106 protein-coding genes and 1 tRNA gene (2 of these 107 running past the window's edge) are annotated in these 115,343 nt (G+C 58.0%); 65 read left to right on the forward strand and 42 right to left on the reverse strand.

What is annotated here, in order from left to right; all coding sequences use genetic code 11:
- The 4 genes from GC165_06040 to GC165_06055 form a co-directional block, all read left to right on the forward strand.
- Window positions 1-1,126: the 3' portion of a DUF1800 family protein gene (locus tag GC165_06040; protein MBI1332421.1), read on the forward strand. Its footprint begins 278 nt before the window's first position; 1,126 of the gene's 1,404 nt are visible here — the last part of the coding sequence; the start codon falls outside the window, past its left edge; the stop codon is at window positions 1,124-1,126.
- Window positions 1,127-1,131: 5 nt separating this feature from the next.
- Window positions 1,132-2,370 carry a DUF1501 domain-containing protein gene (locus GC165_06045; GenBank protein ID MBI1332422.1) on the forward strand — a complete coding sequence of 413 codons (1,239 nt, stop codon included), beginning with the start codon at window positions 1,132-1,134 and terminating at the stop codon, window positions 2,368-2,370.
- Window positions 2,371-2,658: 288 nt separating this feature from the next.
- A tRNA-OTHER gene (locus tag GC165_06050) sits at window positions 2,659-2,770 on the forward strand.
- Between the two features lie 222 nt (window positions 2,771-2,992).
- On the forward strand, window positions 2,993-3,772 hold the full coding sequence (locus GC165_06055; protein ID MBI1332423.1) for a methyltransferase domain-containing protein: 780 nt from the start codon (window positions 2,993-2,995) through the stop codon (window positions 3,770-3,772).
- Window positions 3,773-3,796: 24 nt separating this feature from the next.
- Here the strand turns inward: GC165_06055 and GC165_06060 are convergent, their stop codons facing one another.
- Entirely contained in the window at window positions 3,797-4,147 is a 351-nt protein-coding gene (locus GC165_06060) for a four helix bundle protein (GenBank protein ID MBI1332424.1), read from the reverse strand.
- 126 nt (window positions 4,148-4,273) lie between these two features.
- On the opposite strand from GC165_06060, the gene GC165_06065 reads away from it, so the two are divergent.
- Together GC165_06065 and GC165_06070 are read left to right on the forward strand one after the other, a co-directional pair.
- Window positions 4,274-5,134, forward strand: a complete 861-nt coding sequence (locus GC165_06065; protein MBI1332425.1) for a TIM barrel protein — start codon at window positions 4,274-4,276, stop codon at window positions 5,132-5,134.
- Window positions 5,131-5,874 carry a methyltransferase domain-containing protein gene (locus tag GC165_06070; GenBank protein MBI1332426.1) on the forward strand — a complete coding sequence of 248 codons (744 nt, stop codon included), beginning with the start codon at window positions 5,131-5,133 and terminating at the stop codon, window positions 5,872-5,874. The genes GC165_06065 and GC165_06070 overlap by 4 nt, the downstream gene beginning before the upstream one ends.
- On the opposite strand, the gene GC165_06075 is transcribed toward GC165_06070, so the two are convergent.
- Window positions 5,831-6,634, reverse strand: coding sequence for a hypothetical protein (locus tag GC165_06075; protein ID MBI1332427.1), 804 nt, complete (start codon window positions 6,632-6,634; stop codon window positions 5,831-5,833). The two genes, GC165_06070 and GC165_06075, sit on opposite strands and share 44 nt — an antisense overlap.
- 272 nt (window positions 6,635-6,906) lie before the next feature.
- Here GC165_06075 and GC165_06080 point away from each other — a divergent pair, with 272 nt between their 5' ends.
- Window positions 6,907-7,980: a hypothetical protein gene (locus tag GC165_06080; GenBank protein MBI1332428.1), complete on the forward strand. Its 1,074-nt coding sequence runs from the start codon at window positions 6,907-6,909 to the stop codon at window positions 7,978-7,980.
- A gap of 9 nt (window positions 7,981-7,989) precedes the next feature.
- Complete coding sequence (locus GC165_06085; protein MBI1332429.1) at window positions 7,990-9,231, forward strand: aminopeptidase; 1,242 nt, start codon at window positions 7,990-7,992, stop codon at window positions 9,229-9,231.
- A gap of 506 nt (window positions 9,232-9,737) precedes the next feature.
- Here GC165_06085 and GC165_06090 read toward each other — a convergent pair.
- A complete protein-coding gene (locus GC165_06090; protein MBI1332430.1) occupies window positions 9,738-10,082 on the reverse strand; it encodes a hypothetical protein in 345 nt (114 codons plus the stop codon).
- A gap of 36 nt (window positions 10,083-10,118) precedes the next feature.
- Here GC165_06090 and GC165_06095 point away from each other — a divergent pair, with 36 nt between their 5' ends.
- Window positions 10,119-10,784 carry an MOSC domain-containing protein gene (locus GC165_06095; GenBank protein ID MBI1332431.1) on the forward strand — a complete coding sequence of 222 codons (666 nt, stop codon included), beginning with the start codon at window positions 10,119-10,121 and terminating at the stop codon, window positions 10,782-10,784.
- Between the two features lie 3 nt (window positions 10,785-10,787).
- Window positions 10,788-12,116: a DUF2478 domain-containing protein gene (locus GC165_06100; GenBank protein ID MBI1332432.1), complete on the forward strand. Its 1,329-nt coding sequence runs from the start codon at window positions 10,788-10,790 to the stop codon at window positions 12,114-12,116.
- Between the two features lie 34 nt (window positions 12,117-12,150).
- Here GC165_06100 and GC165_06105 read toward each other — a convergent pair whose 3' ends face one another.
- The 3 genes from GC165_06105 to GC165_06115 form a co-directional block, all read right to left on the reverse strand.
- Window positions 12,151-14,628, reverse strand: coding sequence for a hypothetical protein (locus GC165_06105; protein MBI1332433.1), 2,478 nt, complete (start codon window positions 14,626-14,628; stop codon window positions 12,151-12,153).
- Between the two features lie 584 nt (window positions 14,629-15,212).
- Entirely contained in the window at window positions 15,213-15,554 is a 342-nt protein-coding gene (locus GC165_06110; protein ID MBI1332434.1) for a hypothetical protein, read from the reverse strand.
- A 270-nt stretch (window positions 15,555-15,824) separates the two neighbouring features.
- Window positions 15,825-17,177 carry a ribosome biogenesis GTPase Der gene (locus GC165_06115; GenBank protein ID MBI1332435.1) on the reverse strand — a complete coding sequence of 451 codons (1,353 nt, stop codon included), beginning with the start codon at window positions 17,175-17,177 and terminating at the stop codon, window positions 15,825-15,827.
- Between the two features lie 54 nt (window positions 17,178-17,231).
- Between GC165_06115 and GC165_06120 the strand changes: the two genes are divergently transcribed.
- The 13 genes from GC165_06120 to GC165_06180 all read left to right on the forward strand — a co-directional run bounded on the left by GC165_06120 (window position 17,232) and on the right by GC165_06180 (window position 30,098).
- Window positions 17,232-17,810 (forward strand): hypothetical protein, encoded by a 579-nt coding sequence (locus GC165_06120; GenBank protein MBI1332436.1) that lies wholly within the window; start codon window positions 17,232-17,234, stop codon window positions 17,808-17,810.
- A 30-nt stretch (window positions 17,811-17,840) separates the two neighbouring features.
- Window positions 17,841-18,287: a hypothetical protein gene (locus GC165_06125; protein MBI1332437.1), complete on the forward strand. Its 447-nt coding sequence runs from the start codon at window positions 17,841-17,843 to the stop codon at window positions 18,285-18,287.
- A 141-nt stretch (window positions 18,288-18,428) separates the two neighbouring features.
- Entirely contained in the window at window positions 18,429-18,995 is a 567-nt protein-coding gene (locus tag GC165_06130; GenBank protein ID MBI1332438.1) for a hypothetical protein, read from the forward strand.
- The gene (locus tag GC165_06135) at window positions 18,992-19,549 is read left to right on the forward strand and encodes a hypothetical protein (GenBank protein ID MBI1332439.1); all 558 of its coding nucleotides are present in this window, start codon (window positions 18,992-18,994) and stop codon (window positions 19,547-19,549) included. Before GC165_06130 ends, GC165_06135 begins: the two co-directional genes overlap by 4 nt.
- Before the next feature lie 132 nt (window positions 19,550-19,681).
- Complete coding sequence (locus GC165_06140) at window positions 19,682-19,918, forward strand: hypothetical protein (protein ID MBI1332440.1); 237 nt, start codon at window positions 19,682-19,684, stop codon at window positions 19,916-19,918.
- Between the two features lie 566 nt (window positions 19,919-20,484).
- The gene (locus GC165_06145; protein MBI1332441.1) at window positions 20,485-21,153 is read left to right on the forward strand and encodes a hypothetical protein; all 669 of its coding nucleotides are present in this window, start codon (window positions 20,485-20,487) and stop codon (window positions 21,151-21,153) included.
- 9 nt (window positions 21,154-21,162) lie between these two features.
- The gene (locus GC165_06150; protein ID MBI1332442.1) at window positions 21,163-23,358 is read left to right on the forward strand and encodes a hypothetical protein; all 2,196 of its coding nucleotides are present in this window, start codon (window positions 21,163-21,165) and stop codon (window positions 23,356-23,358) included.
- 432 nt (window positions 23,359-23,790) lie between these two features.
- Complete coding sequence (locus GC165_06155) at window positions 23,791-25,314, forward strand: hypothetical protein (GenBank protein ID MBI1332443.1); 1,524 nt, start codon at window positions 23,791-23,793, stop codon at window positions 25,312-25,314.
- 16 nt (window positions 25,315-25,330) lie between these two features.
- Complete coding sequence (locus GC165_06160; protein MBI1332444.1) at window positions 25,331-26,665, forward strand: amino acid permease; 1,335 nt, start codon at window positions 25,331-25,333, stop codon at window positions 26,663-26,665.
- A gap of 252 nt (window positions 26,666-26,917) precedes the next feature.
- A complete protein-coding gene (locus GC165_06165; protein ID MBI1332445.1) occupies window positions 26,918-27,253 on the forward strand; it encodes a hypothetical protein in 336 nt (111 codons plus the stop codon).
- Window positions 27,250-27,735 (forward strand): hypothetical protein, encoded by a 486-nt coding sequence (locus tag GC165_06170; protein ID MBI1332446.1) that lies wholly within the window; start codon window positions 27,250-27,252, stop codon window positions 27,733-27,735. Before GC165_06165 ends, GC165_06170 begins: the two co-directional genes overlap by 4 nt.
- Window positions 27,735-29,402 (forward strand): AMP-binding protein, encoded by a 1,668-nt coding sequence (locus GC165_06175; GenBank protein ID MBI1332447.1) that lies wholly within the window; start codon window positions 27,735-27,737, stop codon window positions 29,400-29,402. The genes GC165_06170 and GC165_06175 overlap by 1 nt, the downstream gene beginning before the upstream one ends.
- 63 nt (window positions 29,403-29,465) lie before the next feature.
- Window positions 29,466-30,098 carry a PEP-CTERM sorting domain-containing protein gene (locus GC165_06180; protein ID MBI1332448.1) on the forward strand — a complete coding sequence of 211 codons (633 nt, stop codon included), beginning with the start codon at window positions 29,466-29,468 and terminating at the stop codon, window positions 30,096-30,098.
- Window positions 30,099-30,572: 474 nt separating this feature from the next.
- Here GC165_06180 and GC165_06185 read toward each other — a convergent pair whose 3' ends face one another.
- The 3 genes from GC165_06185 to GC165_06195 form a co-directional block, all read right to left on the reverse strand.
- Window positions 30,573-30,959: a hypothetical protein gene (locus GC165_06185; protein MBI1332449.1), complete on the reverse strand. Its 387-nt coding sequence runs from the start codon at window positions 30,957-30,959 to the stop codon at window positions 30,573-30,575.
- Window positions 30,960-31,039: 80 nt separating this feature from the next.
- Window positions 31,040-31,222 (reverse strand): hypothetical protein, encoded by a 183-nt coding sequence (locus tag GC165_06190; protein MBI1332450.1) that lies wholly within the window; start codon window positions 31,220-31,222, stop codon window positions 31,040-31,042.
- A gap of 66 nt (window positions 31,223-31,288) precedes the next feature.
- The gene (locus tag GC165_06195) at window positions 31,289-31,588 is read right to left on the reverse strand and encodes a hypothetical protein (protein MBI1332451.1); all 300 of its coding nucleotides are present in this window, start codon (window positions 31,586-31,588) and stop codon (window positions 31,289-31,291) included.
- Between the two features lie 186 nt (window positions 31,589-31,774).
- Between GC165_06195 and priA the strand changes: the two genes are divergently transcribed.
- Both priA and GC165_06205 read left to right on the forward strand, forming a co-directional pair.
- On the forward strand, window positions 31,775-34,192 hold the full coding sequence (gene priA / locus GC165_06200) for a primosomal protein N' (protein MBI1332452.1): 2,418 nt from the start codon (window positions 31,775-31,777) through the stop codon (window positions 34,190-34,192).
- Between the two features lie 45 nt (window positions 34,193-34,237).
- Window positions 34,238-36,190: a 4Fe-4S dicluster domain-containing protein gene (locus GC165_06205; GenBank protein ID MBI1332453.1), complete on the forward strand. Its 1,953-nt coding sequence runs from the start codon at window positions 34,238-34,240 to the stop codon at window positions 36,188-36,190.
- A gap of 58 nt (window positions 36,191-36,248) precedes the next feature.
- On the opposite strand, the gene GC165_06210 is transcribed toward GC165_06205, so the two are convergent.
- On the reverse strand, window positions 36,249-37,052 hold the full coding sequence (locus GC165_06210; GenBank protein ID MBI1332454.1) for a hypothetical protein: 804 nt from the start codon (window positions 37,050-37,052) through the stop codon (window positions 36,249-36,251).
- Entirely contained in the window at window positions 37,049-37,747 is a 699-nt protein-coding gene (locus GC165_06215; GenBank protein ID MBI1332455.1) for a PAS domain S-box protein, read from the reverse strand. The genes GC165_06210 and GC165_06215 overlap by 4 nt, the downstream gene beginning before the upstream one ends.
- A 54-nt stretch (window positions 37,748-37,801) precedes the next feature.
- On the opposite strand from GC165_06215, the gene GC165_06220 reads away from it, so the two are divergent.
- From GC165_06220 to GC165_06235, 4 genes are all read left to right on the forward strand, one after another.
- Window positions 37,802-38,515, forward strand: coding sequence for a hypothetical protein (locus GC165_06220; GenBank protein MBI1332456.1), 714 nt, complete (start codon window positions 37,802-37,804; stop codon window positions 38,513-38,515).
- Between the two features lie 108 nt (window positions 38,516-38,623).
- Window positions 38,624-39,061: a 3-hydroxyacyl-ACP dehydratase FabZ gene (fabZ, locus tag GC165_06225; GenBank protein ID MBI1332457.1), complete on the forward strand. Its 438-nt coding sequence runs from the start codon at window positions 38,624-38,626 to the stop codon at window positions 39,059-39,061.
- Window positions 39,062-39,850 carry an acyl-ACP--UDP-N-acetylglucosamine O-acyltransferase gene (gene lpxA, locus GC165_06230; protein ID MBI1332458.1) on the forward strand — a complete coding sequence of 263 codons (789 nt, stop codon included), beginning with the start codon at window positions 39,062-39,064 and terminating at the stop codon, window positions 39,848-39,850.
- Window positions 39,850-40,935 (forward strand): hypothetical protein, encoded by a 1,086-nt coding sequence (locus GC165_06235; GenBank protein ID MBI1332459.1) that lies wholly within the window; start codon window positions 39,850-39,852, stop codon window positions 40,933-40,935. Before lpxA ends, GC165_06235 begins: the two co-directional genes overlap by 1 nt.
- 336 nt (window positions 40,936-41,271) lie before the next feature.
- Here GC165_06235 and GC165_06240 read toward each other — a convergent pair whose 3' ends face one another.
- The 7 genes from GC165_06240 to GC165_06270 all read right to left on the reverse strand — a co-directional run bounded on the left by GC165_06240 (window position 41,272) and on the right by GC165_06270 (window position 48,565).
- Window positions 41,272-42,504 carry a hypothetical protein gene (locus GC165_06240; protein MBI1332460.1) on the reverse strand — a complete coding sequence of 411 codons (1,233 nt, stop codon included), beginning with the start codon at window positions 42,502-42,504 and terminating at the stop codon, window positions 41,272-41,274.
- Between the two features lie 9 nt (window positions 42,505-42,513).
- Window positions 42,514-43,824 carry a hypothetical protein gene (locus GC165_06245; GenBank protein ID MBI1332461.1) on the reverse strand — a complete coding sequence of 437 codons (1,311 nt, stop codon included), beginning with the start codon at window positions 43,822-43,824 and terminating at the stop codon, window positions 42,514-42,516.
- A gap of 3 nt (window positions 43,825-43,827) precedes the next feature.
- On the reverse strand, window positions 43,828-45,114 hold the full coding sequence (locus tag GC165_06250) for a hypothetical protein (GenBank protein ID MBI1332462.1): 1,287 nt from the start codon (window positions 45,112-45,114) through the stop codon (window positions 43,828-43,830).
- Complete coding sequence (locus GC165_06255) at window positions 45,096-46,214, reverse strand: hypothetical protein (GenBank protein MBI1332463.1); 1,119 nt, start codon at window positions 46,212-46,214, stop codon at window positions 45,096-45,098. Before GC165_06255 ends, GC165_06250 begins: the two co-directional genes overlap by 19 nt.
- A gap of 48 nt (window positions 46,215-46,262) precedes the next feature.
- Window positions 46,263-47,288 (reverse strand): c-type cytochrome, encoded by a 1,026-nt coding sequence (locus GC165_06260; GenBank protein MBI1332464.1) that lies wholly within the window; start codon window positions 47,286-47,288, stop codon window positions 46,263-46,265.
- A gap of 127 nt (window positions 47,289-47,415) precedes the next feature.
- A complete protein-coding gene (locus GC165_06265; GenBank protein MBI1332465.1) occupies window positions 47,416-47,901 on the reverse strand; it encodes a hypothetical protein in 486 nt (161 codons plus the stop codon).
- An 88-nt stretch (window positions 47,902-47,989) separates the two neighbouring features.
- A complete protein-coding gene (locus GC165_06270) occupies window positions 47,990-48,565 on the reverse strand; it encodes a hypothetical protein (protein MBI1332466.1) in 576 nt (191 codons plus the stop codon).
- A 186-nt stretch (window positions 48,566-48,751) separates the two neighbouring features.
- On the opposite strand from GC165_06270, the gene GC165_06275 reads away from it, so the two are divergent.
- The gene (locus GC165_06275; protein MBI1332467.1) at window positions 48,752-48,937 is read left to right on the forward strand and encodes a hypothetical protein; all 186 of its coding nucleotides are present in this window, start codon (window positions 48,752-48,754) and stop codon (window positions 48,935-48,937) included.
- A gap of 274 nt (window positions 48,938-49,211) precedes the next feature.
- Here the strand turns inward: GC165_06275 and GC165_06280 are convergent, their stop codons facing one another.
- The 3 genes from GC165_06280 to pstS form a co-directional block, all read right to left on the reverse strand.
- A complete protein-coding gene (locus tag GC165_06280; protein ID MBI1332468.1) occupies window positions 49,212-50,006 on the reverse strand; it encodes a GTP cyclohydrolase I FolE2 in 795 nt (264 codons plus the stop codon).
- 67 nt (window positions 50,007-50,073) lie between these two features.
- On the reverse strand, window positions 50,074-52,095 hold the full coding sequence (pstC, locus tag GC165_06285; GenBank protein ID MBI1332469.1) for a phosphate ABC transporter permease subunit PstC: 2,022 nt from the start codon (window positions 52,093-52,095) through the stop codon (window positions 50,074-50,076).
- Window positions 52,096-52,133: 38 nt separating this feature from the next.
- On the reverse strand, window positions 52,134-53,276 hold the full coding sequence (pstS, locus tag GC165_06290) for a phosphate ABC transporter substrate-binding protein PstS (protein MBI1332470.1): 1,143 nt from the start codon (window positions 53,274-53,276) through the stop codon (window positions 52,134-52,136).
- A 162-nt stretch (window positions 53,277-53,438) separates the two neighbouring features.
- Between pstS and GC165_06295 the strand changes: the two genes are divergently transcribed.
- The 4 genes from GC165_06295 (at window position 53,439) to GC165_06310 (ending at window position 58,124) form a co-directional block, all read left to right on the forward strand.
- Window positions 53,439-54,515, forward strand: coding sequence for a M20/M25/M40 family metallo-hydrolase (locus tag GC165_06295; GenBank protein MBI1332471.1), 1,077 nt, complete (start codon window positions 53,439-53,441; stop codon window positions 54,513-54,515).
- Window positions 54,516-54,588: 73 nt separating this feature from the next.
- Window positions 54,589-55,311 (forward strand): PEP-CTERM sorting domain-containing protein, encoded by a 723-nt coding sequence (locus GC165_06300; GenBank protein ID MBI1332472.1) that lies wholly within the window; start codon window positions 54,589-54,591, stop codon window positions 55,309-55,311.
- A 128-nt stretch (window positions 55,312-55,439) separates the two neighbouring features.
- Window positions 55,440-56,828: a 30S ribosomal protein S12 methylthiotransferase RimO gene (rimO, locus tag GC165_06305; GenBank protein ID MBI1332473.1), complete on the forward strand. Its 1,389-nt coding sequence runs from the start codon at window positions 55,440-55,442 to the stop codon at window positions 56,826-56,828.
- 36 nt (window positions 56,829-56,864) lie between these two features.
- Window positions 56,865-58,124 (forward strand): DNA (cytosine-5-)-methyltransferase, encoded by a 1,260-nt coding sequence (locus GC165_06310; protein MBI1332474.1) that lies wholly within the window; start codon window positions 56,865-56,867, stop codon window positions 58,122-58,124.
- On the opposite strand, the gene GC165_06315 is transcribed toward GC165_06310, so the two are convergent.
- From GC165_06315 to GC165_06325, 3 genes are all read right to left on the reverse strand, one after another.
- A complete protein-coding gene (locus tag GC165_06315; protein ID MBI1332475.1) occupies window positions 58,093-59,028 on the reverse strand; it encodes a hypothetical protein in 936 nt (311 codons plus the stop codon). The two genes, GC165_06310 and GC165_06315, sit on opposite strands and share 32 nt — an antisense overlap.
- On the reverse strand, window positions 59,028-60,113 hold the full coding sequence (locus GC165_06320; protein MBI1332476.1) for a hypothetical protein: 1,086 nt from the start codon (window positions 60,111-60,113) through the stop codon (window positions 59,028-59,030). The genes GC165_06315 and GC165_06320 overlap by 1 nt, the downstream gene beginning before the upstream one ends.
- Before the next feature lie 95 nt (window positions 60,114-60,208).
- Window positions 60,209-61,639 (reverse strand): hypothetical protein, encoded by a 1,431-nt coding sequence (locus tag GC165_06325; GenBank protein MBI1332477.1) that lies wholly within the window; start codon window positions 61,637-61,639, stop codon window positions 60,209-60,211.
- A 132-nt stretch (window positions 61,640-61,771) separates the two neighbouring features.
- On the opposite strand from GC165_06325, the gene GC165_06330 reads away from it, so the two are divergent.
- Genes GC165_06330 through GC165_06375 form a run of 10 tightly spaced genes read left to right on the forward strand, consistent with a single transcriptional unit; the run spans window position 61,772 to window position 76,827 of the window.
- On the forward strand, window positions 61,772-63,325 hold the full coding sequence (locus GC165_06330) for an ABC transporter permease subunit (protein ID MBI1332478.1): 1,554 nt from the start codon (window positions 61,772-61,774) through the stop codon (window positions 63,323-63,325).
- A 47-nt stretch (window positions 63,326-63,372) separates the two neighbouring features.
- Window positions 63,373-64,047 (forward strand): rhomboid family intramembrane serine protease, encoded by a 675-nt coding sequence (locus GC165_06335; protein ID MBI1332479.1) that lies wholly within the window; start codon window positions 63,373-63,375, stop codon window positions 64,045-64,047.
- Window positions 64,048-64,101: 54 nt separating this feature from the next.
- Window positions 64,102-65,919: a hypothetical protein gene (locus tag GC165_06340; GenBank protein MBI1332480.1), complete on the forward strand. Its 1,818-nt coding sequence runs from the start codon at window positions 64,102-64,104 to the stop codon at window positions 65,917-65,919.
- Window positions 65,912-66,976: a polysaccharide pyruvyl transferase CsaB gene (csaB, locus tag GC165_06345; protein ID MBI1332481.1), complete on the forward strand. Its 1,065-nt coding sequence runs from the start codon at window positions 65,912-65,914 to the stop codon at window positions 66,974-66,976. Before GC165_06340 ends, csaB begins: the two co-directional genes overlap by 8 nt.
- 35 nt (window positions 66,977-67,011) lie before the next feature.
- Window positions 67,012-69,540 carry a hypothetical protein gene (locus GC165_06350; protein ID MBI1332482.1) on the forward strand — a complete coding sequence of 843 codons (2,529 nt, stop codon included), beginning with the start codon at window positions 67,012-67,014 and terminating at the stop codon, window positions 69,538-69,540.
- A 32-nt stretch (window positions 69,541-69,572) separates the two neighbouring features.
- Entirely contained in the window at window positions 69,573-70,889 is a 1,317-nt protein-coding gene (locus tag GC165_06355; protein MBI1332483.1) for a hypothetical protein, read from the forward strand.
- 25 nt (window positions 70,890-70,914) lie between these two features.
- Entirely contained in the window at window positions 70,915-73,653 is a 2,739-nt protein-coding gene (locus tag GC165_06360) for a hypothetical protein (protein ID MBI1332484.1), read from the forward strand.
- Window positions 73,653-74,525, forward strand: a complete 873-nt coding sequence (locus GC165_06365; protein ID MBI1332485.1) for a hypothetical protein — start codon at window positions 73,653-73,655, stop codon at window positions 74,523-74,525. Before GC165_06360 ends, GC165_06365 begins: the two co-directional genes overlap by 1 nt.
- Window positions 74,494-75,969, forward strand: coding sequence for a hypothetical protein (locus GC165_06370; protein ID MBI1332486.1), 1,476 nt, complete (start codon window positions 74,494-74,496; stop codon window positions 75,967-75,969). Before GC165_06365 ends, GC165_06370 begins: the two co-directional genes overlap by 32 nt.
- A gap of 21 nt (window positions 75,970-75,990) precedes the next feature.
- On the forward strand, window positions 75,991-76,827 hold the full coding sequence (locus GC165_06375) for a peptide ABC transporter (protein ID MBI1332487.1): 837 nt from the start codon (window positions 75,991-75,993) through the stop codon (window positions 76,825-76,827).
- A 303-nt stretch (window positions 76,828-77,130) separates the two neighbouring features.
- On the opposite strand, the gene GC165_06380 is transcribed toward GC165_06375, so the two are convergent.
- Window positions 77,131-77,766: a DNA-3-methyladenine glycosylase 2 family protein gene (locus GC165_06380; protein ID MBI1332488.1), complete on the reverse strand. Its 636-nt coding sequence runs from the start codon at window positions 77,764-77,766 to the stop codon at window positions 77,131-77,133.
- A gap of 57 nt (window positions 77,767-77,823) precedes the next feature.
- Between GC165_06380 and GC165_06385 the strand changes: the two genes are divergently transcribed.
- Both GC165_06385 and GC165_06390 read left to right on the forward strand, forming a co-directional pair.
- Window positions 77,824-78,438, forward strand: coding sequence for a uridine kinase (locus GC165_06385; GenBank protein ID MBI1332489.1), 615 nt, complete (start codon window positions 77,824-77,826; stop codon window positions 78,436-78,438).
- Window positions 78,438-79,178 carry a hypothetical protein gene (locus tag GC165_06390; GenBank protein MBI1332490.1) on the forward strand — a complete coding sequence of 247 codons (741 nt, stop codon included), beginning with the start codon at window positions 78,438-78,440 and terminating at the stop codon, window positions 79,176-79,178. The genes GC165_06385 and GC165_06390 overlap by 1 nt, the downstream gene beginning before the upstream one ends.
- A 10-nt stretch (window positions 79,179-79,188) precedes the next feature.
- Here GC165_06390 and GC165_06395 read toward each other — a convergent pair whose 3' ends face one another.
- From GC165_06395 to GC165_06405, 3 genes are all read right to left on the reverse strand, one after another.
- The gene (locus GC165_06395; protein MBI1332491.1) at window positions 79,189-80,718 is read right to left on the reverse strand and encodes a hypothetical protein; all 1,530 of its coding nucleotides are present in this window, start codon (window positions 80,716-80,718) and stop codon (window positions 79,189-79,191) included.
- Window positions 80,719-80,733: 15 nt separating this feature from the next.
- Entirely contained in the window at window positions 80,734-81,420 is a 687-nt protein-coding gene (locus GC165_06400) for a PAS domain S-box protein (GenBank protein ID MBI1332492.1), read from the reverse strand.
- Between the two features lie 80 nt (window positions 81,421-81,500).
- Window positions 81,501-83,396, reverse strand: a complete 1,896-nt coding sequence (locus GC165_06405) for a M48 family metalloprotease (protein ID MBI1332493.1) — start codon at window positions 83,394-83,396, stop codon at window positions 81,501-81,503.
- Between the two features lie 59 nt (window positions 83,397-83,455).
- Here GC165_06405 and GC165_06410 point away from each other — a divergent pair, with 59 nt between their 5' ends.
- Complete coding sequence (locus tag GC165_06410) at window positions 83,456-84,679, forward strand: hypothetical protein (GenBank protein MBI1332494.1); 1,224 nt, start codon at window positions 83,456-83,458, stop codon at window positions 84,677-84,679.
- A gap of 40 nt (window positions 84,680-84,719) precedes the next feature.
- Here the strand turns inward: GC165_06410 and GC165_06415 are convergent, their stop codons facing one another.
- Genes GC165_06415 through GC165_06430 form a run of 4 tightly spaced genes read right to left on the reverse strand, consistent with a single transcriptional unit; the run spans window position 84,720 to window position 88,057 of the window.
- The gene (locus GC165_06415; GenBank protein MBI1332495.1) at window positions 84,720-85,256 is read right to left on the reverse strand and encodes a thioredoxin fold domain-containing protein; all 537 of its coding nucleotides are present in this window, start codon (window positions 85,254-85,256) and stop codon (window positions 84,720-84,722) included.
- A gap of 12 nt (window positions 85,257-85,268) precedes the next feature.
- Entirely contained in the window at window positions 85,269-85,925 is a 657-nt protein-coding gene (locus GC165_06420) for a hypothetical protein (protein ID MBI1332496.1), read from the reverse strand.
- A 36-nt stretch (window positions 85,926-85,961) separates the two neighbouring features.
- Complete coding sequence (locus tag GC165_06425; protein MBI1332497.1) at window positions 85,962-87,161, reverse strand: hypothetical protein; 1,200 nt, start codon at window positions 87,159-87,161, stop codon at window positions 85,962-85,964.
- Entirely contained in the window at window positions 87,158-88,057 is a 900-nt protein-coding gene (locus GC165_06430) for a hypothetical protein (GenBank protein MBI1332498.1), read from the reverse strand. Before GC165_06430 ends, GC165_06425 begins: the two co-directional genes overlap by 4 nt.
- A 385-nt stretch (window positions 88,058-88,442) precedes the next feature.
- On the opposite strand from GC165_06430, the gene hisG reads away from it, so the two are divergent.
- The 5 genes from hisG (at window position 88,443) to hisD (ending at window position 93,386) form a co-directional block, all read left to right on the forward strand.
- Entirely contained in the window at window positions 88,443-89,303 is an 861-nt protein-coding gene (gene hisG / locus GC165_06435; protein MBI1332499.1) for an ATP phosphoribosyltransferase, read from the forward strand.
- A gap of 156 nt (window positions 89,304-89,459) precedes the next feature.
- The gene (gene hisH, locus GC165_06440; protein ID MBI1332500.1) at window positions 89,460-90,059 is read left to right on the forward strand and encodes an imidazole glycerol phosphate synthase subunit HisH; all 600 of its coding nucleotides are present in this window, start codon (window positions 89,460-89,462) and stop codon (window positions 90,057-90,059) included.
- Window positions 90,053-90,805, forward strand: coding sequence for an imidazole glycerol phosphate synthase subunit HisF (gene hisF, locus GC165_06445; protein ID MBI1332501.1), 753 nt, complete (start codon window positions 90,053-90,055; stop codon window positions 90,803-90,805). Before hisH ends, hisF begins: the two co-directional genes overlap by 7 nt.
- Window positions 90,802-92,061, forward strand: a complete 1,260-nt coding sequence (gene hisE, locus GC165_06450; protein ID MBI1332502.1) for a phosphoribosyl-ATP diphosphatase — start codon at window positions 90,802-90,804, stop codon at window positions 92,059-92,061. Before hisF ends, hisE begins: the two co-directional genes overlap by 4 nt.
- Window positions 92,058-93,386: a histidinol dehydrogenase gene (gene hisD, locus GC165_06455; GenBank protein MBI1332503.1), complete on the forward strand. Its 1,329-nt coding sequence runs from the start codon at window positions 92,058-92,060 to the stop codon at window positions 93,384-93,386. Before hisE ends, hisD begins: the two co-directional genes overlap by 4 nt.
- A gap of 264 nt (window positions 93,387-93,650) precedes the next feature.
- Here hisD and GC165_06460 read toward each other — a convergent pair whose 3' ends face one another.
- Together GC165_06460 and GC165_06465 are read right to left on the reverse strand one after the other, a co-directional pair.
- Window positions 93,651-94,202 (reverse strand): hypothetical protein, encoded by a 552-nt coding sequence (locus tag GC165_06460; GenBank protein MBI1332504.1) that lies wholly within the window; start codon window positions 94,200-94,202, stop codon window positions 93,651-93,653.
- Window positions 94,199-95,023 carry a family 16 glycosylhydrolase gene (locus tag GC165_06465; GenBank protein ID MBI1332505.1) on the reverse strand — a complete coding sequence of 275 codons (825 nt, stop codon included), beginning with the start codon at window positions 95,021-95,023 and terminating at the stop codon, window positions 94,199-94,201. Before GC165_06465 ends, GC165_06460 begins: the two co-directional genes overlap by 4 nt.
- A gap of 60 nt (window positions 95,024-95,083) precedes the next feature.
- Between GC165_06465 and GC165_06470 the strand changes: the two genes are divergently transcribed.
- On the forward strand, window positions 95,084-96,154 hold the full coding sequence (locus GC165_06470; protein MBI1332506.1) for a peptidase: 1,071 nt from the start codon (window positions 95,084-95,086) through the stop codon (window positions 96,152-96,154).
- On the opposite strand, the gene GC165_06475 is transcribed toward GC165_06470, so the two are convergent.
- A complete protein-coding gene (locus GC165_06475) occupies window positions 96,151-96,645 on the reverse strand; it encodes a hypothetical protein (GenBank protein MBI1332507.1) in 495 nt (164 codons plus the stop codon). The genes GC165_06470 and GC165_06475 overlap by 4 nt on opposite strands.
- 513 nt (window positions 96,646-97,158) lie before the next feature.
- Here GC165_06475 and GC165_06480 point away from each other — a divergent pair.
- Window positions 97,159-97,932, forward strand: coding sequence for a PEP-CTERM sorting domain-containing protein (locus GC165_06480; GenBank protein MBI1332508.1), 774 nt, complete (start codon window positions 97,159-97,161; stop codon window positions 97,930-97,932).
- 369 nt (window positions 97,933-98,301) lie between these two features.
- Here the strand turns inward: GC165_06480 and GC165_06485 are convergent, their stop codons facing one another.
- Complete coding sequence (locus tag GC165_06485; GenBank protein ID MBI1332509.1) at window positions 98,302-99,486, reverse strand: FAD-binding domain; 1,185 nt, start codon at window positions 99,484-99,486, stop codon at window positions 98,302-98,304.
- 56 nt (window positions 99,487-99,542) lie between these two features.
- Between GC165_06485 and GC165_06490 the strand changes: the two genes are divergently transcribed.
- Window positions 99,543-100,217, forward strand: a complete 675-nt coding sequence (locus GC165_06490; GenBank protein MBI1332510.1) for a TetR family transcriptional regulator — start codon at window positions 99,543-99,545, stop codon at window positions 100,215-100,217.
- 25 nt (window positions 100,218-100,242) lie between these two features.
- Here GC165_06490 and GC165_06495 read toward each other — a convergent pair whose 3' ends face one another.
- Window positions 100,243-101,529: a hypothetical protein gene (locus GC165_06495; protein ID MBI1332511.1), complete on the reverse strand. Its 1,287-nt coding sequence runs from the start codon at window positions 101,527-101,529 to the stop codon at window positions 100,243-100,245.
- Entirely contained in the window at window positions 101,516-102,253 is a 738-nt protein-coding gene (locus GC165_06500) for a sigma-70 family RNA polymerase sigma factor (GenBank protein MBI1332512.1), read from the reverse strand. The genes GC165_06495 and GC165_06500 overlap by 14 nt, the downstream gene beginning before the upstream one ends.
- A 216-nt stretch (window positions 102,254-102,469) precedes the next feature.
- Between GC165_06500 and GC165_06505 the strand changes: the two genes are divergently transcribed.
- The 4 genes from GC165_06505 (at window position 102,470) to GC165_06520 (ending at window position 104,624) form a co-directional block, all read left to right on the forward strand.
- On the forward strand, window positions 102,470-103,123 hold the full coding sequence (locus tag GC165_06505; protein ID MBI1332513.1) for a hypothetical protein: 654 nt from the start codon (window positions 102,470-102,472) through the stop codon (window positions 103,121-103,123).
- Window positions 103,124-103,188: 65 nt separating this feature from the next.
- Window positions 103,189-103,935, forward strand: a complete 747-nt coding sequence (locus tag GC165_06510) for a hypothetical protein (protein MBI1332514.1) — start codon at window positions 103,189-103,191, stop codon at window positions 103,933-103,935.
- Between the two features lie 67 nt (window positions 103,936-104,002).
- Window positions 104,003-104,254: a type II toxin-antitoxin system prevent-host-death family antitoxin gene (locus tag GC165_06515; GenBank protein MBI1332515.1), complete on the forward strand. Its 252-nt coding sequence runs from the start codon at window positions 104,003-104,005 to the stop codon at window positions 104,252-104,254.
- A complete protein-coding gene (locus GC165_06520; protein MBI1332516.1) occupies window positions 104,238-104,624 on the forward strand; it encodes a type II toxin-antitoxin system VapC family toxin in 387 nt (128 codons plus the stop codon). The genes GC165_06515 and GC165_06520 overlap by 17 nt, the downstream gene beginning before the upstream one ends.
- A 234-nt stretch (window positions 104,625-104,858) precedes the next feature.
- On the opposite strand, the gene GC165_06525 is transcribed toward GC165_06520, so the two are convergent.
- Complete coding sequence (locus GC165_06525; protein ID MBI1332517.1) at window positions 104,859-106,001, reverse strand: TIGR03790 family protein; 1,143 nt, start codon at window positions 105,999-106,001, stop codon at window positions 104,859-104,861.
- A 122-nt stretch (window positions 106,002-106,123) separates the two neighbouring features.
- Between GC165_06525 and GC165_06530 the strand changes: the two genes are divergently transcribed.
- From GC165_06530 to GC165_06540, 3 genes are read left to right on the forward strand one after another with little or no spacing between them, the layout of a single operon-like run.
- The gene (locus tag GC165_06530) at window positions 106,124-106,417 is read left to right on the forward strand and encodes a metal-sensing transcriptional repressor (protein MBI1332518.1); all 294 of its coding nucleotides are present in this window, start codon (window positions 106,124-106,126) and stop codon (window positions 106,415-106,417) included.
- An 18-nt stretch (window positions 106,418-106,435) separates the two neighbouring features.
- Complete coding sequence (locus GC165_06535; GenBank protein MBI1332519.1) at window positions 106,436-106,639, forward strand: heavy metal-binding protein; 204 nt, start codon at window positions 106,436-106,438, stop codon at window positions 106,637-106,639.
- A gap of 2 nt (window positions 106,640-106,641) precedes the next feature.
- Window positions 106,642-108,837 carry a heavy metal translocating P-type ATPase gene (locus GC165_06540; GenBank protein MBI1332520.1) on the forward strand — a complete coding sequence of 732 codons (2,196 nt, stop codon included), beginning with the start codon at window positions 106,642-106,644 and terminating at the stop codon, window positions 108,835-108,837.
- On the opposite strand, the gene GC165_06545 is transcribed toward GC165_06540, so the two are convergent.
- A complete protein-coding gene (locus tag GC165_06545; GenBank protein ID MBI1332521.1) occupies window positions 108,834-109,310 on the reverse strand; it encodes a hypothetical protein in 477 nt (158 codons plus the stop codon). The two genes, GC165_06540 and GC165_06545, sit on opposite strands and share 4 nt — an antisense overlap.
- 172 nt (window positions 109,311-109,482) lie before the next feature.
- Between GC165_06545 and GC165_06550 the strand changes: the two genes are divergently transcribed.
- The 3 genes from GC165_06550 to GC165_06560 all read left to right on the forward strand — a co-directional run bounded on the left by GC165_06550 (window position 109,483) and on the right by GC165_06560 (window position 112,522).
- On the forward strand, window positions 109,483-110,955 hold the full coding sequence (locus GC165_06550; protein ID MBI1332522.1) for an ATP-binding cassette domain-containing protein: 1,473 nt from the start codon (window positions 109,483-109,485) through the stop codon (window positions 110,953-110,955).
- Between the two features lie 706 nt (window positions 110,956-111,661).
- The gene (locus tag GC165_06555; GenBank protein MBI1332523.1) at window positions 111,662-111,997 is read left to right on the forward strand and encodes a hypothetical protein; all 336 of its coding nucleotides are present in this window, start codon (window positions 111,662-111,664) and stop codon (window positions 111,995-111,997) included.
- 15 nt (window positions 111,998-112,012) lie between these two features.
- Window positions 112,013-112,522, forward strand: a complete 510-nt coding sequence (locus GC165_06560; protein MBI1332524.1) for a flagellar protein FlaR — start codon at window positions 112,013-112,015, stop codon at window positions 112,520-112,522.
- On the opposite strand, the gene GC165_06565 is transcribed toward GC165_06560, so the two are convergent.
- Complete coding sequence (locus tag GC165_06565) at window positions 112,514-113,752, reverse strand: FAD-binding protein (protein ID MBI1332525.1); 1,239 nt, start codon at window positions 113,750-113,752, stop codon at window positions 112,514-112,516. The two genes, GC165_06560 and GC165_06565, sit on opposite strands and share 9 nt — an antisense overlap.
- Before the next feature lie 566 nt (window positions 113,753-114,318).
- Window positions 114,319-115,343 carry the 3' portion of a hypothetical protein gene (locus GC165_06570; GenBank protein MBI1332526.1) on the reverse strand. It continues 709 nt past the right edge of the window, so 1,025 of the gene's 1,734 nt are visible here — the last part of the coding sequence; its start codon lies beyond the right edge, outside the window — the gene reads right to left on this strand; it ends in the stop codon at window positions 114,319-114,321.

Consider the following 115,343-nt stretch of genomic DNA (forward strand, 5'->3'; position numbering starts at 1 on the left):
GAACCTCGACTGCCTGCGCATGCAGGCCGTCGAGCTCATGGAGATCCCACGCGGACGCGTCATCCAACAGCTCCAGTGCGCCGCCATTCTGCGCGCGGTCTACAGCCCCAACCAGCTCCGCGAAAAGATGGTCGATTTCTGGAGCAACCACTTCAACATCTACTCGCAAAAGAAGGATGGTGCGTTCTTCAAGGGCAACCAGGAAGAGCAGATCATCCGCCAAAGCGCCCTCGGTAACTTCGGCGACATGGCCCGCGAGATGGCCCATTCGCCCGCCATGCTTCTGTACCTCGACAACGAGCAGAACGTGAAGGAGCACCCGAACGAGAATTATGCCCGCGAACTGCTGGAACTCCACACCCTCGGCATCTACGGCGGCTACACGCAGAAGGACGTTCAAGAGGTCGCCCGGTGTCTGACCGGCTGGAAGATGGAAACCCGCTTCCTCGGCGGGCTGTTCAAAGGCGAATTTCACCCCAAAGCCAAAGGTTCATTCCGCTTCGATGACAGCGTGCACGACAAGGGAACCAAGCTCGTGCTCGGCCACGTAATCCCTGCCGGGCGCGGCATCGAAGACGGCGAGCAGGTCCTCGATATCGCCATCGCCCACCCCTCGACCGCCAAGCACCTGGCCCGCAAGCTCGTCGTTTTCTTTACCGGCGCGCGCTCCGAAGACCTGGAATCCAAGGTCGCCGACGCCTACACCACCACCAAAGGCGATATCCCCAGCATGATTCGGCCCATCCTCCTCTCCGATGAACTCGGTGCGGGCGAGCCGATCCTCAAGCGTCCGTTCGACTTCCTTTGCGCCTCCCTGCGCCGGTCCGGTGCCATTACCGATGGCGGCCCCGCCCTCCAGCAGTACCTGCGCAAGCTCGGACAGCCAATGTACGAATGGCCGATGCCCGACGGCTACCCAGTGGACCAGATTAGCTGGGCCAACACCGTCCTGCCACGCTGGCAATTCGCCTACGACCTGGCGTTCGGCAAGATCGCCAACACCACCATCAAAGCCGAATCCCTGCCGATGATCGCGAGCATCGTGGGCAAGGGAAGCGGCCTCACCAAGGAGCGGATGCGCCTGCTCGCCAACCACCTCTCCGCCCCCGAATTTCAATACGCGTGAACGATATGAACGACCACTCCTGCGACAGTTTCAAAGATGCGATGTCCCGCCGGTCGGCCCTTAAGCTGGGTGCCCTTGGGCTGGTGCCCTGGCTCCTCTCCGGCAGTGCGCTCAGTCAAATCAAGATTGATTCGACTCGGCGTGGGCACGCGCTGGTCGTCCTCTTCCTTCGCGGCGGTTCCGACGGCCTCAACATGATGGTCCCCTACGCCGATGACCACTATTACAAAGCCCGCCCGAGCCTGGCCATCGCTCGCCCCAACGATCTCCGCGTGAAGGAAGCGGCCCGAAGCGTAGCCCTCAACGACTATTTCGCCTTGCACCCATCGCTGGCGCCGCTCAAAAAGTGGTTCGAAGCCGGTTCGCTCGCCCTCGTCCCCGCCGTTGGTTCGCAGGACATGACCCGTTCGCACTTCGAGGCGATGTCCGCCATGGAGCGCGGTGCCCCGACCGGCCACTCCGGCGAGCCCAGCGGCTGGCTGGCCCGTTACCTCAATAAGACCGCCTCCGCCCAGGACACGCCCCTCCGCGCCGTCGCTTGGGCCGACCGAATGCCGGATTCGCTTCGCGGCGCGCCTGCCCCGCTCGTCGTCCAATCCATCACCGACTTCCATCTCGACGCCGACGAAGACTTCGTGCGCGAACTCAAGCTGAAGTACCAAAACGAACCCGCCGACCCGTCGAACCTCATGCACAGCGCTGGGGCCAACACGCTTCACGCCCTCGATCGTATCGAGCGCCTCGATCCCAAAAACTACAAGGCGTCGAGTGGAGCGACTTACCCGATATCTCCCTTGGGAGCCGGGTTCCGCGAGGTCGCCTGCCTGCTGAAGTCCGACCTCGGCCTCGAAATCGCCTGCCTGGAAGAAACCGGTTGGGACACCCATTTTGCCCAAGGCGCGGATACCGGCGTTCACGCCAGCCAGCTCGATAAGGTCGCCAAGTCGATCGACGCCTTTATGACCGACCTCGGACCGCGCGCCAAGGAAATGACCCTGATCGTCATGACCGAGTTCGGCCGCCGCGTGCAGGAAAACGCCAGTTTGGGAACCGACCATGGCCGCGCGAGCGTCATGATGGCCCTCGGAGATGTCGATGGCGGCAAGATTCTCGGCCAATGGCCCGGCCTTGCCCCCAACCAACTCGACGATGCCGGCGACATCAAGCCCGTCAACGACTACCGTACGGCCCTCACCGACTTCCTCTCGCCGAAAATGCCAGAGATTGCCGGAATATGGGGCTAGTTGACTTCCATCCAGCCGCATCGAACGCATCTGGGAGCTTGACTAGGTCCTGACTTCGGCCTAACTACTCCATAAATCCATAGAATGACGAGACCTGCTCCAACAATGATATTTAGGACTGGTATACACAAAAATGGCAGGCCTACGACCGTTGCAACTATGCACCAGATTGCGAAATTGTCTGATCTTTGGTAGTGATCCCACCGCCAATCGTGGGATCCACAGGAGCGGCAGACCCATCGTGTGTGGTGTGCGACTCCTATGGGGACTGGTAACGCCGCAAATTGGGAAGCTGTGGCCCTTAGTTGGTGCGCGACGGCGACGGGCGATTGGCCCTGGTTATACTGCGCATTTAACCAGTTTGGATCGGCTCCCGCCGGATCGATTCCGGCCTGCTTTATGAGGGCCAACCAGTCCTGGTAGGTCACGCCGTTATTCTATCACCGGTTACTAAAAAACTAAGGTCCGACCCATAGGGTCATAGCCTTCTATTCGCGAACGCATACCATCGGTCCTCTCCACCATTACGGCTCAGGAACCAAAAAAAGATACTTCTCCGGATGGAGAAGTCGGTGAACGCGCCCTCCTAAGCATCGCGAAGTTGACCCTTCCAGCGAACCGGATGAGGCGAACCGAGCATCCCGACCACCAAAAAACAAATCGGTACACTAACCACCCCATGCTCGACGAAGACATCCAACTTTGGCAAAACTCCGCCGACGCCTGGATTCGCATCCTCGACATCCGCGGCGACAAATCCCGCCGGTTCCTGGACCCCCGCGTTCACGCCGCTTTCGGCGACGTCCAAGGGCGAAACATCCTCGATATTGGCTGTGGTGAGGGCCGATTCTGCCGCCAACTCCAGGAGCGCGGAGCCAACGTCGTCGGCGTCGAACCCACGCCAAAACTCCTCGAGCAAGCCATCCAGCAAGACCCCCAAGGCGACTATCGAGACGCCCGCGCCGAGGCTCTGCCGTTCCCAAATGAGACATTCGACGCTGTGCTCTTCTACCTCGTCCTCATCGACATTGAGCCGTTCGAGCCCGCTATCGACGAGGCCTTCCGTGTCCTCAAGCCCGGCGGAAAATGCGTTATCGTCAATTCAACTGGTATGAACACTGCTACAAATCGGTTTTGGGAATGGAATGAAGCTGGTGAGCGGACGGCCTGGTTAGTGGAACACTACGGAACGAGGCAGCGCGTCGTCGCTGAATGGAACGGCATCCGGGTTCATAACTACCACCGGCCGCTCGGGACCTACTTCACGCACTGCCTCAATTCCGGCTTCCAGCTCCGCCATTACGACGAGCAAATCCCCACCGAAGCCGAGCTCGCCGCCAACCCCGAACTCGCGCCCCACCTCATCTGCCCCTGCTTCAACATCCAGGTTTGGCAGAAGTAGTGAACAGAGAACAGAGAACAGGGCTCAGGGCCTTTTGTCTAACAAGCCTTTGCGGACCGAAAACAAGAGCTTGCCCACCTCGTCCGAAGCCGTCTCAAGTTCGTCAGTTGCCAAATACTCCAGGCGCTTCGAAATCTCAATCTGGGTTTGCAATTCTCGAAGCGACCCAATAGCAATGTCAAGGAAGCGCAAGTATTCGTTGGTACCGCTTCGTCCGTAGCCCTCGGCGATATTAGAGGGAATTGAGACCGCCGCCCGACGCATTTGGGCTTGCAAGCCAAACTTTTCAGTCTCAGGCAGTTTTGAAGTGTCCCTGTAGACCACCTCGACAAGCGTCATTGACTTTTGCCAGACGATCAGCTTTCGAAAACTCATGAGAGTTCTATTTTGCCTTGTCATCTGACTCAAGCATTTTTCAATCGTTTGCCATCCGACGACCACTCGTTCTCTGTTCTCTGCTCTCTGATCTCTTGTCCCTCAGCAGGTACATTCAAGCCTGCGATGCTGCTGAAAGGTATTAACTATTGGTGCTTCCCCGGCTCCTTCGAGGACAAGGTGGACCCGTTCGACGCCGTCAAGATGACCAAGAAGTACGGCTACGATGCCCTCGAATTGTGCATCGGCGAAGCCGGAACCCAGTTCGGCCTCGACGCCGACGAAGCCAAGTGCAAGAGCCTGGTCGAAGCCGCCAGCAACGAGGGCGTCGTCCTGCGCACCACCGCCTCCGGCCTCTACTGGGGCCGAAGCATGGGTGATCCCGACGCCAAAGTTCGCGAGCAAGCCAAGGACGACCTCAAGCGCATGCTCCAGATTTCGAGCTGGCTCGGATGCAAGGTTCACCTCACCATCCCCGCCGCCGTCGACGTCTTTTTCCTGCCCGATCGGCCCGTCCACAACTACGACGACTGCTGGAAATATGCAAAGGACGGCATCGCCGAACTCCTCCCCCACGCCGAGGCGTGCGGCGTCAAGATGGGCATCGAAAACGTGTGGAACAAGATGTTCATGTCCCCTGGAGAAATGGGATATTTCATCAGCCAATTCAACTCGCCATGGATCGGATGCTTGTTCGATGTGGGAAATGTCATGCCCTTCGGCTACCCCGAGCAATGGATTCGAAGCCTGGGTAAAGACATCGTCGCGATCCACTTCAAGGACTTCCGAAAGGCCGTCGGCACCGCCGAAGGTTTCGTCGACCTTCTCGAAGGCGATGTGAACTTCCCAGAGGTCGTCAAGGCGCTGGGCGAAATCGGCTTCGATGGCCCCGTCGTCGCCGAAATGATCCCCCACTACAAGCTCTATCCTATCGCCCGCGTCGAGAACACCTCGAACGCGATGGATCATATCCTCGGTCGCAAATAGCTGTGGTCTGGCGGGATCGACTCCCAAAGGCTCCGCTTGATCCGCAAGAGATCAAGCGGCAGTCCGGCGTGAGCGACTGGACCACGCACCTCGCCGGAGTCCAGGCCGAACTTCCCGAGCCGTTCGCGGTTATCGACGTCCTCGAAGGTGAAGGCTGCAAAGAAACCTGCATAGACCTGCGCGCAATAAGAAGAAACCCACGCATTGTTCGCCGGGCCGAAATCGACACAAAGCCCGGCCGTACCTGGAATATCAATCCCATTCTCAACCAAATCGCGCAAGAGGCCGCTCCAGGATTCGCTCTCGATCTGGGTTGTGGCGCCGGGCGTGATGCCGTCTGGCTCGCCGCCAACGACTGGGACGTCACCGCCGTCGATCGCCTAGCGAGCAACATCGAGGCGATCCAACGACTGGCCAAAACCTACGCCCCCGACAAACCCATCGAAGCAATCCAAGCCAACCTTCACGATTACCGGCCCGAGACCCAATACGATCTCGTCTTGCTCCACTACTGCTGGGACCCCAACTACTTCGAACTCGCCAAGCAATCCACCGCCAGAGGCGGTTTTCTCAGCGTCCTGGGCCACTCCGAAACCAACTACCGATGCTTCGCCCATCCGCGCGAATCTAAGCTCATCAATAGCAAAGCCCTCGATTGCGAGGGCTTCGAAACATGGTCAGAACGGGAGTTTTGGTCTAGAGACCGGCACTCAGTTTCAATTGTGCTGCGACGGCATTAGCCGAATCGTAATCGACGCTCATGCGCCCGACTTTCTTCGAAGGATCAAAGGTCAAAACGTCCTCGGGATTCGTCAGCCGAGAGAACACGAAACACTTGATTTCCGACAGCCGCGCGGTGCGGTCGCCCAGGCCGTTGGTGCTCTTCTGGCTCGACCAAAATCGCATTGCCATCTCGCCGTCCGGTGTGGTGTCCCACCCCAAAAACACGACCGAATGGCCATAGCCGCTCCGCCAGTCGAGGTTGCAGAAGTCGCCGGGTCGAGCGTCGAGCGGGTCCACCCGCGTCCCCATTTTGGAAAAAAGCGAGAGCGCGTAGTATGATCCGGGGCCGTCCGCGTTCCAGCACCCCCACATCTTCACCATGTCCTCGCGCAGGTGCCCGTTCTGGTCCTGCATGCGTAGGGCGTCTAGGCGATCCTCCGAAATCTCCGATTGGCACGACACGGTGGCCGTGTCCAGCGCGCCGATGAACGCCGCGTACGACGCTCCCGAACAGTAGCTCGACGACCGCGGAGGGCTGATCAGCCGATAGTCGCCCAACTTGAGCGGAATGCCGATGGGCGAGGCCGGCGGGTTCGCGCCCGACTTCATGAAGTAGCCGCCGCCGTCCGGCGCACTAGCCTGGATGTCGTCGATCGCCATCAACACGGCTTGGTTCAACTCCGGCGTATCCTGGCCATATACGGCCTGGTGGTTGATGTGATACATGGGCATCCGCACGGTGATGAAGGAGGCATAGGAAGCAAGAAAAGAAACCATAAATCTTCACAGGTGTCCCCGGCAAACGCACAGAGGGAACAAGAGAGATAGTCGGCTCTATCCCAAAAACCTGGATGGCAACTTCTCCACAAACCTAAAGATTCCTGTGAGATTTCAACTGGCGGAGTAGGCTTCTAGCCTTCAACGACGACTAGGGCTACGCGGGAAAAGAAGAACTCTGTGGTTAGCGCCGCAGTAACGTGCGCTACGCAATTTTCACATCGCATGGGCCACCCAGAAACCTCGGCCCAAACCAGTAAACTACCAACGCCTTGATCCCCACTGACTGGCTCGATGCTCTCGCGAGCGTCGGCAGCCTCACCGATAAGCAGCTTCAGAACCGTTTTGGTGCGGAGGCGTCGCGCTGGGCGCGGCAACAGGAGGAGCTTCGCAAGAAGGCTCGGGCCAAGTTCGCGGAGGCGGACACTATGCTGTTCGATCGGGAGGCGCTGGAACAGGCCACCCACGAGGCGATCGCTCGGTACCATGCCTCGCGCTTTCCATTGGGTGCCAAGGTAGTAGACCTGACCTGCGGCATCGGGAGCGATCTTCACGCCTTTGGATCGGGTGCGGTTGGCTTCGAGATCGACGCTTTGCGCGCCGAATACGCCCGCCACAACTGCCCGCTGACCGAGGTTCGCACTGAAGACGGCCTCGCCTACGCCCAAAGCTCTTCCGACCCCTATCTATGGGCCGATCCCGACCGTCGCGATTCCAGCGGCCGTCGCCTGGCCGACCCGTCGCAGTACGCTCCGAACCCGCTGGACATTCCGCGCGACCGCCAACTGACCGGCATCAAGCTCTCGCCCATGCTCGCCGACGAATTCCTTGCCGAGGTCGGTCCGCGGGTCGAATTCGTCTCATTCCGGGGCGAGTGCCGGGAGGCGGTGGTCTGGGCGGGAAAGCTAGCCGAAGCTGGCATCTTCGCCGTTCGCATCGAAACCGGCGCGACACTCGGCCGCGAACCCACTTACGACCAAGTCGATGAGGCGGGCGAGTTCATCTTCGACGCCGATCCGGCGGCGGTGCGAGCCCACGCTCTCGGCGGCTTCGATCGACCTCAGTTGGGCGATTCGCCTGGCTATGTGACCGGTGGCGACCTTGAATCCGAGTGGCTGACGCCCTACCGCGTGCTGGCCGCCGGCACGTACGACGCCAAACGCATCAAAGAAGCTCTGCGCAACTTGGGACGCCGCGTATTCGAGGTGAAACAGCGCGGCGCAGGCGTGGAACCCACGGCGGTCATGCGCCAGGTGCGCACCGACGGCGACCCGGCCAGCCTGATTTGTTGGCGTGTCGGCAAGAGCGTGCGCTGGGCGCTGGCCGAGCGGGTCGGACGCGGGTAGCATCAAGCGATGCAACGAAGCTTCGCCGACAAGCTCCAAGATTACGCCGCCCTTACCATCCGCCTTGGGATCAACATTCAGCCCGGACAGGAGCTGTTTCTCACCGCGCCGGTGGCAGACGTCGAGTTTGTGCGCCTGCTGGTAGCCGAGGCATACCAGGCGGGGGCGAAGAACGTTCAAGTCAATTTCGTCGACGACATCGCGGCCAAATCCCGCTTCATTTACGGCTCGGATGAGGCGGTAGCCTACGCGCCCAAGTGGTTTTATGACGGCGTAGCGAACGCCATGGAAGCTGGGGCGGCTCGGCTCGGCGTGATCAGCGAAGACCCGGGCCTACTGAGCGACATCGATCCCGCCAAGGTCTCGACGTGGTACGGAGCCGCGGGTGCGGCAGCCAAGCGAGTGGGCGAACTGGTCGGCAGTGCGGCCATCAACTGGAGCCTCGTGGCCGTGCCGAACCCGCGATGGGCGCGCTTGGTGTTTCCTGGCGACAGCGATGAAACTGCGGTGGCGAAGCTGTGGGAGGCGATTTTCACCTGCTGCCGCGTGGATCAGCCCGATCCTTTGCAGGCGTGGCGCGACCACTGCGACAACCTCGCTCTACGTCGCGACTACCTGAACCAATTGAATCTGACGGCGGTCTGCTTCCGGGGTCCTGGAACGGATTTGGAAGTCGGCTTGGTCGATCAGCGAATCTGGATCGGCGGATGGGGAACGGCCAAGAACGGCGTCACCAACGCCCCGAACATCCCCACTGAGGAGATTTTCTCCATGCCCCACCGAGACCGCGTGCAAGGCACGGTTTCCAGCACGCTTCCGCTGAGCTTGCGGGGGCAGGTGGTCGATAAGATTCAGGTGGAGTTTAAGGACGGCGTGGTGGTGCGCGCCTCGGCGGGCGAGGGCGAAAAGACGCTGATCGGCCTCCTGGACACCGACGAGGGCTCGCGCCGATTGGGTGAGGTCGCGCTGGTGCCGCCCGGGTGCGCGGTGGCCCGCACCGGCCTGCTGTTCACCAACACACTGTACGATGAGAACGCGGCTTGCCACATTGCGCTCGGCTCATCGTTTGCCGAGAACATGATGGGCTACGACGACCTGTCGGCCGACGAGCGGCTGGCAGCGGGGTCTAACGACAGCCGCATCCACGTGGACTGGATGATCGGCTCACGCGAGGTCGAGGTCGATGGCATTTTGCCTAGCGGCGAGCGCAAGCCTCTGATGCGCGGTTTGGACTGGGTCGAGGCGGTTTAGGAGGATTTGGTGCAAAGTGCGGAGTGCGGAGCAAACTGCCGAAAGGACTTGGATCACCACGGTCCTTCAGACCTCGTGCCGTTTGTCGATCGATACCCAGCCTTCGCAGGCTGGGCTAACTTGGATCGCTCCGTTGGAGCTCACGCAAGAGGAGCTGTTTGGGAGTTGCCCCGATCTCGGGACACAATGCGGCGCTAAGCGCCGGGTCGCTTTCGCTCCTTGGACGATTACAGTTACGAGGCTGTCCAGGGGTCTTTGCTTCGCTTCGACACCCTGGCTAACATCTGCGACCCCTCCGGGGTCGAGACCTCTTTGCGCGAAGATCCGCTCCTGGGAGAGGAAACAAAGCCTCGGGTGGCCCGTATAGCCGAAGGCTATGCGGGAAATTGACCAGCCATTAGACGAGGTCAGCATCCCGGATGCTGGAATTAGCCACGCTACGCCCCTTGAGGGGAGTCGGCAAGCGTAGCGAGCCGGTAGGAAGTCCGCACAAGCAGGCGCGCTACCTACAATGCGTCCGCTTTCCCGTACAGCCGAGCGGGTGGCTCCGAGAAGTACTTGAACAGCGCCGGGCACAGCCACCCTTCCATTTCCAGTCCCGCGCAGTAGTACACGTTGCCGGACATCTCGGGACGCCGCCACTCGAACTCGTGTTGATACCCAGGGAACGGTTCGGCGGAAAACACCAGCCGGAAGCCCTTTTCGGCGTCAGGGATGTCCTTCGTCCAGGCGTCTAGAATCGTATCCGCTCCGCCCACGAATGGTTCTTGCGACAGACCCACTCGCTCGTCGTCGAAGACCCAAATACCGTACGCCTTGTACGGCGAAATCACAAACAGCGAGTTGCCCATCGCTCAAGTTTACTGGGTGAGAGGTACGCTCCAGACGTGCTCGCGGGTGAGATTCTTTCGGTCCAGGTGGGCCTGCCCAAGGTCTACCAAAGCGCCTCAGACGATGGCGAGGATCGCACCTGGTCGTCCGGCATCTTCAAGCGCGCGGTCGAGGGTCCGGTCCGTCTCGGCGAGACGAATTTGGACGGCGACGGGCAAGCCGATCTGGTCCATCACGGCGGTCCCGACCGGGCTCTGCTCCTCTATTCCGCCGCCCATTACCCCTTCTGGGAGGATCGCTTCGGACACTCCCTCGAGTTCGGGAGCTTTGGCGAAAACCTCACAATCACAGACATGGACGAGCTTCAGGTTTGCCTCGGCGACCGCTTCACTATCGGTGAAGTGGAGATCGAGGTCAGCCAGCCGCGTCTGCCATGCTTCAAACTGGCGCGACGCCTGGACAAACCTGGTTTGAACCTGGAAGTGATGGAAAACCGACGCGGCGGATGGTACACGCGCACGCTCAAGTCCGGCTCGATCCAGCGCGGCGATCGCTTGCAGCAGACGGCTCAGCCGAACCCGCAGTGGACCATCGACCGGTGTTTTGCCACCTTCATCAGCGAGAAAAAGGACCGTGACGTGCTAGCCGAGCTCGCCGCCCTGCCGCAACTCAGCGAGCTATGGCGCACCAACCTCCAGCGCCGCCTCGCGCAACTCGGGTGACCCATGCTCCTCGTCGCGATCACCGGGCCGGTTGGAAGTGAGAAAACCACCACCCTGCGCGATTTCGCCGAGTGGACGACCGAGCAGGGTGCGCGAGTCGATGGCTTTGTTTCGTTGGCGGGCCGACGTCCGGTTGCCCACGAAGGGGCCGACGCCTACACGTGGCTGTGGGTACGCACCAACGACCGCCAGCCTTTCGCCCATCGCACCCCCGACGGACCGTTTGAGGTCGATCCCGCCGCGCTTGCGAGCCTGGCCGAGTGGGCGGGCGCATTGCCGCCCAAGCTGGATCTCGTGGTCATGGACGAGTTTGGCAAGTGGGAAGCGGCGGGCGAGGGCATCCTTTCGGCCTGGCCGGCGGTGGCGGCGGCCAAGCCGCGCATGGTGGTCGTCACCCTCCGCCAAGGCCTGCGGACCGAGATCGAAGCGAGGCTGGGGCGACGATTCGACCGCGTCCTCGATGCCGACGATGGCGACACGGCCGGCGAGCTTCGGAGCATGTACTCCGAGTTGAGGGATTGGGAGCGGGTCGGCGTGTTTGGCGCGACCTCGGGTGGGCTGGAGTGCTCGCTGGGTACTTATCTGCATGCCACCCGATTCCCGTTTACCGGCACCGTCATGGGCTCGCTTCAGGCGGCCACGCTGGCCCTCGCCTCGCGCGATTTGGGCCGCAAGGAGCTGGTCGTTTGGATATCGAGCATCGCTGCCGGGCTGAAGGCGTTCAGCCCCAGCAGTGCGCGGTTTACGCCTATGCTCGCCATCGCGGTGCAGGGCTTTTTGTTCATGACCGGAGCCGCGATTGGACGCTGGACCCGGCTCGGATTCGCCCTCGGCGCGTTCCTGGTCGGGCTGTGGGCGGCGCTGCAAGGACTGCTGATTCAGGGGCTGTTTTTCGGACGTCCGTTGGTGCGGGCCTACGGCTTTGCCGTGGCCTGGATTCGAACGCACCTGGGCCTCTCGCCGCCGAATATCTGGGTCGCGATGCTGATTCTGTGTCTGGTGAACGGCCTGCTGTCGGTGGGGCTGACGATGCTGATCGTGCGGCGCACGCCGCGCCTGCCGTCGCCGTCATCGCCGGGTTCGGCGGTCCGCCGCCAATGGCTGTTTTGGACTCCGCTCGTCGTAGTGTGTACGGTACTGTTCGCCGCGGGCGAGAACCCCACTAGCCTACTGTGGGTGGTGTTTCGGTACGCGGCGGTCTCGGCGATGCTGTTCGGATTGGCGCGAGCCCTGCGCGGGTTTGACCTCGAAGGGTTGCTGCATCGGCGCGGCCTCTGGGGTCCAGCGGTCGCTCTGCGGACGGCGAAGGACGAGCGTAAAGAAAGTGCTTAGTGCCAGGTGCCCTCGGCACTAAGCAATCAACCGGCTACCGAACCTGCCACTCCAGAATCCCGCCCGAGAAGCCGGTTTGGAGTTGCACCTGCAAGCGCAGTCCGCTGACCGTCAGCGGCGCGAAGTTCACGCGGTTGAACAGGTCGCGGTCGCATCCCGGCTCGCCGTTGGGTTTGATCGGTACCCATTTGCCGTCCACCAGTCCCAAAATCGACCAGCTTTTCGGCACTCGGCACATGCCGTGACCCGAGTCGTCGAACCAATACACGTCCACACCCTTCACCGAGCGCGGCTTCTCGAAGTTGTACTGCACCCACTCGGTCGAGCCCTTGTGGTCCCACCACGTGAAACGCGGGATGCCCTCGTCGCCGGACGATTTCGGCAGAATGCCATCGCACATGGCGATCACGTCGTCGCTCTCAAACACGTGCGAGGCGGTCGGGCCGTACGGAAGCGGCTTCGGCGGCTCGGCCCACGCCTTGCCATTTTTGGCCAGCCACGGGAACGCCGAGATGCGCAGTCGCGCCGCGCCCATCGGCACCAGCGTGATCTTCTGCACCGGGTCGGCGGAGACGGTCGGGCTCTGCTGAAGCTCGGACACCAAGCCGAAGCGATCGATGGTCCAAGAAGGCAGGATCGCGCCCTTGGCTTGAATCTGGATCGGCACCTCGTCGAGGGTAAATGGGAAGTTGGACGACGGCCACGGACGCTTGGCGACGGTCAACGACCGCTCGGGGTGCGCGGGGTCGATCGCCAGCGCATAGTTCCACGGAGTGGTGGGCGTGTAGGCGTAGGCGGGCCATGCCTCGGTATCCAGCGATTTCTGCCATTGCGAGTCGCCGAGGGCGGTCTTGGTGCTATCGAACCGCGTCACTTTCTCGCCGATCTTGAGCGAGAAGGTGAGGGGGCCATAGTCCACGCTCACGCTGTCGTGGTTGGCTTGCCACTGCTGGACGCTCAGCTTCATCGGCAGTTCCAGCGCGACCTTATCGCCGGTCTTCCAGGCTCGCTCGATGCGCATAAAGCCGGACTCCTTGCCCGCCAGCGACATTGCCTTGCCGTTCACGGTCAGCGTTGCGTTCTTGGTCCACGCGGGTAGGCGCAGGTACAACGGGAAGCGGTTCGATTTCTTGCCGGTGTCGATGCTCAAGCGGATGCTCTGCTCGAACGGGTAGTGCGAGTCCTCCTTGATCGTGACCGAGCGGCCGTCGCCTGCCTTGGCCGTCACCGATGACGCGCTGTACAGGGCGGCGGCGAGGCCGTTGTCGTTGGTGGCCATCCACAGATGCTCGCTGAAATAGGGCCAGCCCATGCCGTGGTTGTGCTGACAGCATCGGTGGCTCAGCGGGTTGTACATCGTCATCGGGCCGCCGTTTTGGTAGCCCGGCGCGTGGTTGAACTGGTCGGAGGTCGCCATGTTCGGGCTAGTGAGGTAGCGGAGCGATGTGCAGTCCGGCGTGAGGGCGGCGGGGTAGGTGTTGAAGGCGACGTTTTCGCAATGGTCGGCCCACATGGTGTCGCCCGAGATGCCGAGAAGCTCCTCGTCGGAGTACATCTGCTCGACCATGCCGCAGGTCTCGACCGCCTGGCGCGGGTCAGATTTGCCTGGTCGCGCGTTCTCGTCGGCGCCGTACATGCCGCCGGGAACGTTGCCGTACAGCCGCCGCAAGGTGGCGAAATTGTTGTAGGCGGCTTGGAGCGATTGGCTCTTCTTGCTCTGCTGGAAGAAGATTCCGGGCTCGTCGAAGCACTCGGCCACGTTGACGTTGTGCCAGTCCGGCAGACTGTCCTTCATCGACCAATCCATCGTTCGGCGGTGGTTCTTCTCGGCCAACTCCAGCAGTTTAGCGTCGCCGGTGAGGTCGTACAGCCAGTAGATGCTCGACAGGTTGTCGCCGCCGCGCGCGTGCTGCCAGTAGCCGGTTAGGAACTCCTTGTCGGGAATGGTGAGTTGGTAGTGGAAGTAGCTCGTCATCAGGTCGATCACGCGCTTGTCGTGGGTCGCCTCGTAGTAGGTGCGCAGGCACTCCAGCATGAGCATGTTGCCCCAGAAATCGCGCGAGCCGTCGTCCATGTGCTGGTTGGGGCCGAAGTCGCCGTCGGGTCGCTGACTGGCCAGCGCCGCCTCGATCCAGCCTTGCGCCTCCTTGATCATCGCTGGGTCCTTCAGTTGGTAAGCCAGACTGATGTAGCCCTTCAGCCAGTAGGGGACCTCTTCCCAGCCCGCGTGGCCCTTGCCGTCCTTGTCTAGCCAAGCGTTGCCATCGACCTTCAGCCAAGCGCTGATGTGGGGCAGATTGCCATTGAGCCCGGCGCGTTGGCGCTTTAGATACTCGCGAAGCCATCCGCTGGCCGTGACTGATCCGACCGGGAGCTTGATGAGCGGATTTCGGGCAAGAGGAGCGCGGTTGCCCACGTAATATGCGTTGGCCGATGCGACGGAAGGCGACTTGACGAAGGTCACCTGGTCACCGGCGGCAAGGACAATCGAGAGCGCGAGCTGACAAAGCATGGAGTAAGGTCAAGGTACCCGAAGTGGGGTAGAGTTGGAGGTCTGCTGAAGCCTGAAGCCTATTCTCTACCTCACCTCTTCGCGAGCTCCTACGTCGCGCGAAGGTCCTCTCCTGGTAGGAGAGGAAATGGGTCCTTCCGAAATTCCTGGTGGCATATAACCGAAGGCCATGCGGGATGGGAAAACCACGGTCCTTCAGACCTTCTTATATAGCATCGATACCCAGCCCGCAAGGGCTGGGCTAACTTGGATCGCTCCGTTGGAGCGCAAACGAGAGTAGCCGTTTAGCAGTTGTGAGCGTTTCGTGGGTGGGTTATTGAGCGGAAAAGCCCCGAATCGCTACCTCGGCGCCGAGACTCAGTGCAAACTCTCGAATCAGTGAGGAGAGGTTCTGAGGTTCAAAAGTCTTCAAAAGACTGGATGACGTCTGAGGAAAACGCCTTGACCTTCCGACGAGACGCTCACATCCCTTGGTCCTCGCTGGATAGGATTGGTGGGCGCTGGTAAAGACGTCTGCTCGCCCGCCGAAGAAGGGCGAAGCTGGGATTTACCAGTGGTTCCCATCTGGCCATCATTTGTAGGGGTCAAGCCGTCTCGCGCCGAACCACTAGATCGATCGATTGAGCCAGCACAATGGCTAAGGTCATGGCGGTGGCGTAAGCAAAGAAGGCTCTTGCAAAAGGACTTACCGCAAGACAGGCGAAGACGATCAGCACCGCCGCACCCACCGATAACCAGGCGACGACCTTCACCGTCTTCCGAAGTTTTTCTGGGCCGTAGGGCTCCTTTGGCTTACCCTTGATCCATGCTTCGACCTGCTTATTGAGATAGATGCAGAGCCCAGCAAACAAGCCTAATGCAATGGCGGCGTTGAGGCGATCATTGAAGACTAGAAAGCCAATTAGGGCCAGGGCGCCCGGCATCATATCCAGGAGATAGGATAGGATTTTGGCCAAAGTCCTCATCGATCACATTGAGATTACACGATTGGGGGGAGGGGCAAGGCTGTTGTCGGTTTGACATCGTTTCGAACGCTTTCGCCTTTCCACCGGCTCGCTACGCTTTCCCTTCACATAAATCCTGCCTTCGTGGCAGGATTCATTGCGGACCCTTCCCCCTTGGAGTAGCGTGGTCGACTCGCTTAATTGGAATGTTAACCGCACTTGTGGCTAGAAGCTGGAAGCTAAAGCCAACCCCTACTTCTCATCCCGATCGTGGCTACTTCGCGCGAACAGCCGAATCGGCGTGCCTTGAAGCGGGAAGAGTTGCCGGATGCGGTTCAGCAGGTACCGGTGGTAGCTAAAGTGCATGATGTCTGGGTCGTTGCAGAACAGCACGAACGTCGGCGGCGCGGTCGAGACCTGCGTCGCGTAGTACACCTTGAACTGCCGCCCCTTCGTCACGTGCGGGCGGTCGAAGATCGCGTCTTGGATCAGGCGGTTGAGCTGACCCGTCGAGATGCGGAAGTTGTAGCTCTCCAAGGCGCTGAGCACCGAGTCCAGCGCAGGCTCGAGTCCGGCGTGCTCCTTGGCCGATGTGAACACGATCGGCGCGTACGAAAGCTCGGGCATCTGGTCGCGAAAGATCTTGATGAAGTCCTTTTTGAGTTGGGAATTCTTCTTGGGTTGGCCGTTCGGCGGCTCCTTGACGTCCCACTTGTTGACCACCACCACGCACGATTTGCCTGCGTCGTGGGCCAGCTTCATCACGCGTTTGTCGCCGTCGGTCAGGCCCTCTTCGCCGTCCACCACCGCCATGGCGCACTCGCACCGGTCGATAGCCTTCTGCGCGCGGTTGACCATGTAGTACTCGACCGAGCCCTGAATCTTGCCCCGGCGGCGGATACCCGCCGTATCGATCAGGCGGAAGGTCTCGCCTTCGTAGTCGAGTTCGGTGTCGATCGCGTCGCGCGTGGTGCCGGCAATGTTCGAGACGATCATGCGCTGTTCGCCGGTAAAGGCGTTGACCAGCGAGCTTTTGCCCACGTTCGGTCGTCCGACGATGGCGAGGCGAATCTCCTCTTTCTCGTCCGGGTTCTCGGTGACTGCGGGAAGCATAGCCACGATCTCGTCCAGCAGGTCGGCCACGCCGCGTCCGTGCAGGCTGGAGACCGGGTAAACCTGCCCCAGACCGAGGCCATAGAACTCGCCCGCAAAGTCTTCTCGGTCGAAGTTGTCGGCCTTGTTGGGCACGACTAGGATCGGGGTTTTGATGCCGCGAAGCTGGTTGGCAAGCTCGCGGTCGTCGGGGTGGACGCCGGAAGTGATATCGGCGAGAAAGACGATAGCATCGGCCTCGGAGAGCGCAACATTGGCTTGAACGCGAATCTGCTCGGCGAGAGGGTCGGATTCCTGGAAAACGATACCGCCGGTATCGACGACGTTGAACCGTTTACCGTTCCAGGTGACTTCGGCGTACAGGCGGTCGCGGGTGATTCCGGGAGTGTCTTCGACGACGGCGACGCGTTTTCCGACCAGGCGATTAAAAAACGTCGATTTGCCGACGTTGGGTCGTCCGACAATGACGACGGTTGGAAGAGATTTTTTCATCGCGGGTGCCTCGGGCGAAAAACATGCGGGCCGTAAAAGGGTACCTTAACTCTAATGCGAGGGCTGATTTTCGGGGGTGCCGCCTGCCTCCTCGCGCCGAGCACGTTCGCCCAGGCGCTCGACGACCAGTTTCACTACTATACGTACGGCAACGTCGCCCACTCCCTGCTGATTTTGGGGAGCTCGGATTCGCGTACCGGCGGTGGATTGTCGATGGCGGTCGGACGCCTCGACCCCAAACTGAGGCTATTCCGCCATGTCGACGGCGAGCTGATCTGGGAAGGGTACTACCTGGTCACCAACGGTAAGAGCAACACCCAGTTTCCTGCCGAAACCACCGAAGCGTGGGGCGCGCTGGCGACGGCGCGATACCGCTGGACCGTGCGACGGGGCATCAGCTTCTATGGCGACCTCGGGTTCGGCGTGCAGTTTGTGGACCACGTGACGAAGGACCTGCGGCTGGCCAACAACACGACGCCGGTCTTCGGCATCGGGCTAGAGTTTTCGTACGCCAACAAGACGGCGCTCCTGCTGGGCGGGCGAGTCCTGCACGCCAGCAACGCGGGGCGGACGTCGCCTAACCCGGGGCAGAATATGCTCCAGTGGTACATCGGCTTCCGGTACCAGCACTAGCCGCGCTTTTCGGGCGTGATACAATGCCGCATGCACCCCGAGCCACGGGAGTATCTGGAGTTCATTGCTTGCTATTCGCCGGAGCTCCAGGCGTTGCATCGGGCCGCGCGCCAGCGGCTGTTGGACCTCCTACCGTCGGTCATCGAACTGATGTTCGACGCCACGCAGGCGGTGACGACCGGCTTTTCGTTCACCGAGAAGTCGCGGGACCACTTCATCCATTTACCGATGTACGGCAAGGGGATCAACCTCGGCTTTAACCACGGCGCGAAGCTCCATGACCCTGAGGGGCGGCTGATCGGGACGGGTAGCCAGGTGCGACATCTGAAGCTTCGAGATCTGGCGGTGCTGGACGACCCTTACGTGCTCGATCTCATCGAGCAGTCGATGGCGCTCGCACCGAAGCCGGATGGCGAGGTGGAGCCGAAGACGGTTATTCGGGTGATGGAGGGCGCGAAACGCCGTCCGGGGAAATAGATAAAGAGTCCCACCCAAATGAAAATGTGATTTTATGCCGATAAAATATTAGAAAGGCCTTGACAACTAAGAACTTGAAATACTAGGATTTAACCTATTATTGTCACGCTTTTGTGGGGTTGTGATAGGATGCTATCATCAATGAAAAAGATTGGAACTGAAGCAACCGAAAAGATTCTAGACCGTGTATTTGCGATCAAGCAAATTCGCTTCATCCAATCGACTGCATATACTACCATCATTTCGGTCACTGGAGTGGTCGCAATGGCATCGTTCTTCTTTCTCGCTTTCACGGTACTTTCTCCTCGCTACGTAACAAATGGTCCAAGTCACGTCTTCCCTGAGGAACCCTTTATTCTGCCTACCTCAATACAACAGAAGCTATCCGAGAGACTGAAGGAAGTATTCAGGAAGCCATCGAAGATCATCATTCATCTAACTAACCGATGTACAACATGTACTCTTGGCCCTCAAATTGAAGAAGTAGGGCAGTATTCCGACCACATTCAAATGGTCTACATGCAAGATTATCCTCCCAAGGATTTTTCTAAAGGCAAGGCTCAATTCGTTATTTCCGACCCTGATGGCAAGTATATTCCAAGGTCCCAAGCAGTTAACTTGCCGCGAACCTATGAAGTATTTCTCGACGGGTCGACAGCTAGATGGCAGCCGCTCACGGACATGCGTCAATGGAGGAAGCGAATTTGACCCGCGCGAAGAGAGGATTAACCCTTGTTGAGATTTGCATGGTGAGCTTTATCCTTGCCTTTCTGGCCGCGATGACGTTCCCGATCATTGCCTCGGCAAAAATGTCTGCCAAGGAAGCCGCCGCCACATCAAATCTTCGACAGCTTGGCTTGGCTATCGAGCTCTATCGTCAGGACAATGACGCGCTTCCTAAGCCTGGTCTTCCAGACTACACCATCGTCGATTATTTTTCTGCTCCGCAGGTATTCGGAAGTCAGACGGCGCCACTTTGGATGAGTCCGTGCGGGACCCATCCTGATACGGCATTCCTGGTTGCCAAGGCAAAGACGAATTTAATGTATTTAGCGTCCACGCAAGAGGATGAGCTCTTTGTGCGGGCCTATCAGGAAAAAGGAGACTCGACAGCGTTCCTATTTGATTTGAATTGCAACCCTGCGGATACATCCGTGGTGGAAGGAATCTATATCAAAAAGAAAGCGATTGCCCTCAGACTCGACGGCTCTGTGGAGAAAAAGTATAAATACGGGTCTCCCTATGACCCACTCGATTGGTAGAAATCCATGAAAAAAGTACACTCTAAGCACTTGAAAATTACACCTATCAGGCACCTATTAATCTTAGGTTCAGTTCTTCTCGGTTTCATTGCCGGGGGAGTTCCAAAGGCATTTGCCTCAGGGACTTGCTTTGTGGACGACTGTTCCGGCACGCCCGACAACCCCTGGACGTTTAAGTGCTGCCTAAATACATTTGCCGAATGCCGAATCTACAAACGACGATCTTGTTATCCCCTCTCGGGATTTCAGTACAGCATTTATGGCACTTACAACGGAGAATGCGTCAAAACGGCCACCGAATTCGGAGGCATCAATGATCCGGACAGCGATTTCTGCGTGACAAATACGGGTGGCCAAGGCGGCGGCTAGCGTCGCCACCTAAAACTAGGTTGGGGAGGTAATGATAATGAAGAAACCTGTGAGAATAGGGCTCGTTTCTGCCTTTACAATTTGTATAGCTGTTGCCGGTATCAAATGGTACAAATCCATTTGGCTTCACAAGCCGCTGACTGAACATGCTCATGTAGTGACCGGTGCATTCGACCAATCTGATGCAAATACTCTTCTTTCCTACTCGTTCCCGGAGGAACGGAGTCAGTTGAGTCTAGACCGCGCAAAAGTCGAGTTCTTAATTGACTTATACAAGAAGTCGGAGCCCAACGGAACGGTTTGGAAAGCGTGGTCGTATCAGGCTAGCGACAAAGACCAGGCGTGCGTTATGGATCGGATTGGGACGAAACCTCAGTCAATCCAGACCTATGGTCTCACCTTTACCCTCAATCGGACAACTGACGGACTTGGCTCGTTTATCGTTCCAACGCTCGTTTTTGGCGCGTGTCGCAATGCAAACCTTTCAGACCAAGACCAAGTACCCGAGAAGGTCCGAGCCATGTTGGCAACCGTAAGGGGACTGACAAAACTGGCGCCAATTCTGAATGAGCATGGAATCAAAGGAACAATCGACGAAAAGTCGCTTGAAGGTGTTAGGACTTGGGACGATTGGATCAAGTTCTGGTCAGATCGTATTGCAAAAAACGGCGTTTCGATTCGAAGTTAAGCGGCGCTATACACCGCTAGCCTCGAATCAAGCCGGTAACATGCAGTACATGAGTCCTCAATTGACCGCCGAATTTGAGTATCTCACCACCCGCCTCGAGGGCATGATCGAGAAGGTCTCGAACCTGCCCACCGACGCCCAAGAGTCCCCCGTCGGGAAGAGTTTTTCCCCCGTGCAGGCCATCGAGCACATGTACGTTACCGAGAAAAGCTATACGGACTACGCCAAAAAGACCGACCAGGCCAAGCTGAAGGGGCGCAAAGGCAAGCCCAATTTCATCTACAACTTCGTCCTGAAAGGCATGAACCGTCCGGTTGGCTCCAACCTGCCCACACCAGGCATGTTCCAGCCCAAAGACGGCCTTTCGCTGGAGGAATCCAGCCAGAAATGGCGCGACGAACGCGCAAGCCTGAAGGAGTATCTGAAGAAATTCAACGACAACGACGCCTGTCTGAAGAACCCGCTGATGGGCTGGTTCAGCCCGCGCGACCTGTATGTGCTGATGGAACGCCACCAGGACTATCACGACGCACGTCTGCCGAACTAAACTAGGGACATGCTATTTCCCCTGGTCCTCGCGGGCCACATGATGCAAGGAAGCTTCACGATAGTTCGAAAGGGCGACCAACTCAGGCCGACCAAAGAGGACCTCAGCCAACCGGCGCTGGAGATCAAGGGCGACAACCAGGTCCTCGACTACAAAAACCTGATACTCCGCGGGTCCAAAGCCGACACTGCGCCAGACGAGCGCAAGGGTCTGGGCGTGCGCGTTTCGGGAAACAACATCACTATCAAGAACCTGACTGTGCACGGCTACAAGGTCGGTCTCATCGCCGAAAACTGCAAGAACCTCAAGCTAATTGACTGCAATTTTAGCTACAACTGGAAGCAACACCTCAAGTCCACGTTGGAGAAAGAAGACCTCAGCGACTGGATGAGCTACCACCAAAACGAAAAGGACGAATGGCTGCGCTACGGCGCGGGCGCGTACTTCAAAAATGTCGATGGGTTCGAGGTTCGCAACCTCACGGTCGTCGGCGGCCAGTGCGGCCTCATGCTGATGCGCTCCAACCACGGCCTGGTGTGGAACAGCAATCTCTCGTACCTCAGCGGCATCGGCCTGGGCCTGTACCGCAGCAGCGACAACCGCGTGATGCACAACAACATCGACTACTGCGTGCGCGGCTACTCGCATGGCGTGTATAACCGCGGGCAGGACTCAGCCGGCATTCTCATCTACGAGCAGAGCAACAAAAACGTGTTCGCCTACAACTCGGTGACGCACGGCGGCGACGGATTCTTTTTGTGGGCCGGGCAAACCACGATGGACACCGGCGAAGGCGGCTGTAACGACAACCTCGTGTACGGAAACGACTTTAGCCATGCGCCCACCAACGGCATCGAGGCGACCTTCAGCCGCAACAAATTTGTGAACAACAAGGTGGACGAGTGTTGGCACGGCTTTTGGACCGGCTATAGCTTCGATACGCTCATGGCGGGCAACACCATCTCGAACTGCGAAGAGGGCATCGCCCACGAGCACGGCCAGGACAACAACGTCGAGTTCAACAGCTTTTCCGGCAACAAAACCGACATCCACATCTGGGCCAACCCGGGCGAGGACCCCAACTGGGGCTACCCCAAGCATCACGACACCAAGAGCCGAGATTGGAAGATTCACGACAACACGTTCTATTCGGCGGGTAAGACGTTGCGCGTGAGCCAGACCGACGGCCTGAGCTTTGCCAACAATACGCTTTTCGGGGCCAGTTTCGACATCGCCGCCGACGTGAAGAATGCTGCATTTGCAGACACGTGCATCCACGGCGACCAGACCAAGATCGCTTTGCCCACGAACGTCGTGTACGAGACGACGAAGTGGGAACCTACGGCCAACCAGATCGCGATTCCTGCGTGGTCGCCGACGGACAAAGAAGACGCTTACGGCGCCGACTCTCCCGCGCCGCTGAAGGGTGGCAAAATGCCGTTCATCCCGTCTGGTGGGCGTCGCGGCCGAAGCACGATTTTGGTGGACGATTGGGGCCCTTACGACTACCAAAGCCCCAAGCTGTGGCCCGGTCCGCGAAGCGACAACGGATGGCAAAAGTATTCGATCTTCGGTCCGAAAGGAACCTGGAAGCTGAAGAGGGCCGAGGGGCTAGAGGTCTCGTGGACCAAGGGCCAAGTGCCCGGCATGGTCAACGTCAAAGTCGTCCCGGGTTCGACCGAGCAACGGCTGGAGCTGGTGTACACCGGCAAGGCGTTTACGGACTTCAAGGGCGTGACCCACAAGGCGGGCGAGTCCTTCTCGTTCTCCATGCAGAAGTTCGATCTGCCCATCGCATGGACCATCAAGTTTTTCACGTTCGATAAGGACACCGAGGACCCGCGAACCCAGTTCGAAGCGTATCAGGCCAAGTCGGCGACTGCCGGGCCGGAGTTCCACCACGACAAGCTGGACTACTCCGGCTATGGCAAATACGAAAAAGGCGTCCCGAACAATTTCTTTGGCACCATCGCCGAAGGGACGTTCACGGTCAAACCGGGCGAGTACTCGCTGGAGGTGACGGCGGACGACGGCGTGCGTGTCTGGCTGGACGACAAACTGGTCATCGACGCTTGGAAGTACCAGGGCCCGACGCTGTACACATACAAGGCGAAGCTGAGCGGCAAGCATCGGCTGAAGGTGAACCACTTCCAGTTGGATGGCTACTCGGCGCTCCAATTCCGGGTGAAACCGGCAAAGGATTGAGGTTCGGGAGGAGAATTCGGCTGGCGACCTCTGATCAACTGAGGTGAGCAAATTTAAGAGATCGGTCAGCCACGCTACTCCCTGGTGTACTAGGACATGGGGGGAGTGGCTGAGCAGACCGTAGGCGAGGCCGGAATCCTCGAATCGCAGTCGTACGCCGTCGAAGCCGCCAAGCTGGAACCTTTTGCTCGCTAAGTTGACTGGGAAGGGGGGCATCCTTCAGGGCAAGGGCTCGGCCCGCTAGAGCGTGGGCAGCGTGTCTTCCGCTCTCTGCCGACTACAAACTGCCAACTGAGTTGGGGATGGTGGCACGCAGACACCAAATACGAACGTGGGCGTGGCATGCTCAGCCGAGCTTGACGCCGCACGCAGAGACCCCGAGAACACAATCGTGCGAACTCACCGCCAGGCTCCGCACGTCCAATCACCATCATGCTCGGCACGATCGTCTTGGCCGCCCATCTGATGCAGCAGGAAAAGCCCGTCGTGCCTATTTCGACGAGCATCAAAACTATGCTGGCCAGGGCGAAATCACCCGATTTTTGGATCTCTCCGGGCTTGGCGGGCACCGTCAACTTCAAGCCGCAGGGCAAGTCGTTCTACGTCGACCTGGCAGATCTCCTGGCCCAAATCGATGCCACTTACCTCCGTGCGGGCGGGGCGTACAACTTTTCCCACCAGTGTGATAACGATTACCCTTCTGAGCCCTCAAGCGACAACGACGGCCAAGCGATCCGCGAAGCCGACTACGAAGGCGTCGATCTTCGAACGGCTCTCACATCCTTTTTCACGTCCATCCACGCCAGCTATCGCATCGATGCCACGGTCTCGGGAACCGTCGATTTTCGCCTGCACCGAGCATCGGTGCCAAGAGTCCTTGCCTACATGGTTGCGGGCAACTACGCCGAGTGGCGCAAGGAGGGCGATATCTACATCGTGACGTCGATCTTCGATCACCCAATGCCGAGGATCGATATGCACGATGTGGAGACCAAAGATGCGGTGCGGTATCTGCTGGAGCCGCTCCATACTCGCTTCCGATTCGAACCCGGAATCCATGGCCATGTCGAAATCCATATCGGGCCGGGCAAACTTGAACTTGCGTTACAAAACGTCATGGGGAGCACTGATCTGATCTACAGGTTCAACAAAGGCGATTTGACGATTCTAAGCCGTGGCGATCCGGGGCCCGGTGCGCAAGTGGTTCTCTTTGGTGCAAATCCAAATCCGAGCTACCATTTTGAACAAGTGGACCTCCGCGTGGCTCTCAAGGCGATCTTCCACGATGCGAACCAAAGCTATTCGATTCCTCCCGAGATCCAAGGCAAAGTGACGCTCCAGCTCAGTGACACAACCTTCGGTGAAGCGCTGGGCCAAACGCTCAAGCAGCTAAACCTCACGTTTTTGGTGGAAGGTGGTGTCTTTGTCATCCAGCGTCGCACGCACCCCGAACCCATCGATAATCCTACACTGGCGTTCGTGGGGCCAATCCATCTGCTTAAAGTCTCGATCCGCGAGGCCCTGAAAGCGCTATTCGCCGACAGTAGTTATGGATACATCCTCGATCCCAAAATCGAAGGCACGATCAGCCTCGACGCAGGCAAGAACCAAATGGTCGATACCCTTCAGATGATCCTTCGACAAGTCGATGCAGAATACTGGTTTGCCAATGGAACTTTCACCATCGTCCCCCGGCGCAAAATGCCCCTCGACATTCTCAATCACGTGATTCCTCTCACCCGATACGAGCGGTTCGACATCCGCGAAGTCATGCGCCAATTCTCTGCCTCTAATGACATTTGCTTTAACCTCTCAGATTTGGTACGCGGCGAGGTCACGATCCTCGTGAAGGATATGACCTTCCAATCGGTGTTGGAACTCGTTCTTCGCCAGGTCGATGCTGACTATGACTTCGAAGGACACATCCTCAAAATCACGCCGAAAAGGCACGGCTAAAGTCATAATTTAACGCGTGAAATTCGCCTCGGCGAAAAAGCTGAAGATGGTGCCGTTGGCGTTGGCGACGTTCTGCCTCGTCAGCGGTGGACCCCACGGCCTCGAGCCGGTGCTGGGCGAATCCGGCATCACCCTCGGTCTCCTCATGATCGTCATCATCCCGATCATCTGGGCTTTGCCAGTAGCGCTCATGACCGCCGAACTGAGTGCCGCGATCCCCGAGGAAGGCGGATTCTACGTCTGGGTGCGCCGCGCTCTCGGGCCCTTTCCCGGGTTCATGTGCGCGTGGCTGTCATGGCTGTACAGCATCGTCGACGCCGCGATATACCCGCTCCTCTTCGCCAAGTACCTCAGCGAGTACATCTCAATGGTGCAGGGCCATCCGATTTCGAACCTGACCCAGGTCGTCGTGGTGCTGTTCGTGGTCTTTCTTGTCACCGGCGTTAACCTGCGCGGCATCCAGGCCGTGGGCAAAGCCGCCACCTACCTCACCGCCATCATCGTCATCCCGTTCCTGCTCATGGTGGTCAAGGCTGGCATCTCGGTGCCGCATCTGGAGCCGATCAAGCTGTCGTGGGGCGCGCTCTCCGTCGGTCTTGCCGCCGCGCTGTGGAACTACCTCGGCTGGGACAACCTCAGCACCGTCGCCGCCGAGGTCGAGAATCCGCAGAAGAGCTTCCCGCGCTCGCTAGCGATCTCCATCCCGATGGTGACGTTCGTGTACCTATTGCCGGTGCTGGCGGCACTGCGTACTTCACCCAACGCCGATCAGTGGTTCGATGGTGGCTGGGCCGGAATCGCAACCCGAGCCTCCGCGCCGTGGATCGGGACACTGGTCCTGCTCGCCGCGCTTGCGGCCACGTCCGCGATGTTCGCTTCCCAGATGCTGGCCTCCTCACGCCTACCTGCGGTCTTGGCCGAGGACGGCTACCTGCCGCGCTCGCTGGCCGCCATCCACCCGAAGTGGCAGACGCCCGCCCGTTCCATCCTGCTGTGTGCGTTCTGCTATACGTGCCTGTCGTGGTTCAGCTTCACCGAACTCATCACCGCCAACGTGATCCTGTACGGCCTCAGCATCCTGTTCGAGTTTGCCGCGCTGGTGGTTCTCCGAGTCCGCGAGCCAAATTTAGAGCGCCCCTACCGCGTGCCCGGCGGCCTCCCGGTTGCAGCTCTGCTGGGCGTCCTCCCCGCCCTCCTCATCCTAGTCGTGTCTTACAGTTCGGTGCAAGATGAGGGCTGGCTGAAGCAGATCCCTACCGCCATGGCGATCGGCCTCGGAGTCGGAGTGTATGCCTTCGCCCGCCGCCGCACGGTGGTCGCCTCCGTCGCCCAACGTGAAGGAAGCGCCTAGTAGTCGAAGCCATAGGGTGGAGGATCGCCCGTGTGGGAGGGTGGGCTTCTAGCCCACCAGGAGCCGTCCAAAGTGGGTTGCCTTCCGTTCTTCGGCAGTCAGCGGTTGGCTGAAAGCCGAAAGCACAAAGCCCTCCACCCTAGCGAAGCGAGCCCTAGGCCCATAAAGGCGTCCCAACTTCCTCAGACCCCCCGTCTGAGTTTCCACCACACCGAATCCAAGCCGCTCCCCAACCAGATACACTAGGGACATATGAACGTCTATGCGATCTGGGTCGACCTGGTCGACGGGAAACAAGATCTGGCCCTCGCCAATGCCGTTCACGAATACCTCGGACACTTCCAGAAGCAGGGGCTGGTGCACTCCTTCTCGATCGAGCGACGTAAGTTCGGCTTTGGGCCGGATAACCTCGGCGAGTTTCACATCCGCATCCTCACCCCCGACCTCGAAACCCTCGACCGCATTTTCATGCAAGCCGCCACCCGCGACGGCGAGGTCGAGCACCTACACAGCGCGGTCTTCAGCCGCGTCAAGAACTTCCGATCCGGGCTCTACCGCACCTTCCCGGACGAAGTGAGAAAATCATGAAGCAAACTTCCGCCATTCTTCCGCTCGCTTTCATCCTCCTCGCCGCCGCCGGTTGCGGCGACAAAAAAATGATGCCGTTCTTGGGTCAATGGAACGGTGATTTCGTGGTCTCCAAAGTGAACCGCGGCCCCGACGCCGATATCGACCGAAAGCACCATTCGCTCCACGGCTACGTCTCGCTCCGCCTGGACAAAAAGAGCTACTTGCTCCACCTAGAAGGCGAGCAGCAGCAGGTGGACGTGAAAGGAAACTGGGCCTATCATGGCAACCAGGCCGTACTCTCGCCCTCCGACGTCAAGGTGAACAACGACAACGGCGCTGGGCAATACAATCCCAACCGCAAGTACGTTCCCGACGAAGATTTATATAGCGCTTACAACAAAAAGCTGATCCTAACGCTCTCACAAGATGGCAAGACCCTGCAAAGTCCGTCGATGTCCATCGCCTTCCTAGAAGGAGAGCATATCTTTACGAAAGACTGATGAAAGCAACGTCGCTGTCCGCCATGATCCGCGAGGTCGCCTCGCAATCCCCGTCCCGTCCCGCGCTGATGGTCCCCCAAGGCAAGGGCTTCCAAACCGTCACCTACCGCGAGTTTTGGTCCACCATCCAGAGCTTCGCTGCCTTCTTGCAGTCGCTGGGCCTCCAACGCGGCGACCGAATGGTCATCGTCGGCGAGAACTGCGCCGAGTGGCTCTATGCGCACTACGCTGCCCAATCGCTGGGCGTGGTGACGGTACCGATCTACCCGACCCTGCCCGCCGAACAGGCGCAGTACATCGCCAAGGATGCTGGCGCGAAAGTCGCGATGTGCGGGTCCGAGGAGCATGCCGCCAAACTGCGGCCGCTGTCGAATATGAAGGTCGAAATGCTTCGCGAGGAGCGCACCGGCACGCTGAACGAAGCCGAGTGGAATCGCGGCATCGACGCGATCCCCGCCGGCGACATCGCCCTGTTCATCTACACCAGCGGCACCACCGGCCAGCCCAAAGGCGCGATGCTCACCCACGACGCCTTTCTGACGGTGTGCGAGTTCGCCGTCCCGTACCTTAGCATCACGAGCGAGGACACGTTCTTCAGCTTCCTGCCCCTCAGCCACGTGTTCGAGCAGATCGCCTCGTGCCTCTGCTTCTACGCGGGGGCTTGCCTCGGTATGAACAAGAGCGTGGCGTCGATGGCCAGCGACTTTCAGCACATCCGCCCATCGGTCATGGCGGCGGTCCCGCGATTCTTGGAGTCGTTCATGGACCGCGTGCTAGATGGCGTCAAGAAGCAGAAACCGCTCAACCAGAAGCTTTTCAACCTGTACTTATCGCAAGGCATCAAGAAGGCCAAGGGTGGGTTCGGACCGCTGCATGGCCTGCTCGATAAGGTCGTGGGCGCGAAGATTCGCGAGAGGTTAGGCGGGCGCATGCGCATGGTCATCTCTGGCGGCGCTGCGTTGCCGCAGCACGTCGCCGAGTTCTACATGGCCCTCGGCCTGAACATCCTGCAGGGTTACGGCCTGACCGAAACGACCGGCGGATCGTGCGTTAACCACCCCAAGCGCAACAAATATTGGACCGTCGGCGAGCCGATCGGCGTGGAACTGAAGATCGCCGAGGACGGCGAGATTTTGTTCCGGGGTCCGACCGTCATGGTGGGCTACCACAATCTGCCCGAAGAGACGGCCAAGGCGCTGGACGCCGACGGCTGGTTCCACACCGGCGACATCGGCGAGATGGAAGGCGCGGCCCTCAAGATCACCGACCGGAAAAAGGACCTGCTGGTGCTGGGTAACGGCAAAAACGTCGCTCCGCAACCGATCGAAAACCGGATTCGCGAATCGAAATTCATCAGCGAGGCGGTGGTGTTCGGCGATGGCATGGACTACTGCGTCGCGCTGATTCTGCCCAACGCCGAGGCGGTTCGGGCCGAGCTCGGCTTGGCCGAGGACGCCCACCTGGCCGATAACCCCGACGTAAAAGCCCTGCTTAAGCGCGAAATCGACGGCACCAACAAGAAGCTGGCGAACTTCGAAATGGTGAAGAAATGGGCGCTGATCGACGAGCCGTTCACCATCGAAAACGGCCTCCTAACCCCGACGCTGAAGGTAAAGCGTAAACAAGTCAGGGAAAAGTACTCAGATTTGATTAAGAGTCTCGGTTAAGGCACTCTTTTTGATGGGTTGATCCCGGGCCCCTCCGCGAGTGGGGCTCTGCGAGAAATCCAAATGAAAAAACTGACTCTCATTGCCTTGGCCATGAGCGCCCTTGGGGCTGCCTCCGCCAATGCGCAATCGCTCAAGTTCACCGGAACCCAGCTCAACCCTGTGGATTCGGGAACCATTAACGTGAACGGCAACTCTTCCACTGTGGAAATGGGCGCCCTCGTGTTCAGCACCGGAACCAAAAGCATCGTCACCTACTGTGCCGACGCCACGTCTCCTCTCAACAACTCGAACAACCCTTACTCGGTTTCGGGTGTCAACATGAACGATGGCTCGGGCCTCGCCCTCGCGGCGAAGATTCTGGCGACGAACTTCGATGTGGCCACCAACAAGGATCAGCAGGCCGCTCTGCAGGTCGCCATTTGGGACGCGCTGTACGACAACGGCTCTTCGTTCAACTACTCCAGCGGCAAGTTCAAGGTCACCAACGGGCTTAGCTCGTCGGTCCTGAGCCTTGCTTCGACCTACTACACCAACGGTAAGAACAGCAACCCGACCACCGCGGTCGAACTGTTTACGTCGCAGGGAGCCGGCGGTCAGAGCCAGCTTCACGTGGTGCCGGAACCGGCTTCGCTGGCCGTTCTCGGCCTGGGTGTGTTCGGCCTCGTCCGACGCCGCAAGTCGTCCTCGCGCTAAGCGCATTCTGTTCCCCTCGGGCCGTCTCGGCTCGGGGGGATTTTTTGTTTGCTAGCCGCAAGCTTCTAGGAACTGACCCTGGGGAAGGTGGGCTTCTAGCCCACCAAAAGTGTTCAAAGGAGTCCAGCCCCTTGGGAGTTGTGAGCGTCTCGCTCACAGAAATGCCTTCGTGGCCAGCAAAGCGAATCGGGACAGCCCACCAAAAGTGTTCAAAGGAGTCCAGCCCTCTGGGAGTTGTGAGCGTCTCGCTCACAGAGATGCCTTCGTGTCCGCCAAAGGGACATATACAAAGCGAATCGGGACAGCCCACTAAACGCGAAATGGGGAGGTCAGCCGTCCTGAAAGCAGTAACTAGCCACGCTGCCCCACTTGAGGGGGGCCGGTGAGCAGGCCGTAGGCGAACCGGAGGGGGGAAGGAACAGCTCAAGAAGGTTCAATCCCACGTGTCGTGTTGAACCCCAAACCCGACGAACGCTAGGCTTCTCTCAACCTTTCCCTTTCGATCAACCCACGCACGACCCCGTAAAGTGCGACGAAACACGCCGGAGCCGCCAACAGAGTCATTGCCGAAGCCACGGCGAACGCCTTCCAAGGTGGGCCATGCCTCTCGATCAGTTCCGACACCGTGGACGAGAACCGAATGACTCCAACGACTGGGGCCAAGATCAGACTAAAAGAAATTTCGCTCGGACGCGTTCTCCCGCTCGTCTCCGACCGATACGCCACAAAGCACACCAGCGCGAACATCAGCCATTCTGCCATCGCCGCCACCATCGACTGAGGCGGCACCATCCAGAACGCCGCGAGCCAGCCGATCAACGGCAAAACGTACATCGCAAACCGCCGCAGACTAACCTTCACGCTCCACCATCGTCATTGTAACAAACAAAAAAGGCAGCCGCCTAGGGCTGCCCTTTTCGCAGGTGTGTCGAGACTCGTTTTTAGGCTGCGTTGCGCTGTTCTCGAGTCGGGAACAGCTCAATAATCTCGGCCGCCTCTAACCGGTCGTGGTCTCCATAAGCAAACGCACGGTCTTCTGCAACCGTCGGCGCAAACTTATACAGGAGGGTGTAGATTCCCACCGCCCCCACTACGTATCCGAGAAGCATCGGTAAGAGCATCACTAGGCTTATTGGCCATTTCGCCTAAAAACTGGAAGGGATATTTGCGAGGTTTCGCGTTTTTCCCGACTATTTCATCTTGACCGAGTGCTTGGTCATGTCCATTTTGCACTTGGTGCACTTGCCCGCCATCGCCGACGTCGTCTTGCAGTGGTCGCACTCGTAGTAAACGGCCATCTTTGTCGTGTCGCCGTGGCAAACCGGGCACTTGCCGCCCTTGGCCATGTCCTTGTTACAGTGGTCGCAGTGGTACATGACGGTCGCCTTGACCTTCATCTTTTCCATCTTGCACATGTCGCACTTGCCGGACTTCTTATCGGCCATGTTGCAGTGCTCGCACACGTACACGGTCTGGGTTTTGGGCTTCATCGTCGTACCCTTCTGTGCAAATGCCGCGGTGGCAAAGGCCAGAAGCATAATGACGAAGAGACTGAATCTTCTTGCGGTTAGCATGGTTGTTTCCTAAGGGGGCAAACACCATGGGCGGCGTTGCCTCTGGATCAGAATGCGAATGCGACGCATTTCGTTCCACCCATCCTCTGCCAAACTATTGCTATGAGTTCCTTCCGAGTCGTGGATGTCGCCATCGACCCACGCTCGGGCGGAGCCGATGCTATCTATTCCTATCTCCCCGCCGGAAACGTGCAGGTCGGCGACGCCGTCCTCGCCCCCCTCGGCCACCGGCAGATTCTCGGCTACGCGATCGGCTTTCGCGACGTCGACGAGCAGTCGCTCGGCTTCGATCCTGCCCATCTGCGCCCCGTCGCCGGAGTCGTGGCCGGCCTCCAGATTCCGACCGCCATCATGGAGACCGTGCGCTTCGTGGCTCAGGAATACCTTTGCCCCCTGCCCGCCGCCCTCACCGCCGCCGTCCCGCCCGGCGTGCGCGACCGCCTCGTCAAGGTGTGGATGCGCACCGCCAGAGGCTACGAAAGCGATCTCAAGCCGCTCGAAGTCGAGGTCCTGCGCGTGCTGGACGAGGAAAGCGAGATTGAAGAGAAGGAGAGCATGCAGGCCGGAACCGAGAAGGCGCTGAAGGCCCTTGTCGCCGCCGGTTACGCCGACCAGTACCTGCGCCTCAAGCCGATCCAGAAGAAGAAGGCGGCCGAAGGCGTCTACCGCCTCACCTCCGACACCGAAAAGGTCGAGCGATTCCTGCAGGTCGAAGGCAAAAAGAAGCCCGCCCAGGCCGTCGCCATCATGCAGATTCAGGAGGCCGACGGCTCCGCCCTCTCCAGCGCCGAGATCCGCGCCATGGCGAGCGTCACCGAGACCACCGTCAAGGCGCTCATCAAGGCCGAACTGCTGGAAGAAGTGGACGAAAGCGACCCGCGACCCACCCGCCAGCCGCCGACTCCCAACCCCCACCAGCAGATTGCCATCGACGCCATCTGCCACGCCATCGACGGCCATCAACCCAAGCCGTTCCTGCTTTTCGGCATCACCGGGAGCGGCAAAACCGAAGTCTTCCTCCGCTCCGCCGGAAAGGCGCTGGCCAGCGGACGCCAGGTGCTGTACCTCGTGCCCGAAATCGCCCTCGCTACCCAGGCCATCGCCCAGCTTCGCGAGCGGTTCGGCGCCCGCATCGCCATCCTCCACTCCGAACAAACCCCGCTTGAACGCCTGCAGAACTGGCAGTTGGTGCGCAACGGCGAAGCCAGCATCGTCCTCGGGCCGCGTAGCGCGCTCTTCGCCCCGCTCACCAATATCGGCCTCATCGTCCTCGACGAGGAGCACGAAACCGGCTACAAGCAGGAACAGTCGCCCCGCTACCACGCTCGCACCGTCGCCCGCTTCCTGGCGCGCCAGCACAACTGCCCGCTCGTCCTCGGCTCTGCCACGCCCAGCATCGAGACGTTCGCGGAGGCCGAAGCCAACGAGGAAGCCGCCGATCCCGACCGCCTCACCCTCCTCACTCTGCCCAACCGCACCGCCTCTGCGGTCCTTCCTCAGGTGTACATCGAGGACCTCAGCGCCGGTTACCGGGGCGGAAAACCGTCGCTCTTTGGCCCACTCCTCACCGATCACCTGCACCACACCCTCGAAAGCGGCAACCAGGCCATCCTCTTCCTCAACCGCCGGGCCTATTCGCCGTTTCTGATGTGCCGCGACTGCGGCTACCAATGGATGTGCCCGAGCTGTGCCGTCACCCTCAGCTACCACCGCCGCGACCACCGCCTCAAGTGCCACCACTGCGGCTACCACGAGAGCGCGCCCGCCACCTGCCCGCAGTGCGAAGGCACCAAGATCAAACCGTTTGGGGTCGGCACCGAGAAGGTCGAAGAGCTAGTGGCCGAAGAGTTTCCCGCCGCCCGCGTCACGCGTCTGGATCGCGATGTCGCTCAGAAAAAAGGCGCGTTGGAAGAGGTCATCGCTTCGTTCCGAAGCGGCGAAAAGAACGTGCTGGTGGGCACCCAACTGGTGGCCAAGGGCCTCGATTTTCCCAACGTCACGCTCGTTGGCGTCATCGCCGCCGACGTCTCGCTGAACCTGCCCGACTTCCGCTCCAGCGAGCGGACGTTTCAGCTCCTCAGCCAGGTCGCGGGCCGCGCCGGACGCGGCGCAAAGCGCGGCGAGGTCGTCATCCAAACCTTCAATCCCGATACCCCCGCCATCGTCTACGCCCAGCGCCACGAGTACCTCGAATTCTTCCATTTCTGCCTCAACGAGCGCCGCGAGGCCCACTATCCGCCCTATGAAAAGCTAGTCAACATCCTGATGTCTGGCGAATCTCGCAACTCTGTCATCGGTCTTGGCGCCAAGATCCTCGCCCGCCTGCAAACGTTCGAAAGCCTGGTCGTCCTCGGCCCCACCGACTGTGTGCTGGAGCGCATCAACAACCGCTGGCGGCGGCATATCCTCGTCAAAGCTCCGCTCGACTTCGACTTCGACCGCATCGGCCAAGCGTTGGAGGACGTGGAGGAGAAAGGCGTGCAGATGGTGATCGACGTGGACCCCTTCAGCCTGATGTAAGGGTGGCATAATATCTCCAAGCTCCAACGGAGGGGCTTGGCATTCGTGAACCCACAAGCAACCCGCGAAGAATATCTCACCTTTTCGCTTCCCGAGAAGCTCGCTTTCTACCTGCTCGCGATTCTCTGCCTCGGCTACATGGCCAAGCAGATTTGGGATCGCGTTCGGCTTTGGCAAAGTGGCCGGCCGATCGGACCCGTGCGCGAAGGACGCCAGTACTGGATGCCCACCAAGGACGGTCTCCGGCAGTGGTGGGGCAAGGTCCTGCCCTACATTCTTCTCCAAAAGAAGGTCAAATCCAGCCGCCCCAAAACCGGCGGACCGATGCACCTGATGATCTTTTACGGGTTCATGGCCCTCGTGCTCGCCACCACCCTGCTTGGCATCAACACGTACTCGCCCATCAAGTTCCACCGCGGCGCGTACTACCTGCTGTACGAAGCCACCTTTGACACGCTCGGCCTATTCCTGCTGTTCGGCCTTGCCTGGGCGATGGTGCGAAGACTCAAAACCAAGGAGCCGATCTCCCAGGACAAATGGGACGTCGGCATCCTTGCGCTCCTGCTCCTCATCACCATCAACGGCTACTTCCTCGAGGCCGCGCGCATCGCGCTGACGCCCAAAGAGTGGGACACCTGGTCGTGGGTCGGCTACCTGCTCTCCCGGCCCCTGGGCCGCTTCGGCGTGGCCGCCTATCAGGCCGCCTGGTGGTTCCATGTAGCGTTGGTTTTGGCGTTTTTCTGCATCATCCCCAAGCTCCGCATTCGTCATATCGTGCTCGCCATTTTCAGTGCCGCCGGCGCGCCGGATACGCCGATGGGCAAGCTCCGCACGATCCCAATGGAAGAGGTCGAACAGACCGAGCAGATCGGCGTCAAACTCGCCAAGGATTACTCGCGCTGGCATCTGATGTCGCTTGACGCGTGCATGGAATGCGGGCGATGCACCGAAGTCTGCCCCGCCTACAACGTCGGCAAGATTCTGAACCCCAAGCGCATCGTGCAGGACCTCAAAGGCGCGATGGAGACCGGTGCCGAGGTCGCGCCGTCCCTCAATCCTGAAGCCTTGTGGCAATGCACGACGTGTAACGCGTGCGTCGAGGCGTGCCCGGTGCTGATCCGCCACGTCGATATCATCGTCGATACCCGCCGCAACATCGTGTCCGAAGGTGGCCTCAGCGGCTCGGCTGCGCTGGTCCTGCGCCAAACCGCCTCGACCTCCAACGCCTGGGGCACTAGTGGTAACCGTGAAGACTGGATGGCGGGGCTGGATATTCCGCTCGCCCGCGACGGAGGGTCGTTCGAGTATTTGTTCTGGGTCGGGTGCGCGGGTGCGACTGATCCCGGCTCGGTGAAAACCACCAAAGCCGTGGCCGCCCTCCTCAAGAAGGCGGGCGTCTCGTTTGCTTGTCTCGGCAACGAAGAAGCCTGTACCGGCGACCCGGCTCGCCGACTCGGCGAAGAGTTCCTTTTCCAAGAGAAGGCGATGGAAAACGCGTCGGTGTTCGAGCGGTACGGGGTCAAAAAGATCGTCACCGCCTGCCCGCACTGCTTTAACTCGCTGAAAAACGAATACGGCGACTTTGGCGCGACGATGGAAGTGTTTCACCACACCCAACTGCTTCAGCAGTTGGTCTCCAAGGGCTCCTTGCTGACGGCCAAGCCCGAGCGCGGCTCCGTCGTCCTCCACGATCCCTGCTACCTGGGCCGCGTGAACGATGAGTCTGCCGCGCCGAGATCGCTGGTCGAAGGCGTCCTCAGCCCGGAATTTTCGGGTGCCAAAACGCGGTGCTGTGGCGCGGGCGGCGGACGAATGTGGATGGAAGAACCGCCGACCGAACGCCCCGCCAACGCCCGCGTCGATCAGCTTCTGGCCACCGGCGCGAAAACCATCGCCCTCGGCTGCCCATTCTGCAAAATCATGCTCGACGCGGCCAAGCCCTCGGACGAGATCAAGCTGGTGGATTTGGCGGAAATGCTTCAAGAAGCGAATGTTTAAAGCCCCTTGGGCGGTGAGCAGACCATAGGCGAACCGGAAGGACTGGAAAGGGCCCTAACTAGAGATCGATGCCTGACTGCAGCCGCTCCGCCACAATCTTCGCCGAATCATAATCGATCGGCATACGATCCATCTTCTTCGCCGGATTAAACGTAAACAGCGCCTCGGGCCGAGTCAGCCGTGTAAACACGATCCCCGCCATCGACGACAACGGCCGCGTCTGGTCGCCCATCCCGTTCGAGCCCTTCTGGCTCGACCAAAATCGCATCGCGATCTCACCTTCCGGTGTCGTATCCCATCCCAAAAACACCACCGAATGCCCCGGTCCATGCAGCCAGTTGATGTTGCAAAAGTCGCCCGGCTCGGCCAAAAACGGACTCACCCGCTCGCCCATGCCGCTAAAAAGAGCCAAAGCGTACAAGGAACCTGGCCCATCCGCGTTCCACCAGCCCCAAAGCTTCACCATGTCCTCGCGCCGACCGCCGTCCGGCTCCTGCATCCGCACCGCCTCGAACCGATCCGCCGAAAGCTCGCTGCTCCGGCTTCGCAACAGCGTGTTCAATCCGCCGATGAATGCTGAGTACGACGCTCCTGAACAGTAGCTTGAAGTCCTAGGTGGCGCAAGCAAAGGCTTGCCGAACAAGGCAATCGGAACCCCGATAGGCGACTCGGGCGGGTCCGCCTTCACACCGATGAAATAGCCGCCGCCTTCCGGTGCGGTTGCTTGCATTTCGTCCACTGCCGCTAGAACGGCCTGGTTATACGGCGTCGCCTCCCAACCAAAGACCTGTCGGTGTTGCAGGTTGTACGTGGGCAAATGGACCCAAACGTAGGACATCGCGGGCAAAAGAAAATGGATCATGCGGGTGGGGGAAGCGTTGGTTGACTTAACGTCGTTATCCACATCATACGCTTTCCCGCCGGAGTATCATAGACCACCGCGTCCCCGTAGATTGTCACAATCGACCCGTCTCGATGCCGCGTATAGGCCGTTCGATTAGCTCCGAGGGTCGGATGGTCGGGGTTGGCGAAGAGCTCTTCCATCCAGGGCATGAGGATTTCATGCCGACCCTCTGGGTAAAAGTCCAAAATCGAGTTGCCGACCATTTCGTCCGGTGAGTAGCCCATCCACTTGCAAGTCGCTTCGTTTACGTAAACAACCGTCGTATCTGGCGCCAAAATGATAATCGATCGCGGCATCTTGTTGAGGGCGATCAAAAGGCCTGTGTCCTCGCGGCCAGAATTCTCCAGTTGATTGCGCAGAACCTCGACCTCGTTCTGGAGAGTTTCGATCTCGTCTTTGGCTTTGTAATCCAGGTATTTCGCCACTAACTCGGTTCGGTTCAACGGCCCGAGCTTGATGCGGATTCGGCCCCAGTAAGTGGCGATTGTAGCTAGGCTGATGCCTAGTTCGATAGCGATCGCCTGGTCCGTCAGACCCCGCGAAGCGTGTACCAGCAACTGAAGTTCGCGCTGGCTAAGCTCGCTTTCGATATCAGGCGAAAGACGCCTTGTCACATCATGCAGTATAGACCATGTCGTTAAATCTGATGACATGAATCTGATGACTCAGTGGCAATGGCAGGAATCTCATGACTCTCAAATAGCTACGTGCGATCCAAGGTATTTAACGGTACATTGTTTAATGTTGAATTGAGGAACCCACTGAAGCATTCCTCTGTTCTGAAACCTCGCCCTTTCCGCCAAAAAGATAAATCGGTGCGGGCAAGAGAAGTCAGAAAGATGGAATTAGTGGTCGATATCGCAGAAAGCTTGAACCTAGAGCAGGTGGGAGCATTCCTGAAGGGGTTGAGAATTTCGTGTTTGTGCGAGGACTGGGTCCCAGTACCTGCAAATCCGAAGCCGATCCATGGTATCAATACACCAAGCTTCAACATCGACGTGAGACCGGGCGGAAAACTCTTCGAAGAGGACGAGACCCAAGAGCACCTTGACAATAAGCCATCGACCCTTCTGCTCTTCAATCCCGAAGTGGCAGAGTTGGAAGAACCCAAAGTCATCTACATGACCGATCATTCTCACCGAGCCAGCGCAAACCTCGACGCATTCAAACAGTTGAAGCCCCGAGGCTTCTATGGGGCCACAGTAATTTCCGAATGTGAAACAATTCGTGAAAATTCAACGTGGAATGATTTAAGTACGCAAATTCTAGAGAAAATCAGGTCCGCAGTCCAAACCACCCGTGCTAACCTGATCATTGCGAACTACGATCTAGGACGTCCGGGCCAAAAGTTCGACCGCATGGCATGCCTGTCGAAACTGGTCAACCAAAACGCCTGCCATGTCCTAATCCTCAAGTCTTAATGACCGCTCCAATAAACCCCACATGCATTCCCCCGGAGTCGCGATGACCCGGGGATTTTTTTTCGCAACGGGTACCCTATGGGGAGATTTTTCGAGCTTGGAGTACGTGTGATCGATATTCAAGAACTTCTGTCGGTATTGCCCCATCGGTATCCTATCCTTCTCGTCGACCGAATCCTGGAGATTTCGGATGACAACATGCGGTGCAAAGGACTCAAAAACGTCTCCATCAATGAGCCGTTTTTCCAGGGCCATTACCCCGGCATCCCCATCATGCCCGGCGTCCTCATCATGGAGTCCATGGCCCAGGTCGGCGCCGCTCTCCTCATGACGACCCCCAAGCTCGTCGGCAAGATTCCACTCATCGGATCCATTGAAAACGCCAAATTTCGCCGCATTGTTCGGCCCGGAGACCAACTCATCCACGATGTTGAGATACTTTGGGTTCGTGGAGACGTCGGAAAAATGAAGGGCGTCGCCACCGTCGACGGGGAAACTGTCGCCGAAATGGAAATGGTATTCAAGATGAGCGCAAGGGAAAGCTAGTTGGCCTCGATTCACCCCCTCGCATATGTCGATCCCAAGGCAGAACTTGCCGAGGACGTCGTCGTCGGTCCGTTTTCCTATATCGAAGCCGGCGCGGTGATCGGCAAGGGTACGCGAATCGACTCCCATGCGACCGTCAAACACTTCACGACCATTGGGGAGAATAACTACATCGGACAAGGGAGCGTCATTGGCGGCGACCCTCAAGACCGAAAATACAGCGGCGAGCCGACCTACCTCACCATCGGCAACAACAACGTTTTTCGCGAGTACGTCACCCTCCACCGCGCCACCGGAGAAGGGAAGTCCACCATCATCGGTAACGACTGCTTCATCATGGCCTACTGCCACATCGGCCATAACTGCCACGTCCACGACCGCGTCACCATCGCCAACTCGGTCGGTGTCGCCGGCCACGTCACTATCGAAGACCTGGTCAACATCGGCGGCATGTCCGGCATCCACCAATTCTGCCGAATCGGAAAGGTCGCCATGGTTGGTGGCTTTACCAAAATCACCCGGGACGTGCCCCCGTTCTGCCTCGTCGATGGAGCCGAAGAAGAGGTTCGCGACATCAACGCCGTCGGACTTCGACGCCTGGGAGTCACCCAAGACGAACGTCTGGCCCTCCACAAGGCCTGCAAACTGCTGTTCAAATCCAAAATCGGCCTCAGCAACGCCCTCGAAATCGTGCGTGAAGAAGTCATGCCGACCGAAGAAGTCAAGTACCTCATCGCCTTCGAAGAGCGCCGGTTCAGCGGCCGCAACGGTCGCGGCGACCAACACTGATGCGCCTGCTGTTCTGTGCTGGTGAAGCCTCGGGCGATCTCTACGCCGCTTCGCTGGCGCGAGAGGTTCTGCGCGTCCGCCCCGACGCCGTCATCGGTGGCATCGGCGGAGCGCGGTTCGAGCAAGTCGCCACCGAGCCGCTCGTCGCCAATTCGTCCAAGTGGGGCGCGATCTCCTTCGTGCAGTCCTTCCGCGAGGGCTGGGGCATCCTCCGCCACTATCTCAAATTCAAAGAGGTCCTGCGCAAGGGCCCACCTGGCATCTTCGTCCCCATCGATTTCGGCTTCATGAACCTCAAGATGTGCAGGTTCGCCCGCGAAGCCGGTTGGAAGGTGGCCTACTTCAGCCCGCCCGGCTCCTGGCGGCGCGATCGCCAAGGCGAGGACATCCCCAAGTTGTCCGATTTGGTGGTGACGCCCTTCCCGTGGAGCGCAGAAATCCTGCAGAAAATGGGCGCGAATGCCCACTTCTTCGGCCACCCGCTCAAGCAGATTCACAAAGAGCTGATCGAAACCGACTTCGACCGAAAAGGGCTGGCCGTCCTGCCTGGCTCCCGCCGAAGCGAGCTCGAACAGCTCATCCCTCTCTTCAACCAGGCGCTGGCCGACTACCCCGGAACCGCTCAACTGCCGGTGCCTAAATCGTTCGTGCCGCTCGTCCAGGATCAGTGGGCACGCAAGGGCGACGCCGTCGTGAACGGAGCCGAAACCGGCGCGGTCATGCGCGTCCTGCGCACATCTGAATGCGGCGTGATCTGTAGCGGAACCGCTACCCTCGAAGCCGCCCTCGCTCAAATCCCGATGGTGGTTGTGTACAAGGTTTCGCAATTAGTCTTGCTCGAAACAAAGATCATCGGCTTCAAGCGACCCCGCTTCTATAGCCAGCCAAACATCCTGCTCCAACGAGAAGTCGTCCCCGAACTGATCCAAGAAACTCTCTCGGTCGACGCTCTCCGTCGTACCCTCGACGAAATCCAAAAGCCGGAAACCATCGCTCACCAACAAGCCGGCTTCCAAGAAATCTCTGACCTCTTGGGTAGCGACGACTGCATCACCCGCACCGTCGAACTGATCCTCGAACTTTAGAACGATGGGCCCCCTGCCCGCCAAGAAGCGATGTAAGAGGATAGCCCCCTTGGGAGTTCGGCTCTCTGGGATGGTGAGCATCCTGTGGGTAGGTCATTGGGCAAGATAACCCGCGAGTGCTACCTCAGCGCTGAGGCTTACGGCAAACGTATGAATCTGACATCAGAGGTTCTGAGGTTCAAAAGTCTTCAGTAGACAGGATGGCTTCGCAACAAAGACACATTGACCCACCCACGTCTCGCTCACAAAGAGAATAGAGGGACACTGCGGTCACGAAATTCCCGCCGCAAGAGACATGAAAGAAGTGAGTCGGGACCGCCTGCGAAGACAGCAAGCTTATCGAGTTGGCATTCGGATCACCCAGTCACCATGCCCATCCACGACCGGCTTCCCGCCGTCGTCGTGCCCATCCTGCCAAATCGAATACACCCGATCTGCCAAAACTCGAATCGGTTTGTCGTCGATGTCGAGCACATGACGCGTGTCCGACGCCCCATCAAGCTTGGCGATGGCCATAAACACGGCGTTGCGCATCGCTGCCTCCTTTTCCAGTGCCGCGAGGAACTGACCAAACTCCTCGTCGTACGTCTTCAGGCCCGCGTAGCTGATGCCCTCGCGGGTCAAATAGTCGTCACCCGCCGAGCATGCCTTGCGCGCTCCCGCCAAATCGTTCGGATCGCTCGGCAACGCCCGATACGTCGTCAGGTATCGAGCGTGGATGCGAGAAAGTGCGGCTTTGTAGAACTTTGGAAGGTAATTACTGTACCGAACTGGCCAAGGGTACTCGCGCGAAAGATACGCTTGTCGAAGCGTAAAGGGGTCTGCTTCCAGTTCGCGGATGAACTCCACATTGGCGTAATGCTCCAGGTTGATAGCCGACCGAAAGTCGTACGGACGGTCCAGTGATTGCGCTAAATCGCGCGCCAGCGCCGTCCATTCTCGTGCCATTCCGTGCCGTTCGATGATCAGCCGAATCTGGTTTTCCATCTGCTGCGACACCTCGGCGCGGGTCATCAGAGCTAAGCGAGTCTTGTCTTCGTCCGAATGCGCCACCAACCCCGCCGCGATCATCAGCAGGCGGCGAGTCACCGCCAAGTCCCCTTGCTCGATGGCCGGTGCGGCCGTCTCCGTGAGGTACTTGATCCAGCTTCGCAGGTTCGATCCGCTGGACCCGACGAATAGCGCATCGTCGGTATCGTGATCAAAGAGAATGTGCTTCTTCCGCACTGCCTGTTCCAGCGATTGAAGCTGGGGCTCGATGGCGCGAACCTTGTCGGCCAAGGTCGTCACTGCCACCACTGTCGGACCCGATCCCGACGGAATCTTTGCGGCAAGCACCAGGCTCGCCCCATTCTCATCGGCAGGCACTTGGTACAGTTGACGAACCTGATCGTGGGTGAACAGCAGACCCAAATTGGCCGCATCGAGGCGGTTTTGCTCGTATTGACCCGCCGCCGAAGGCAGATCGGTGGACTGGTAGGCGATCACCACCGAACCCAAAAGCAGAACCAGCACAACCAGCGACACACGTCCCGCGCTCGCCCATCTGCGCCGCCACTTGGTCGTCATGTTGTTACTTTACATCTTTGGAAGGTGAATCACCCAATCATAATTTCGCCCGACGCTGCTTGACGACTTCTTCGGCTGGTCGAGCCCGCCCTCGTCGGTCTCATTTGGCCCAATCGAATAGATAATCCACTCCGCGCCCTTCTTCTTGACGCGTATCTCGTTGCCGTCCAGGTCGATCCGATGATCCTTCAGAGGTAGCCCTTTGCTGAGGTCGGCGTGAGTATCCAACGCCGCGCATGCTTGATAGAGGGCGTCGCGGGTGGCAATCTCCTTGCCAACCGCCCGAGGAATCTGGGTGAAGATCGGTGCAACGAGGTTGAGGATCGTGTAACTCAAGCCCGACTTTGAAGTCGCGCTCTCGAATGAATCGAACGCCTTCTCGGCCGCCATGAAGTCGTTGGCGTCCTTGGGTAGCCTGGCGGCGAGTTTGCTGTAGTATTCCTCGATTCTCGAAAGGTTGGCGGTCTTGAACATCGGCAAAAATCGGCCATATTTCAACTCCGACGGAGCCGAGCCGCCGCCCATTCCATCATAAAAAGCCTCGGGACTCTTGATCACGAGGTCGACGCTGGAGACCGCGAACCAATGCTCCATCGCCATCGCCGTGTGCCAATCGTATGGTTGATCCAGCACCTTCAATGTCGATTCAATCGCATCTCGCCATCGTGGGTCGGCCCCACGTTCTTGAACATCTTCTCTCAGCTCCCTTTCCACAATCGATTGGCAGGCGATGCGTACGAGCATGGCGATCAGCACACCCTCGTCGTCGGCGGTCGTGGCAACGAACGCGGCGGCATGCAGGTATCGCTTGGCCTTTTCGGGCTGGTTGTCGGCCCGGGCGAACTCTGTCATCTTGCATAGTAACTTCGTCCAAGCCTTTAGGCTGGCGTACTCTGGAAAGAGAGTGTCAATAGGATTGGTCCAGTTGCGTGTATAGACCACTCGCTTCTTCGTGCTTGCCAATTCGATCTTGGCGAGCGCCGCGTCGAATTCGGCTTGATGGGCCGTCACCATCGCGGGGGTCAGCTTTTCGTAGTCGTCCCATTTGTACTTCTTCGGTAGCTCGAGGAGCGGCTGTAAGAGGCTTGCGCCATTGTCAGCATCGTCCACCGTCAGGTACTTTTGCACATCGTCGTTGGACATGAAAAGCCCCTGCTTCACGGCGGCCTCGCGGTTTTTGTCGAGGCTTCGAGCGGCTTCGGGAAGGTCGGTCCTATTCAAGCCAACCGCCACGATGGTCGCGAGGATGGTGACGACGATCACGAAGACCATCACAACCTTCGTCCAACGCTTCTTTCCGGTAACTTCCTGGTGCTCCATGGGTTATTTCGGGGTTTGCGGGAGACGAATCTCCCAGTCATGATAGGCAGTGCCGGTGCCCGAAACGGGCGTGGCAGACGAGTAGATTGTCCAATATCCGCCGGAATACTTCAAGAGCAGGTCTTTACCATCGAAGCCTTGCCGGTGGTCGGGCAGCGGCAGACCCTTGGTGAGGTCCGCATGCTTTTCGATGGCTGCCATCGCTTGCGACAAGACATTTCGCTCGGCGATGTCGCGTGCATACATCGTCACGGCTTCCGTCAAAGCCGTAGCGGAGGCACCCACGATCGTATAGCTGAGCCCATCGTTCGCGGCAAACTTCACCAACTTGTCGAGGGCGTCTCCTACGCCAGCGATGTCGTTAGGGTCCTGCGGCAAGTGGCTCGCCGCCAGTGAGTAACCTTCATACAGGCGCGAGAGGTTGGCGGTTTGAAACATGGGCAGGAACCGTCCGTACTTGATCTCGTTAGGTGGGTTCCAACCTTCTGGCAGGGGAGGATGCGGACCGGGGCCCATGTACGTCCTACAAAAATCGATCGCCATCCACTGCTCGATCGCCAGCATGGTGCGACTGTCATAGGGCTTTTCGAGCTGGGCGAGCGTCTCTTTGGCCACCCGCTGCCACCGCGGATCGAGGCCGTGACGTTCGATGATCTCTCGAACCAGTTCATTGATCGGAGTCGTCATATTCACCCTTCGCATTTGGGTGAGAAGGGTCGGACAGTCGTCTAAGCTGGTCGCGAGGTAGGCGGCGACATGAAGATAGCGGCCCGCAGTCTCTGGCCGGTTGGCTAGGAATTCGCTCTTGGCCATCTTGAGGAAGACTCTCAGCCAATGCTGGACGGGCACGCTTGAACTGGCTGAATAAGCGTTGCTGGTGTTGGGGTTTCGCCAGTCTTTGGGAAAGATCATGCGAGGACGGCGGCTCGCTTCTTCAATGACCGTCAGGGCACGGTCGAACTCGGCGCGATGCTCGTCGATCCGGCCGGGATTCAAGTTCGAAAGGTCGTCCCAGCCGAACTTTTCGGGAAGACCGAGAATGGGTTCGACGACCATCGCTGCGTTGTCGGCATCAGGCACCGCCATCGACTTTTCGACGTCTTCGACGGTCACAAACAGCCCTTGCTTCTGGGCAGCCGCGCGGTTCCTGTCGTAGTCTCGGGCCGCGGCGGGCAGGTCGGTTTGCAAGAGACCGATGGCCAGAATGCCCGCCAGCACCGTGAACACGACGATGACGATCGTCACGGGCTTTTTCCACCTCTGCCAGCCGTCTACTTTTTGGCGTTCCACCCTTCTACTTCCTTTTCGAACCGGGCTTTGGTGCTCGCAAGGGACTGGTACAGGGTTCCCGCGCCCTTGGCGAAGTCGAGCGGTGCAAGCTCTCTCATGATCGCCATGGTCAGCGAATTCCCCTTCGCAATCTCGCTCTGCACCTTCGTGATGGAGTCGGTGTAAGCGGTCCCCGACGCCGGGTCCTTCTCCACAATCTTATACCCCTCTAGGTAGGCGCGTAATAGGTCGGACTGCGTAGCACGTGTGACGTACGGCAAGTGGAAAGCCAACTCAGCCCGGCCGTAGTCCGTCTTGACCATGCTCAATTGCAGAGGGCCCGAGTCTTGGTCGAGGGGGGTAACAAACATCACAAGCTGGTTCCAGTAAACGCGGCGAAAGTCCACGGGGTCCGCAGTCGCAATTTTGCAAACATCGACCACCGCAAGTGGGAGCTCCCGGCTATCCTTCTTCAAGGTTGCAAGGGCCGAAAGGCGATCGACCAGCTTGACGTCCTCTCGGAGCGCCAGGACTCGAAAGCTGACCGCACCCGACTCCTTCCACTTGTTCAGCAAAGCCAATAGGCGGTAGAGCTTGCGAGCCTCCAACTCTTCTCCGTGTAGCGCCAGGGATGACGCGTAGCACTCAAGCGCGGCCATCGTGCGGTCATGAATCGGTTGCTCGGGAATTCTCGACGGTCCAACGGGGCGACGGAAAGCGTTCTGAACCGAGAGCTTTTCCAGTTCGGCGATGGCGGCCTTTGACCTCTCATAGGCGGCTTTGGCCCTTGCGTCCCACGGCTTTGTCGGGTCGTCCTTAACTGGATCGAATGGGTAGAAGCGGTCGTTGCCAATGGCGAGATCGACGACTTTTAGTTGCTGGGAAACGATTGGAAACGCATCGGGGCCAGGAGGTTGAATCCTTGCGTCCAGTTCTTGCGCCGTAGTCGGAATCCCAAACGCTTTCGCCTCCTCAACCAGGCTGTTGTATCGCTTGGCAGCGGGCAAAACCCCAGTTACCTGCATCCCGATGATGCCAAGGCAAACGATGATGCCAACCGAACTCGTTCCGACAATAAGCGGCCTACGCCACCGCTTCCAACCGCTGGTTCGCTCCCCCACGATAGCTAAGACGTTCGCGGGGGACCAATGCGTTCTGGCGAGGGTCGCCTATTTCGGCGGGATTGAGAAGAACTTATCTGCTAGTTTCGGGTTCGCAGTGGCCTTTACAAACTTCATAACGATGGGAGCTTTGCCACCCGGTCGCGTGATCATGAAAGGTACCATCGCGCCGCCCACCTTTCGGTAGTCGCCGAATTCGACCGACTCTGGGATGCTGCCCAGCGGAGTGGTTGTGTAAGTGGCCAATCGAGTCAACAATCCGGTCGACGAGTCGAAGTACAGATCGGCTGAAGTCTTGGCTGTCCGTGAGGCTGTGCGAAGGACGATCACTTCCTTACCGTCGATTTTGTCTCGACCGGCGAAGCGCAGCTCTCCGAAGCTGTCGAACGCGTGCTCGCCACGGAAGAATTGGCCAAACTTTTGGACCTCAGTGGCTTGTTCGGCTGGGAGTGCCTGGGCCGCTCCGCTGCCAACCTGAACCCAGGTTGCTGTGCCGTCATAGCCAAACTTTCGGCCACCCATCTCCATCACAAATTCACCCGCACCGCCCTGTGTGACTTTAACCGGTCCATCAGGTCCAAATCCGGTCGCCGTGCCGTCAAACTCGACCGATTTGAGGCCGTCGCCGACCGCCGTCTGATACTTCTTCAGCACGTCGGCGGGAGTTGCGGTTGCCGCTTGCCGGTCGATGGTGCGCCGCGATACACCCGGCAAAGACGGGACGCTGTTCGGGTGCGTGCTGCCGTTGTGGCACGAATTGCAGGTCACTTGGGTGCGGCCACGGAAGTTTTTGGCATTGATGTCGTTCTGCATCTCGATCATGTGCCGCGCAGCTTCTTTACCCTCGACGGCGTCGCTGGCGAAGTCGTCCTCCTTGTGGCAGTATTCGCAGTCCACCTTGAGGGACGCGCACATGAATTTCATTGAAGGGATGACCTGGCTGGCCGGCATGCCCTTAAGGACTTTGATGTTTTTATAGACGTCTTCGGCTTTCTTGTCGCCGTCGTCCTGATAAAGGCCAGCGGTGGCGGTAATTGTGAGACACGTGGCGAGGATAATTGGCTGAATCTTCATGGTCGGACTCTGTATGGGGACACGTTACCTCTGGCACGCGACTCGGCGCGACGTTTGTTAACGAAACCGTAGGCAGCAGGACTCAGAGAGCGGTGAACCGTAAACCGAGAACACTGTTTACTGCCGACTAATGATAGTGATGCATCGTTTCGAGGTGACCGTGATCCTCGATGATCGAAAGCAGGACTCGCCGTAGTTGGTCTTGAGTTTCGCCGTGAAGTTCAGGGTCCCAAAGGGTGTCCTCGTGGTACCGAATCTCCTCGGGATACGAGAGCGGTGGGATGGTTGCGTACTCGGGCACTTCCCACTCGTAGCGTGGCCACACGTGGGCGTGTAGGAACGGATCGACGTTGCCGTAAAGCGCATAGTTGACGCGCCTACACTCGGTGACGCGCTGAACGGCCTCGCCGAGGAGGGCCATGTCTTCCAGGAACAGGAACCGACGCTTGGCGTCGAGTTCGTTCAACTGCTCAATTTCGGGATAGGCCAACAAGAGCGCATACCCAGGCAGGAACTGATTGTCGGCGAGAACGGCGAACCCGCTTCGCATTCGGAGAATCATTTTGGGGTTCTTCCCGTCGATCAGTTCTTGTAGTCGCTCAGCTGGCGTCATGTCGCTATTATCCTACCGTGTACGGTGATTACGGAAGGTACCCCGGAAAAGTTCGTCGGACCCATGAAGATGAGGTTAATATTGGGGTCTATGACAGATCGACCGACTTTGGACAGCCCTGGGCGACCCATCGGTCATAGTGCTTGAACGTGGAAAGTTCGGTTCGAATGTTTCGAAATTGGACGAGGCAGAAATAAAAGCAAAGGGCAAACATGGAGGAGTACGTGTCGTTAGGGATGGCTCGTTTCGCGCCCTGTGAAATCAGATGGATTAACCAATAGCCAAGAAGTGGCGTCACGGTGAAAAATACGATGACGGACAGCCAAAATTTCGACTGTAGAAGTTTCCGGTACCGAGCATCGTTGGGATCGTCAGATTTGGGTCGAAGCAACGCTGGCAAGCATCCCGCAAGGTATGGCATCGCAAAGACACGGGGGCGGTTAGCCTCAATCCAAAGATCTTCCGCTTGTTGGGCGTTCTCCGGCTCCATGAAGGTTTGCCGAAGTTTTGCGGTTTGCCAAATCGCATAGACGAGTACGACGGGCAAAAGAACTCCCAAGTGACTTCGGATGCCGACAAAGAGAAGAACGATAATTCCCAAAATCGACAACACTGCAATAGCTTCAAATCCCCGCGAATAAGCTGACTGCCACGACTTCGACACTACCTACCATTATAGGGCATTAAGGATTTACTTGGGTTCGAAGGAGCGTGGGCAACCCATTGAAACCCATTTGTCAAAATACGCCATCCTTGAAAGCTCTCGTTTTGTTCGGAAGTATTTCGAAATCCACATGTACGCAGCAACCACAAAAAAATGGAAAGTGAGTCCCAATGGTACGGGCGATGGATGGCAGAATTCAGTAACACGTACATGGCCGTGACGCCGAAAGGGAACAAGGCGGACACGATGCTTGTCACCGTCATGTTGGCAAGAAGAGCTGCACGATACTTTTCGTGGGAGGAGTCACTGAACGAGGGAGTCACTAATTGGGGCTTTGCGGCCACCGAGATCAATCGTGGCCCCATGAAGTAAGCCGATAGAAAGAACCGAGGGCTGCCGTGATCGGCCCAGAACTTCTCAAGTCTCTCGTCGAACTCGCAGTCCTGTCCGATCCGTTTTCGGAGCAGATACGCCCTGGGTACCGAGACCAACATGAATATCCCAATCAGGATGGAAAGGAGCGACCCGTGTGCGAGGATGACAAAGAACGAAACGGCCCCCAGGATCATGGTTGCGAACGCGACAAAACCCCATCGATAAGCCGATTGCCAAGACCCGGACACGTCCTCTATTATAGGGCAATTCGTTATTTGCTACGGGCCAGGAATGCGTACGCGTTATGGTCGTGGATCGACTCGTGGTTTTCGACCTCGATTTCGTATGCCACGATGCGGTCGTCGGCGTCGAACGCAAGCGCCACCTCGCGCACCATATCTTCCACAAAGCGCGGATTCTGGTACGCCTGCTCAGTCACGAATTTCTCGTCCGGGCGCTTGAGCACCGGGTACAGCGGGGCGGAGCCCGCCTTCTCGATCATGTCGATCACGTCCTCCAGCCACAGCATGCCGTCGGGCTTGACCTTGACGGTGACGTAGCCGCGCTGGTTGTGGGCGCCAAACTCGGAAATCTCCTTACTGCACGGGCACAGGGTGGTGACGGGCACGACCAGATGGAGCCAAAAGTCCTCGGTTTTTCCGCCCGCGGCGACGAATCCGCACTCGTAGCCCATCATGCCTTCCTTGCCAGTCACCGGCGCGGCTTTGGCACGGAAGAGGGTGAATTTGACCTCCAGATGGGCGGTTTCGGCCTTGAGTCGGTCTCGGAGCTTCGTCAGGATTTCGGGAATCGTCTCGCCGCTGACGAGTCGGCTGTGCTCGCCGAGGATTTCCAGGAACCGGCTCATGTGGGTTCCCTTGAAGTCGTGGGGCAGGTCAACGGTGAGGGTGAATTCTCCAACGGTGCGCTGAGTTCCGTTGTCTCGTTCGCGAACCGACATCGGATATTTGACCTTGCGCACGCCGACCTTGTCGATCGAAATGTTACGGTTGTCTTTGGTGCTTTGGATGTCCACCAATGTCGTCGGAGCGTCGAGATTTGCCATATCTAAATCCAGGACCTGTTTGCTACAGGCATTCTACGTTCCTCTTTCCAGAATCGTTCTCCGCTCCCTATTTCGCGGCGAAGCGGTTACGGCTGGCCACGCGGGCGGTGACATTGAAGAGGAGAGTCATGATCAGTAGGACCAAGGCTGCCGCCCACGCCTGATCGACCCAGCTATCGTACGGCGAAATGGCGTACAGGTAGATCTTCATCGTCAGCGACGAGATCGGCTGGGACGGATTGGTGACCAACTGGTCGCTTCCAAACGCGGTAAAGAGCAGCGGTGCGGTTTCGCCCGCGATTCGAGCGATGGCCAGCATGATGCCGGTCACAATGCCGCTACGAGCGGCGGGAAGCACCACCGAGCGGATGGCTTGCGAGCGCCGAGCGCCGAGGGCGAGCGCTCCTTCAAGGTACGCCTTGGGCACCAAGCGGAGCATTTCGTCCGTTGTTCGCAAGATGATCGGGATCATCATGATCGCCAACGCAAGGCCACCGGCCCAGGCCGAAAAGTGGCGAGCCGGAAGCACGAACGCGGCGTAGGCGAATAGGCCGATGACCACCGAGGGGATGCCGTTCAGAACGTCGGCGGCAAAGCGGATGCCACCCGAAATGCGTCCTTTGCCGAAGAGCGCGACGTAAACCCCGCCGAACAGACCAACCGGGATGCCAACCGCCGAGGCGATGGCGATTAGGATTAGAGTTCCAACGATGGCGTTCTTCATGCCGCCGCCCTCCATTCCGGGCGGTCGAGGAAGCTCGGTGAACAGCGGAATGTTCAGCCCCTTGAGGCCGTGCGAGCAGACGTACAGTAACAGTGCGCCCAGTACGAAGCACGCGGTGAGCGCGCTCAGCGACAGGAGTCCCTGCCAGGTTACGTTGACGAACTTGCGCCAAGGACCGTTGTTGAAGAAGTTCTTGATTCGGCCAAATCCGAAATACGCCGCAATCGACGCCAGCGTCAGCAGTTCAAAGGGTCGGAACAGACCCTTGATGCCATTAGCCGAGAGGTCCGAGCCGAACTGGAGAAGCACGATGCCAACGATGAACAGCCCAAACAGGATCGGGCCGCCGCGCTCGCCGGCGAACCGAAGCGCCGCCGCCATCTTGGATTCCTTCGTGGCTGCGCCCTTCACCTGTTTGGTGGTGACGAGGACGAGGAGGCGGGCGAAGCCGTTGACGATGACGGTGATGACGAACAGGATCAGGGCGATCTCCAGCAATGCAGAGCGCTGAAGGTCGTCGTTGTAGGCTTCGTTAAACTGGTTGGCCAGCAAGGCGGGCATCGTGTAGCCCGGCTGGAGGATAGACGCGGCGATCTTTGGCGTGTTGCCGATGACCATCACGACGGCCATCGTCTCGCCAAGAGCGCGGCCCAAGCCGAGGATGACGGCACCGGTGATGCCGACCTTGGCTTCGGGCAGGACGACTCGCCAGATGGTTTCCCATTTGGTAGCGCCAAGGGCAAGCGAGGCCTCGCGTTGACCGGCGGGAACGGCGCGAAGGACTTCGCGGGAAATCGTGGTGATGACCGGCAGGATCATGATCGCGAGGATCACGCCGGCGGCAAGCATGTTGGTGAGGACCGGCGCCCCGCCAAACAGCGGATTCGAACCGAAGGTGTCTTTCAACCAAGGGCTGACGTGTGTGTTGAGGAATGGACACAGCACGAGGAAGCCCCACAGACCGAAGATGATGCTGGGAATGGCGGCCAGGAGTTCGATGACGAAGGAAATTGGGGTGGCGAACTTACGCTTGGCGACTTCGCTGAGGAAGAGGGCCGAGCCGACGCCGAGCGGCAGGGCGATGAGGATCGCTAGCGCGGAGGAAACCAGCGTGCCGTAGATGAACGGCAGAGCGCCGTAGGTTTGGTGGGGCACGTCCCAAACCGAGTGGGTGAGGAACGAGAGTCCGAATCGGCCACGCGTCAGACTGCTGTTGAGGAACAGGCGGATGCCGATCCAGCCGATCAGGATGACCACGAGAACGCCGAACAGAAGGGAAGCGCGCTCGAAGGCCAGGTCCTTAATAAGGGCGAAACCCGCCCGGCTCTTGAACCGGTCAGGACTAGACGAGGCCGTGTTAACCACGGCCTCGGATATTTTCTTTACCTCTGGGTCTTTGCGATCTATTTGGATGCTACGTCAACCTCGGAGAGAGCGGTTTTGTTCAGCTCGACGACCGAATCCGGAAGCGCGCCGTACTGCAAACCAGCCGACATCTTCTGACCCGGGCCGAGAGCCCACTCGATGAAGTCGAGGGTGGCTTTGGCCTTCGCCTTGTCCTTCGATGCCTTCGACATCAGAACATAAGTCATACCGCAAATCGGGTAGGCATCTTTGCTCGCGCCGTCCACGATTGAGACTCGGATGTCCTTTTTCAGGGCGTCGGCTGCGGCGTTCGCGGAAGCAGAGGTGCTTTCGACCGACGGCATCACGTACTCGCCGCTCTTGTTCTTCAGCGGTCCATAGGTGAGCTTGGCCTGCACGGCGTAAGCGAGTTCCACGTAGCCGATACAGCCCGGAGTCTGCTTGATGAGGCCAGCGACGCCGTCGTTGCCCTTACCGCCGATTCCGACCGGCCAGTTAACCGTCTTGCCCATACCCGGGCCGCTCTTCCACTCGGGCGAGACGGCGCTGAGGTAGTCGGTGAAGACGTAGGTGGTGCCGGAGCCATCCGATCGGTGGGCGATGGTGATCGCGGTGTCGGGAAGCTTCAGCTCAGGGTTCTGGCTGGCGATCTTCGGATCGTTCCACTTCGTGATCTTACCGAGGTACATGTCGGCGAGAACGTCGGACGAGAGCTTGAGCCCTTCCTTCACATCGGGAAGGTTGTAGGCGAGGACTTCGCAGCCAGAGACGACCGGGATTTGGACCGTCGGAGACGGCATGTCAGCAAGTTCCTTGTCTGAGAGCGGAGCGTCGCTCGCGCCGAAGTCGACCGTGCCCGCCTTATACTGGGCAATACCCGCGCCGGAACCGACCGACTGGTAGTTGATCGTGATTCCTGGATTGTCCTTCTGATATTGGAAAATCCAAGCGCTCATGGCCGGGTAAACGAAGGATGATCCTGCGCCGTTGAGGGCGACGGATTCGCCGGTGCCCTTGGCCGTCGTTCCTCCGGTGGTCGAGGTCGCGTTCGATCCGCTGTCCGAAGGGCCGCAACCCGTCATGGCCACGGCGGCAAAGGCGATGGCGGCCAGAGCGGCGGAGCCAGCAAAAATCGTTCGCTTACTGCTCTTGCGCGTAGCGATGTTCGTCTCGTTTGTCATTGGCAGAAGACCCATTATTAATTGTCCTTGACGCCCATGAACGTACTGAATATTCGTTAAGAGAATGTTAAGAAAACCCCGAAATTATCCTCGTTTGAACTAGAGAAAGCTCCTCGGCCTCCTAGCCTCCTTAACATTTGCGAGGGCGGGTAATCTCGCCGGATGCGTTCTGAGTCACTTGAGTTTCTAAAGGCAATCGTTAACGTTCCGAGCCCCTCTGGCTTCGAGGAGTACGCCGCCGAAGTCTATCGCCAATACACCAAGGCTTTTGCCGACGACATCAAGACCGACGTCCACGGCAACGTGGCCGCGATTCTGAATCCCGACGCCGAGATGAAGATCATGCTCGCCGGCCATATGGACGAGATCGGCTTCCTCATTCACTATATAGGCGACGATGGTTTGCTCTACTTCAGCACCATCGGCGGGCACGATAGCGCCATCCCGGTCGGGCAACGAGTTTGGGTTCACGGCAAAGAACGCATCCCGGGCATCATTGGCCGCAAGGCGATCCACCTCTTAAAGGATGAAGAGCGCAAGAAGAAACCGGAGATCGACGACCTTTGGATCGACATCGGCTGTACCTCGAAAGAAGAAGCGGAGAAATTGGTGTCGCTCGGCGACCCGGTGACGTATCAGTACGAATTCCAAATGCTCCAAGGCGACCGAGCATCCGCCCGTGGATTTGACAACAAAATGGGTAGTTTTATCGTCGCCGAGGCGTTGCGGATGCTGAAGGAAGAAGGCGGGCTGCACCCGGGCGTCGGCGTGTACGCGGTAGCGACGGTGCAAGAAGAGATCGGTCTGCGCGGTGCGCGCACGAGCAGCTATTGGATCAACGCGCAATCTGGATTGGCGGTGGACGTCAACCACGCGATCGACTATCCGTCGGTGAGCAAAACCAAATACGGCCAACTCGATGTGGGCAAGGGCCCGTCGGTGATGCGTGGGGCGAATGCGAACCCAATTGTGTTCCGAATGATTCTCGACGCCTGCGACAACGCGGATATCCCTTATCAGGTAGACGTGACCGGTGGTGGGACGGGTACGGATGGTAATGCCATGCAGCTAAATCGGGCGGGAATGGCGGTTGGAATCGTGGGAGTTCCGCTGCGGTATATGCATACACCGGTCGAATTACTAAGTCTGACCGATGTGGAGAATTGCGCCAAATTGATGGCCGCCTATTGCCGGTCGGTAACACCGGAGACAGATTTCACACCGAGAATCGTACGATAAACGACAGAATTGGATAAGAATCGGTTATACCAAGTACATTTACCAGTGGATTTGGGCCCAAAACGTCCATGCCATGGCATATACTCAATCTTGTTCGTTGCGGCGTGGCGGCGGACAAGGTTTATTGATGAAAGGGTTATTTTTAGCTGGTTTCGTTGTGCTGGGTGCAACCGCTTTTGCGGGTACCGTGGATGACTTTATGACGGGTTCGTATAACAGCGGCTCGTTCACAAGCGGATCTGTTTCCGCTTGGACTTCGGCATCGAGCGCGCTGGGTGGCATTCGCTACGACGTGCTCACGATTACTGACAATCCGTTTGTCGGCGACGCGAAGACTCGAGTCATCACGACTCCGGGAATTCTCGAAGTCAGCACGGACACCGACGTGGACACGACGTTTACCTTGGGCTATGGGTATGCGCTGAGCTCTACCTCTCCGGCGTCTAACGAACTGAACGTCAACTGGACTTCGACTCCGCTTTTGAGCATGACGTTCCGATCGAACGACATTGCGCAGAACGTGACGGCGACGATCTACACCAATGGCGGCGCTTCGAGCTACACACGCACGCTCGGCATCGCTGGTGGCATCGTCCCGGCTTCTCCGCAGACCTACATGTTCGACTTCACGTCCGATGCCGCAAGCCTCGGCGACGTTGATGCAGTCAAGTTCGACTTCGATCCGGCCCCTGGCGCAGACTTCTCGCTCACGGGTATCAACAGCGTTCCTGAGCCGGCAAGCATCGCCGCCCTCGCAATCGGCGCGGCTGCTCTGCTTCGACGCAAGAAGAAGTAAGGTTCGTCGAATAACCTCATCGAAGCCCCTGCGAGTCATCGGAGGGGCTTTTTTGATGCCGACCTGGTCCTAATGTGCCGGTCATAGTGCTAGGGCCCGGCACGGGGCCGATCTTCCATAATAAAGGTATGTCCGAAGGAAAAGTCCGCATCGTTACGCTCGGCTGCGCGAAGAATGACGTCGATAGCGAAGAGATTGCGGGTGTCCTGCAGAAGTCGGGCTACAGCGTCGACGGTGTCTCCAAACGAACAGATGTGACCGTTATCAACACCTGTGGGTTCCTGGAGGCTTCCAAGCGGGAGTCCATCGACGCAATCAAACAGGCGATTAAGGACAAGCAAAAGGGCCTGACCGGTAAGGTCATCGTGGCCGGATGTCTGGCCCAGCGTATGGGTGCCGACCTGATTCGGCTCGCGCCGGGAGCCGATGCTTACGTGGGCGTCGGTCAAATGGGGCGGTTCGATGAGATCGTCAAGACGACCTTGACTTCGCAGGAGCGATTTGTGGATGTGGCTCCACCTCACCACCGATGGGCCGACGTCGAGACACGAGCGAGGAGCGGAAAGCCGTGGAGCGCCTACCTGAAGGTGAGCGAAGGGTGCGACCACAAATGCACGTTCTGCACCATCCCCAGCTTCCGCGGCAAGCACGATAGCAAACCGATTGAGCGAGTGGTGGCCGAAGCCCGGCACTTGGCGCGAATCGGCGTTCGGGAAATCAACCTGATCGCCCAGGACGTCACGCAGTACGGCTACGATCTGTACAAGGAGTTCACCCTGCCAAAGCTACTGCGCGAGCTCAACGCCATCGAGGGTATCGACTGGGTGCGCATCCTCTATTTCTATCCCAATCGCCTGACCGACGAGGTCATCGAGGCGATGGCGACCCTGCCCAAGGTGGCGAAATACATCGACATCCCGCTCCAGCACGCCCACCCGGAGACACTGAGACGAATGAAGCGGCCATGGGAAGGCGAGCGGTACCTGAAGTTGCTGGAGAAGGTGCGGGCGGCGATGCCGGACGTGGCGATCCGAACAACGTTCATCGTAGGATTCCCGGGCGAGACTGACGAAGAGTTCGATTACCTGTGCGACTTCGTCAAGGACGCGCACCTGGACCGCGTAGGAGCCTTCTTGTATTCGCGCGAGCCGGGCACGCCCAGCCACGACATGCCCGACCAGGTTTCACCACGCGTGAAGCAACAGCGGTTCGACCGACTGATGACGCTTCAGCAAGGCATTTCGCAAGCGGTCAACGACTCGTGGCTGAACCGCGATTTGCGGGTTTTGGTCGAAGACGAACAGCAGGGCTGGCTCGTGGGTCGGTCGCACCGCGACGCGCCGGATATTGATGGTCTGGTGTTCTTCAAGGGCACGGCCAAGCCGGGCGAAATGGTGGACGTGACCGTCAACGAAGCCGAACCATACGACCTGTTCGGGGTCGAAAAGGGCTCGGGCATCTCGGCCAAGAAGCGGCTGGAGCCGCTCCGCATGGCGGGTCCGAAGGCTCCGCAGTGAGCGACCTAACTCTGCTACATTACTAGAGAATGATTAATGCCAAATAGCAAGCCATCCCTATCTTTGTTTACTGGTGCCGGAGGACTGGACCTCGGCTTAGAGTCTGCAGGCTTTGCCGTTTCGTTGTGTATCGAACTAGATACTGATGCGCGAGCAACAATCTCGAAGAACATAAGTGACTGGAAACTTAGTGAGCCGGGAGATATATTAGTTCTTGAACCTCAAGAGCTTGCTTTGCAATCAGGACTGGGCCCTGGTGATATTGCGCTTATTTCCGCTGGTCCCCCTTGTCAACCCTTCTCCAAGTCATCGTATTGGGCTCATGAGCCTCGAAAAATGAAGGACGAAAGGGCGTCAACAATACGTCGAACGCTTGAAGTTATCGACTATTTTCAACCGGATGCAATCCTTATCGAGAACGTTCGAGGCTTAACTTATACAAATAAGAATGAAGGCTACTTAGAGATTCAGCGAGGCCTACGGCTAATTAATGAAAAGCATAAGACGGCCTATGAACTTCAATGTCTCACTTTGGATGCTGCAAAATTTGGCGTTCCTCAGCACCGCGAACGAAGCATTCTCGTGGCGCATAGACTTGGGAAGCTGCTCTCGGTGCCTGAAACTCACCAAACAAATAGAATAGATCCAGTAAATGATTTGCCGTTCTGCCCTAACACATGGGATGCGATAGGGCACATCGCTCCTACAAATTTGGCTGAATTGGAACTGACTGGGAAATGGGCAGACTTAATCCCCAGTATCCCGGAAGGTTCAAATTATCTTTATCACACGGAAAGAGGCGATGGCGTCGAATTGTTTGGACATAGGACAAAGTTCTGGTCATTTCTACTAAAGCTTGCAAAGGCTCGTCAATCATGGACAATTCAAGCTTCACCTGGTCCGGCAACCGGCCCATTTCATTGGGATAATCGGAGGCTGTCAGTTGGCGAAGCAGCCGCACTACAGACTTTCCCAGATGGTTTCCTTTTTGAAGGCAATTATAGAAGTCAACTGAAGCAAATCGGCAATGCTGTTCCTCCAGGTTTGGGATTCGTCCTGGGATGTGCGCTCCTCGATCAATGGTTCGATTCCCCAAAAGTACAGGCCAATAAATTCATACCCCCGTTAAAGAGTTCGATACCTGAGCCTGAGGTTGTAAGAGCTGTGCCTGGTAAGTACTTACAGAATGTTGGCCCAAAGGCGGCTCATCCAGGACATGGCTTGGGCCCAGGCGCAACAAGAAGAATTGTCAATTCTCAGAAAACTAGAAAGACGTCAAATAATCCCGCTGCTTGAGTCTGACTTCAGAGACCCTACTTGCGTTCCAGTTCTTTAAGGATGAATTCAGCTCGTTTGGCAGTTTTATGTCTTTAAGAAGGAATTCTAATCGTAAACGATCCAGAATCATGCCGGCTCGCTTAGAGTCTGTATGCCAGCTAGTACGATCGCTGTCGTAGATTCCGGGAATCGCCATGGCGCGGGTTGGCTTTGTTAATAATGCGAGACGTGTCTGCCACGCACCTTCTTCGAAAGCAAGGTCACCTAATTTGTCCTTCCAATTTCTACCAATTGCACACTGAGTCAGAGTCACTAATTGTCCAGGCATATTATCTGGGAAGGGCTTCCAAGCTATAACATCGAGCCCATCATCCTTTTCATGTCCATCCACAAAGTCCTCAACATTCCCCAGCATCTCGGCAGTCTCAGAAGAGACATATTCAACAGCTGCTCTAAAGGGGACTGGAACTGGAGCACGTCTCGGCGCGCCAAATCGAAACGAGCGCCCCCCAATATAGCTCGCCATTGCGTGTGCAACAAGCTCCTCAAATAGCTCCGATGGCGTGCTTGCGGCTCCATTTTTATAGGAGAGGTCGTCGTATGTCCAAGCTAGGGAAAGGAGTACTAGGAAGTCATGGACATGATGTGTACTTTCTTGGGTGCTGTTGGTAGAAATTCCAGTTTTGCCTATCCTGAGCGGGTACACGTCTCCAACAATGGATTGACGTCTTACCAGAGTTCGTTTAAGATCACTTAGAAGTGTTTCGCTTTCTAAATCTGCAGATGATAGATTCTGGCTATCAATTTCCTCAAGGAAAATTGAATACGGAAGGAAACCTTCAAGTCCTTGATCAATGATTAAGCTGGCTTCAACCCAAGTCGCCATCGCGTTTGAACGGGTATCGCTTGGAGCCTGTAACATTAGAATAAGTCTTTTTCTGGAAATGCCCCGATGATACGCTTTATTGTGTCATTGCAGTCTTTAACGAGCTTCCTTATTTCTAGCGAGTCTACATGTCGGTGAATTTTTCCATTGGCTTGCTCCAAAAGTACGCTTGCTTTTCTGAGGTTCTCCTGAACTTCACTCTCTTCGCCACCAGCATATAAGTAGGCTTCGTCAATATCACCTCGTGTTCGTAGGCGTTCAAGCGAGATCGGATTGCGAAGAATCTCCGAGAGCTTATGCAGGTCGCGTGATTCTCGAAGAACGGGTAAAGATCCTTCGGTACCAAACATCATGTCAAGCAATTCCCTAGTTTGCTCAGATCGCTCCGGCGGAATCGGTTCTTGTTGTTCCTGGACTGGCTTGTTTGGGTCGACCCCGAAATGCTCCCTTATCCCTGTTTCGCTCAGAGCCCGAAAAAGGACGCTGAAGTCCTCCTCAACCTTTTCCGTATCTATTCCAAAAGTATTCTTTGCCTGTTCAACCATTCTGTAGGCAATGTAATTGTCTCTAACTTGCGGAGTTTTGCTGTTAATCAGTTTTGCAACTGTCTTCCAGTCTTTTTGCTGTTCAACATGCTGACTTATGAACCGTGCCTTGGCCAGCGGATCCCACTTCTTGACTCCAGTAATGTGTCGAAAGCCAAGAAATGGTACGACTTCCTCCCGAGTTTGGTAAGTAATTACGGGTACTTGGGTGAGGTTCTGCTTGTTCTCCGCAGCTAGTTCTTCCCACTTTCGTGCTTGGGGAACCTTGAGTTCCACAGCCTTTTGAGGATGAAGAAGTAGCTTCAGTGCGGCAAGCCTTCGGTTGCCTTCAAGAACCACACATTCATTGTCTTGCGGGATTACGACCAAAGGCTCCTCTGAAAAATAGCCGTGGGCTACAAAGGACTCGCCTAGCTCTAGTAAGTCAAAGCCCCTTGCCAGTTCTTTTAGCAAGATGTCTTGGGAGGGATTGGGTCCAATATCGAGCCTGGGATTCTTTGGATCAAGTAGCAGTTCATCAACAGTTTTGGCTTCTGGAAATTTGAACTCGAGCTGCGGCTGATGATGAGCGCTCATATCACTAACATAATTTTGCTCAAGATTTGTTGAGTTTTGCGGCTTTTGAGTTTCTTTTGTGGTGCGAGAGTAACACTTCCTCGACTTCAAGCCAACTACCCCTTCAACAGGTTCAGAACTGTCTGCGGCATCTGGTTCGCTTGCGCGAGGATGGCCACACCGGCCTGCTGGAGCACTTGGAACGTGGTGTACGTCGTCATTTCCGAAGCCATGTCCACATCGCGGATGGTGCTCTCCGACGCCGTCATGTTCTCCTTCGCCGCCGCCAAAGTGCGGTTATTCGAATCCAAAATGTACGAGCTGAACTGACCGATCTGGGCGCGAACCGCCGAAACCTGGTTGATGGCTCGGTCGATGACCTGCATCGAATTATTCAGGCTGGATGCGTTCGTCACGTCGATCGAATCGACGCTCATATTCGTCACCACGTCGGCGCCAAGTTGGTTGGCGGCCATGTTTGGCAACGCCAACTGAGAAGTTTGGCCAGACCCGGCTCCGAGCTGGAAGGTGGCGCTTCCCGGCGTCACCTGGCCGATGGTCATCGGGTAGCCCGCCGAAAGATTGCCGGCCGCCGTTAGGCGAACCATGTTGCCGTCGGAGTCGAAAAGGCTGAGGCCGTCGGTTCCGGCTCGTCCGCCGGTGAACAGGGCCGAACCCATCGCCCCCATTGAGATCGAAGCGACCGGATTGGTGCCCGTAACCGTGGTGGGAGGTCCCGAACTAACGACGCCACCGGCGTCGGCAAAGCTGAGCGAGGCGTTTTGGCCGTAGGCGAGGGTCGAAAAAGTCAGTTGGTTGGTCGTGTTATTCCAGCTAGCGGTCACGCCGGTCGATGCGGACGCAGAGTTGACCGAGTTGGCGACCGAGGCACCAGTGGTTCCGGCCACAAACGTAAACGTGGTGCCGTTGATGCTGAACGAGCCGGGATTGAGGACGACGCCACCGGTGAGAGCAGACGAAGTCAGCGACCCCTGGGTGCCCGGCGTGACCGAATTGATGGTCATCAGAGCCTGAGCGGTGACCGGCGAACCCTTGAAGGTGCCAGCAAGCGAGATGCCGCCGACCTCGTTGGCCGCGCTGACCTGCGCCTGAATACCGGACGAGCCGTCGAGTAGGCGCTTGGAAGCAAACTGCGAGGTCTGGGCGATGCGGGTGATGCTCGCCGCGATACTGGAAAGCTGGTCTTGGTTGGCGCGAAGCTGGGTAGCGGAGAGGGTGGCGGTGTTGCCGGACGCGACCACAAGGGCCTTGGCGTCCGAAAGTAGCTGGTTGATTTCGGCGAGCGACGACTCGGCGGTCTTGGCAAAGTTGATGGCGTTCTGGTTGTTCTGAACCGCCGCGTCGATGCCGTTGATCTGCGAGCGCAGGTTCTCGGAGGAGATGAGGCCCGAAGGATCGTCGGCCGCATGTGTGATGCGGAGGCCCGTGCTCAGCCGGTTGATGGACGCGTTCAACGAATTCGAATTTACGTTGAGATTCGACTGTGCGACCAAAGCGGCGATGTTGGTATTGATTCGAAAAGACATGTCACCCTTGCTTTGCGTGCCGTCGCTTCCATGTTTCGGCCGGTTTTTAACCTAGCAAAGCTACCAAAATTCATTGTCGGGCGAAACCCGATTTTATGAAGCCCGATTCGCGAAGAACGGTAAATTACCTCTATGAGTTTGGTCAGCAAGGTCGGGAGGAAGCGTCCGCGAGCGCGAATCGCCCTGGCCGTGCTGTACGCCATCCTAACTTTTGGTGCGCTGACCACGCTGTACCCTTTCCTTTTGATGGTCAGCACCGGGCTGAAGGGGCCGACCGACCAAAGCGACAATGCGATCGTGCCGAAATACTTCGGCGACGACAACGAACTGCTGGCCAAATACCTGGATGACAAGTACGCCGGCAACGACGGCGTGATCGCCAGTACGCGCTCCGGTCCAGATTCCAACGAGGTCGCGAAGTTCGACCAATTCTTGATGACTTTGCCCTTGGATATGTGGACGTCGGGCTTTCGGCTGGCGTCGAACCAGGTGACTAGCCGTCTGACCATGCGGTACCAGGAGTGGCTCCGAACCCGGTTCAAGACCGTCGATGACCTGAACAAGGCGTACATCGAAGAAAACATCGCCTTTCAAACCGTGATGCCACCCTCCGAACTGTTGGAGCGAGCCAGTTGGAAGCCGACGCCGGGGCAGAAGTACACCGACTGGCTGGAGTTCAAAGCGACGCTACCGGCGGAGTACCGAATTCCGATTCGGCGCACCCGGCTGTGGCAAGAGTTCCTGCGGGTCAAATTCCGCAACCGCATTGACGACGTGCCGGACTTCTTCAAGGTCCATAACGAAAAGAAGTTCGAGGAACTGACCCTCGATTATCCGGAAGCAACCACGGTCGGAAACATCCAAGAAAACCTGATGCTTGAGTTCGAGCGCACCATGCCTGACCGTTATAAGCACGGAACAGCCGAGGCGCTATGGGCCAAGGAGTCGCGGGAGGCGATGCCGATCGAGGCAAGCGAGCGGGCGTACGTCCGCGCCCACGAAGGCGAGATCAAGCGCAATTTTGCCACCCGCAACTTCCGCTACGTGCTGGACTACGTGCTCCTGCATGGTACGGCCGTCCTCAACACCGCCATCTTCTGCGGGCTGGCGGTGCTCACTCAGCTTTTGGTCAACCCGTTAGCGGCCTATGCCCTATCGCGCTATCCAATCCGTTCGTCGGGCCGAATCCTGCTGTTCCTGCTCGCGACCATGGCGTTCCCTGCCGAGGTGGCCATGATCCCCGCGTTTCTGCTCCTCAAGAGCCTGCATCTGCTGAACACCTTCGCCGCGCTTATCCTGCCTTCGGCGGCCAGCGGGTACATGATCTTTCTGCTCAAGGGCTTCTTCGATTCGCTTCCACAAGAGCTTTTCGAAGCCGGACAACTCGACGGCGCGCCGGAAACGACCCTCTTGACGCGCATTGCCCTACCCCTCACGCGTCCGGTGCTGGGCTACCTGGCCCTCATGGCGTTCATGGCGTCGTACTCCACGTTCATGTTCGCGTTTCTGGTGGTGCAGGATCAGAAGATGTGGACCCTGATGGTGTGGGTGTATCAGCTTCAAACCACCGCGCCGAAGGCGGTTGTGATGGCGGCCCTAGCGCTCGCGGCGCTGCCAACACTAGTGGTGTTCTTGTTCGCTCAGCGGGTGATTATGCGCGGCATCGTCCTTCCTGGGGAACGTTAGCCGCCGGTGAACCTGTTAGTACCAAAGGAGTAGACTCCATAACAGCAGTGAAGGACGGAATCGAGGAGAAGACAAAGGAGCCTATTCCCGTCCTTACGTGGACGCTGATTCTGCTCAACGTGGTCATCTACCTGTGGGATCGCCACTTCGGCTTTTTTGGCCCCGGATTCGTGTTTAGCGACCTCGCCATGCGTCCGCCCGAAGTCGTTCAGGCCATCAAAGGCACCACCGATCCTTTCCCGCTGGTCACGCTCTTCACATCGATGTTTCTGCACGGAGGATTCCTCCATCTTTTTGCGAACATGATGTTCCTCGCCGTATTCGGTCCGCCGGTCGAGCAAGCGGTCGGACCATGGCGGTTCATGCTCTACTACCTGGCGTGGGGCGTGTTCGCGGCATTCTGCCAAATCTATGCCTCGCCGTACCGAAATGTGCCCACTCTCGGCGCATCGGGAGCCATCGGCGGCGTGCTGGGTTGCTACTTTCTTCTGTTCCCATCCAACCGGCTGCATGTACTCATCGCCGGTATCTGGGAGTTCGAAACCAAGGCCTGGATTCTCCTCGGCCTATGGTTCCTGTACCAAATTTTTGCCCGTCAGGAAGGTGTGGCCAACTGGGCGCATGTCGGCGGCTTTCTAGCGGGTATGGTTACGGTGCTCGTCATAGGGGGCCGGGAAGCGATCCTGCGCAATCACCCAGAACTGATCGAGGCAGACGACTAAGCAATGGCGTTCTTCAAATCCTCAAAGGTATTCCTTCTCCTCGCAATTTTGACCTTGCTGCCCGCTCTGTACTCGGTCAAGAAGCGAATCAACGTCGAGAATGCCAACCACAGCGTGCTGTTAGTGGCAGAAAGTGAAACGATTCAGTCACTGGCTGCGGCCCAGTCGATGACGCTCGACGACGCACTTACCAAGCTTCAAAAGATGGGCCTGAACGGCATCGTCCTGCCCGAAGAAACCATTGACGACATCCTCACCGACGGCAAAGTTCAACTGAACGGGATGACGGTGCAAAAGGACTCGCCCATTGCGTCGATGACGTTTGACGACCCCGCTACGGTCGACCGCGTGGTGAAGGGCTTGTCGATCCGCTTTGGCGCGCTCGTCCAATCGACGACTCTTCGCGAGGGTCGGCTGGCGTTGCCGCCCATCGACACGCAGACGCTCCGCGCCACCTCCATCGGCATCAATCCTCAGCTTTCGGCCCTGGCACAAAAGCACCACCTCACCATCGTTGGTCGGTATTCCAACCCCACCGGCATCACGTCGCAAGCGGTGACGGAGACGATCAAATGGGCGAAGGACTCGGGAGTTAGCGTTTTCCTCCCTCAGGGTGACCAAGTCCTCGGTCGACGCGACGCGCTCGACACCATGAAGGACGCGTTGGTCGCTAACCAAATTTCGTATGCGTCGCCAGAATTTGCCAAGATCGGCGGCGACGAAGAGATGCTCCGCAAGATTCCCGAGCACGTGGTTCGCCTCCACTCTGCGCAGGCTGTCGAGCTCGACAAACTGAGCACCGATGCCGCTCTCGACCGATACTTGAAAGCGGCCAAGGAGCGGGACATGCGAGTGTTGCTCCTGCGTCCGTTGTCGCAAGCGTCTGACGCCCCGCTCGATTCCTTCGGCGACTTCATCGGCTCGCTCAGCGACGGACTCTCGAAGAAGGGCCTGACCCTGGGAGACCCCGCGCCATTTACGGACCCGAACGTGCCGAAGCCGGTCAAGGTGCTGATCGGCATTTTCGGTGGCCTTGCCGCGCTTTGGGTTGCCATTCAGATGTTCGGCGAGCAGAAGGGCCTGGTGCTGGGCGGGCTCGCCTTCCTCGGTGTAGCGGCCGGATCGGCCCTCAAGGGAACTGGGCTTGAGGCTTCGGCCCTCATGCTCTCGATGGCGTTTCCGATTGGTGCCTACTATTGGCTGAAGGAGACCAAGCCACATGCGCTGGTTGCTCTCGTCGGGCTGGCTTTCCTCTCGGTCATCGGTGGGTTCTGTGTGGCCGGTCTGATGAACTCGGTGCCGTACTATATCCGCGCCGAAACCTTCTCTGGCGTCAAAATTTCGGTCTTCCTTCCGATCTTCGTGATCGGTTTGGTGGCGTTCGCCGACTTTAACGACCTCAAGCAGGCGATGAAGGACCCGATTACTTGGGGTGCGGCTGCGCTCGGGCTTGTAGTCCTCACGGTTCTTGGCATCATCATGATGCGCACCGGTAACGACAGCCCCAACACCGTGAGCGGCGGCGAACTGGCGTTCCGTGGCATCTTGGAGGAGGTTCTGCCCGTCCGTCCGCGGTCGAAAGAATTCCTGCTGGGCTTCCCGGCGCTGACCTTCGGACTGTTCGTTTTGGACGCCGCAAAGTACCAATCCAGTCGACTTGGTAAGTTTTCGGGTTGGGTTTCTTTGTGTATCATGCTAGGATTTGTTGGGTTAACCGATTCGGTCAACACTTTGTGCCACCTCCACACTCCCGTGATGGTGAGCGTTTGGCGAGATGTGATCGGTCTATTGTTTGGGGCAGTGATAGGAGTCGGAGCATGGGTGTTGTTTAAGAAGAAAGTAATTGCCACGCTAGGGACCGAGAATGGCTAGGATAGTTCTGGCCGGCTACATCGGCTGCGGAAATCTTGGCGACGATTCGGTCATGATCGGCGTCGTCGATGGCCTCGGTGTGGGCCACGAATACCTCGTGTTGAGCGGCGACCCGGACGACACGTTCCGCTACTACGCCATGCACGGCGTCCCGCGAAAGAACCTGAAGGAAGTCGAAGCGGCTATCAAAGCGAGTGATGCGCTGGTCTTCCCCGGCGGTTCGATCTTCCAGGACGTCACCAGCGCCAAAAGCACGGTCTATTACACCGGCCTGATCAAGATGGCGAAGAAGCACAACAAGCGCGTTCTTCTCCTCAACCAGGGCGTCGGTCCGTTGAACACCTGGATCGGTAAGAACCAGACGCGAACTGCGATGAGCTTGGCCGACCTGATCGTCGTGCGCGATCCGGGTTCGCTCAAGACTCTGACCGACCTTGGTGTCAACAAGAAGATTCACGTCGGCGCAGACAGCGCGCTCATCCTGCGCGAGCCGGTGCGCGAAGATGACGGCTCGTCGTACGGCATCGGCGCCATGAAAGCCGTGGCCTTGGCCCCGCGGCCTTGGAAGCGCAAGGGCGTCGATATCATCGAGCTCTTTGGCGAAACGTCGCGACTATTGTTTAACGCCGGATTCGTACCCACCCTCGTGGAAATGGATCCTTTCGAGGACGGAAAGATTCTGGAGGCGATCACCAAACAACAAGGTGGACGCATCCCGTTCCTCCGCAACTTGGGCTCTTCACGCATGGTTCAATTTCGTCTCGCGAGGATGGAAGGCGTGATCGGAATGCGCCTGCATGCGGGAATTTTGGCGACGACGGTCGGCGTGCCTCCGCTGATGCTCAACTACGACCCCAAGGTAGCAGCGTTCGCCCGCCAAATCGACATCGGCCCGGCGCTCACCATCGAAGGATTGACCGCACCGAGATTATTTGAAGCATTTATGGAGCATCACAAGGCAAAAGATGCCCATAAGGTTGTTATCCTAAAGAAGCGCGAGGAATTGAGAGAACAAGCCATGAAGGCGATTGAGCTCGCGAATCACTTCCTTAAATAACCGTAAAGATGATCAAATGTTTTCTCGTAATTGGGATGCTAACGCTCCCAGGGATCGGGTTTTGTCAGGCTTCAAAACCCCACGGCGGAGACTGGTGGGACAGGGAACTCTGGTCGCGGCTGTCCTATAGTGGGAGCCGCACCTTCGGCTACCAGTCCTATACGTTTCGCGGCGATGCCGATGCGTTCGATTCGCTGACCAACTATGGCACCGGTCTGAAGCACTTCACCGACATCGGGAACTTATCGCTCCAAGGGCAAAAGGTTTTCGGTCTGCTGGATTTTCGCGCGACGTTCACCGACAACCGCTTTAGCGACCCGGAACAGCAGCAGTACACGCTCAACTACAAAAAAGGATTCTGGGATCTCAGCTACGGAACGGTTCAGGCTTCACTGATCAACGGCAACCGGTTTGCGAACTTTAGCCGATCACTGAACGGATTCGTTGGCGACTTTAAGAAGGGCAAACTCGAAACCAAGGTTTTGGCCAGCGAGGCGCGGGGTGCGGCGCGAACGGTCACCGTCGAGGGCAACAACACCCCCGGTCCCTATTACCTTCAGGGCGGCCGCATCATCGGCGGGACTATCCGCGTGCTTGTGGATGGTATCGAACTCCAGCAGGGCGTGGACTACCTCGCCGATACCAATGTCGGGTCGATCACATTCATAAATCGCGTCATCGCGCCGACCAGTACCATCGTCGCCTCGTACGAGTCGTACGATGTCACTCACTCGGGCGGTAGCATCCGGGGCGCGGGTCTGTCCTACAACCTTGGTCAGGCGGGTCGAATTGGCCTCACTACTGTCGAACAACGGGTCGGCGACGCAAACGCGACCGGCGAACGCATCGAATCGTTCCAGGGGTTTGGACTCCCTGGCGATCAGTATCCGCTTTTATTCGAGCCGATCCCGACCTCGATTTCGGTCACCGTCGATGGCGTCATCCGCACGTTTTCGATTACCGATGACGGCGTCAGCGAGTTCTATCTCAGCGCGAATGTATCCAACGTCGTGATCTCTCGCGTTGCGGTGACAAATTCCCAAACGCTCCAGATCCGCTACATCCCCAAGAATGTGCAGACGGTTGATGGCAACCGCAAGGTCACCGGTTTCGACTGGCGGCTGCCCATTGGCGACAATGGAAGCGGGAGTTACCTAGCCTACTCCAATGCAAGCGGTCGCCTCAGCGGGGCCAATTCGTCGAGCGGAAACGCCGAAGGAATTGACATGAAGCTGAACACCGGCAAGGGGTCGCTAAAAGTCGGTTTCCGTAAGATCGACCCGGGCTTTAAGACTATCGAGCAAACCGGCTTTGGTCGAAACGAAGACGTCTCCGAGTACGCGTTCGACTATGCAACCAAAGGCTTTTCCTCAACGCTGAGTACGGGCAACAGCCTCATCTCTATTGACAACGGCGGAACGGAGACAGCGACCCGCTACATGACGAGCAATCTTGCGTTCCGGTACACCGACCCCAAGCGGGAATCGACCGAGAACATCCGTAGCCAGTCCCTCACTTTTGGCCGCTCACGGGCGACCTCGACCGATGATAATACGCTCAGTTCGGTTTCGCTGAAAGACGACTTCCGATCCCGAAAGTTTTCGTTTGGCTACGGAGTCGAAAAACTCACCGGGCACGGACGAATCGATGGCGAACTGAGCGGAGTCGCGGTGGACTCGTACCGAACGAACGCCAGTTACGGAATTGGTCGCAACTGGAATCTCGTCGCTTCGGCGTCGAAGAGCTTTATCCGGACCGACGCCGCCAGCTCGCAGGGATACGATTATTCGTTGCGCGCCAATATGGCTCAGACCGGGCCCTGGTCAGGTGGGGTCGGCTACACGCTCAGTGATTCCGGCGTCCTCGCTTCCTTGGGCGGATTCCTCAACGGAAGCTCCCTCGGCTATGGCAGCGGCGGCTTCAGCGGTGGCGGAACCGGCGTCATCAGCACCGGGCGACAACAGGCGCGCCAGTTCAACATCAATGCGACGCACCAAGCGGGCGAAAACCTCTCAGTTGGCCTCAGCTATGCGGCGACGACGACGCAGGGCGCTTCGACCAGCAATGCCACCATTGACACGCTTTCGTTGGATACCAGTTGGCGAGTCAATAGTGCCCATACGTTGGTCCTAAGCCTTGTTAAGGTCAAGTCTGATTTTCTCACCTCGTCGGTCGGTACGAGCGACTCGGACATCCTGTCCGCCCTCTTCATTGGTACCCCCGGACGCCAGTGGAGCTACACGTTCGGCTACAATTCGCTGAAATCCGGCGGGACTACCCTAGGCCAGAACAACTTAGGTGCGAATGCCGACATCAGCTACCACATCAACCGCAAACAGCGCGTCTTCATCAGCTCGTCCATCAGCCGAACTCGCGGTCTCTATCCGCAGAACGACACGAGTTTCCAGACGGGTTATGCTTACTCCATCGTGGACGGTATCTCCCTCGTGGGTCGCTACAACTTCCGCAATCTGCAGAACCTCGATCCCGGTGCGGTCGGCGGTGCCTTTAGGGCTAATGGCGTCAGCCTTGAACTCACGTTCGACCTCTCCAACCGACGTTGAAATAATCCGGCGGCTCAATCGTTACTAGTGGTATGAAGCGTAACTGGATACCACTTGCGTTATTGGTTGCCACTATTTTGGGTTGCGGAGGTTCGAGCGTCGGGGTTGGCAGTATCGCCGGCTTGGTGCTCGACATGAACGGAAACCCCGTGCGCGGCGCACGCGTGTTTGTGGACAGCGGCACTCCGCGCGAGACCTACAGCAACACCTCGGGTTCCTACCGATTGACCGGCGTCAACGCCGAAGACCTGCTTGTGAAGGCCGAGTATGACGATGGCGGCACCGTCTACGTGGGCCAGAATCTGGCGCGCGTCTTCGATCAATCGCAATCGGCCAACATGACCATCGTCTTGATCCCGTCCAACCAGGTCGCTTCGATTTCCGGCGTCGTCACCGGCACTGGCGGTATCCGCATCCAAGGTGCGCGCATCTCGGCCAAGCCGACCAACGGCACGATCCTTTCCTCGGTGCAAACCATCGCCGATGGCAATGGCAACTACACGCTTGGCGGCCTCGCCGGCGGGGTCACGTACCAAATCCAGGCCACCTTCCCGGGCTGGGAGTCTGGGGAAGTCCAGAAGACGCCTTCGGCCGGCATCGTCCAGACGGTTAACTTCCAACTGGGCGCGAACGGCGACCCGATCTTGCCTGCCCCGAGTGGCATGAGCCTGACAGCGTGGACCTCGCCCGCCGAAGTCACCCGCGACGTCGAAAAGGTGAAGGTTTACGACGGCATCAAGAAGCTGATCGACAAGCGCTACAACCGCACAGCGTCAAGCCGACTGACGAGCCAGGGCAATCCCGTTGAAGTCCAACTCTACTGGGATAAGTTCGACAGCCTCCAGATTCTTGGCTACGAAATCTGGCGACAGCGAAGCACCGATTCATGGAACGCGGTGGACTTTCTGCGCGACCCGCTGGCGGAAACCTACCTGGATAGCGACATCAACCTACGCGACGGAGTGAACTACAGCTATTCCATCGCGCCATCGAACACGAACTATCCCAACACCGACAATTCGTACGGCGATTTCAGCTCGACGGTCTCGGTAACCCCCCTCTCCGACATGAATGTCTACGTGCCGACGGTCGCGGCCGGTCAGGTGACGTTCCACTGGCAAGCGGTGACGAACGCGGCGACCTACACGATCTACGTGTTCGATGAATATCCTGGTCTGGGTGTGAGTTCGTACGACAACAACTACAACAATCCGGCGACGGGTACCGATTGGACCTACAATTTGACGCCATTGGCAGCAGGACACCGGTATTACTACCTTATAATGGGTAGTAACTCTGACGATTCGGCTCGAACGCTTAGCGCGATCGGCTCCTTTATTGCGCCGTAATCTCAGACCCAATAGCGAACAAAATATGACACGCCGCCTTCTTATGATGGTCGTCGCCCTAACTGGGGCGACGACTTCTTTTGGACAGTCGAGTCTGTTCAAGATTGATTTAAGCACCCGATCCAACTCCGCTCCAACCGATCTCTCGGACGCTTCTTACAAGCAATTCGAGCAGAACATGTTGAACCTGACGTCGGCCAATCGCAAGGAGAGAATCGCGATGGGTCTGCAGAAGGCGGACATCCCGTACATCGTGCCGGGCATCGTCCGGTTCTTCAAGAACGGGTACATGATGCCGACCGGCGGAAGGACCCGAGGCAACGGAATCACGTTGGTGATCGACTCGAACTTCAACTCGTCGAACGACCCGACCCGGGCGACGTTCATGCAAAGCGTCTACGACACCGCGCAGAACCTCGGCTTGTTCGATCTGTACTTTGGTGGTGCCGCGATTTCCGGCACCGTCAATGTCATCAATGCTGACGCGACGGTCGGCGGCATCGGCGACCGACAAGCGATCACCGGCGGCTACTACTTGCCCAACAACGGCACCGGCGGCCGCGAGATTCGCATGCCACTGAACTTCAGCCGGGAAGTCGCCGCTGTAGCGCTGATCCACTGCGTGCTATTGGCCTACCTGCCGGACCCGGCGTACGGCTTCGATGGCTACTTGGAGGGCTTGGTCCGTGCGGCCACTGCCAAGATCGTTCGCAACGGAAGCTTCCAAACCACGCTCGGACTCGATTCGGAAGTCGTCGAAAGCGTGCTGGAACAGACTTATGAGATTGGTCCGTTTTACGATTGGACCAACCAACGGTCGCTTGGCGGCCCCCAGTTCATCGCACCCAACCTCCTCAGCGGCTCGATCGCCCAAGGTACGCGCGGTGGACTCTTCTTCCAGCGGTACCAAATGGCCGGATCGGTGTGGGAAAAGATGCTCACCGAGCATCCGACGTTCATCAAGGATTTGAACGCGCTTTACGCCAGCAACACTTCGGCCTCGAACAACGCGGCGATGCTGGAATCCTTGGCGTCAACCGTCCTAGGTGCAGGCACCGTTGAGGGCGACTCGTTCTCGGTGTGGGTTCGCAAGCAGCACATCCTCGACACCCGGCTCACCGTCGGCACCAAGCTCCACTCACTCATCACGCCGATCACGGCGGGCCTGAGCGGCACCGACTTCGGCGTCTTCAACATCGAAACGACGCTCTTTTCGACCGACTCTTCCGGTAACGAGACCCTGCTTTCCGGCACCTCGTACCCGGTGGCGTGGGATAAGGACTACAACCGCTTGTTCCTGTCAAGCCAGGCGGAGCGAATCGACATTGCCGCCTCGTACGGCTCGTCGGTTCCCAACTTCCCGTCGAACTCGACCAACACCGATCCGTATCGGGTTGCGCTCGACGTTCCCGCCCTTGACCACATCGTGCGGCAGTATCTGCCGGTCGGGTGCATCGCCACTCCGGCCTCCTCGATGCCGAGCAACTTCTACGGCACGGTCGTCGGCTTTCCGGTCCCAACCGGCGGAAGCCTGAAGATTCGCGTTCAGTACGGCTCGCAAACGTTCGATGTGCCCGTCGTGGACTACGCCTTCGGCTCCGTCGTTGCTGACACCGGATTCCAAAACGCCCTTTCGACCACCATCAAGGTCATCGGCGTCGACGCCTCCAACGTCGAATCCGTTCTGCTAACGCGGATCGTGGATAAGGGGCCTGGCGACCTCGCCGTCCAGTTGGGTAACGACCCGGTGAAGACCACCGGCTTCCCCAACGGCGTCACCGCCGGCATTCAGATGATCGGGTTCTCGGGCGAGCCGCTGTACTCTGGTTTGGAGAATATCTTCAACACCACCGACTTCCTCGCCGCTCGTTACAATCCGTCCAAGACGAACTACGATCTGTATCCGAACTCGGGTGCGATCCTCAACGGGCAGGCCTACTTCCTGCGGGCGCCGCAGGCGGGCATTCCGTTGTGGCAGGCTCGGGTCGAAACCGGTACGGCCCTCGCGGTTGCGCTCCGCCCTGGTTGGAACATGATCACGTCGCCGCTTGGCATCGACGTCCCGCTCACCAACGTATCGGTTGTCCACGCGACCGATATTCCGCTGTCCTACGCCAGCGCGTCTGGCAACGATGCCAGCGGCATCACGCCGGTCCTGGGTAAAGACTTCTTCGAGTTCGCGCCGGGTGCCAACGATGCCGTGACCGGTGTCCCCGAAGGTGGGACGTACAATCCGGGAGCATCGTTTGCGGCGGGCCACGGCTACTTTGTGCGATGCCTCGCGCCGGAGGGTGCCGTGCTGCTCTTCAGCCCCGACTCCGCGCAGAGCTTCCACAAGTTGAGCGCGCCGGTGTCGTCGATCTCCCACCTGCTAGAGGTTCGATTCAGTCGTCAAGGCGAAGCGTCCTATGCCAGAATCGGCCAGTCGCCCAGCGCGACGACCGGCTTTGACGCCAAGTTGGACAGCAACCTTCCGCCGAGCATCGGTGGACTTCAGGTTGCGGTGCAGAACGGCGATCTTCGATTCCAAGACGTGAAGCCGCGCAACACGGTGGTGACTTCGCGGGTAGTGGCCTCCGGCCTCGTCCCCGGTCAGAAGTACACCATCAATCTGACCACCAAGGTCGGACGGGCAACCCAGCTTCAGCTAAAAGACCTCCAAACCGGGCAGATGCGCTACTACGCGGCATCGTTCGGCTCGTTTGTGTTCACCGCCACCAAGTCCACGATGTCCTTCGATGTGACCGTGCGAGGCGCTCGCTAATGAAGAAAATTCGAATCCTCCTGCTCTGCCTTGTCGGCATCGTCATTCTCGCGTGCGGAGGCGGCGGAAGCTTTTCGGAGATTCGCATCTCTGGGCGCGTGCTCGATATCTCGACCGGCGCTCCCACGACGACCAGTTCCAGTGTCCAGTCGTCCAGTGCCACCGCGGCAACCTCGACTGTCGATGGCTCGTTCATCGTGGGTGCGCCCAAGAATGAGACCCAACTCCTGGTCAGCGGCCCTTCGCTATTGGCCTATCCGGTCTTCACCTACACGTTCTCGGCCCTGACCCAGAGTCAGAACGATGTGGGCGACCTCTGGATTGGCCCTGAGCAAGTCTCGGTCACGGGTAAGGTCCTCAATGCCGCCGATGATACGCCGGTGGCAAACGCGGTCGTTCGGTTCGCCGGTCAGATGGGCGTCACGGATGCCAGTGGCAACTTCTCGGTGGCAAACGTGGCCTACTCGTCCGCCGACACTACGAGCTTCGAGGGCATCACTGGGCGCGTCGAGGCGACGAACTTCTTGTCTAACGAGTTCACGCCCAACGGCGCGACGGCCAACGCCGGAATCGTCGATGTTGGTGTGCTTCTCATCACACCGGTCGATAGCGACAGCCCTCCTCCTCTCCCGTACAACATCTGGGGCGTGATCACGCCGTCGGGTCTGGCCAGCGGAACCATTGTGACGCTGAAGTCCGGGGGAACCACGGTGCGTCGCTTTACGGTTGGAACTGATGCGCGTTACCAATTCTGGGTGAATGCGGGCTCGTATACGATTGAATTCGCAAACGGAACGCACACAGCCCCGGATCAAAACGTCACACTTAATAACAGTTCCGATGTCATCCGAGCCGACGCGACCCTTAACTAGCAAGAAACGACTGATCCAACTCATGGTGGTAGGCGGTGTAGCCCTGGTCGGCTACGGCGTCTACCGCTATGCGGTCCGCGTTATTCGGCAGGACCCGCTCGCGTCGTATAAGAAAACGCATGACGGCGAACTGCCGGATACGGTCGCCATTCAGTCGAACGACTCTGTCTTTAACCATTTCGAAGACGGCAAGCCGCAAGCATCGTGCAACGTCAAAGAGATGCAGATCGCCCAGAATCGGCAGGTCTACAACTTCCAAGGCATCACCAACGGCAAGCTGGAGTGGAAGGGCGCGACTTACCAGTTTGCCGCCAACACTGGGTCCTGGAACGGCTTTGTGAAGAAGCTCCAACTTCAGGGCAACCTCAAACTGAAGGGCGACAAATTTGACCTTTCGAGCAAGGAAATGACCTACGACGAGGTCCGCCGCTCGTTTATCGTTCCCCAGGAAGTCGTGGGGACGGCGTACGACGGCAAGCTCCAAGTCGCGACATTCACCTACGACATGGATCACGAGACCATGCACGCGACGAAGGGAACATGGATCGGGATTCCACCCAAAGACAAGTCGATCGAGCTTCCGGCCCAAGACAAGCAGTCGACCTGGACAGTGAAATTCGACGATGTGACAAAGGATCACGATATTTCGAAGTACACCAACGGCTGGGCGACCGACGGCGACGTGATTGTAAAGGCTCCCGCTATGGAAGTGAACCACAAGACCGACGTGCTGACGGCCACCGGACGAGTTCAATACTTCGGACGCGAGGCCAACCTGATTGCCGACAAGATCGTGGTGTATCGCAAAGAGAAACGTGCCGTCCTGACCGGCAACGTGACGATGCTCGTGAAGCCAAAAGCCAAGGCTGATGGACCGCCCGAGGAAGCCGAACTGACGCCCCTCCCACCTGCCGTTCCCGAATCGATTTCCGCGACCCGCCCACCGGCTCCCGACGACACGGACACGCAGAAGAAGACCGAAGAGCAGATTCGCAGCATGAAGAACCTGCGCGAGTACCCGCTCGTGGTGACCGCGCCATCCATCGAGTACTGGTACAAAAAGGGCGAACGCCACGCCAAGATCACCGGCAACCCGCAAGGTCGACAGGAGCTTCCCGATGGTTGGCGCTATGTGTGGTCGGACCACGCGAACTACGACGGCGAAAAAGAGATTCTCAGCCTATTCAGCGCGCCGGACAAGATGGACGTGATCTTGAAGAACTCCCTCGGCGACGAGATGTACGGCACCTCCGGCGAGCTTTCTACCAAGGATGGCGACGACTGGTACCACTTCTCCAAAGGCAAGGGCAAGCTCACGACCAGCGGCGACGACGACATTCCGACGGGCAAAGGTGGCGACAAGAAGGGCGGCGGCGGAACCACCGGTGGTGGGGGTAAAGGCGGCGGTGGCGGTCTCAGTGGCCCGATCGGACACGGCGTGTAGTTTTCTGACCATAATGTCAGAGTGAAAGTCTTCATCTCCGCCGACATCGAGGGCATTACCGGCCTCGTCTCTTGGTCCCAGTGCAGTCGCCCGAACGGCGAAAGTTGGGACTACCCATTTGCTCGGCGCATGATGACCCACGACGTGAACTCGGCTATCCGCGGCGCTCGGGCGGGCGGAGCGACCAAGGTCGTGGTGAAGGACTCCCACGGTAACTCGAAGAATCTCTTGATCGAAGACTTGGAGCCGGGCATCGAACTGATCTCAGGACATGGTTCCGGTCGCGACGGCATGATGGAAGGCATCGATGACACGTTCGACGCTGCCTTCTTAGTCGGCTATCACGCCAAGGCGGGCACGGCCCTCGGCATCATGGAGCACACCTATACCGGCCGCTCGCACCGGCTGTTCATCAACGAGATGGAAGTGGGCGAGATGGGCCTCTCGGCTGCGACCGCGGGCCGATTCGGGGTCCCGCTTGCGATGGTGAGCAGCGACGAGCAAGGATGTAAAGAAGCCGCCTCGTTCCTGCCCGGCGTGCACACAGCCATCACCAAGTACGGCATTGGTCGATACATGGGACGTTTGTTGCACCCCTCCGAGACCGGCCCGCTGATCGAAGCGACGGCCACAGCCGCGCTGAAGAAGCTCAATCAGCCGTGGACTTTCGAAGGTCCGTGTACGGTTCGACTGGAAGTAAATCGAACCGAAGATGCCGACTGGGCGGCTCGAATTCCGGGCGTCACAAGGGTTGACGGCTACAACGTCTCGGCGACATTGCCGAACTATGCCGATGCGCAGTCGATGGCGGTGGTATTGCTCAGCGTCGGCTCCCTCGGCATGGCCTCGCACGATTAGTCCGGGAACCGGAAATGGAGTCCACTCCCTCCGGTTCACTTCGTTCACCGCTCCCTCGGCCAGCGAGGGAGAAGGGTCGGACCAGGAACCAAAAGATGGTGACGTAACCATGCTCACACCACAAGCCATCTCTCCCCTCCGAAGCTGGGAGAGGTGGCGATTCAGCGGCCGTAGCTGAATCGACGGGGTGGATGATCATCCCTTCCGTCGCGCTCAGTAAACTGCTGGAGGGTTCGTGGAATGCCTTGCGCGACACCTTCCCAATCTTTGGGAAGGATGAAGGTTGGCCAAGGCCTAATGAACCTACTTGCTGGCCAACTCTAAGCTAGTCTTGTCGTCGCAAACTCGCCACATGTACCAGCTCCCCACCGACCGGTAGGGACGCCATGTCTCGGTCAGCGCTTCCATCTCCTTCCGCTTCGGCCGCTTCTCCAGCCCATAAAAGCGGCGTACGCCCTCCTGCACACCCATGTCGTCCACGGGCAGAACGTCGAGGCGTCCGAGCTTGAACATCAGTAGCATCTCGACCGTCCATCGTCCGACCCCTTTGATCGGCACTAGGCGATCGATGATGTCGTCGTCTGACAATGTGTGAAGCTCCTCTTCCGTGGGGATTGAGGGCGCTTTCGAAGCTAAATCTTGTAAATATCCCGCTTTCTGTCGCGACACGCCGACGGCCCGAAACTCTTCGACCGTCAGCAGGACCAACTTTTCGTGGGGCGGGTGCTGATGCTCAGGAAAGAGGGCGTAGAGCCGATCGCGGATCGTCGAAGCCGCCTTGCCGGAAAGCTGTTGGAAGAGGATCGCGCGCATTAGCGCCTCGTAAATCGTTCGCTCATCGCCTTCGTCCACCAGCACGCAGGAGCCGTGCGACTGGATCAGCGAAGCAAATTTCGGCTCTACGGTTGCGAGGTGTTTTTCGGCGGCTTCGATGCTCATCTTGTCTTCCTACGTTATCCGAGTTGGAGGGTTATCCGCTACAATGAAAGGCGAGAAATGTCGGTTCGCGTCATTGGAATTGGAGGAGGCACGGGGTCGGGCAAATCGACCATCGCCAACGCTCTTGCTGAGCGATTGGACGCCGCCGTCATGCGCATCGACGACTACTATCGCCCCTTCGACCACCTAACGTTCGCTGAGCGCGAGAAGATCAACTTCGACGCGCCCGAGTCCATTGACCACCATCTCCTGCACGATCATCTTTCGCGATTGGTGGAGGGTCAGCCGGTCGAGAAACCGCACTACGATTTCTCTCGCCACACCCGCGCCGTATTCGGCGACCTGGTCCACCCCAAACCGGTGGTCATCGTCGAGGGGCTCTTCGCCCTGCACTGGGCCGAGATCAACCGCTTGTATCACACGTCGATCTTTGTCGAAACGCCCCGCGACATCCGCTTTTCCCGGCGCCTAAAGCGCGACATTGAGGAGCGAGGGCGGGACGAGGCCGACGTGACTTTCCGCTTCCACTCGCACGTGAACCCGATGCACGAGATCTACGTCCAGCCAACGGCGACGCAGGCTGATCTGGTGGTGTATGGACACCACGATTTCGAGCACACCTTCGCGCAGGCGATGGCGCATGTGGCCGAAGCCGGCCCAGTCGTCCTCTAATGGCTTACCGGTCATGGCTGAAAGATGTCCGTCGACTAGACGACCTGTCCAAGTACTGCCACTTCTTTCCAAACAACCATCGAGAGTGGGATCGAGAATGGAAGCTCGAAATGAACTTGGCTGAGGACATTTGGTCGGCTCCAATTGCAGTCGAACCGGCTATGGAGCGGTACTTTCGAGGCGCACTGCATGATGGTCATGTCCTTGGTTTGAGCCGATCAAAGGATCAGATCGAATTCTCCATTTCGAACATGGAGTTGGAAATGTTCGTTCGGGACTACGACGGCGAAACTGGCATTGAGCGCGATACTGGCCATAGTCCGGTACGGCTCCGTTTTGAAGGCGTCAATTATGCAAACGCCGTTCGTCCCGATCCTGACGGTTGGCTCAAATGGGACGATTGGACGAATTGGCAGTCCGATGCGGATGCATTTGCATGGTGTTGGTTCCACCAGCAAGACGGCAAAACGCAATGGATCGGCGTGTTTCGAAAATACGTCGAGGGCCGGATGAAGCAAAGCGGAGACCTTTTCGTACTGATCGATTGCGAAAGCGTCAGCGCTTGGCCAGAATCGGAACGAGCGCTTCGAAAACGAATTGGCGACGAGTGCTATGACGCATGGCTGTATGTGAATTCGCTTCCACCCGACGAAGTTTGGCTGACGATGGGACACTTGCGACGATATCTAGACGCCAAGGGAATACCAAGGCGGCACATTCCACACCAGTCAGAGCGCTGACAACAAAAGCCTAATCCACCGCGTCGCGGCTCGCCAGATCGAAGTCATACACGCCCAGCAGATCACTCGCCGACATCGAACCCAACCCATTCAGCCGCGAGACCGTCGCCGCGACATCGGCGCCGTCCGGCAAGGCAATCCCGCCCAGCAGATTCCACTTGTGGTCCAATATCCCCACCAGGTTCGCGGTTGTATTGCGAGCGTGCCCGCCTGGATACATCACAAAGCCTGAGTCCAGCACGGTTCCATCCGAAAGTGTCACCACCATCGAGGTCGGAATGCCGTCGGGGTACTTCGCATCGTACTCCGGGCCGCCATGCTCGAACGAAACCTTCTCCATCAGCGCTCGCGTCGCAGGGTTGTGCAAAGCTTCCTTGCCGTAATCGATCGGAGCCAGCATCAACGCCTTCCACAAATCGTCGGTCGATGAAGCCGACGGCGCAAGCTCGGACGCCTTTCGAAGCAAGGTCGAGACGATATACACCATCGAGTGATCGGCTGACTGCCTTGTGTGAGGGTCGCGCTTGGCCGGGTCGCCGATGATCCCGAATGCCGGTTCATACGCCTTGATGACGATCGACTTGGTTTGAGCAACAAAACCTGGGTTGGCGAACCACAAATCCAAAGCTCCCTGTAACGCCCCCGCCGACTGATGCTCGTAAAGCCCGAGCTTGAAGTGCATCCCCATGACGGCAAAGTCGTCGCCCGAGTGCGAAAAGTGCAGATCAAACGGCGAATCGCCAGATGTCTTGACGAACTGCCGGAACATCGACTCGGGATTGCGGAAGATGTCCTTCGGTCCGATGAATCCGCGCAACGCCCGCTTCGCGCACAGCACCGCCGCCTCAGCCGAGATCGCCGCCGAGGCGCCCTTCGAGTCGCTCAACTGCTTACCGGCGCGGATGGCTCGCCACGGAATGTAGTGGGCGACGAACATGCCGATCGCGCTTTCCACCTGCTCCGGCGTACCACCGTGCAGAGCCACGTACACCGCCGCCGAGGCAATCGCCCCATGCACCACATGGTCGATCTTATAGGTTTTGAGGCTAAAAACTTCTGCTAATCGACCACGAATCTCGTCGACCAGCACCATCGCTCGCAGGGCCGTCGCGCCGTCGAGGCCGCGCTCCTGACACGCGGCGATGACGACGGGATAGTAGTCGTTGTGGCCAAACTCGCCCGCTGTATGACCTAACTTGGGATTAAAGCCGAAGTTCGTCCCGTTGCTGTCCCACTCACGCTCGGCCGAACTGTTGGCGACTACCGCCTTCTCAGCCTTCACTCGGGCTGAAGATCCGAACACCGTCGAACCTCCCGAATCGGGATAGTCCAGCGCCTCGGCGCGAAGGAGGGTTGGCGCATTGGTCTGGAGGGCCAGGGCCGAGGCTCCGCAGAGCACGGCGTCGGTGTGGAACATCCGCGTGCGCTCCAGGACCGCCGCCGATGGGCCGTCGCCGAGCTGGCCAGAAAGAAAATCGACGGCAAATTGGCCGATGCCGAGAGCCTGGTTGGTGTTTCGTCCAAGAACGACTGTGTTCACAATTCCAAAGTTTACTTAGGAATCGAGCAGGCTCGTATCGTCCAGAGCCCGGATGAACACGGTGACGATTGTCGAAGAGGCCGTCTTAACCGCGCTAAGCGTGGTGACGGTCAAGAATTCGGAGCCGTCTTTGCGAACTCCAGAAGTACCATAGTGGTCGCCCATTCGCCGCTTGCTTGGGTTCGACATGTAGCGGGCGCGATGCCGCACATGCACGCCGTGAAAACGCTTGGGGACCAGGAGCGCGACGGATTGGCCGTTAAGCTCCAGGTGGCCGTAGCCGAACAGGCGTTCCGCCTCTTCGTTCGCATATTCGATGATGCCTTGCTCGTTGATGAGCATGATGGCGTCGGGAGCCGAACTCAGCACCCGCTTCAGAAGGTCGAGGGTGGCCTTTGCCGTGTCGGCGACCTTCGCCTTCTGCGCCAACTCCTGGGTCAGTCGCTCGTTCTCGCGACGAAGCTCGTCCAGAGAGTGGCTGGCCTTATCACGCATAAAATTCGCAACAAGCTCGGTCCGACTGTGCTGACCGCTCTTGCCGCGAATACGCCCCCAATAAGTGCCGACCGTCGCGACACTGATCCCAAGTTTCTGCGCAATGCCTGCGTCCGTGAGCCCCTTTGCGGCCAGCACCAGTATTTGCCGTTCGCGGTTGCTCAGTACACCAGACTCTTCGGACTGATTCATCCTTACAGTTAGCATACTGTTTGTCGGCTGATTATGTCGCAAAAAAGGTCCGAATCGGGGGGATTCGGACCTGGTACGGAATAGGGTTAGCTTCCCTAGGGGTCGGGTAAGCGAACCGGGCAGACCGTGATTCCTGCGATTTTGCCATCCTTGATGAACACGCCGAAGTTGACTCCTGGGAAGTACGTCCACTCTTCGATGGCGGCATCGCGAACCAAACTTCGTGAGATTCCGGCGGCGGGGTCGAGGAACTTGCTAAAGTCGTCTACCGACATTCCGACCTTTGCGTGGAAGGCACCGTTAACCGTGCGGTCCTGCGCCACGATGTCGATCGAAGCACCCGGCGTGTAGCTCGTGATTCGTAAAAGTTCCTCAGTCTGTACGCCGCCCTGGTTGCGGCTGTCGGTGATGACCGAGAATGCGCCGCTATTCCAAATGTACTCCTTCATACCGTTGTACGACTCGTTGTAGCGGTTGGCGTTTTCGGCCTTGCCCAACGCATTCACGACATCCTCGATTGGGTCCAACATCTTGAACGTGTTGCTTCCTTGGGTTAGCGAGAGGACGTTAGCCAGGTAGGTCGGCGCGGCTTTGATATCGCGAATTTGGAGCCCGAACTTGGTACAAATCTTCGGATAGTTATCCAGAGCCTTGTCGTAACCCATCGCTCCCTTGGGGACCCGGATGAGATAGGTGTACAGGACCTGCTCTACCTTCAGGGCGTCACCCTTGAACTCGTCCCCTGGCACCTGCTGGCCCAGGTTCACGGCCAAGTACGGGTTGTACTTGTTCGAGTCGCGTTGCGCATCGACCATCGTTCGAACCGCCTCGCTGACGTTGCCCGCCCGCTGGTAGCCAAGCGCCATGTTGTTGGCGATGCGAAGCTTGTCGGTCTCGGTCATTGCCTTTGCAAACGCGGCTTTCAGGTCCTTGATGCCTTCCTGCAGGTTTTCCGGTTTACCATCCGGGTCGAGGATCAGGGCTAGTCCCTGAAGCTCTAGCGACTCCTCGCGAGCGGGATCGGCGTCGAAAGCGGCCTTCACGTGGGTGAGGGCAATCAGATAGTTGGCTTGGTCACCCTCGGTCATCACACCGGCACGGCTGCCCCACTCCGGCATTGCCAAGAGTGGGCCGAAGTCCGGCACATACCAGCTCTGGACGACGTTCTGAGCGACGTTCGAATAGTAGTTCAGGAGCGCGGCACTGGCAGCGTTGTACTTGCTTTGGTAGAACTTTGGCTCCTGAGCGATGGCCTTATCGAAGGAGCGCATCGCGGGAAGATACATGCGTGCATCCATGTACGCCTCGCCGTCTTGGAACGAAACCATCGACCGCAGGACCAGGCTGTTGGAGCCCACCGCAGCGGCTCGTCGAGCGGTGTCGGCGTGGTCGCCAAGCACCTTTTCGCTACCCGGCCAATCCTTCGAGGATTCGCCGAGTTTGAAGAGCATATCGACCATATCCTTGCGGCTGTAGCCTGCCTTTTCGAGCGCGATCGCGCCGGTGGCGTCGGCTTCGTATTCCTGCTGGCGGGTAAAGATCAGCGCCAAATCGTCCGTCTTGTAGCTCTTGCCGAGGTGCCCCTTGGCGAGGTGTGAAAGCTCGTGGGCGACCACGGCGCGGACCATGCGGATGTCCTTCATGAAGTCCAGAAGTCCGGTGTAGACCGTCATCTTCGCTCGCGGCTTTTGGTCCTTTGGACCGCTCGGGTCAAATTCGTAGCTGGCGTTGGCGTTGACTTCTTTCTTGTCGACGACCACGCACTTGATCGGGTAGGTGAACCGAGGGTCTTCTGGCAGGTACGGCTTCAGTTCGTCCACCATCTTCTGCAGGTCTTCGACCGTGAACTTTTGTTGTCGTCCACCGGCGAGACTAAACGACGAGAGGACGAAAAACGCCGCCCCAACGGCGATGATTCGAGTTGCTTTTTTCATGAGCCCTGTACTTTGTGGCATCTTGCCTAATTCCAGAGGTATCCAACGAACGACCATCCAAATCGTTTCATTTCACACTCGGGACTTAACAGCAAGGTAGCAGATTTATCAGGATAATGGTAGAGGAAAGCTTCCTTTGTTACCAACTACAAAGGCGTTGTTGGAAGTCCCCTATGAAGTCACGTTACGTCATTCTCGGCGCTGGAATGCAGGGCACTGCCGCTGCATACGACCTCGCGAAACATGCCGACCCCGGTTCGATCACGTTGGCCGACGCGAGCCTCGACCAAGCCAAGAAGTCGGCGAATCGAGTCAATGATCTGCTCGGAACCAACCTCTGTCAACCAACGACCGCAAACGCGCTCGATGCCGATTCTCTATCGGCCCTATTAGCAGATGCTGATGTGCTTCTCAGTTGCGTTCCGTATTGGATGCATCCGAAAATCGCCGACGTAGCAATCGCTACGAATACTCACATGCTGGACCTAGGTGGTAACACCGAGGTCACCCGCGAAACGTTGGCCAAAGACGAAGTTGCGAAGGCCGCAGGCATAACCCTGATCCCCGATTGCGGACTCGCGCCCGGGTTTGTCAATAGCCTCGGCATGTGGCTGGTGGAGAACCTCGACGAGTGCGAGACGATTAAGCTATATTGCGGCGTGCTACCCCAGCATCCGGTGCCGCCGCTGAACTACAAACTGACCTTTAACGTGGAAGGATTGGTCACTGAATATGACTACAGCGCGGTCGTTTTGCGGGCCGGACAGATTCAGATGGTCCCTACCCTGACCGAATTGGAGAAGCTCGATGTCGAGGGACTCGGCGAAATGGAGGCGTTCGTCACGTCGGGTGGAACCAGCATGGCGCCGTACTCCATGCAGGGTCGCGTACAGAACTACGAATACAAAACCATCCGCTTCCCAGGCCACTGTTACGCCATGCGACTGTACAAGGATTTCGGATTGTGGCGGGAGGATGAGGTGGAAGTTCGCGGCGTCAAGGTGCGGCCGAAGGACGTTTGGTGCCGTGTATTCGGCGAGGAGCTTGGCAAGATCAAAGACGTCGACCAATGCGCGGTGCGCGCCGTCGGCATCGGTACCCGAGCAGGGAAGAAGGTGAAACTCCAGATCGACGTCCTCGACAAACAGTGCGAAGACACCGGCTTCACGGCGATGGAGCGACTGACTGGCTTCTCACTGGCGACCTATGCAGTGGATGTCGCAAATGGACAAATGCCGACCGGGGCTCTCCGGTACGAAATGGCGATGAAGGGCACCCGTTTCGTTGACGAAATCCAGCGGCGGGGAATCCACCTGAAGTTCAGCGAAGAAGCGATGTAGTTTGGAGTTGGGAGAATCCATTCTCCCAACTCCAAACTAACTAGCCAGGCGCGTTCGCCTTTAGCCATGCCCCGATCTTTTCGCGGTTAGTCTTGTTGATTTTCTTCGCGCCAACCTCGAGCATCTTCATAAAGTGCGCGACCTCAGCCGGTTGAGCCGGGTAGCCGGTGTTGCTCGAGGTGTCGCCCTCCTTGGCAAACGAGTTGATGACCGGCTTGCCCGTCTTGGCATCAATGATCACCATGAACGGCAGGCCCGCCTTTTCGCTTCCCCATTTGTTCATCAGCTCGATGGCGCCCTGGTTCTCGTCGGCCTTATGCTTCGGGTCTTCCAGAACCGTGAAATGAACCACTTCCAGGCCGTTTGTCACCATCTTGCCTTCGTCGGTCTTCTCCAAAAAGTCGTCCAGCTTGTGGCACCAGCCACACCAAGATGCATGGAAGATTACGAGCACATTCTTACCGCTTTTGCGCGCATCGGCCGAAGCCTTGGCTAGCAATTCTTTAGCGGTCGGAGCGGCCACGCTGAGGCCAGCCACGAGGACGAGAGCGATCGACGAAAAGAGCTTCATGCCCATAGGATACGCGCGTTACGCCTGCTTTTTCTTCTTCAAAAGCACGAAAGCCACCTGGTTGGCGAGTTTCCCGCACCCCTTCTCGGTCAGATGGATGCCGTCCGGCGTGTAGCAGTCGCGGGTCGTGATCACTTGTCGCGCGTCGATGACCGGAAGGCCTTGCTTGGTTGCGAAGGCTCGGAGGATCGGCGGGAGCAAGCGGTTGACGTTGTCGCACTGCGTGTCATTGCCGATCAGACCGCCCTCGGCTTTGGGGAGCAAGCGCGGCGGAATCAGGATATAAATCTTGGGGTGGCTGGGCAGGTCATGGTAGCTCTTCACCATCTTGTCCAGGTCGGTGGGAAGCTGGCTGGCGTGCTCCCAGTTGCGCGGGGCGCCATCGTTGGTGCCACCCATGATGAGCACGATATTCGGCTGGAATTCCAGCGATTTCTTGTACTCATCGGTCTTCATGATCGGCGGGAGCCAGTCGAGGTTCATCAGCGTCGCGCCCGTGTGGCCAAAGTTCTCGACCTCATATCCGCCGCCCAACCGAAAGCCCAACGCTGCCGGGTAGCTGGATTTCGCCCGAACCGGCTCAGGAAGGCCATAGCCAAAGGTGATCGAGTCGCCGACGCAGGCAACCTTCAGGACGGGCGGGGCAAGCGCCAAAGCCAAAACAAGCGAGACCATAGGTGTAGTGTACGAGCAAGAACTAGGCCGGTTCGCCTACGCGGGACTTCTTTCTGGCGAGATTCGCTCGCGCAGGTCGTGAAAAAGATCCTCGGCCGTAGCGGTCGGAAGCATGACCTCCCGCTCCGAATCCGTCGCTCGTCGCAAAACTAGGCGGATGACCTTTCGCAGGGGATTATCTTTGCGACGAAGCAAATCGAAGATGTCGTCGTAACTCCAAAAATGCCCCCAATCCTCCAATCGCACTTCAGCGATGTCGGTAAGCGGAATGGATTCGGCCCAATCACGCGAGTCAACCGGAGTTCGCAGGTAGAGCTTGTCTCCGACGAGGCAGATCGGTCCAAGAATCGGCTTGGAAGATTGGTTTTCCAGGGCGACCTCGAAGGCTTGGGTCAAGGGAATGCTCGAAACGGCGACCATTGGCGACCAAAACTGTAATATCGCACTGAAGAAAAGAAAATTTATGACGATTTGAACGGAGCGTTCCTTCAAGTGGACGTCGGTGATCAACATGCAGACGATGAACGCGAGGGTGAAGACGAGTCCGCTGACCAAGACCGGCCAGAATCGGGTTTTGCTCAGAACCTGCCGGGGCGATGGCTGCGGTCTCGTCTTCACCCGCAGAGCTGGCCGACCTCGCTCCATCGCTGACTGGCAAATCTCAAGCCACGTCTTTTGCTCCCATTCGGTTCGAAAAACCAAGAGGACGCTCTTCGACGGATCGGCTTCGTGAAGCAAGAGCACCCAGGTGAGCTTTGTATTGGCGTCGATCGCCTGTTTGGGCAGGGTTGCATTAGGTGACTTTTTCACTTGATCCCACCGGCCACGCGGCCCGCCAAAGTAGACGTTGTCGATCTCGCCGAACTTCAGGTTTCGACGCGTTGTTGGGAAGGACGTCACCCCAATCCAGTCTTCTCCCAACGCGACCCATCCATCGACGGTCGGTGCGACATGCACGATCGGCTCTCCGAATTCGCTTAACTGATCCGTGTACCTTGACCGACTCTGGAACTCGCGCCGAAGGGGGATGATCAGCATCAAGGTCAGTGAAATGATAAATCCCAGAAACGCTGGCGAGAGCACGACGAGGCCGCCGATTCGATGGTCGAAGAAAGTGGCGATCGGAACCAGGATCAGTGCGACCGCTCGGCCAAGCGGTTCCACGATCTGCCACCACCGCTCCTGCTTAGAAGGCAACTTCCCGCCCGGCCGCTGGAGGGGAACCCGCCGGGTCACGCCTTCGCCTCTTGCAATCGCGACATCACTTCGTCGACTCGATCGTTTTCGATTGGATAGGACCGGATTCGGCCTGGCTCGTCTTCGATCTCAAACTTGAGGGTCGACCATCCGGTCTCCTGCTTCTTGAACAACTTGAAAAGATCCTTCGTCGTGAAATCGCGGAATTGTCGTTCGACTTTTGGGTTGCGAATCTTTTGCAAGGAAAGCCGTTCGAATCTGGGACTATGCGGAGCATCATTGAGATGAAAAAAGGTCTCGCCGACGATGGGGAAAGGAAGCCGACCGTCTGTGCCCGCATCGCCTCCTGCCAACCAAACCCATAATCGTTGGACTGCCAGCAACGACTGAGCTTTGATGGTTGTGACACTCGCGATCAGCATCGGGGCAACGAAGAACATGACGAATGCAGCGTCGTTGAATTGCGGATGACTGAACGCGAACGCGAATAATGAAAATACCACCAGCAGGTCGATGATCAGAAAGAACCATTTCGGACCCTCGGCCTTTGTAAAGGTCTGCCACCAAGTTGGGGAATTCTGCTTTGGTAGTGGCGTCCCTTTGACGAGGTGATCAAACCAGAGTTGGGCCTCCGATCTCTTTCGGAGGAAAGCCAAGATGCTTCGACTCGGATCGGTAGGGACGCTGACGTACAGCCATGGTCGTTTGGGAAAACTGCTCCGCAACCGTTCGGGAAGATCATTCGAGTCCGATTCAATCTGCGAGGATACTCCCATCTGAACTTCAACCTCGTCCACCTTGACTCGCTGCACTCCATATTCGCTCGTCGATTCGGCGACCCAACCGTCACCGGCCGCGAGCCAACCGAGGGTTGTGGGAGCACAAAACTGAACCCCATCTCCTACGGCCCCGAACGACTGCTTTGCGAGGGCCATGTTCTCCCGAAATCGCCGGAGCCCAAGATTTGCGATTCCAAGGAAGAGGAGAGAAAGGGAAATTCCGAAAGGGACAACAAACTTGAAAAAGAAACTTAGACTGGTGACAACCAACAATCCGAAAACAAGCCAAATTCCGAAGCGGTCAGAGGCGGTCGCGCCGCCCCGTTCCGATTCCGAAAATCCTTTCTGGCTCACTGTCTAAACCCCCGGGTTGCGTCGGCGAACCCCTAAAATGCAATACTTAAATCTCCGATGACCGGTTTCTTCCGACATCATCATCATAGCCACCATCACCACGCTTAATCAAGCGCCGTGATGTTCCGTTGTCTCTGATGTCCCGCGCCACCGTCGGCGCCCCTCTCCCCAAAACCCCAAAAAGCCTATGTCAGCTCTCGTAAAACTCGCACTCCCCACCGGACGGATTCAAAGTAACGTCTTCAAGCTCCTCAATGACGCCGGGGTCGAGATTCATGGCGGGCCGCGCTCCTATCGACCAGCGATCTCGCTCGACGGATTCGAGGCAAAGATCCTCAAGACCCAGAACATCGTCGAGATGCTGGACATCGGTCGCCGTGATGTGGGCTTTGCCGGAGCCGACTGGGTGAAGGAACTGAACGCCGACGTGGTGGAACTCCTCGATACCGGCATGGACGGCGTGCGAATCGTGGCCGCCGCGCCCGCTGGGTTTCCCGATGCTGAATCCTACAAGGGACGCCAACTGATCGTCGCCACCGAATATGTGAAGATCGCCGAGGAGTGGGTGCGGGCCAAAGGCTGGGATGCCAAGGTCATCCGCTCGTACGGCACCACCGAGGCCTTTCCGCCCGAAGACGCCGACTGCATTGTCGACAACACGTCCAGCGGCGCGACCCTCGAAGCCTCCAAGCTCTACATCATCGAAACCCTCCTTCGCTCCTCGACGCGCGTCTTTGCCAGCAAGCAGGCGATGGACGACCCCGATAAACGTGCGAAGATCGAGGACTTTGTGCTGATTTTGCGCTCGGTGATGAATGCGCGAACACGGGTGATGGTCGAAGTGAACGTCAGTAAAGAAGACTTGGAAGCCGTCGCCTCGATTCTGCCGTGCATGCGCCAACCCACCATCGCAGCCCTGCATGGGGACGCGGGCTACGTGGTGAAGGCAGCGGTGCAAAAGTCGGAACTGCCAACCCTGATCCCTATCATCAAGCAGAAAGGCGGCACCGACATCGTCGTCTCGACCCTCTCCAACGTGATTCCATGACGAGATCAGCGAATCGGCTAAATGATTCTCCCTTGCCAATTAGTAGCAAGCAATCAATAGCGGCGCACAAAGATACCTCTCCGGATGGAGAGGTCGGTGAGCTTGCGAACCGGGTGAGGGGCGCAAAACCTTGCCTTGGCAGAACGGGTGGTTGTAATGAGTAAAACTATCACCATCATCAACACGGGTGTCGCCAACATCGCCTCCGTCCAGTCCGCTTTCTCCAAGCTCGGCTACGAATGCGCGTTCGCCCAAACCGCCGATGAAGTTTTCGAGAACCCCGCCGTCATCCTCCCGGGTGTCGGCGCTTTTGGGGCCGGAATGAAGGCCCTCGACGACCTCGGATTCACGCGCGCGCTCCGGCTCCGAATCGAGTCGGGCAAGGCCACCCTGGCCGTCTGCCTTGGCATGCAGTTATTGTGCGAATCCAGCGAAGAAACGCCTGGCGTCGCGGGTCTGGGCATCCTCAAAGCCCCGATTCGCCGCTTTGCTCAAGGCGTGCGGGTGCCGCACTTCGGCTGGAATCTGGTCGAGTCGTCATCCCCGTTCTTCGGTTCGGGCTACGCCTACTTCGCCAATTCGTATCGGCTCGATAAGGCTCCGGCGGGCTGGGAGGTCGCCACCTGCGACCACGGAGGGGAATTCGTCGCCGCCATCCGGCGTGGGAGCGTGGTCGCCGCCCAATTCCACCCCGAGATATCGAGCTCATACGGAAGGGAACTGCTGAAGAAGTGGCTGGAGGGCGTGCGATGGTAACCAAGCGAATCATCCCCTGCCTCGACTGCAAAGACGGCCGCGTGGTCAAAGGCATCCAATTCCAGGGCCTCACCGACGCCGGATCGCCGAGCGAACTAGCCGCCCGCTACGAACTGGAAGGCGCCGATGAACTCGTCGTCCTTGACGTCGGCGCAACCGTCGGCGGCCGAGACATCCAGATGCAGACCGTGAAAGAAGTCCGCGCCGAGCTCTCTATTCCCCTCACCGTTGGTGGCGGCGTCCGCACCGTCGAGGACATCGAAAAGCTCCTCCATTCTGGGGCAGACAAGGTTTCGATGAACTCCGCCGCGGTCGTAAATCCCAACCTGGTGGCCGAAGCCAGCAAGGCGTTTGGGGCCCAATGCACCGTCGTCGCGATCGACACCAAACGCTTCGGAAAGCAGTGGATGGTGCTCACTAAGTCCGGCACCGAACCCCAGCCGCTCGATACCATCGACTGGGCAAAGAAGGTCGAAGACCTCGGCGCGGGCGAAATTCTGCTCACCAGTTTCGACCGTGACGGAACCCAGCTTGGCTACGACCTGGAACTGCTGTTGGCTGTCACCGACGCAGTTCAAATACCGGTCATTGCGTCGGGCGGAGCCAAAGTGACCCAAGACCTTGTGCGCGCGTTCGAAGCCGGAGCCGATGCGGTGCTGGCGGCATCGATGTTCCACTATCAAACCACCACCATCGGAAAAGTGAAGCAAGAACTACGACAAGCAGGCGTCGAGGTGCGGCTGTGATTATCCCGTCCATCGACCTCCAAAGCGGCAAAGCCGTCCAACTGATCGGCGGTAAGGACTTTGCCATCGACGGTGGCGACCCGCAAAACTGGGCCAACGAGTTTGGCCTCGCCTCCGAAATCGCCGTGATCGACCTCGATGCCGCCATGAACACCGGCTCGAACCGCGAGACCATCGTCTCACTCCTGAAAGGTCGACGATGCCGGGTCGGCGGCGGAATCCGAAGTGTCGAAGACGCCCTTTTCTATCTCGACGCCGGCGCAACCCAGGTCATCATCGGCACCAAAGCCACGCCAGAACTGCTCTCCCAACTCCCGCGAGAGCGGGTCATCGCCGCACTCGATACCAAGCACGACGAGGTCGTCGTCGATGGCTGGGCCACCAATACCAAGGCGAAAATCGAAGACAAAATCGAGGAGCTGAAGCCCTACGTTGGCGGCTTTTTGGTCACCTTTGTCGAGCTCGAAGGTCGCATGAACTCCATCGACATCGAGCGATCGCGACGGCTCAAGAATCTCTGCGGCGACGTTAAGCTCACCGTCGCCGGCGGCGTCGCCAAAACGGAAGAGATTGCCGAACTCGACGCGTTGGGGATCGATGTGCAGGTCGGTATGGCCCTCTACTCGCGCAAAATGGCCTATCCAGATGCGGTCATCGCGCCTCTAATCCGGCGCGTCCCGCAGGGTCCGTGGGCCACCGTCGTCTGCAACGAACACGGCGTCGCCCTCGGCCTCGCGTGGTCGTCGCTGGAGTCAATCCAACTCGCCTTCAAAGAGCAGAGGGGCATCTATTGGTCCCGCTCGCGACAGCAGATTTGGCGCAAAGGCGAGACGTCGGGTGCCGTCCAAGAACTTCTGCGCGTGGACCTCGATTGTGACCGCGATGCCATCCGCTTTACGGTTCGGCAGGGCGGAGCCGGCTTCTGCCACCTCAACACCACGACCTGTTGGGGCGACGCGGCAGGACTGACGAAGCTGGAAGAAACCATGGTCGCCCGTAAGCGCACGGCGACGCCGGGCTCCTACACCAACCGTCTATTCTCCGACGACGACCTGCTGAACGCCAAGATCACCGAAGAAGCCAAGGAGCTAACCGAAGCGACCGACCGCGATCATATCACTAAGGAGGCCGCCGATGTGTTGTACTTTACGCTCGCGAAGCTCACCAAAGAGGGCATTCCCCTTAGCGATGTTGCCGCCGAATTGGACATGCGAGCGCGAAAGGTCACCCGCCGACCGGGAGACAAGAAATCATGATTCCGCTGATCCGATGGAGCCAGGCCGACGACGCCACCAAGACGCGCGTCTTGCGCCGGGCCCAGGCGTCCTTCGCTCAGATTGAGGGCGATGTTCGCCACTGGATTGGTCAAGTCCAAACCCGGGGCGACCAAGCCATTCTCGACTACATTCGGCACTTCGACCAGCGTGACGGTCGGATCGGAAAGTTCGCGGTAGCCGAGTTCGGAGTGCACAACTTCCGAGTCACCGACCTTGACCGCGAACACGCCTACGACACCATCGACGGCGATCTTCTGCTGAGCATCCGACATCAGGTTGAGCTATCGCGCAAATTTCATGAAGCCTACGCCGCCAATCTGCCCAGTCGGTTCGAAATCGAGCAAGCACCCGGCGTAGTGGCGGGCTATCGTCGGTTGCCGGTCGCTTCGGCGGGTCTGTATGTGCCTGCTGGGAAGGCGCCCCTGCCGACCGTCGCACAGATCCTGACTGTCGCGGCCCGGTCGGCGGGAGTGCCCCGCACCGTCGTCTGTTTCCCACCCACGAACGAGGTCAGTGAGACCGCGATTTTGGTCGCCGCCACCGAGGCTGGGGCCGACGAAATCTACCGAGTCGGCGGCATCGCCGCCATCGCTGCGCTGGCGTATGGAACCGAAACCATTCAGCCCGTCGACGTCATCGCTGGACCGGGCAACCCCTGGGTGCAAGCGGCCAAGCTGGCCGTCTCTGGCCAGGTCGGCATCGACATGATCGCTGGCCCCAGCGAGGCCATGATCGTAGCCGATGAACTCGCCAAGCCCGAGTACGTCGCCGCCGATATCCTGGCTCAATGCGAGCATGGATCGGACTCAGCCGGGGTACTCGCCACCACTTCGATGGCGTTCGCCGAAGCGGTCAAGACCGCTATCGAGCGGCAGTTGGTCGGACTCGACCGGCAAGGCTATTTGGCCAAATCGCTCAGTCAGTTTTCCGCGCTCATCGTCGTCGATTCGGACGATGCGTTGATCGACCTGGTGAACGAATACGCGCCCGAGCACTTAGAGATTCAGACCGCCGATCCCGATGGTTTCTTTGCCCAGGTCCGCAATGCCGGCTCCTGCTTCTTGGGTGGAGACTCGCCCATCGCGGCGGGCGACTACGCAACCGGCACGAACCACACTCTACCCACTGGCACGGCAACGCGCTACGCCTCCGCCGTCTCGCCGGAAACGTTCATCAAGACGATCCAATATCAGCGGCTGAGCAAAGACGGTCTGGCCGAGCTAAAGCCGATCGTCGAACATGTTTCCGACGCCGAAGGTCTGGACGCGCACAAGCGATCAGTGCAGATTCGATTCGAAGGCTAATTAACCTACTTTGGGAGTGCTCCGACCTGTCGGAGCTTTTGACCCGCGAGACCTGTCTCGCGCAATGACAGCGAAGCAGGCTTCGCAGAGAAAAGCGATCACAGGTGATCGCACTCCCAAAATGTCGGAAAACCATGCAAACCCTTGGTCATCGATTCATATTCCCCTAGACAAGTGGAATTTATGATGATACAAACCCTAACGAAGACAACATCATCACCATCCTCTATATCTTTAGAGGATGGTGATAGTGATGAACGTTGCCTAGATAAGCTTGGTGAGCGGCACCCAGTCCTGCGGACGATGGAAGTCGACCGCCCCCAGAGGAACCGCCGAGTGAAGGTTCTCGAGAGGAGGGTCCTCGTCAGGACAGCCGCCGAGGATGATCGTGGCATTGGCTCGCAAGCCATCGGACGGCCCCAAGCATCGCTGGATCTCCTCATGTCGAATCGAGATCGTGGCGACCCAGCCATTTGGACCCGGCCAGGCTTCGGTCCGAGTCTTGGGAGGAGGAGTGTTGTCGGCTCGTACCCTCGGCGACACAAAGACGCAGGCCCACTTCGCTCCGGTCGGCGATAAGTTGAATTCCAAATACCTTCCCGTAGCCGGGTTGAACAGCCAAAACTCGCCGCAATCCCACCGCCAAAGGCCTTCAATGAATTCGGATGGCTCATAAGGAGTGTCGTAAAAAGCGGGCAACGGTGACATGAATGAGACCTTGATGGTCTCGTCGTCGATGTCGATCTTATAAGCGGCTTCGGCCTTGGGCGGACCGGCAAAGCTCGTCTCGAAGCCTCGCCAATTGCCTTCCGTCATGGCTTCTGATACACCCGCACATAGTCGATTTCAAACCGCGAAGGGAATGGCTCCTTGCTTGGATCGCCGCCCGTGCTCCCGATCGCCAGGTTCAAAATCATGTGTTGCTTCTGGTGGAACGGATTGAACCCGTCCTTGTTGCGCGTGTTCGAGATGTCCGTCTCATTCATCAGCCGGTCATCGACGTACAGTCGAATCCAGTGCGCATCCCAATCCATGCGCCAAACGTGGAATTTCAAAGCCCAATCCTTATCTTGGGTGTAAAACTCTTTCATCGGTACCGCGACCGCGTCCCATTTGCCGCCGCCCTCGCCGTACGCCGTATTCGCGTGAAGCTTCTGCTGGTAATACTCCATCAGGTCGATCTCCCCGTTGCTCGGCCACGGATGTGTGTCGCCTACAAACCAGATCGCCGGCCAGAGACCATCGTGAGGAATAATCCGAGCCCGAATCTCGAACCGACCGTACAGCCACGAGTAAAGGCCGCGCGTCTCGATCGCCCCCGACGTGTATTCGGCGTACTGCCGCGACCGTCGCCAATCTTCCTGTGGCCTGGACGCCGCACCTTGCGGCTTGCCCGAAATCGAGGGATCATACGAAGGGTTGGGTCGCTGTTCGTGCCGACCCTGGATCACGCAGAGCCCGTTTTCCACAAATACGTTGCTCCGCTGGTACCACTGCAACTCGCGGTTGCGCACGAACCCCATCTCGTACGTCCACTTTGTCCCATCCACTCGCCCCGGCTTGTCGAACTCATCGGAAAACACTAACCGATAGCCATCGTTCAAAACAACCGCGGAGAGAAGAAGGGGTACGAGCATGCCCCAAGTTTAACTCAACCTTTTCCGCCTGCGCCCTCTCAATAGGTATGGAGGTGGACTGTGGAAACCAAACCCGGCCCACTAGCCGTAGTGACTGTCAACATGATCCGACGCGCTTATATCCCCATTTTTCTCCTCGCCCTGTCGAGTTCGGTATTTGCCCAAATCACCGCCAACGACCGCAAAGAGGTCATCGATAGCCTTTCCAAAGTCATGATCGAGCGGTACGTCGTCAAAACCAAAGCCGAGGAGGTCGCCAAAACGATCAAAGCCAACCTCGCCAGCGGCGCATACGACTCCCTTTCCGACGGCAAAGAGTTCGCCGCCAAACTCGCCGCCGATGCCAACGCCATCTGCCGAGACGCCCACTTCCGCATTCGGTACAGCGACTCGGTCCTACCCGTGCGGAAGGACGCCACCGAACCTTCCAAAAGCGAACTGGACGCTCAAGAAAAGTTCGAGCGCCAGGTCAACTACGGTTTCGAAGAGGTGAAGCGCCTCAACGGTAATGTCGGCTACATCCACTTCCGCGGATTCATGGACCCCCAAAAGGCCGCCCGCGCCATTCAGGCCTCGATGCAGTTCGTACAAGACACCGACGCCCTCATCTTCGATATCCGCGACAACGGCGGCGGCGACCCCGAAACGGTCAAGAATATCTGTAGCTACCTCTTCGACAAGCCGACCCATATCAACGACATTCTCTTCCGCGAGGGTGACAAGACTCGGCGACAGGAGTACCGAACCGGCAAGGCCAAGGGCTCGGTGTACACTAAGCCGATCTACGTGCTCGTCAGCAAGCGCACTGGCTCTGGTGCCGAAGAGTTTGCATACGACCTTCAGACCCAAAAGCGGGCGACCATCATCGGCGAGAACACCTGGGGTGGCGCAAATCCGGGTGGTAACGTCCGTCTCACCGACCACTTCATGGCCTTCATCCCCGGCGGCATGGCTCAAAACCCGATCACGAAGACGAATTGGGAAGGCGTTGGCGTTACCCCCGACGTCAAATGCGACCCGCAAAACGGCCTGAAAGAAGCCCACACAATGGCCCTCAATAAACTGTTGGAGACTGCGACTGGTGACGACCGAACCCGCCTCACCGAGGCGCTCAAGATGGTCGGAAGCTAGTTGGGATTCTTCATCAGATATTCCCACACGTCGGTGGTATCGAAGAGCGGAAATGGCCACGGCTCTTCGATGCCCACGCTCTTCCACTTCTTGATCTTTCCCTTGTATCGCACCTGCAGATAGAACTCGGTACGGTCGGGCCGCAGGTCGGCTTTCTTCGCCTTCTTGTAGCCTGCCAGCACCGGCCAGTTGTCCGGGAAGTACTGTAGGTTGGTCTGATAGTCGTCCCACTGATTGGCGTTCAGCTTCATCGTGTAAGTCTTGTTCCAAGCCTTGTCGATGACCGTGTGGTCGCTTTTCAGGATCAGGATGTTGCGATACTTGCCGTAGTCCGCCTTCCCACCCAGCTTCACCAGGCGCATCAACTCGTCTTTGCGGAGTGTCGACTCCTTGATCGGGTCGAAGTTTTCTTTCAATTGTAGACTGGTCAACAGGAGCCCGGCAACGATCATCTGTCGGTAAAGACGACCGAGAACCGCAAAAGTTACCACTTAGCAAAGGATGAAACTAACCTCGTAAGAATGCTGTAAAGTAATTCGATGGGTATTTTCTTGGGGATATTGGGAGCGGTCCTGGGGATCGCTGGACTGGGTTGTTGGGTGACCATCCTGATGGATGCATTCGATGACGAACTGTGGAAGGGACTGCTGTGCTTGTTCGTTCCTATTTACGTTCTTTATTACGCAATAGTCGAATTTGACGCGGATAACAAGTGGTTGATCCTCCTGGGATATGTACTAGCTCAGCCCGCAGGTTTATTCTGTCTGATGCTCGCATTCCACAAATAATCAATATCAGCGAGCGATTTCCTAGTATTTATCCCTAATCTAAGTTCAAAGTTGGCTCGTAATATCTACAGGTATTACCTGGTAAAATCATCTGGCAATCCGATAAATATGCCAGTTAGTACAATTACAGGGTTTTCAGGTATTAATATCAATTAGTAAATAAACCATGCTAGTATTTTTCTTGTCCAGGTGATTGCACTTGGACGGGAAATTGAAATGGCTTGTAACAAAACTATTACTGTGGGAGTACTTGCAATGGCGCTTGGAGCCGTTGCAAACGCACAAAGCTTCAACTTTGATGCCCCCGTTACTTTGAGTAGCACCCAAGGCGCTGGCGTGTGGTACACGGATCGATATGCTCCGTCTGGCTTCACCTCGCCGGTCAGCTTCATGGGCGATAATCGTCTGAAGCAGTCGATCTCCAGCGCTGACGGCGCCAACAATCGACCGTCGTCCTACGTCTCCTCGTTCTACAACACGCAGGGCCGTTCGTACGACCTCAACGCGAATGTCACGCAGATGTCCATCGACCTCTTCGTTCCGAGTTCTTGGCAGACCGACGGTCAGCGAGAAGCGGGATTCTGGGGCGTCGCTCGGGATAACACCAATGCGATCTCGGACTACCCGATCATCGAGTTTTCCAGCAACACCGACACCGACGGAAGCGGTCCCCGATTCCGCGGTTGGAACGATGCCAATGGCTGGGTCAGCATGGGTCTCCCCACTGGTTTCGCCTACGACTCCTGGTACACGCTCAATATCACGCTGACGGGTGGCAACTTCGTCTACTCGGTCGGTGATGCAACCACCTCGGTCAGCGCCAACGGCTCGACCTCGATCGGAAGCACCATTCTCCAGGGTTACAACACGACCGCTGGTCGCGACTACGACATCTATTGGGACAACTTCAATGCGGTTCCAGAACCGGCGTCGTTCGCTGCTCTCGGAATGGGTCTGCTCGTCCTCGCTCGACGACGCAAGAAGGCCTAAGCACACAATCTCGGCGAGTCTCTGGTTGCCCACTGGGGCTCGCCAACCCTCCAAAAACTAAAAATAGCCCAACGGTTCGCGATTGCCCTCCCGGACCGAAAAATCAAAGAAACCCTAAGAATCGGCGGCTCCTTGCCCCGGGGCCGCCAACCTCAAAACTGAATAGTGCCCTTTGGCTCGCGATTGCCCTCCCGAGCCACCCAAAAACAAAGAAACCCTAAGAATCGGCGGCCCCGTTGCCCCCGGGCCGCCAACCTCACAATTTCATACCGCCCAAACCGGTTCGAGACTGCCCCCTCGAGCCCAAACAGAGAAACCCAAAAGAACAAAACCTTATCCTTTGGCCGCCTTCAGTAGGCGGCCTCTTTTTTACGCGGGAAAGTAGTCCTTCAACTCGAAGTTGTCGTGCATCATCCGTCCCAGCATCAGTCGGCCGATGCCCGGCAGGTTCATCAGCTTCATCGACTGGTTGCGCATCCAGAGGCCGAACTCCGAATCCGGCACGAAGGTTGAAGCAAAGCTCACCGCCCATTCTTGCTTTTCGACGATGAACGGCCGCAGCATATTCTCGTACTCGTCAAAGGCCTTTACGTAGTCGTCGCCTGCGAGGCCAAGTTCTCCCGCCAAGGTGTAAGCCTCCGCCATCGCAAGGCCGGTGCCTTCCCCTGCCAACAACGACACCGCTGCTGCCGCATCGCCGATCAGCATCACTCGCCCCTTGTGCCAGGTGTCCATCCGAATCTGACTCACTCGGTCGTAGTAGATGTCCCCCGCCGAATCCAGCTCCTGCAGAATCTGTGGCACCTCCCACTTCATATCGCCAAAAACCGAATGGAGCACCGACCGGATTTCCTCCTGCGTGCGTGGGTCCGCATCGGGGGCCAATTCGGCCCGAAAAACGAAGAGGAACAGGGTTCGATTCTCGTGGACGGCAAAGCGCGCAATCTGGTGCGACGTGGAGGCATGGATAATGTAGATCAGTTCATCGCGAGGCTTGTATCCGTTGACCTCGAATGCCGCCACGCGGTACCCAAGATCCTTTTCGAACGGCTCCTCCGGACCAAAGACCAGTTTTCGCACGTTGGAATGCAGGCCGTCAGCCCCAATTACGAGGTCGAACTCTCGCTCCACGCCGCTCGCTAGGCCAACCCGAACGCCTGTCTCATGCTCCTCCAGCGAGGCGATGCTATCCCCGAAGATCGTCCGAACCTCGCCCGCAATTGATTCGTAGATCAGCGCTGCCAGTTGGCTCCGCGAAATCGTGATGTACCGACCATTGTCGATATTGAGGGTGTCCATCATGAACCCGCCCAGGCGTCGCGAGTCCTCGTCGACGCATCGAAGCTCGTGGATGAGATAGCCAGCCTCGCGAACCTTGGGCAGAATCCCCATCCGCTCCGCAATCGTATAGCCCACGCCCCAAAAATCGACCACATACCCACCCGTCCGAAGCGTCGGCGAATGTTCAATAAGGGTGGGCTGGTGCCCAGCCCGAAGAAGCCAATGGGCCAGCGTTGGTCCGGCGATTCCTGCTCCGCTGATTGCGATCTTCATAGATTCTCCTTGTGTACCAATAGTATGTACTACTGGTACACACCAGTAGTTGAATTATGACGGCTCAATCCGTCATAGTCAAGGCGATGAGTCGCCGCCGCCTAGAAAACCTGGATGCCGAACGCCAGCGTAGGCTCTTCGAAAGCGCCTCCGAGGAGTTTGCCGCCAAGGGCTACGATGCCGCATCGCTGAACCGGATTCTTGAGAAATCCGGCATGAGTAAGAGCTCGCTGTATTACTATTTCGATGACAAAGCCGATCTATTCACGACCCTCATCGAACGAACCCTTTCCGTGGTCTTGAAGGAAGTCGGCGGCTTCGATCCCAACTCCTTGACCGCCGAAAACTATTGGTCTGAATTTGAGAAGATCTATCGAAGAGCCCTCGCCGTGATCGAACGGAACGCCTGGCTGGTGAAGTTTGGCGGCATGTTCTATCGCCTTCGGAACGACCCCAAAGAAGGCTCCGCTACCGGTCGAATTTTCCAAGCGGCGCGAAAGTGGGTCGATATTGTGCTTGTCCGCGGGCAAGAAGTTGGCGTGGTCCGCACCGACCTTCCCCAATCTTTGCTCGTGGATTCCACCATGAGCCTATTGGAATCCCTGGACCGCTGGGGTGTCGCCCACTGGAGCGAACTCACCGAATCAGAGAAGCAAGCGATGCCCGCTCAGCACATCGAACTGTTCCGACGGTTCCTTGCTCCAGAAAACGAAACGGCGACCCGCCCCTGAAAGGAGCGAGCCGCCGAAATGAGCCTTACGGCTGGATCGAATACTCGTAAACGTCTTCGATCGTGGAATCTTCCTGAAGCGGAGATCCGAACTGCAGAACCTTTGGCAGAGCCGTCGCCGGATCAACGTACAGCACGATCGGGCTGATCGGGCCCTTCAGCGTGAACTTGTCCAGCTTCTGTCCCTTGTAGGTCACGCCCCGCTCGATGGTCCACTTGTCCGTGTCCTTCAGCAGGTTGACCAGATAATCGGCTGAAGTCTGGCCGGATTGCACGATCATCGGCTTGCCGTCCTTGCCCGACATCACCGCCATGGACTTGGCGACGTTGACATCGGCGGACTTGCCAGGCTCCCGAATTTCGGCATCGTTCATGACCACGATCGAATCCACTTTGCCGTTTCCATTGCCGCCAAGCATCTTGATGTGTCCGGCCATATCGTCGGGGAGCTTGGGGACTTCCTTTCCATCCACGTAATAGTGCTTCACCTCTTTGCCGCTGGCATCTTTGGTGACTTCAACGCGAACGGTTCCTTTGCCACCGAGGGTGACCGACTTACCGTGGACCTCTTTTCCGTCGACGAAGACGTGCTTATCTTCCTTGCCGTCAGCCCCTTTGCGGACTTCGACACGGACGTTTCCGCCCTCGCCCGGCTTCATCGAATCGACCTTCGCCTGAACGTCGGCGGGAAGCTTATCGACTTCCTTGCCATCGATGAAGTAATGTTTGACTTCGTTACCGTCCGGTCCCTTCGTAACCTCGACTCGAACCGAACCCTTCGGGGCCTGACCCTCTTCGATCTTCATGTCGAACTTCGACTTCATGTCGTTGATGTCGTCCTTCGACATCCAGATCAGGTTGCCGCCGCCATCCATCTTCATGCCCATCCCCATCGGCGAATCGTGCATCATCATGAACGCTTGACCGGCCGGGGCATCGACCTCTTTGCCCGAGGCGTCATAGTAGACCGTCTTTCGCTCCTTATCGTGGACCGTGGTCTTGGATTGCAGGTGGCGCTCGCCGTTGGTGACGACGAACGAATTAATGGTGTAATTTTTGATGTCTTGAATCGCCTTGATGACCCGCTCGGGCGTGGCGGCCACGACCTTCGGCTGGGCGACAAAGAACACGCCGGCGATAGCGGCGATCGAGACGAGAGTTGGCACGGATACTTTTCTGAGGACACTCATTTTGGTTTCTCTTTTTTCCTTCAAGAGCGCCAAGATCGTTTCCGCTTTCGCGTCCGGTCTCGGCTCCTCTTGTTGGAGCGCTCGGATTTCTCGATTCATGAAGTGGTTGTTATCGGCACTCATAACGAATCTCCTGGTAGGTGCTGCCAAGCATCGACTGCAGTCTCGATCGTGCGTGATGCAGACGAGATTTTACGGTACCGACCGGTGAGGCCGTCACCTCTGCGATCTCTTCGATCGACATTTGCTGAACTTCGTACAGCAAAAACGCCTCGCGAAGCGCCGATGGCAGCTGATGGAGAGCGGACAGCAGGACTTCGCCGTCGTCCACCGCGCTGAAGTTGCGATCCAACTTGGGATGCAGGGCCTCTAGCGGGAGGAATAAGCGTCGTTTTCGCCGCCACGCGATGTATTCTCGAAACGCGATGCGCGACAGCCACGTTTTGTGGCTCGCCTCACCGCGGTAGCTTGGGAGCGCCTGGATGGCTTTGAGAAATGTCTGCTGGGCGAGGTCCTCAGCGGTCTCTGTCTGCCGAGTCAGATGGCGTAATAAGCGATAGATGTCGTCGTAGTTTCGATGCACCCAGTTGTTAAGCGCCGCAGCATCTCGATTTCTCAGCTTGTCCAGTTCTTCGCAAGTTTCGAGATCCATGGTTCTCCAATGGGTATGGAGGGAATACGGGTGCGAAAGGTTGAGTAAGTTTCCAATTTTGCGAGATTTGGATCGGGAAGTGATAAGTTGGTGAGACAAAACAGTTCGCAAAAGAGAAGGGCTTCCCCTCAACGCTTCCTGCTCCTGTAAGATTTCCTGAGGGCCAACGGCCCGCACTAAACTAGCCTGGGGCATCGCCCCAGGAAGCCGAAGAAAATAGTGGCGGGCCAAAGGTCCGCGCTAATCCTTGACTCGTCGGTTGCCCATTTCTCAGCATCCTCATACCTAATCGAGCGAAGGTATCCCCTGGTACAGTGGTGGCATGATCTCTACGCTGGTGGCTGGCTTATCTCTCGCGCAGGACGCCGTTCAGTTCAAGTTTCAGCCGAAAATCGGTACCGAATACTTACGATGGAAGATGAAAACGGAAAGCCGCAAATCCCCGATTCGATGAAGCTGTGGGGCGTTTTCAAGGCGACCGAAGTCAAGGACGGGTGGTACACCATGCAGTACAACCTCGTGACCAAGACGCCACAGGGCGAAGAGAAGTCCGAACCCCAAGACATCTACAAGGTCAACTCTTCCTTGGAAACCCAGTTCGTAGAGAGCTTCACAGCCAAGGACAAAGGGAGCGAAATGGGCGAGAGATCCGAAGCTTTCCTCAATGGGCGATTTGGAGTTCGGTTCTCGCCCGAAGCCGTCAAGTTAGACCAGGAATGGAAGGACACGCTGGACGTCCCTGCGTTCGGCAAGGAGTACCTTGCGTCCGTCTTTACGGGTAGTACGGTGACCTTCCAAGGGACAGGAGACCGATCGAATACGCTCATGAAGATCGAAGCCAAGCAGGGAACGATTCATAGTCTTAACCACTTGGACCTCCACATCGTTGGAGATGCCAACGGCACAAAGATGGAGGTCTCCTTGAAAGAAATGTGTGATCAGACCTCGGTAATCGACCGCGAAATCGGAGTCCCAGTGAGAATTGACCGCAAGTTCGAACTGACCATGACGGCCGGACCTCGCTCACAGAAGCTCTCCGGAACGCTACACATGGTCCGCCAATAAACCTTAATCGTCGCCAACGCAGGCGACCGGTCTAAATAGAGAGTATCCCCTGGTACAGTGTTGGGATGCTCAATGCTTATATCGCCGGATTCGCCATCCAGCAAGACGCTTTCCAGTTCAAATTTCAACCTCAAGTCGGCGTAAAGTACCGCTACAACATGACCATGACCGACGAAAATGGCACGTCACAGATTCCAAAAGATGCCAAGTTGTTTTCTGTCTTCAAAGTTGCCGGACTAAAGGATGGCAAATTCACCATCCATCAGTTTATCGATGACGATCCAAGTGGGAAGACCGAGCCCCGACGGCTCTTGTCGTTCCGAGCGGACTCGCTTCTGAACACCGAAGCGCTTTCGACCAGCGAAGAGACCGATGCCGGAGTCGCTGGCCAGTTGTTGGCATTCAAACTCATCGGCGCATTTGGGTTTGCATACAATAGCTCTCCGGTCAAAGTCGGTGATACCTGGAAGCCGCCCTTTGACGCGGCCGCCATCGCGAAAGACTTCATTGCGGCAACAATGCCGGATGCGAACTCGAAAATCGATGCCGAAGGCAATGTCTCTGTGAGCCTGGACAAGCTTGATGAGAAGGTTGGTACATTCAAGTCTCTGATTCATCTAAAGATGGACGTGACGGTCGATGCCGAGGGACAGACTCACCGCCTCACGATGAACTTGGACTGTGAACAGACGGCGACTGCGGACCGAGCAACGGGGGTTCCGGCGGAGATCGACCGAAAATTCGACATGACCATGAAGGCCGACGCGGAATCTCACTCGATGAAGCTCGTGATGCACTTGGTCAGAGTCTAGACAGTCGTCTTGGTGCTGGAAGCTAGCAATCTTCGGGAACCAGACCAGACCAGGTCATAATCTCTATATGACAATTCGCAATGTGACGGAGACCAAGGCCGAATTGTCGGCTCTGCTCGTTCTCGTCGAGAACGGCGAAGAGGTCGTGATTTCGAGAGCGGGAAAGCCGGTTGCGAAACTCGTGAAGATCGAACCGCAAAAACAGCCTCGGAAGTTCGGTCTGCTTCGTGGGCAAGGCTGGATAAGCGAGGACTTTGACGCTCCAGATCCCGAGCTCGAAGAGTTATTTTACGAAGGGCCAATTGAACCTACTCGTTGACACGCGTATCCTCGTTTGGACTCTTCTTGAACCCGAAAGAATTCCAAGGGCCTTTGAGCACGTACTAGTCGATCCGAGCAACGAAATCTGGTACAGCTCACTCAGCGTCTGGGAGATCGTGACGAAGATCCAGATTGGAAAAATGAGCCTCGGACGAGATTTCGAAACGGCAATTAAGGCACAGGGTCTGAAGTATCTGCCTTTCGAGTCTCGCCACGCACTGAAACAGTTCGATTTACCGCTTCACCACCGAGACCCGTTCGATCGAGGACTGATGGCCCAAGCCGCCTACGAAAGGCTCAAGTTGATGACTTCTGACCAAACTCTGCGTCAGTATGCCGACAATGTAGACCTCATCATGGTGCCATAGCTACTTAGCGTACAGCAGTTCAGCCGACTGGCTTTAACCTGGCTCCCTTGGCGAAGAGACTGGTCAAAGAGTGGATGGTGGTCCTGCGAACTGGGGATAGACAGACGACCACAAAGCCGCCGCCTCAATCGCGACCATCCCCAAATTGGATACCTCTTGGCGAAGGGGTCGGTGAGCGAAGAATGAGCGAACCGGGGGATTGGGAAACTCATATAGAACAACGAAAACCTCCGGTTACTTCGAATACGGCGTGCACAAAGGATCGCCAATCACGATGTCCTCCCAACCCACGAACCGCGACGCCGCATAGTAGCTCTCCGCCAACGTCCAACCCGATGTATACCGGTCAAACAGTATCGTCGGCGAAGCGATCGCCTGCAAGAGCGGCTCGTCGCAATACCCCTTCACGCCCGTCACCCGACCCTTGATCAAATCCGCAATCAATGACTGCCCACCCGTCGTTGGCAGAAAGGTTCGACCCGAGGTCGAAACCGCCGTTTCGGCAATCGCACCAGGTTCAAATCGAAGCAGCTCGTACCCGTCGTGGTCGAACTTGGGGTCATTGCTTCCCCAAGAGCAGTACCCAGCGAGGTTTCCCTTGCGGCCGATGAAAACATCGGTCCGATCCACGGTGACAGGAATCCCTTTCGCCTCCAATTTCTTGCCCGCCACCACCATGTCCGCGTCCCACTCGTTGTACGCCATCTCATTGATCGTGTGCAGGTCGAGCTTGCCGTCCGTTACCGGCGACATCGGCACCTTGTCAATATTCCCGATTCCGTGCCCCTCGGCCACGTCGATGAGGATATTGCCCGTCGGGTGCATCTTTTCCGACTGCATCGCATAGGTCGACAGGAGCTTGGCATCGTCAACCGTATAGCCGTCCAATCGAGTCACGAGGTACCCGCCGAATTTGGCATGACTGAACCGCTCCTTCGAGTCCCAAAAGCGATTCGCCCAACACTTCCCCGTAAAGCCAGAATCGTTCAATATCACCGGCACCACATCCTTTCGGTCGGCGTAATCCATCGCCGCGAGCGTCGAGTCCAAGGAAGGTCGATTGTTTCCAACCCCGTTGGGCGCGCCTGTTAGCCGAATCGGAATACCCTTGGTCAGCACAATAAAGTCGATCCCGCTCTTCTTCGTCAGAAATGCCTTGATCGGTGCAAGAATCTTCGCCTGATAGTCCGGGTAAGGCATGGTCTCCTTGCCCGCGTCGAGAGCCGAATCCTGGCACTCTACCTTCACTACGTTCGTTACCCCTCGCTTCTTCATGTAGTCCGTCGCGATTTCAATGGAGGCTGGGCTGGCGGTGTTTTCGACGACCAGAACGCGTGAAGCGTTGTTGGCCGCGAGGACCAAAGAAGCGAAGAGCATGACGGAAATACTATCACCGCCAGGGTCTGATGTCAAAGTCGAAACGCCTACGATGTCCCTCGTTGAAACGACAGGGTCGCCGTAATGAGAACTTTCAGATACTGTATGGAGTATATAAAACCATGACCGCCGAAGAACGCAAAGCGATCGACCGCCGCCTCGCCCGTATTGAAGGGCAGGTGAGGGGTCTGCGCCGCATGGTCGAGCAAGATGCTTACTGCTCTGATATCCTTCAGCAAGTGAGCGCCGTAGACTCAGCTTTGAGTCAAGTTTCTGCCGCCGTGGCCTCTCAACATATCAAGCACTGTGTGCTTGGACACGATACCGGCGAAGCCCACCCCGTCGCCAAGTCCATGACCCGAGAGGAAGTCATCGAGGAACTAGATGAGGTGTTTAGTCGCCTCATGCGTTCCTAATACCCATAGGAGTATCAAATGAAATTAGTTTTGAAAATCGAAGGCATGAGCTGCCAAAACTGCGTCGCTCACGTGACCAAGGCGCTGAAATCCATTTCCGGCGTTGAAGACGCAATCGTAGACCTAGGCGAAGGCTCGGCCAAGGTGTCGGGCTCTAACCTTAACGGCCAAGCACTCATCGAAGCGGTTGAGGAAGAAGGCTACGAAGCCGAGGTGGCATAGCCATGTCCACTCAACACCAGCACGAAACCCAACTCGATATCCAAGGCATGACCTGCGCGTCGTGCGTCCGCCGGGTCGAGAAGGCCCTGGCCAATACGACCGGAGTCGATTCGGTAAACGTTAACTTTGCCAACCATCAGGCCGTCGTCGTCCACAGCCATGATGTCGCCACCGACGACCTCACTAAGGCTGTCGACCGGGCCGGGTATACCGCCAAACCGGTAAACCACTCGATGCATGAACACCATTCGGCGTCGGAACATGCCGAACACATGCGAGCCGAATCCGAGCATGAGATGCGGTCGATGCTGGCTAATGTCTGGCTGGCCGCCGCCCTCACGATTCCCCTCGTCATCCTGTCGATGGCGTGGCACCCGCGCCCCGAGTGGGCCAATTGGCTCCTCTTCGCCCTCGCTACACCCGTCACTTTCTGGTGTGGCCGTCAGTTTTTTGTACTCTCGGCCAAGGCTTTGCGCCACGGCTCGACCACCATGGACACGCTGGTCGCGATGGGTGCTGGAGCCGCGTGGGCATACTCCACCTACGCCCTCCTGACTCAATCCGGCCACGCCCAAAGCGAACATGTCTACTTCGAGACCGGGGCCGTCATTGTAACTCTGATCCTCCTCGGTCGGTACCTCGAAGCCAGAGCCAAATCGCACATGTCCGACTCCATTCGGAAGCTAATGAATCTCGCGCCGAAAACTGCGACGGTCCTTGACGAGCAGGGTGGTGAAAGTTCGGTTCCGCTGAACGCCGTCAAAGCGGGTGACCGCATTCGGGTTCGACCCGGCGAGACCGTCGCCGTCGATGGCGAAATAGTCGAAGGCGAGTCGTACGTCAATGAGTCAATGATCACCGGCGAGCCGATCGCTGTGCATAAAGCCACCGGCGATTCGGTGACCGGAGGAACAGTGAACGAGCGAGGATCGTTTGTCTTTAGAGCCGAGCACGTCGGCTCCGAAACGATACTATCCCAAATCGCCAAAATGGTTGAGCGAGCCCAGGGCTCGAAAGCGCCAATGCAGGGTCTGGCTGACCGGGTCTCGTCGATCTTCGTTCCCCTCGTGATCGTGGTCGCGGTTGCAACCCTGATTGGTTACCTCGCCACCGGACACTCGTTCGACGCCGCAGTTTTGCCCGCTGTCGCGGTCCTGGTCGTCGCCTGCCCGTGCGCCCTCGGCCTCGCAACTCCAACTGCCTTGATGGTCGGCACCGGGCGTGGATCTGAGTTGGGTGTGCTGGTCAAAGATGGCAAATCCCTCGAAACCGCAGGCTCCATCCGCACGGTCCTCCTCGATAAAACCGGTACTTTGACCCAAGGCAAGCCGAGCGTGACCGACGTTCGACCGTTCGGTGCCTGGAGCGAAGAAGATGCGCTCACTTTTGCTGCATCGCTGGAGGCTCAAAGCGAGCACCCTATCGCCAGGGCGGTTGTCGCCGCCGCCAAGGAACGCAACTTAGCCATGGCCGAAGTCGCAAATTTTGAAGCGGAACAGGGACAAGGCGTGCGTGGAACGGTTGAGGGCCAGGAAGGGTTTGTGGGCAAGCCTGGCATGGCAAAGTCCGTCCCAGACGAAGTGCAGCAAGCCATCGCCAACCTCGAAGAGGAAGGCAAAACCGTGTTCTTGGTTGCCAAGGGGGACCAGTATGCGGTGCTCGCCGTCGCCGACACTCTCGGCGAACACAGTCGCGAGGCAATCGATCAGCTTCAATCCCTTCAAATCCGTCCGGTGATGGTCACGGGCGACAACCGTGCGACCGCCGAGGCGATCGCTAAAAAGGTGGGGATCGAGGCGATCGAAGCACAAGTCTTGCCGGCGGATAAAGCCGCGATCGTCCAGCGGTATCAGAAGGACGGCATGGCGGCTATGGTCGGCGATGGCATCAACGATGCACCCGCCCTCGCCCAGGCTGATCTTGGAATCGCGATGGGCACGGGAACGGACGTCGCCATGGAAACCGCTGGCGTCACGTTGCTCAAATCCGATCTGCGTGGCGTTGCCCAAGCTATACGCCTGGCCCGAGCAACCCTATCCACGATCCGAGGCAATCTCTTTTGGGCGTTCGCCTACAATGTGGTGATGGTTCCGCTCGCCGCCATCGGCGTGATGAGTCCGATGATCGCTGCGGGAGCCATGGCTCTATCCAGTATCTCCGTCGTCCTCAACTCGCTGAGGCTTCGCCGATTCGCCTAAACCATCGGCAAGAGCGCCCGAATTGCGCCTAGATGGTAGGCCGCGTGGGCGATGTTTGCGATCACGTAAATCTCGTCATCGAAGGTCTCTAGGTTAACATCGAAGTTGCCCATCTCGGTGTACCACCGATTGGCCTCCACATATTCTTGGGTCGTTCTTGCGACAACGTCATTCCAGGAGTTTTCGTCGAACTCCTGGACATCCCAACTCCCTTCCCAGTCGCTCGGTTCTCGACTTCCCCGATTGTTCGCATTGAATAAATGGAGGAAGTAGCACAAGTGGTTGGCATGGGCGCCAATGGTGGAGGTCATGCCATGCAACTTCTTGGATGCTTGCTCTGCGGAAAGGGATTGGAGTGTGTTGAGAATGGCTTCGCTGCCTTGGACGAACCACGTATAGTCTTTGTCGGGCGCTACCCCTTCGAAAGCCTCGCGGAAGATTTCCTGACACGCCATTCGAATCGTGTTGGACATACCCAAACTTACCACCCAATCCTCGAAATGTATACATGCGTACACTATTTTGTTTTGTGATATCATGAAGAGGTCGAATGACCTTCGACGTTATGATCGACCTAGCCTAACACCACAGATCGTTACTCCCGTCCCGCTTCTGGGACGCCCGTGATCCTGTCTTAGGTCGTTTATGCTCCAAGGATTCCAACTCTCTTTGACGTTGGACCCACGTGTGGGTCCGCTATTCGAAAATCTCGATCTCTCCGTCGGCGACGGGGAAAAGGTCGCACTCATCGGCCGCAACGGCGTGGGCAAGACTCGCCTCTTGCGCATTCTGGCTGGGGTCGATCCGCCATCGAGCGGTAAGGTGGTCCGCTCCGGCGGAGCCATGCCCGCGTACCTGCCCCAGGACTTCGATCTTGGCTTCGCAGGCACCTTGGCTGATCTGCACGAGGACGTTCCATACCACGCTTTGGCTCGCGCGGCGAGTCGAGTGGGGTTGTCCGTCGATCTGCTTCACGCGTCCTATTCGACTCTCAGTCTGGGCGAGAAGATGCGCGGAGCGATCGCTGGCTTGCTGGCGATCGAGCCCACGGTTCTCTTGTTGGATGAGCCGACCAATCACTTGGATATCCACGCCAAGGCGTGGCTGACCGAGTTCCTGCGGGATTGCCCGGAGTCGGTTCTGCTCGTCTGCCATGACCGCGCCGTTCTCAACGCGGTGCCGGAAAAGATTTACGAGATCACGTCACGTGGACTGGAAAGCTACTCGGGCAACTACGAATTCCTTCAACAGGAAAAGCAGGAGGCTCAGGCTCGCCAGCAACGCGAATGGGACGCCCACCAGCATGAGGCGCGACGCCTGAAGGTCGCCGCCGAGGGCATCCGGCAACGAGCAGTGAAGACCGGGAAGAAGCCGCGTGGCAACAACTACGACGCCTTCCAAAAGCCGTTCTTCGAGGCGAAGAAAGCGCGGGTGGAAAAGCAGGCGAAAGCGGTGTTGAAGCGGGTGGAAAGAGAGGTCCACGATGCGCCGGATAAGCCGTTCATGGCTGATTCGCTCAAAATCGAATTCCCAACCAAGCCTCTTCGATCCGGGGTCCCGCTGACGGTGCGCGGCCTATCCAAAAGCTATGGCTCACGCCAACTGTTTGAGGGTCTGAATCTTGTCGTCGAGAATCGAGCGAGGGTCGCGATTGTCGGTCCGAACGGGTGCGGCAAGACCACGTTATTCCGCATCCTCCTAGGGCAGGAGCAAGCCGATTGTGGAGAGTTCGCTTGGTCCTCTGACGCGTGCATTGCCGCCATGAGCCAGGGTCGAACGGCGGTGCCGATGGACTTGCCCGCCTTCGAGGCTGCAGGCGGCGACCCTGAACAGGCGAGGACTTTGCTCGCCTGCCTTGGCATGCGTGGGCTAGTCGGCGAGCGTCCGGTCCGTCAGCTTTCGGTTGGCGAAAGGACCAAGGTGGAGATCGCCTCGATGATTCTTCGCGGCGCAAATGTGCTGATGCTCGACGAGCCGACTAACCACCTCGACATCCCTTCGATCGAAGCGCTGGAAGCGGCGCTCGACGCCTTTCCGGGTGTCGTGCTGTTCGTGTCCCACGATCTGGAATTTGTCGAACGCCTCGCTTCCGATGTCATCAATATTTCCGAAGGATGAAACGGTGTTCGAGTTGCCGCGTCATCAATGAGACATGGTTCTTTCAGGCATCATCCTCGCGTCGATGGCGGTTCAGCGCGCGCCTCTGCTATTCGAAAAAGCAAAGTTATTGGCGAGAACCAGCGGTTGGGCTGAAGTTTCTGTTGGGGTGCCCGACTATCGTTGGTTGGATTCGAACACGGTTCTTTTTCAATTGCCTCGACCTGAAGAACCGACTCGGATTTCGTCCCTTGATACGCGATCTGGCAAGGTTGCAGAAGTCGAGTGCCTCCAGGACTTCAGTCAGCTTAAGGGCGACTTTTCTACTTTGCAGGTCTCGCCTAACGGGGACAAAATCTTGTGGGCCGGCGGAACGGGATCCAGCGCGAAATGGTATGTGACGACTCTTGGCAACAGACAGGTATTGAGTTTCGCGAGGAAGCGGTTACGCGACCCAAGTAACCCTCCGATGCCTGACGACTACTCGCTGGCATCATGGTCTTGGGATGGGAAGTCAGTTCTTGAGAGTGTCGTAAGCTACGGAGGTGAAGGCGGCGTCGCTATGTGGCGACGAAGCCTTTCGAAGCTAGCGTCAGAATCGAATTTGCCCTTTGCTAAATGTTCAGTTGATGGTCATCCGTCGCTCATCGGGCTCAACAAGGCTTTCGCGTCAAGCGGGCTTCTAGCGGGTTCCCCTCGGAGCTCGGTCGGCTTCAGAACCTGGAACGTGCTGGAGCCGCGAGCAACTTATCGCGGTTGGACAGTTTCGGTGCCGAAGGGGCGAACCATCGAGTCGTTTGTCCATTCACACTCTGGCCACCGAATCCTTTGGGACTTATCGGTTCACGATGGGAAAAGTAGAAATCCGTGGGATTCCATTGGCGAAGAGATTTGGCTTACAGATGGGACCGGAGCAGGTTGGAAGCTGGTCACCAGCGTTCCCATCCGAACAGAGGAAGAACGACGGCGGGTGGAGACGTTCGGAATTCCGAAATGGGTCCCAGGAGATCGAGCGATCTCCTTCGTCTATTCTGGCGGCCTATACACCTTCGATCTGCCCTAGGTACCATCGCTCCAGATGCGGCGCGTGATGGTGATCGGCAATGGCGGAGGTGGGAAAACGACGCTCTCGCTTCGGCTTGCTGAAGCAAAAGGGTTACCGCTAACCGAGGTCGATCTCATTCAGTTTCGGCCAGGATGGGAGCGTACACCGGCCGACGAGGTTCGGGCTAGGCTGGACGAAGTTCACGATCAGGATGCGTGGCTGATCGACGGCTTTGGGCCCTGGGATAGCATTGAGCGAAGGGCGGAGTTGGCGGACACGATCATCTTCGTCGATCATCCGATCTGGGTGCATTTCTGGTGGGCATGCGAACGTCAGATCGCGGCGGCACTGGGGCAGGAGCGGGTAGGTGGACCTGAGGGGTGCGATTTGCGGGAGGTCACGAAAGAGATGTTTGAGACACTTTGGAGGGTGCATGAGAACCTGCGTCCAATGCTGGTGGAACTGGTCGAGCATCATCCCGAAAAGACCATTTGGATCAAATCGCCGGAAGAACTGGACGCGTTTCTGGCGGGGCTAGCCTAGCACCTGGTCCAAGTAGGGATTGCGGAACTTCCCGTTCGGGTCATGCTTAGCGACCAGAGCCTTGAAGTCTCCCATTTTGGGCACGACGGTCTTGAGGTAGTCGTGGCGCATCAGGAACAGCTTGCCCCAATGGGGAATGGCACGAAATGGCACGAGAGCGGCTTCGATTTCGGGGAGTAAAGCCTGTACGGCGGGCCAGTTTTTCTTCCATGTGAAGTGGATGCAGGTGACATCTTGTGCGTAGGCTGGGCTCATCCAAAGGCGGTCCGACGCGGCGGTTCGGATTTCAGAGACATGTAAAATAAGGGATATTTTTTCTCGTAATATGTTTATTTCTTGTAATGCTTGGTACGTATTTTGGCGAGGGACCATGAACTCGGATTGAAGTTCTTCGCCACTACTCGGCGTGAAGTCCATGCGGAAGTGGGCTAGTCGTTCGTGCCAGGAGCCGGGGATGCCGAGTTGTTCGGTGCAGTGCTCGGCCGAGTGGTCGGGGAGAGGGTGGAGCTTGACGGGCGAGAGGGTCGCGCCGTGGAACGTCTCGGGGGCGACGCCACCAAAACCGACATGCTTTTGCCAAACCTGGTCGATGGTGTCGCTTCGCCAGGTGGTGAAGAAACTGACGCTGTAGGCGCTTCCCGCGATGGCGTCGAAATCGGATGCGAGCTCGGAAAGGGGAAGGTTTTGGTACACGAGTTGGCGGACTTCGAAGGTGTGCTGGACGCGTAGGACCATCGACGTGACGACGCCCAGGGCTCCGAGATTGACGACGGCGCCGTGGAAGTCTTCGTCTTCTTCGTCGAGCTGAACGAGATCGCCGTGAGCGTTGACGAATTCGATGGCTCGGACGGCGGTGGCGAGGCTGCCGTTCTTGACGCCAGAGCCGTGGGTCGCGGTTGCGCAGGCTCCGGCGACGGAGATGTGGGGTAGAGAAGCGAGGTTGTGGAGAGCGAGTCCATGCTCGGCGAGGTAGGCGCTAAGCTTGCCGTACGAAATGCCGCCTTGGACGGTGACCGTGTGGCGTTCAGGGTCGAGGTGGAGCACCTGGTTCAGCCGCTCGGTAGAGATTTGGACGCCCTCGGTGTCAGCTCCGCTGTTGAAGGAGTGCCGCGTGCCGAGGGCTTTGACCTTTTCGGACTTGACGATGAGGTCTCGGAGTCGGTCAACGGACGAAGGGGCGAGGATGCCTTGCGATCCGTAGGTTTGGTTGCCTGCCCAGTTGGTGGCCATGATTTGAAGTAAGGCTACCTTTTAGTTGGCAGTTGGCAGTTGGCAGTTGGCAGTCTTCGATACGAGAGTTGGGAGTTCATGTTTTCACGGCCATCTCCCATCCCGCAAGCGGGAAGGTGTCGTTGACCGTGCCACCCAGCTTATCCTCCCGTCCGCTGCGCCTAGAGTCTGCACCGCCTCCACCGGACCAAAGCGCGGATAGATCCATCCGCTCCCACTGGGGGCGACCAGATTTACGCAGACCTCAAAGGGCATTATGTGAGCGGTCCCGATTCACTTCGTTCATTTCCATCGCGATGCTCGGCGGGAATTTCGTGACGCTCACAACTCCCTGGAAGGCGACTTCCTTCAAACGTTTCCCTCTCCCCTCCGCCATCCGCTTTTAGCGGATGGCACCTCCCCGCTGGGGCGGAGCGTGTTGGGTCGGCTTGATCAAAGTCCAGACTCGACTTCTTTCACCGAAGCAGGCTTTGGTGATCAAAGCGTCCCGACCTTCGGGAAGCGCTACCAAAGAACAACATGTGAGCGAGACGCTCACAGCTTCCAGTGGGCCGACCTCCACAGTACTACTGCGGGGCTTTGGCTTCGAGGAAGGTGTCGTTGTTGTATCGAATTCCGCCCGAAAGTTTTGGCACGACGAGGTCGTACTCAGGTATTGAAGGGTCATGGGAGGCTTCCACCCATCCGGCGCGGATCATCGACTCCAGAAACCCGAGTCCGAAGGCGAGCGCGCTATCCACATCGGGACGCAGGCCCTTATCCATGATCGCGCGGGCCATCTGGCCAAACACGAACGGCAGGTCGCCGCGCACCTTCAGAATCTGCACCAGTACGTAGTAGAACCCGGACTGTGGCAGGGTTGCCTCACCTCGCTTCCACCGGCGGATCGGCGTGATTTTGCCCTCGCCATAGAACGCGAACTCGTCAACCGTTGCGCCTTCCATGTTCAGCACGAAGCGGTTGTTCTTTTCACACTCCAGCACCGCCGAGTCCTGCGTCAGCACCTCGATGGTGTCTTTGAAGCTGTAGAAATCGCACCCAGAAAAGCCGCTTCCCATGTGCTCGTGCACAAAGCCGCCCGAGGCGAACCATTGGAAGGCGTTATTGGCGTCGAACTCCAGTCCGGCGTCGGCGGCGATGGTGCGGGTGAACTCCTTGCAGTCGGTGAAACAGCCGTTGGCGGTGTACCAAAAGTCGGCGAATTCGATGTGCTGTTTGACGCGGCGAGTCTGGTTTTCGCTCAGTTGGTCCTTCAGCCATTCGCCGTCCAGCTTGCCTTCGTCGAGGGCCAGGATGGTGTACGCGACCTCCTTGCCGCTGATGTGGGCCATGGTCATTCCGGCGGAGAGGATTGGGTCGGCAAAACCCGCGGCCTCGCCGATGAGGAACCAGTTGTCGCCGTGCATGCGGTCGGCATAGTACGACCAGTCGCGGGTGGTGTGAATCTCGTTCTCTCGCCACGCATTTTGGACAAGTTCGGATATCCAGGGCTCGTCGGCGATTGCCTTTTTGTACAACTCCTCGGTTGACATCCCGCACTGTTTGAAGTACTCGACGGGGCAGACCAGGCCAACGCTGGTGCGGGTTGGGC

This window comes from Armatimonadota bacterium, assembly GCA_016125185.1.
In the GTDB taxonomy this organism is placed as follows: domain Bacteria; phylum Armatimonadota; class Fimbriimonadia; order Fimbriimonadales; family Fimbriimonadaceae; genus Fimbriimonas.

Bases quoted from the DNA above. Each gene is read 5' to 3' on its own strand.
- GC165_06045 (MBI1332422.1), top strand. From the start codon at position 1,132: ATGAACGACCACTCCTGCGACAGTTTCAAAGATGCGATGTCCCGCCGG.
- GC165_06055 (MBI1332423.1), top strand. From the start codon at position 2,993: ATGAGGCGAACCGAGCATCCCGACCACCAAAAAACAAATCGGTACACT.
- GC165_06060 (MBI1332424.1), bottom strand. From the start codon at position 4,147: ATGAGTTTTCGAAAGCTGATCGTCTGGCAAAAGTCAATGACGCTTGTC.
- GC165_06065 (MBI1332425.1), top strand. From the start codon at position 4,274: ATGCTGCTGAAAGGTATTAACTATTGGTGCTTCCCCGGCTCCTTCGAG.
- GC165_06075 (MBI1332427.1), bottom strand. From the start codon at position 6,634: ATGGTTTCTTTTCTTGCTTCCTATGCCTCCTTCATCACCGTGCGGATG.
- GC165_06085 (MBI1332429.1), top strand. From the start codon at position 7,990: ATGCAACGAAGCTTCGCCGACAAGCTCCAAGATTACGCCGCCCTTACC.
- GC165_06090 (MBI1332430.1), bottom strand. From the start codon at position 10,082: ATGGGCAACTCGCTGTTTGTGATTTCGCCGTACAAGGCGTACGGTATT.
- GC165_06100 (MBI1332432.1), top strand. From the start codon at position 10,788: ATGCTCCTCGTCGCGATCACCGGGCCGGTTGGAAGTGAGAAAACCACC.
- GC165_06105 (MBI1332433.1), bottom strand. From the start codon at position 14,628: ATGCTTTGTCAGCTCGCGCTCTCGATTGTCCTTGCCGCCGGTGACCAG.
- GC165_06110 (MBI1332434.1), bottom strand. From the start codon at position 15,554: ATGATGCCGGGCGCCCTGGCCCTAATTGGCTTTCTAGTCTTCAATGAT.
- GC165_06115 (MBI1332435.1), bottom strand. From the start codon at position 17,177: ATGAAAAAATCTCTTCCAACCGTCGTCATTGTCGGACGACCCAACGTC.
- GC165_06120 (MBI1332436.1), top strand. From the start codon at position 17,232: ATGCGAGGGCTGATTTTCGGGGGTGCCGCCTGCCTCCTCGCGCCGAGC.
- GC165_06125 (MBI1332437.1), top strand. From the start codon at position 17,841: ATGCACCCCGAGCCACGGGAGTATCTGGAGTTCATTGCTTGCTATTCG.
- GC165_06130 (MBI1332438.1), top strand. From the start codon at position 18,429: ATGAAAAAGATTGGAACTGAAGCAACCGAAAAGATTCTAGACCGTGTA.
- GC165_06145 (MBI1332441.1), top strand. From the start codon at position 20,485: ATGAGCATGGAATCAAAGGAACAATCGACGAAAAGTCGCTTGAAGGTG.
- GC165_06150 (MBI1332442.1), top strand. From the start codon at position 21,163: ATGCTATTTCCCCTGGTCCTCGCGGGCCACATGATGCAAGGAAGCTTC.
- GC165_06155 (MBI1332443.1), top strand. From the start codon at position 23,791: ATGCTCGGCACGATCGTCTTGGCCGCCCATCTGATGCAGCAGGAAAAG.
- GC165_06165 (MBI1332445.1), top strand. From the start codon at position 26,918: ATGAACGTCTATGCGATCTGGGTCGACCTGGTCGACGGGAAACAAGAT.
- GC165_06170 (MBI1332446.1), top strand. From the start codon at position 27,250: ATGAAGCAAACTTCCGCCATTCTTCCGCTCGCTTTCATCCTCCTCGCC.
- GC165_06175 (MBI1332447.1), top strand. From the start codon at position 27,735: ATGAAAGCAACGTCGCTGTCCGCCATGATCCGCGAGGTCGCCTCGCAA.
- GC165_06180 (MBI1332448.1), top strand. From the start codon at position 29,466: ATGAAAAAACTGACTCTCATTGCCTTGGCCATGAGCGCCCTTGGGGCT.
- GC165_06195 (MBI1332451.1), bottom strand. From the start codon at position 31,588: ATGAAGCCCAAAACCCAGACCGTGTACGTGTGCGAGCACTGCAACATG.
- priA (MBI1332452.1), top strand. From the start codon at position 31,775: ATGAGTTCCTTCCGAGTCGTGGATGTCGCCATCGACCCACGCTCGGGC.
- GC165_06210 (MBI1332454.1), bottom strand. From the start codon at position 37,052: ATGATCCATTTTCTTTTGCCCGCGATGTCCTACGTTTGGGTCCATTTG.
- GC165_06215 (MBI1332455.1), bottom strand. From the start codon at position 37,747: ATGTCATCAGATTTAACGACATGGTCTATACTGCATGATGTGACAAGG.
- GC165_06235 (MBI1332459.1), top strand. From the start codon at position 39,850: ATGCGCCTGCTGTTCTGTGCTGGTGAAGCCTCGGGCGATCTCTACGCC.
- GC165_06240 (MBI1332460.1), bottom strand. From the start codon at position 42,504: ATGACGACCAAGTGGCGGCGCAGATGGGCGAGCGCGGGACGTGTGTCG.
- GC165_06245 (MBI1332461.1), bottom strand. From the start codon at position 43,824: ATGGAGCACCAGGAAGTTACCGGAAAGAAGCGTTGGACGAAGGTTGTG.
- GC165_06260 (MBI1332464.1), bottom strand. From the start codon at position 47,288: ATGAAGATTCAGCCAATTATCCTCGCCACGTGTCTCACAATTACCGCC.
- GC165_06265 (MBI1332465.1), bottom strand. From the start codon at position 47,901: ATGACGCCAGCTGAGCGACTACAAGAACTGATCGACGGGAAGAACCCC.
- GC165_06275 (MBI1332467.1), top strand. From the start codon at position 48,752: ATGGCAGAATTCAGTAACACGTACATGGCCGTGACGCCGAAAGGGAAC.
- GC165_06280 (MBI1332468.1), bottom strand. From the start codon at position 50,006: ATGGCAAATCTCGACGCTCCGACGACATTGGTGGACATCCAAAGCACC.
- pstS (MBI1332470.1), bottom strand. From the start codon at position 53,276: ATGACAAACGAGACGAACATCGCTACGCGCAAGAGCAGTAAGCGAACG.
- GC165_06295 (MBI1332471.1), top strand. From the start codon at position 53,439: ATGCGTTCTGAGTCACTTGAGTTTCTAAAGGCAATCGTTAACGTTCCG.
- GC165_06300 (MBI1332472.1), top strand. From the start codon at position 54,589: ATGGCATATACTCAATCTTGTTCGTTGCGGCGTGGCGGCGGACAAGGT.
- rimO (MBI1332473.1), top strand. From the start codon at position 55,440: ATGTCCGAAGGAAAAGTCCGCATCGTTACGCTCGGCTGCGCGAAGAAT.
- GC165_06310 (MBI1332474.1), top strand. From the start codon at position 56,865: ATGCCAAATAGCAAGCCATCCCTATCTTTGTTTACTGGTGCCGGAGGA.
- GC165_06315 (MBI1332475.1), bottom strand. From the start codon at position 59,028: ATGTTACAGGCTCCAAGCGATACCCGTTCAAACGCGATGGCGACTTGG.
- GC165_06320 (MBI1332476.1), bottom strand. From the start codon at position 60,113: ATGAGCGCTCATCATCAGCCGCAGCTCGAGTTCAAATTTCCAGAAGCC.
- GC165_06325 (MBI1332477.1), bottom strand. From the start codon at position 61,639: ATGTCTTTTCGAATCAATACCAACATCGCCGCTTTGGTCGCACAGTCG.
- GC165_06330 (MBI1332478.1), top strand. From the start codon at position 61,772: ATGAGTTTGGTCAGCAAGGTCGGGAGGAAGCGTCCGCGAGCGCGAATC.
- csaB (MBI1332481.1), top strand. From the start codon at position 65,912: ATGGCTAGGATAGTTCTGGCCGGCTACATCGGCTGCGGAAATCTTGGC.
- GC165_06350 (MBI1332482.1), top strand. From the start codon at position 67,012: ATGCTAACGCTCCCAGGGATCGGGTTTTGTCAGGCTTCAAAACCCCAC.
- GC165_06355 (MBI1332483.1), top strand. From the start codon at position 69,573: ATGAAGCGTAACTGGATACCACTTGCGTTATTGGTTGCCACTATTTTG.
- GC165_06360 (MBI1332484.1), top strand. From the start codon at position 70,915: ATGACACGCCGCCTTCTTATGATGGTCGTCGCCCTAACTGGGGCGACG.
- GC165_06365 (MBI1332485.1), top strand. From the start codon at position 73,653: ATGAAGAAAATTCGAATCCTCCTGCTCTGCCTTGTCGGCATCGTCATT.
- GC165_06370 (MBI1332486.1), top strand. From the start codon at position 74,494: ATGTCATCCGAGCCGACGCGACCCTTAACTAGCAAGAAACGACTGATC.
- GC165_06380 (MBI1332488.1), bottom strand. From the start codon at position 77,766: ATGAGCATCGAAGCCGCCGAAAAACACCTCGCAACCGTAGAGCCGAAA.
- GC165_06385 (MBI1332489.1), top strand. From the start codon at position 77,824: ATGTCGGTTCGCGTCATTGGAATTGGAGGAGGCACGGGGTCGGGCAAA.
- GC165_06390 (MBI1332490.1), top strand. From the start codon at position 78,438: ATGGCTTACCGGTCATGGCTGAAAGATGTCCGTCGACTAGACGACCTG.
- GC165_06400 (MBI1332492.1), bottom strand. From the start codon at position 81,420: ATGCTAACTGTAAGGATGAATCAGTCCGAAGAGTCTGGTGTACTGAGC.
- GC165_06405 (MBI1332493.1), bottom strand. From the start codon at position 83,396: ATGGTCGTTCGTTGGATACCTCTGGAATTAGGCAAGATGCCACAAAGT.
- GC165_06410 (MBI1332494.1), top strand. From the start codon at position 83,456: ATGGTAGAGGAAAGCTTCCTTTGTTACCAACTACAAAGGCGTTGTTGG.
- GC165_06415 (MBI1332495.1), bottom strand. From the start codon at position 85,256: ATGGGCATGAAGCTCTTTTCGTCGATCGCTCTCGTCCTCGTGGCTGGC.
- GC165_06420 (MBI1332496.1), bottom strand. From the start codon at position 85,925: ATGGTCTCGCTTGTTTTGGCTTTGGCGCTTGCCCCGCCCGTCCTGAAG.
- GC165_06430 (MBI1332498.1), bottom strand. From the start codon at position 88,057: ATGGCCCTCGCAAAGCAGTCGTTCGGGGCCGTAGGAGATGGGGTTCAG.
- hisG (MBI1332499.1), top strand. From the start codon at position 88,443: ATGTCAGCTCTCGTAAAACTCGCACTCCCCACCGGACGGATTCAAAGT.
- hisH (MBI1332500.1), top strand. From the start codon at position 89,460: ATGAGTAAAACTATCACCATCATCAACACGGGTGTCGCCAACATCGCC.
- hisF (MBI1332501.1), top strand. From the start codon at position 90,053: ATGGTAACCAAGCGAATCATCCCCTGCCTCGACTGCAAAGACGGCCGC.
- hisD (MBI1332503.1), top strand. From the start codon at position 92,058: ATGATTCCGCTGATCCGATGGAGCCAGGCCGACGACGCCACCAAGACG.
- GC165_06460 (MBI1332504.1), bottom strand. From the start codon at position 94,202: ATGACGGAAGGCAATTGGCGAGGCTTCGAGACGAGCTTTGCCGGTCCG.
- GC165_06465 (MBI1332505.1), bottom strand. From the start codon at position 95,023: ATGCTCGTACCCCTTCTTCTCTCCGCGGTTGTTTTGAACGATGGCTAT.
- GC165_06480 (MBI1332508.1), top strand. From the start codon at position 97,159: ATGGCTTGTAACAAAACTATTACTGTGGGAGTACTTGCAATGGCGCTT.
- GC165_06485 (MBI1332509.1), bottom strand. From the start codon at position 99,486: ATGAAGATCGCAATCAGCGGAGCAGGAATCGCCGGACCAACGCTGGCC.
- GC165_06490 (MBI1332510.1), top strand. From the start codon at position 99,543: ATGACGGCTCAATCCGTCATAGTCAAGGCGATGAGTCGCCGCCGCCTA.
- GC165_06495 (MBI1332511.1), bottom strand. From the start codon at position 101,529: ATGAGTGCCGATAACAACCACTTCATGAATCGAGAAATCCGAGCGCTC.
- GC165_06500 (MBI1332512.1), bottom strand. From the start codon at position 102,253: ATGCCCCAGGCTAGTTTAGTGCGGGCCGTTGGCCCTCAGGAAATCTTA.
- GC165_06505 (MBI1332513.1), top strand. From the start codon at position 102,470: ATGGAAGATGAAAACGGAAAGCCGCAAATCCCCGATTCGATGAAGCTG.
- GC165_06510 (MBI1332514.1), top strand. From the start codon at position 103,189: ATGCTCAATGCTTATATCGCCGGATTCGCCATCCAGCAAGACGCTTTC.
- GC165_06515 (MBI1332515.1), top strand. From the start codon at position 104,003: ATGACAATTCGCAATGTGACGGAGACCAAGGCCGAATTGTCGGCTCTG.
- GC165_06525 (MBI1332517.1), bottom strand. From the start codon at position 106,001: ATGCTCTTCGCTTCTTTGGTCCTCGCGGCCAACAACGCTTCACGCGTT.
- GC165_06530 (MBI1332518.1), top strand. From the start codon at position 106,124: ATGACCGCCGAAGAACGCAAAGCGATCGACCGCCGCCTCGCCCGTATT.
- GC165_06535 (MBI1332519.1), top strand. From the start codon at position 106,436: ATGAAATTAGTTTTGAAAATCGAAGGCATGAGCTGCCAAAACTGCGTC.
- GC165_06540 (MBI1332520.1), top strand. From the start codon at position 106,642: ATGTCCACTCAACACCAGCACGAAACCCAACTCGATATCCAAGGCATG.
- GC165_06545 (MBI1332521.1), bottom strand. From the start codon at position 109,310: ATGTCCAACACGATTCGAATGGCGTGTCAGGAAATCTTCCGCGAGGCT.
- GC165_06550 (MBI1332522.1), top strand. From the start codon at position 109,483: ATGCTCCAAGGATTCCAACTCTCTTTGACGTTGGACCCACGTGTGGGT.
- GC165_06560 (MBI1332524.1), top strand. From the start codon at position 112,013: ATGCGGCGCGTGATGGTGATCGGCAATGGCGGAGGTGGGAAAACGACG.
- GC165_06565 (MBI1332525.1), bottom strand. From the start codon at position 113,752: ATGGCCACCAACTGGGCAGGCAACCAAACCTACGGATCGCAAGGCATC.